At 59.5% G+C, this 95,699-nt stretch carries 91 protein-coding genes, 1 tRNA gene and 3 pseudogenes; 40 read left to right on the forward strand and 55 right to left on the reverse strand.

Translation table 11 applies throughout. The features are described from left to right. The 4 genes and pseudogenes from MKS11_RS23315 to MKS11_RS23330 form a co-directional block, all read right to left on the reverse strand. Nucleotides 1-358: pseudogene (locus tag MKS11_RS23315) on the reverse strand (carbohydrate porin); the annotation flags it as partial. A gap of 144 nt (nucleotides 359-502) precedes the next feature. Continuing rightward, nucleotides 503-805, reverse strand: coding sequence for a PTS lactose/cellobiose transporter subunit IIA (locus tag MKS11_RS23320; protein WP_004205145.1), 303 nt, complete (start codon nucleotides 803-805; stop codon nucleotides 503-505). Nucleotides 806-903: 98 nt separating this feature from the next. Continuing rightward, a complete protein-coding gene (locus MKS11_RS23325; protein ID WP_004205144.1) occupies nucleotides 904-2,226 on the reverse strand; it encodes a PTS sugar transporter subunit IIC in 1,323 nt (440 codons plus the stop codon). Between the two features lie 11 nt (nucleotides 2,227-2,237). Next, nucleotides 2,238-2,552: a PTS sugar transporter subunit IIB gene (locus MKS11_RS23330; protein WP_023291423.1), complete on the reverse strand. Its 315-nt coding sequence runs from the start codon at nucleotides 2,550-2,552 to the stop codon at nucleotides 2,238-2,240. Between MKS11_RS23330 and MKS11_RS23335 the strand changes: the two genes are divergently transcribed. The 4 genes from MKS11_RS23335 (at nucleotide 2,545) to MKS11_RS23350 (ending at nucleotide 6,646) form a co-directional block, all read left to right on the forward strand. Continuing rightward, a complete protein-coding gene (locus MKS11_RS23335) occupies nucleotides 2,545-2,862 on the forward strand; it encodes a hypothetical protein (RefSeq protein WP_284109716.1) in 318 nt (105 codons plus the stop codon). The two genes, MKS11_RS23330 and MKS11_RS23335, sit on opposite strands and share 8 nt — an antisense overlap. Further along, the gene (locus MKS11_RS23340; RefSeq protein ID WP_004205142.1) at nucleotides 2,846-3,787 is read left to right on the forward strand and encodes a LacI family DNA-binding transcriptional regulator; all 942 of its coding nucleotides are present in this window, start codon (nucleotides 2,846-2,848) and stop codon (nucleotides 3,785-3,787) included. Before MKS11_RS23335 ends, MKS11_RS23340 begins: the two co-directional genes overlap by 17 nt. Before the next feature lie 212 nt (nucleotides 3,788-3,999). Further along, nucleotides 4,000-5,370 (forward strand): aromatic acid/H+ symport family MFS transporter, encoded by a 1,371-nt coding sequence (locus MKS11_RS23345; protein ID WP_284109717.1) that lies wholly within the window; start codon nucleotides 4,000-4,002, stop codon nucleotides 5,368-5,370. Between the two features lie 13 nt (nucleotides 5,371-5,383). Next, entirely contained in the window at nucleotides 5,384-6,646 is a 1,263-nt protein-coding gene (locus MKS11_RS23350; protein WP_004205139.1) for a gallate dioxygenase, read from the forward strand. Here the strand turns inward: MKS11_RS23350 and MKS11_RS23355 are convergent. Beyond that, nucleotides 6,643-7,869, reverse strand: a complete 1,227-nt coding sequence (locus MKS11_RS23355) for a LysR family transcriptional regulator (protein WP_017900183.1) — start codon at nucleotides 7,867-7,869, stop codon at nucleotides 6,643-6,645. The two genes, MKS11_RS23350 and MKS11_RS23355, sit on opposite strands and share 4 nt — an antisense overlap. A 127-nt stretch (nucleotides 7,870-7,996) precedes the next feature. On the opposite strand from MKS11_RS23355, the gene galB reads away from it, so the two are divergent. From galB to MKS11_RS23375, 4 genes are read left to right on the forward strand one after another with little or no spacing between them, the layout of a single operon-like run. Continuing rightward, entirely contained in the window at nucleotides 7,997-8,737 is a 741-nt protein-coding gene (gene galB / locus MKS11_RS23360) for a 4-oxalmesaconate hydratase (RefSeq protein WP_004205133.1), read from the forward strand. Beyond that, nucleotides 8,734-9,447, forward strand: a complete 714-nt coding sequence (locus tag MKS11_RS23365) for a 4-carboxy-4-hydroxy-2-oxoadipate aldolase/oxaloacetate decarboxylase (protein WP_017900182.1) — start codon at nucleotides 8,734-8,736, stop codon at nucleotides 9,445-9,447. The genes galB and MKS11_RS23365 overlap by 4 nt, the downstream gene beginning before the upstream one ends. A gap of 1 nt (nucleotide 9,448) precedes the next feature. Further along, nucleotides 9,449-10,534, forward strand: coding sequence for a 4-oxalomesaconate tautomerase (locus tag MKS11_RS23370; RefSeq protein ID WP_004205131.1), 1,086 nt, complete (start codon nucleotides 9,449-9,451; stop codon nucleotides 10,532-10,534). A 2-nt stretch (nucleotides 10,535-10,536) separates the two neighbouring features. Further along, nucleotides 10,537-11,403 (forward strand): NAD(P)-dependent oxidoreductase, encoded by an 867-nt coding sequence (locus tag MKS11_RS23375; RefSeq protein WP_284109723.1) that lies wholly within the window; start codon nucleotides 10,537-10,539, stop codon nucleotides 11,401-11,403. Nucleotides 11,404-11,406: 3 nt separating this feature from the next. On the opposite strand, the gene MKS11_RS23380 is transcribed toward MKS11_RS23375, so the two are convergent. The 8 genes from MKS11_RS23380 to eefA form a co-directional block, all read right to left on the reverse strand. Next, nucleotides 11,407-11,697, reverse strand: coding sequence for a YicS family protein (locus MKS11_RS23380; protein ID WP_002923120.1), 291 nt, complete (start codon nucleotides 11,695-11,697; stop codon nucleotides 11,407-11,409). A 106-nt stretch (nucleotides 11,698-11,803) separates the two neighbouring features. Then, nucleotides 11,804-12,706, reverse strand: coding sequence for a DMT family transporter (locus MKS11_RS23385; RefSeq protein WP_004205129.1), 903 nt, complete (start codon nucleotides 12,704-12,706; stop codon nucleotides 11,804-11,806). 151 nt (nucleotides 12,707-12,857) lie between these two features. Next, nucleotides 12,858-14,288, reverse strand: coding sequence for a PTS N-acetylmuramic acid transporter subunit IIBC (gene murP, locus MKS11_RS23390; protein WP_284109718.1), 1,431 nt, complete (start codon nucleotides 14,286-14,288; stop codon nucleotides 12,858-12,860). A 24-nt stretch (nucleotides 14,289-14,312) separates the two neighbouring features. Beyond that, the gene (gene murQ, locus MKS11_RS23395; protein WP_087771070.1) at nucleotides 14,313-15,215 is read right to left on the reverse strand and encodes an N-acetylmuramic acid 6-phosphate etherase; all 903 of its coding nucleotides are present in this window, start codon (nucleotides 15,213-15,215) and stop codon (nucleotides 14,313-14,315) included. 162 nt (nucleotides 15,216-15,377) lie between these two features. Next, nucleotides 15,378-16,541: a multidrug effflux MFS transporter gene (locus MKS11_RS23400; RefSeq protein ID WP_043522790.1), complete on the reverse strand. Its 1,164-nt coding sequence runs from the start codon at nucleotides 16,539-16,541 to the stop codon at nucleotides 15,378-15,380. Nucleotides 16,542-16,586: 45 nt separating this feature from the next. Then, nucleotides 16,587-17,951 (reverse strand): multidrug efflux RND transporter outer membrane subunit EefC, encoded by a 1,365-nt coding sequence (gene eefC / locus MKS11_RS23405; protein ID WP_049093866.1) that lies wholly within the window; start codon nucleotides 17,949-17,951, stop codon nucleotides 16,587-16,589. Between the two features lie 3 nt (nucleotides 17,952-17,954). Continuing rightward, on the reverse strand, nucleotides 17,955-21,062 hold the full coding sequence (eefB, locus tag MKS11_RS23410; RefSeq protein WP_284109720.1) for a multidrug efflux RND transporter permease subunit EefB: 3,108 nt from the start codon (nucleotides 21,060-21,062) through the stop codon (nucleotides 17,955-17,957). After that, complete coding sequence (gene eefA, locus MKS11_RS23415; RefSeq protein ID WP_017900176.1) at nucleotides 21,062-22,186, reverse strand: multidrug efflux RND transporter periplasmic adaptor subunit EefA; 1,125 nt, start codon at nucleotides 22,184-22,186, stop codon at nucleotides 21,062-21,064. The genes eefB and eefA overlap by 1 nt, the downstream gene beginning before the upstream one ends. Nucleotides 22,187-22,391: 205 nt before the next feature. On the opposite strand from eefA, the gene MKS11_RS23420 reads away from it, so the two are divergent. Continuing rightward, nucleotides 22,392-22,514 (forward strand): hypothetical protein, encoded by a 123-nt coding sequence (locus MKS11_RS23420; protein ID WP_032426094.1) that lies wholly within the window; start codon nucleotides 22,392-22,394, stop codon nucleotides 22,512-22,514. Here the strand turns inward: MKS11_RS23420 and MKS11_RS23425 are convergent. After that, nucleotides 22,474-22,590, reverse strand: a complete 117-nt coding sequence (locus MKS11_RS23425) for a hypothetical protein (protein ID WP_032431163.1) — start codon at nucleotides 22,588-22,590, stop codon at nucleotides 22,474-22,476. The two genes, MKS11_RS23420 and MKS11_RS23425, sit on opposite strands and share 41 nt — an antisense overlap. On the opposite strand from MKS11_RS23425, the gene MKS11_RS23430 reads away from it, so the two are divergent. After that, nucleotides 22,565-22,981 (forward strand): GNAT family N-acetyltransferase, encoded by a 417-nt coding sequence (locus MKS11_RS23430; protein WP_017900175.1) that lies wholly within the window; start codon nucleotides 22,565-22,567, stop codon nucleotides 22,979-22,981. The two genes, MKS11_RS23425 and MKS11_RS23430, sit on opposite strands and share 26 nt — an antisense overlap. 760 nt (nucleotides 22,982-23,741) lie before the next feature. On the opposite strand, the gene MKS11_RS23435 is transcribed toward MKS11_RS23430, so the two are convergent. Then, complete coding sequence (locus tag MKS11_RS23435; protein WP_017900760.1) at nucleotides 23,742-24,389, reverse strand: TetR/AcrR family transcriptional regulator; 648 nt, start codon at nucleotides 24,387-24,389, stop codon at nucleotides 23,742-23,744. An 80-nt stretch (nucleotides 24,390-24,469) separates the two neighbouring features. Here MKS11_RS23435 and MKS11_RS23440 point away from each other — a divergent pair, with 80 nt between their 5' ends. Further along, on the forward strand, nucleotides 24,470-25,963 hold the full coding sequence (locus MKS11_RS23440) for an MDR family MFS transporter (protein ID WP_064794961.1): 1,494 nt from the start codon (nucleotides 24,470-24,472) through the stop codon (nucleotides 25,961-25,963). Here the strand turns inward: MKS11_RS23440 and MKS11_RS23445 are convergent. Further along, a complete protein-coding gene (locus tag MKS11_RS23445) occupies nucleotides 25,960-26,874 on the reverse strand; it encodes a LysR substrate-binding domain-containing protein (protein ID WP_048326075.1) in 915 nt (304 codons plus the stop codon). The genes MKS11_RS23440 and MKS11_RS23445 overlap by 4 nt on opposite strands. A 95-nt stretch (nucleotides 26,875-26,969) precedes the next feature. Between MKS11_RS23445 and MKS11_RS23450 the strand changes: the two genes are divergently transcribed. Together MKS11_RS23450 and MKS11_RS23455 are read left to right on the forward strand one after the other, a co-directional pair. Continuing rightward, a complete protein-coding gene (locus MKS11_RS23450) occupies nucleotides 26,970-27,602 on the forward strand; it encodes a pyridoxamine 5'-phosphate oxidase family protein (protein ID WP_023319359.1) in 633 nt (210 codons plus the stop codon). Beyond that, a complete protein-coding gene (locus tag MKS11_RS23455; protein WP_032456743.1) occupies nucleotides 27,599-28,069 on the forward strand; it encodes a nuclear transport factor 2 family protein in 471 nt (156 codons plus the stop codon). Before MKS11_RS23450 ends, MKS11_RS23455 begins: the two co-directional genes overlap by 4 nt. A gap of 20 nt (nucleotides 28,070-28,089) precedes the next feature. Here the strand turns inward: MKS11_RS23455 and MKS11_RS23460 are convergent, their stop codons facing one another. Further along, nucleotides 28,090-28,626, reverse strand: a complete 537-nt coding sequence (locus MKS11_RS23460) for a carboxymuconolactone decarboxylase family protein (RefSeq protein WP_004205112.1) — start codon at nucleotides 28,624-28,626, stop codon at nucleotides 28,090-28,092. A 118-nt stretch (nucleotides 28,627-28,744) separates the two neighbouring features. Here MKS11_RS23460 and MKS11_RS23465 point away from each other — a divergent pair, with 118 nt between their 5' ends. From MKS11_RS23465 to MKS11_RS23475, 3 genes are all read left to right on the forward strand, one after another. Beyond that, nucleotides 28,745-29,650 carry an AraC family transcriptional regulator gene (locus MKS11_RS23465; protein WP_017900756.1) on the forward strand — a complete coding sequence of 302 codons (906 nt, stop codon included), beginning with the start codon at nucleotides 28,745-28,747 and terminating at the stop codon, nucleotides 29,648-29,650. Nucleotides 29,651-29,776: 126 nt separating this feature from the next. Next, entirely contained in the window at nucleotides 29,777-30,586 is an 810-nt protein-coding gene (gene nlpA, locus MKS11_RS23470) for a lipoprotein NlpA (RefSeq protein ID WP_048293920.1), read from the forward strand. A 24-nt stretch (nucleotides 30,587-30,610) separates the two neighbouring features. After that, nucleotides 30,611-31,465, forward strand: a complete 855-nt coding sequence (locus MKS11_RS23475; RefSeq protein ID WP_004205109.1) for a DMT family transporter — start codon at nucleotides 30,611-30,613, stop codon at nucleotides 31,463-31,465. Here MKS11_RS23475 and MKS11_RS23480 read toward each other — a convergent pair. Next, the gene (locus tag MKS11_RS23480) at nucleotides 31,455-32,015 is read right to left on the reverse strand and encodes an NUDIX domain-containing protein (protein WP_017900754.1); all 561 of its coding nucleotides are present in this window, start codon (nucleotides 32,013-32,015) and stop codon (nucleotides 31,455-31,457) included. The two genes, MKS11_RS23475 and MKS11_RS23480, sit on opposite strands and share 11 nt — an antisense overlap. A 166-nt stretch (nucleotides 32,016-32,181) precedes the next feature. On the opposite strand from MKS11_RS23480, the gene MKS11_RS23485 reads away from it, so the two are divergent. Beyond that, on the forward strand, nucleotides 32,182-32,961 hold the full coding sequence (locus tag MKS11_RS23485; protein WP_004205106.1) for an MBL fold metallo-hydrolase: 780 nt from the start codon (nucleotides 32,182-32,184) through the stop codon (nucleotides 32,959-32,961). A gap of 21 nt (nucleotides 32,962-32,982) precedes the next feature. Continuing rightward, nucleotides 32,983-33,936, forward strand: a complete 954-nt coding sequence (locus tag MKS11_RS23490; protein ID WP_004205105.1) for a GlxA family transcriptional regulator — start codon at nucleotides 32,983-32,985, stop codon at nucleotides 33,934-33,936. On the opposite strand, the pseudogene MKS11_RS23495 reads toward MKS11_RS23490, so the two are convergent. The 5 genes and pseudogenes from MKS11_RS23495 to MKS11_RS23515 all read right to left on the reverse strand — a co-directional run bounded on the left by MKS11_RS23495 (nucleotide 33,933) and on the right by MKS11_RS23515 (nucleotide 37,275). Then, nucleotides 33,933-34,981 (reverse strand): annotated as a pseudogene (locus tag MKS11_RS23495) (NAD(P)-dependent alcohol dehydrogenase). The gene MKS11_RS23490 and the pseudogene MKS11_RS23495 sit on opposite strands and share 4 nt — an antisense overlap. Nucleotides 34,982-35,135: 154 nt before the next feature. Then, the gene (locus tag MKS11_RS23500) at nucleotides 35,136-35,426 is read right to left on the reverse strand and encodes a putative quinol monooxygenase (RefSeq protein ID WP_004205103.1); all 291 of its coding nucleotides are present in this window, start codon (nucleotides 35,424-35,426) and stop codon (nucleotides 35,136-35,138) included. Nucleotide 35,427: 1 nt separating this feature from the next. Continuing rightward, nucleotides 35,428-36,435, reverse strand: a complete 1,008-nt coding sequence (locus tag MKS11_RS23505) for a zinc-binding alcohol dehydrogenase family protein (protein WP_004205102.1) — start codon at nucleotides 36,433-36,435, stop codon at nucleotides 35,428-35,430. 112 nt (nucleotides 36,436-36,547) lie between these two features. Further along, nucleotides 36,548-37,015, reverse strand: coding sequence for a DUF3237 domain-containing protein (locus MKS11_RS23510; RefSeq protein WP_004205101.1), 468 nt, complete (start codon nucleotides 37,013-37,015; stop codon nucleotides 36,548-36,550). A gap of 165 nt (nucleotides 37,016-37,180) precedes the next feature. Continuing rightward, a tRNA-Sec gene (locus tag MKS11_RS23515) sits at nucleotides 37,181-37,275 on the reverse strand. A gap of 292 nt (nucleotides 37,276-37,567) precedes the next feature. On the opposite strand from MKS11_RS23515, the gene MKS11_RS23520 reads away from it, so the two are divergent. The 3 genes from MKS11_RS23520 to MKS11_RS23530 all read left to right on the forward strand — a co-directional run bounded on the left by MKS11_RS23520 (nucleotide 37,568) and on the right by MKS11_RS23530 (nucleotide 42,174). After that, nucleotides 37,568-38,962: a glycoside-pentoside-hexuronide family transporter gene (locus MKS11_RS23520; RefSeq protein WP_004205100.1), complete on the forward strand. Its 1,395-nt coding sequence runs from the start codon at nucleotides 37,568-37,570 to the stop codon at nucleotides 38,960-38,962. 12 nt (nucleotides 38,963-38,974) lie between these two features. Continuing rightward, nucleotides 38,975-41,293 carry an alpha-xylosidase gene (gene yicI, locus MKS11_RS23525; protein ID WP_032456738.1) on the forward strand — a complete coding sequence of 773 codons (2,319 nt, stop codon included), beginning with the start codon at nucleotides 38,975-38,977 and terminating at the stop codon, nucleotides 41,291-41,293. A 158-nt stretch (nucleotides 41,294-41,451) separates the two neighbouring features. After that, nucleotides 41,452-42,174, forward strand: coding sequence for a MurR/RpiR family transcriptional regulator (locus MKS11_RS23530; protein WP_087771072.1), 723 nt, complete (start codon nucleotides 41,452-41,454; stop codon nucleotides 42,172-42,174). Between the two features lie 188 nt (nucleotides 42,175-42,362). On the opposite strand, the gene MKS11_RS23535 is transcribed toward MKS11_RS23530, so the two are convergent. The 4 genes from MKS11_RS23535 to MKS11_RS23550 form a co-directional block, all read right to left on the reverse strand. Then, nucleotides 42,363-43,742 carry a maltose-6'-phosphate glucosidase gene (locus MKS11_RS23535; RefSeq protein ID WP_004205096.1) on the reverse strand — a complete coding sequence of 460 codons (1,380 nt, stop codon included), beginning with the start codon at nucleotides 43,740-43,742 and terminating at the stop codon, nucleotides 42,363-42,365. A gap of 12 nt (nucleotides 43,743-43,754) precedes the next feature. After that, on the reverse strand, nucleotides 43,755-45,314 hold the full coding sequence (locus MKS11_RS23540; RefSeq protein WP_101865616.1) for a PTS transporter subunit EIIC: 1,560 nt from the start codon (nucleotides 45,312-45,314) through the stop codon (nucleotides 43,755-43,757). 251 nt (nucleotides 45,315-45,565) lie between these two features. Continuing rightward, nucleotides 45,566-47,281, reverse strand: a complete 1,716-nt coding sequence (locus MKS11_RS23545) for an AsmA family protein (RefSeq protein ID WP_064187389.1) — start codon at nucleotides 47,279-47,281, stop codon at nucleotides 45,566-45,568. A 150-nt stretch (nucleotides 47,282-47,431) separates the two neighbouring features. Continuing rightward, nucleotides 47,432-48,823 carry an NCS2 family protein gene (locus tag MKS11_RS23550; RefSeq protein WP_004150226.1) on the reverse strand — a complete coding sequence of 464 codons (1,392 nt, stop codon included), beginning with the start codon at nucleotides 48,821-48,823 and terminating at the stop codon, nucleotides 47,432-47,434. Nucleotides 48,824-49,107: 284 nt separating this feature from the next. On the opposite strand from MKS11_RS23550, the gene gltS reads away from it, so the two are divergent. Beyond that, nucleotides 49,108-50,310, forward strand: a complete 1,203-nt coding sequence (gene gltS / locus MKS11_RS23555; protein ID WP_004901437.1) for a sodium/glutamate symporter — start codon at nucleotides 49,108-49,110, stop codon at nucleotides 50,308-50,310. A 114-nt stretch (nucleotides 50,311-50,424) separates the two neighbouring features. On the opposite strand, the gene glpK is transcribed toward gltS, so the two are convergent. Together glpK and MKS11_RS23565 are read right to left on the reverse strand one after the other, a co-directional pair. Then, a complete protein-coding gene (glpK, locus tag MKS11_RS23560; protein ID WP_004873089.1) occupies nucleotides 50,425-51,936 on the reverse strand; it encodes a glycerol kinase GlpK in 1,512 nt (503 codons plus the stop codon). Between the two features lie 21 nt (nucleotides 51,937-51,957). Beyond that, on the reverse strand, nucleotides 51,958-52,809 hold the full coding sequence (locus MKS11_RS23565; protein ID WP_004205091.1) for an MIP/aquaporin family protein: 852 nt from the start codon (nucleotides 52,807-52,809) through the stop codon (nucleotides 51,958-51,960). Between the two features lie 442 nt (nucleotides 52,810-53,251). On the opposite strand from MKS11_RS23565, the gene zapB reads away from it, so the two are divergent. The 4 genes from zapB to MKS11_RS23585 all read left to right on the forward strand — a co-directional run bounded on the left by zapB (nucleotide 53,252) and on the right by MKS11_RS23585 (nucleotide 57,021). Then, nucleotides 53,252-53,497, forward strand: a complete 246-nt coding sequence (zapB, locus tag MKS11_RS23570; RefSeq protein WP_004150222.1) for a septal ring assembly protein ZapB — start codon at nucleotides 53,252-53,254, stop codon at nucleotides 53,495-53,497. A gap of 152 nt (nucleotides 53,498-53,649) precedes the next feature. Next, nucleotides 53,650-54,639: a sulfate ABC transporter substrate-binding protein gene (locus MKS11_RS23575; RefSeq protein WP_004205090.1), complete on the forward strand. Its 990-nt coding sequence runs from the start codon at nucleotides 53,650-53,652 to the stop codon at nucleotides 54,637-54,639. Nucleotides 54,640-54,881: 242 nt separating this feature from the next. Next, nucleotides 54,882-55,652 carry a CDP-diacylglycerol diphosphatase gene (locus tag MKS11_RS23580; RefSeq protein ID WP_072500780.1) on the forward strand — a complete coding sequence of 257 codons (771 nt, stop codon included), beginning with the start codon at nucleotides 54,882-54,884 and terminating at the stop codon, nucleotides 55,650-55,652. Nucleotides 55,653-55,716: 64 nt separating this feature from the next. Next, nucleotides 55,717-57,021, forward strand: coding sequence for an SLC13 family permease (locus MKS11_RS23585; RefSeq protein ID WP_043522754.1), 1,305 nt, complete (start codon nucleotides 55,717-55,719; stop codon nucleotides 57,019-57,021). Nucleotides 57,022-57,113: 92 nt separating this feature from the next. Here the strand turns inward: MKS11_RS23585 and tpiA are convergent, their stop codons facing one another. Together tpiA and MKS11_RS23595 are read right to left on the reverse strand one after the other, a co-directional pair. Continuing rightward, complete coding sequence (gene tpiA / locus MKS11_RS23590; RefSeq protein WP_002922909.1) at nucleotides 57,114-57,881, reverse strand: triose-phosphate isomerase; 768 nt, start codon at nucleotides 57,879-57,881, stop codon at nucleotides 57,114-57,116. 109 nt (nucleotides 57,882-57,990) lie between these two features. Next, nucleotides 57,991-58,590 (reverse strand): YiiQ family protein, encoded by a 600-nt coding sequence (locus MKS11_RS23595; RefSeq protein WP_017900062.1) that lies wholly within the window; start codon nucleotides 58,588-58,590, stop codon nucleotides 57,991-57,993. Nucleotides 58,591-58,702: 112 nt separating this feature from the next. On the opposite strand from MKS11_RS23595, the gene MKS11_RS23600 reads away from it, so the two are divergent. Then, nucleotides 58,703-59,131, forward strand: coding sequence for a DUF805 domain-containing protein (locus MKS11_RS23600; protein ID WP_004173894.1), 429 nt, complete (start codon nucleotides 58,703-58,705; stop codon nucleotides 59,129-59,131). On the opposite strand, the gene fpr is transcribed toward MKS11_RS23600, so the two are convergent. The 7 genes from fpr to gmk form a co-directional block, all read right to left on the reverse strand. Continuing rightward, entirely contained in the window at nucleotides 59,132-59,878 is a 747-nt protein-coding gene (gene fpr, locus MKS11_RS23605) for a ferredoxin--NADP(+) reductase (RefSeq protein WP_053809860.1), read from the reverse strand. 150 nt (nucleotides 59,879-60,028) lie between these two features. Continuing rightward, on the reverse strand, nucleotides 60,029-61,039 hold the full coding sequence (gene glpX / locus MKS11_RS23610) for a class II fructose-bisphosphatase (protein ID WP_004205085.1): 1,011 nt from the start codon (nucleotides 61,037-61,039) through the stop codon (nucleotides 60,029-60,031). 48 nt (nucleotides 61,040-61,087) lie between these two features. Continuing rightward, nucleotides 61,088-63,169, reverse strand: coding sequence for an ATP-dependent DNA helicase RecG (recG, locus tag MKS11_RS23615; RefSeq protein ID WP_023319342.1), 2,082 nt, complete (start codon nucleotides 63,167-63,169; stop codon nucleotides 61,088-61,090). A gap of 5 nt (nucleotides 63,170-63,174) precedes the next feature. Beyond that, a complete protein-coding gene (gene trmH, locus MKS11_RS23620; protein ID WP_023319341.1) occupies nucleotides 63,175-63,864 on the reverse strand; it encodes a tRNA (guanosine(18)-2'-O)-methyltransferase TrmH in 690 nt (229 codons plus the stop codon). Nucleotides 63,865-64,025: 161 nt separating this feature from the next. Continuing rightward, complete coding sequence (spoT, locus tag MKS11_RS23625; protein WP_004205080.1) at nucleotides 64,026-66,146, reverse strand: bifunctional GTP diphosphokinase/guanosine-3',5'-bis pyrophosphate 3'-pyrophosphohydrolase; 2,121 nt, start codon at nucleotides 66,144-66,146, stop codon at nucleotides 64,026-64,028. A gap of 18 nt (nucleotides 66,147-66,164) precedes the next feature. Further along, nucleotides 66,165-66,440, reverse strand: coding sequence for a DNA-directed RNA polymerase subunit omega (gene rpoZ / locus MKS11_RS23630; protein WP_000135058.1), 276 nt, complete (start codon nucleotides 66,438-66,440; stop codon nucleotides 66,165-66,167). Between the two features lie 54 nt (nucleotides 66,441-66,494). Further along, nucleotides 66,495-67,118 carry a guanylate kinase gene (gene gmk / locus MKS11_RS23635; protein ID WP_002922664.1) on the reverse strand — a complete coding sequence of 208 codons (624 nt, stop codon included), beginning with the start codon at nucleotides 67,116-67,118 and terminating at the stop codon, nucleotides 66,495-66,497. A gap of 258 nt (nucleotides 67,119-67,376) precedes the next feature. On the opposite strand from gmk, the gene ligB reads away from it, so the two are divergent. After that, nucleotides 67,377-69,053 carry an NAD-dependent DNA ligase LigB gene (gene ligB, locus MKS11_RS23640; protein WP_087771073.1) on the forward strand — a complete coding sequence of 559 codons (1,677 nt, stop codon included), beginning with the start codon at nucleotides 67,377-67,379 and terminating at the stop codon, nucleotides 69,051-69,053. Between the two features lie 5 nt (nucleotides 69,054-69,058). Here the strand turns inward: ligB and MKS11_RS23645 are convergent, their stop codons facing one another. Continuing rightward, complete coding sequence (locus MKS11_RS23645; protein ID WP_002922654.1) at nucleotides 69,059-69,676, reverse strand: trimeric intracellular cation channel family protein; 618 nt, start codon at nucleotides 69,674-69,676, stop codon at nucleotides 69,059-69,061. A gap of 275 nt (nucleotides 69,677-69,951) precedes the next feature. On the opposite strand from MKS11_RS23645, the gene MKS11_RS23650 reads away from it, so the two are divergent. Then, complete coding sequence (locus MKS11_RS23650; protein ID WP_049003202.1) at nucleotides 69,952-71,211, forward strand: chloride channel protein; 1,260 nt, start codon at nucleotides 69,952-69,954, stop codon at nucleotides 71,209-71,211. 49 nt (nucleotides 71,212-71,260) lie between these two features. Here the strand turns inward: MKS11_RS23650 and MKS11_RS23655 are convergent, their stop codons facing one another. After that, a complete protein-coding gene (locus MKS11_RS23655) occupies nucleotides 71,261-72,124 on the reverse strand; it encodes a YicC/YloC family endoribonuclease (RefSeq protein WP_004205076.1) in 864 nt (287 codons plus the stop codon). A gap of 126 nt (nucleotides 72,125-72,250) precedes the next feature. Between MKS11_RS23655 and rph the strand changes: the two genes are divergently transcribed. Next, the gene (gene rph / locus MKS11_RS23660; protein ID WP_023319338.1) at nucleotides 72,251-72,967 is read left to right on the forward strand and encodes a ribonuclease PH; all 717 of its coding nucleotides are present in this window, start codon (nucleotides 72,251-72,253) and stop codon (nucleotides 72,965-72,967) included. A gap of 65 nt (nucleotides 72,968-73,032) precedes the next feature. Continuing rightward, nucleotides 73,033-73,674 carry an orotate phosphoribosyltransferase gene (gene pyrE, locus MKS11_RS23665; protein ID WP_004205073.1) on the forward strand — a complete coding sequence of 214 codons (642 nt, stop codon included), beginning with the start codon at nucleotides 73,033-73,035 and terminating at the stop codon, nucleotides 73,672-73,674. Between the two features lie 46 nt (nucleotides 73,675-73,720). On the opposite strand, the gene slmA is transcribed toward pyrE, so the two are convergent. The 3 genes from slmA to coaBC form a co-directional block, all read right to left on the reverse strand. Then, nucleotides 73,721-74,317, reverse strand: coding sequence for a nucleoid occlusion factor SlmA (gene slmA / locus MKS11_RS23670; RefSeq protein WP_004205072.1), 597 nt, complete (start codon nucleotides 74,315-74,317; stop codon nucleotides 73,721-73,723). A 124-nt stretch (nucleotides 74,318-74,441) separates the two neighbouring features. Then, nucleotides 74,442-74,900: a dUTP diphosphatase gene (gene dut / locus MKS11_RS23675; RefSeq protein ID WP_017900056.1), complete on the reverse strand. Its 459-nt coding sequence runs from the start codon at nucleotides 74,898-74,900 to the stop codon at nucleotides 74,442-74,444. Then, nucleotides 74,878-76,092, reverse strand: a complete 1,215-nt coding sequence (gene coaBC / locus MKS11_RS23680; protein WP_032431274.1) for a bifunctional phosphopantothenoylcysteine decarboxylase/phosphopantothenate--cysteine ligase CoaBC — start codon at nucleotides 76,090-76,092, stop codon at nucleotides 74,878-74,880. The genes dut and coaBC overlap by 23 nt, the downstream gene beginning before the upstream one ends. A 172-nt stretch (nucleotides 76,093-76,264) precedes the next feature. On the opposite strand from coaBC, the gene radC reads away from it, so the two are divergent. The 4 genes from radC to mutM all read left to right on the forward strand — a co-directional run bounded on the left by radC (nucleotide 76,265) and on the right by mutM (nucleotide 78,516). Further along, nucleotides 76,265-76,930, forward strand: coding sequence for a RadC family protein (radC, locus tag MKS11_RS23685; protein WP_023319336.1), 666 nt, complete (start codon nucleotides 76,265-76,267; stop codon nucleotides 76,928-76,930). 216 nt (nucleotides 76,931-77,146) lie between these two features. Further along, nucleotides 77,147-77,383 (forward strand): 50S ribosomal protein L28, encoded by a 237-nt coding sequence (rpmB, locus tag MKS11_RS23690; RefSeq protein ID WP_000091955.1) that lies wholly within the window; start codon nucleotides 77,147-77,149, stop codon nucleotides 77,381-77,383. A 20-nt stretch (nucleotides 77,384-77,403) separates the two neighbouring features. Next, nucleotides 77,404-77,571 (forward strand): 50S ribosomal protein L33, encoded by a 168-nt coding sequence (gene rpmG, locus MKS11_RS23695; protein ID WP_002922510.1) that lies wholly within the window; start codon nucleotides 77,404-77,406, stop codon nucleotides 77,569-77,571. Between the two features lie 135 nt (nucleotides 77,572-77,706). Next, entirely contained in the window at nucleotides 77,707-78,516 is an 810-nt protein-coding gene (gene mutM, locus MKS11_RS23700) for a bifunctional DNA-formamidopyrimidine glycosylase/DNA-(apurinic or apyrimidinic site) lyase (RefSeq protein ID WP_032456731.1), read from the forward strand. A 181-nt stretch (nucleotides 78,517-78,697) separates the two neighbouring features. Here the strand turns inward: mutM and coaD are convergent, their stop codons facing one another. The 7 genes from coaD to rfaQ form a co-directional block, all read right to left on the reverse strand. After that, a complete protein-coding gene (gene coaD, locus MKS11_RS23705) occupies nucleotides 78,698-79,177 on the reverse strand; it encodes a pantetheine-phosphate adenylyltransferase (RefSeq protein ID WP_004205067.1) in 480 nt (159 codons plus the stop codon). Next, a complete protein-coding gene (locus MKS11_RS23710) occupies nucleotides 79,174-79,950 on the reverse strand; it encodes a glycosyltransferase family 2 protein (protein WP_048326053.1) in 777 nt (258 codons plus the stop codon). Before MKS11_RS23710 ends, coaD begins: the two co-directional genes overlap by 4 nt. Continuing rightward, complete coding sequence (waaA, locus tag MKS11_RS23715) at nucleotides 79,950-81,224, reverse strand: lipid IV(A) 3-deoxy-D-manno-octulosonic acid transferase (protein WP_004205065.1); 1,275 nt, start codon at nucleotides 81,222-81,224, stop codon at nucleotides 79,950-79,952. Before waaA ends, MKS11_RS23710 begins: the two co-directional genes overlap by 1 nt. Before the next feature lie 91 nt (nucleotides 81,225-81,315). After that, nucleotides 81,316-82,305: a glycosyltransferase gene (locus tag MKS11_RS23720; protein ID WP_284109722.1), complete on the reverse strand. Its 990-nt coding sequence runs from the start codon at nucleotides 82,303-82,305 to the stop codon at nucleotides 81,316-81,318. Between the two features lie 29 nt (nucleotides 82,306-82,334). Next, nucleotides 82,335-83,429, reverse strand: coding sequence for a glycosyltransferase (locus tag MKS11_RS23725; RefSeq protein ID WP_087771075.1), 1,095 nt, complete (start codon nucleotides 83,427-83,429; stop codon nucleotides 82,335-82,337). Between the two features lie 2 nt (nucleotides 83,430-83,431). Then, on the reverse strand, nucleotides 83,432-84,559 hold the full coding sequence (locus MKS11_RS23730) for a glycosyltransferase family 4 protein (protein ID WP_060656571.1): 1,128 nt from the start codon (nucleotides 84,557-84,559) through the stop codon (nucleotides 83,432-83,434). After that, the gene (gene rfaQ / locus MKS11_RS23735; RefSeq protein ID WP_087771076.1) at nucleotides 84,556-85,632 is read right to left on the reverse strand and encodes a putative lipopolysaccharide heptosyltransferase III; all 1,077 of its coding nucleotides are present in this window, start codon (nucleotides 85,630-85,632) and stop codon (nucleotides 84,556-84,558) included. Before rfaQ ends, MKS11_RS23730 begins: the two co-directional genes overlap by 4 nt. A gap of 111 nt (nucleotides 85,633-85,743) precedes the next feature. On the opposite strand from rfaQ, the gene MKS11_RS23740 reads away from it, so the two are divergent. Both MKS11_RS23740 and MKS11_RS23745 read left to right on the forward strand, forming a co-directional pair. Next, entirely contained in the window at nucleotides 85,744-86,706 is a 963-nt protein-coding gene (locus MKS11_RS23740; protein ID WP_087771077.1) for a polysaccharide deacetylase family protein, read from the forward strand. Between the two features lie 18 nt (nucleotides 86,707-86,724). Next, nucleotides 86,725-87,804 (forward strand): glycosyltransferase family 9 protein, encoded by a 1,080-nt coding sequence (locus tag MKS11_RS23745; protein ID WP_057212694.1) that lies wholly within the window; start codon nucleotides 86,725-86,727, stop codon nucleotides 87,802-87,804. Nucleotides 87,805-87,848: 44 nt separating this feature from the next. On the opposite strand, the gene MKS11_RS23750 is transcribed toward MKS11_RS23745, so the two are convergent. The 5 genes from MKS11_RS23750 to rfaD are packed head-to-tail and all read right to left on the reverse strand — an operon-like array spanning nucleotide 87,849 to nucleotide 92,878. Beyond that, on the reverse strand, nucleotides 87,849-89,018 hold the full coding sequence (locus MKS11_RS23750) for an O-antigen ligase (protein ID WP_049092430.1): 1,170 nt from the start codon (nucleotides 89,016-89,018) through the stop codon (nucleotides 87,849-87,851). After that, on the reverse strand, nucleotides 88,996-89,904 hold the full coding sequence (locus tag MKS11_RS23755; RefSeq protein WP_087771078.1) for a sugar glycosyltransferase: 909 nt from the start codon (nucleotides 89,902-89,904) through the stop codon (nucleotides 88,996-88,998). Before MKS11_RS23755 ends, MKS11_RS23750 begins: the two co-directional genes overlap by 23 nt. Next, nucleotides 89,904-90,875, reverse strand: coding sequence for a lipopolysaccharide heptosyltransferase RfaC (gene rfaC / locus MKS11_RS23760; RefSeq protein WP_004205056.1), 972 nt, complete (start codon nucleotides 90,873-90,875; stop codon nucleotides 89,904-89,906). The genes MKS11_RS23755 and rfaC overlap by 1 nt, the downstream gene beginning before the upstream one ends. Before the next feature lie 3 nt (nucleotides 90,876-90,878). After that, nucleotides 90,879-91,937 (reverse strand): ADP-heptose--LPS heptosyltransferase RfaF, encoded by a 1,059-nt coding sequence (rfaF, locus tag MKS11_RS23765; RefSeq protein WP_043522716.1) that lies wholly within the window; start codon nucleotides 91,935-91,937, stop codon nucleotides 90,879-90,881. 8 nt (nucleotides 91,938-91,945) lie between these two features. Further along, entirely contained in the window at nucleotides 91,946-92,878 is a 933-nt protein-coding gene (gene rfaD / locus MKS11_RS23770) for an ADP-glyceromanno-heptose 6-epimerase (RefSeq protein ID WP_004205054.1), read from the reverse strand. 213 nt (nucleotides 92,879-93,091) lie between these two features. Here rfaD and kbl point away from each other — a divergent pair, with 213 nt between their 5' ends. The 3 genes and pseudogenes from kbl to MKS11_RS23785 form a co-directional block, all read left to right on the forward strand. Next, the gene (kbl, locus tag MKS11_RS23775) at nucleotides 93,092-94,285 is read left to right on the forward strand and encodes a glycine C-acetyltransferase (RefSeq protein ID WP_017900044.1); all 1,194 of its coding nucleotides are present in this window, start codon (nucleotides 93,092-93,094) and stop codon (nucleotides 94,283-94,285) included. 12 nt (nucleotides 94,286-94,297) lie between these two features. Beyond that, nucleotides 94,298-95,323: an L-threonine 3-dehydrogenase gene (gene tdh, locus MKS11_RS23780; RefSeq protein ID WP_004205051.1), complete on the forward strand. Its 1,026-nt coding sequence runs from the start codon at nucleotides 94,298-94,300 to the stop codon at nucleotides 95,321-95,323. A 169-nt stretch (nucleotides 95,324-95,492) separates the two neighbouring features. Next, a pseudogene (locus tag MKS11_RS23785) lies at nucleotides 95,493-95,573 on the forward strand (glycosyltransferase family 2 protein); the annotation flags it as partial. Between the last annotated feature and the right edge of the window lie 126 nt (nucleotides 95,574-95,699).

The following is a 95,699-nucleotide window of genomic DNA, read 5'->3' on the forward strand; positions in this document are numbered from 1 at the left end:
TGCTTTCGTTGCCCAGGCGGCCGATCGCCGAGGCGCCGTTATAGGAGCCGTCGACGCCGACATATTTCTGGTCGCCGGTCTGGAAGTGGGCGCCATAGCGGGCGTAGCCGCTGAACTTGAGGCCGAACGGAATGGCCATATCCGGCGAGGCGGCGGTGGTCTGCGGGTTGGTGATCACGTCGACCTTTTTGTCGGCCGCGGCGTCGATTTTCGCCTGGCGTTCGGCCAGCGCTTTATCAACGGCTTTGGCGACGATGGCGTCGATCTGTTCCTGAGTAAATTCTTGCGCCATTACGGAAATTGGGCACAGCGCGGCGACAACCGCCATGGCTAAAGGCAGTTTTTTCACAGTATTCATGGTTATCTCGCTTTAATAATTAATATATTTCAGATAATAACCATCCCATTCTGGCTAAAATATATAGCCAAAATAAGCTGATTTGTTTTTTAGGGTATAACGACGCCGGAGAATAATATTCTCGCAGGCGTTATTCCATATTAATTAACGCTGGTACAGATGGATTAATTCTTCTGAGAACTCGCGGGCCAGCAGCGAATTCATCAGATGATCCTGGGCATGTACCATAATCAGCGTCATAGGCTGACGCGCTTCACCGGCATCCTGCTCGATGAGCTGGGTCTGCATCTGATGCGCCCGACGGGCGTAACCGTCGGCTTCATTTAACAGTAAACGCGCTTCGTCGATATTTCCGGTTCGGGCCGCATGTAGCGCTTCAAAACATAATGAGCGTGACTGTCCCGCATTAACGATAATTTCCATTACCGCATCTTCTAATTCAATCATGTGTATTCCTGAGGTCTTTATTATTTAATAATGCAGTGAAAGTCCTTTTTCTGCATTATTACGCTGCCATCATATTATCTCTCCGGGGCGGAGAGGAATTAGCTAACGGTTTCTGCCACCGGAACGCTATTTTTGGTTTTCTCAACTTCGGTTTTCATTAAGGAACGTTCATAGGCGCGCAGGAACGGCAGGTAAATGACCGCCGACATCACCATGCAGATAAGGCACATCACTACCGGGCTCAGCGTCCAGTTGGCCGCCCACGAGGCGCCAATCGGTGCCGGCGTGGTCCACGGAGTGAGGGACACCACCTGGCTCAGCCAGCCAAGACGCGTCGCTCCGTAAGCCAGCACCGCGTTGACCATCGGTACGCAGACGAAGGGGATAAACATCATCGGGTTCATGATGATAGGCGCCCCGAACAGGATCGGCTCGTTGATATTAAAGAAGCTCGGCACGATACCCATCTTGCCGATGGTGCGCAGATGCGTGGCCCGACTACGCAGCAGCAGGAAGGCCAGCGGTAGGGTCGAACCGACGCCGCCAATCAGCAGATAGTGATCCCAGAAGCCCTGCAGATAGACGTGCGGCAACACCGTGCCGGCCGCCAGCGCCGCCTGGTTTGCCGAGAGGTTAGCCATCCAGAACGGGTTCATAATGCCGGTGACAATCAGCGAGCCGTGGATCCCAGCGAACCAGAAAATCTGGCACATCAGGACGGAGAGCAAAATCGCCGGCAGCGAGTCGGAGGCGGAAACCAGCGGCTCCAGCAGATGCATGATCGCCTGCGGCAGGATCATCCCGGTCTGCGCTTCGATAAACAGGTTCAGCGGATGCAAAGTACCAATCACCACCAGCACCGGGATAAGGATTTCAAACGAACGAGCGACGCCGGTCGGTACCTCTTTCGGCAGTCGAATGGTGATGTTGTTTTGCTTCAGCCACGCGTAGACGCGGGTGGAGTAGATGGCGGTGATGAGGGCGGTAAAAATGCCCTGTCCGGACAGATACTGAGTGGAAATTTTTCCATCGGCATAGGGCGCGGCGACCAGCAGGAAGGCCATAAACGCCAGCAGACCGGACATCACCGGATCCAGCTGAAACTGACGACCGAGGCTGGCGCCAATGCCGACCGAGATAAAGAAGGTCATTACGCCCATGCTGAGGTTAAACGGCAGCATCAGCTGTTCGCGGTAGTGCTGGGAGAAATCGAGCCAGCCGCGGGCAAAGCCGTTGGTGGTCTCGGGTGAAAACGGCGGAAAGATAAATACCAGCATGAAAGAGCCGATGATCATAAACGGCAATGCGGCAGTGAAGCCATCGCGGATAGCGATAACATATTTCTGCTGCCCAAGGCGTCCTGCCAGCGGAGTAATAGATTGCTCGATCACGGCAATCATGGACTGATACAGAGAACTCATTTCAACACCTCTCAGTGCGCCGCTGGGATCAGCGACAGAGCATAATTCAGGACGTTGTCTCCCCGCTGCATACCGTAGTCCATCGTATCGATGGGCTGAACGGGAATGTTCAGGGAAGCCGCTTTGTCAGACAGGGTTTTCAACATGTATTTCACCTGGGGGCCTAGCAACACCACCTGATACTGCGGAAACTGGATGTCAAATTCGGAAACGCCATAGGCGTCAATCTGCACCGGCAGATCACGTTCATTCGCCGCCTCCACCATCTTTCTGACCAGCAGACTGGTGGACATTCCGGCAGAGCAGCACAGCATAATCTTGTACATCGACGACCATCCTCAAAATGTAAAAAGTTATTGCGTGGATGATTTGATATCAGGCGGAAACCGGTTTCCATTTATAAAAAGCAGAACTGTGATAGTGGTCAAGATCTCCTGCTTATGGGGCGGATTTATTGGATTTGGCTCACATTATTCTGTCGATTTGGCGATGTTTTGCGCTGAAATGGAAAATCGGTTTCCAAACAAATGGCGAAATGGATATACTGCACTGGTCATAATTGAAGCGATTCAGGTTTACAGGATTTTGGCGGGACGCGGCGCCCGCGCAGGGGAAAATGATGTCGACAATCAATGATGTTTCACGACTTGCCGGGGTTTCTAAAGCCACGGTGTCGCGAGTGTTGAGCGGCTCACGTGGCGTGAAGGAAGCCAGTCGTCAGGCGGTGCTGCAGGCGGCGGAAGCGCTCAATTACCGGCCAAACATGATAGCCCAGTCGTTGCTTAGCCAGTCCACCGGCTGCATCGGCGTCATCTGCGCCCAGGACAATATCAACCAAACCACCAGCTATCTCTACGCCTTGGAAAAACAGCTCAGCCAGCACCAGAAGCACCTGCTGCTGCGCTTCGCCAACACCAGCAGCGGCGTGATGAACTCGCTGGAGGAGTTAACCTGCGGGCTGTGCGATAACGTGCTGATCATCGGCGCGCGTTTTCCTCTGAATATTAACCGCCCGGACGTGGTGTTGGTGGACTGCCTCGACAGCGAGGGCGAAAACAGCATTCAGTTCGATCACGCCTTCGCCGCCGAAACCGCCTGCCACTATCTGATAAGCCAGGGCAGAAGGCAGATTGCGCTGATCCATCCGCAGAGCAGCGGCTTTGCCGATCAGGTGCTGCTGGGCTACAAGCACGCGCTGGAAAAAAACTTTTTGCCGTTTAATCGCAATCTGGTGTTTCTGGATAACACCTCGCCGTCGGTGGCGGTGCAGGAGCTGGTCAATAACGCCACGACGCTGAACTTTAACGCGCTGCTGGTGAGCGATGAGCTGCAGGCGCAGCGCGTGGTGCCGCAGCTGCAGGCGTTTAACCGCGCCGTTCCGCAAAATGTGATGGTGTTTAGCCTCGCCGGATCGTTACAGCTGCCCGGAATCCCGACTATCCCGGCGATTGAATATTCCATGGACGCGATGGCGTCGCGGATCGTCAACTGGCTGACCGAGAAAACGGACAACCCGGGCGGCAGCCCGCTGCGCGGCGATTTAATTATTCCAAAGCACTGATCGTCGCTCTTGCCCTGACCCGCCGCCGTTGGCTGCGGGTTTTTTATTGGCTGTTTTTTGTCGTATCCCTCACATTATAAATAAAACTCATATCTGTCGCCGGGTTTTCGAACCGGACAGCCTGCGTGACCTGCCTTAAGTTGAGTACGAAAGTTCCACTCAAAAAAACACTAACCAGAACATTCGTACCGCCTGCTTGAGGAAGTCACCCTATGAATCACATGAACGTTGTCGATGTGAAAGCGTGGATAGATGCCCGCCCGGTCTCGCGCTTTCAATGGAACGTGCTGCTGCTCTGTTTCATCATCATTATGCTGGATGGGTATGACGCTGCGGTGATGGGCTTTGTCGCCCCGGCGCTCATCGAGGACTGGGGCATCAGCCGGGCTGAAATGGGGCCGATTCTCGGGGCGGCTATGTTCGGCGTCGCCATTGGCGCGCTGGTGGCGGGCCCGCTTTCTGACCGCTACGGCCGAAAACGCATTTTACTCTGGTCGGTGGCGCTGTTTGCGCTGTTCAGCCTGGCCGGCGCCGTGGCGCAAAGCCCGTCGCAGCTGGCGCTGCTGCGCTTTCTCACCGGTCTCGGACTTGGCGCCGTGATGCCCAATTGCGTCACGCTGGTGGCGGAATATATGCCGGAGCGGCGTAAAGGGGTGATGATCACCCTGATGTACAGCGGATTCAACGTGGGTTCCGGTCTCGGCGGCTTTATCGCTGCCGGGTTGTTATCGCATTACAGCTGGCACTCGGCGCTGATTTTTGGCGGCGTGCTGCCGCTCGTGGTGCTTCCCTTTATGATCGTGATGTTGCCGGAGTCGGCGATGAGCATGGTGGCGCGCCGACTACCGGGCGAGCAGATCGCCAGGGCGCTTAACCGGCTTGGAGGCCAGTTTACGGCTGACACCATCTTCCAGCTGAATGCGCCGCCCATCACGCGGAGCAGTAAAGTGGCGCAGCTGTTTCGGCATGGCTATGCCCGCGGCACGATAGCGCTGTGGCTGACCTATTTTATGGGGCTGTTCGTGATATATCTGCTGAACGGCTGGCTGCCAACCATTCTCCGCTCCGGCGGGCTGTCGCTGCAGCAGGCGGCGATGATGACCGGCTTGTTCCAGCTCGGCGGCCCGCTGGGCGGCATCCTTGTCGGTATGCTGATGGATCGTGCTTCGGCGAAAGCGGTGATTGCGGCAACCTATTTCCTTGGCTGCCTGTGCCTGTTGTCCCAGGGGTTGATGGATTTCGGATCGGCGGCGCTGTCGGTGCTGATTTTTATCAGCGGGATGTGCATTAACGGCGCGCAGAACGGTCTGCAGGCCTATTCGCCAGCCTATTATCAAACCGAGATCCGTGCTACCGGCGTCAGCTGGATGCATGGTATCGGCCGTACCGGGGCTATTCTCAGCTCCACGCTGGGCGGGATGCTGATGCTGGCCGTGCCGGGACACTCGTCGATCTTTTTGGTGCTTGCGCTGCCGGCCTGCCTGGCGGGGACCTGTATTTTGTTGCACCGTATGAATCACGCTAAGCCTCGACTCACAGAGGCAGAACTGGACGCTTTGTCATCCCCCCTGGAACACCGATAAGTGGAGTTATCTGATGGCTAACATTCTCGGCGGTATCGCCGTCTCTCATACCCCGACTATCGGCTTCGCGGTCGATCATCATAAACAGCAGGACCCGGCATGGTCGCCGATCTTCCAGAGCTTCGAACCGCTGCAGCGCTGGCTGGAGGAAAAAAAGCCGGATGCGCTGGTGTACATCTTTAATGACCATGTTACCGCCTTTTTCTTCGATCACTATTCGACATTTACGCTGGGAATCGATAGTCAATATGACGTTGCCGATGAAGGCGGCGGACCACGCTGTCTGCCGCCGGTCCAGGGCAATGCGGCGCTCTCAAGGCACATTGGCGCCAGCCTGATGGCCGATGAGTTTGATATGTCGTTCTTTATGGATAAAAAGCTCGACCACGGCCTTTTCTCGCCGCTTTCGGCGCTGTTGCCCTGGGATGAAGCGCAGGGGTGGCCGACGGCGGTGATCCCGTTACAGATCGGCGTGCTGCAATTTCCGGTACCGAGCGCGCGCCGTTGTTACCGACTCGGCCAGGCGCTGCGCCGGGCAATTGAAAGCTTCCCGGAAGATATCAATGTGGCGATTGTCGCGACCGGCGGGCTCTCGCATCAGGTTCATGGCGAGCGCTGCGGATTTAATAATCCCGACTGGGATGCCCAGTTTGTTGACATGCTGGTTAATGACCCGGAAAAGCTTACCGAAATGACCCTTGGCGAATATGCCGAGCTGGGGGGAATGGAAGGGTCTGAGGTGATCATGTGGCTGGTGATGCGCGGCGCGCTATCAGCCAATGTCACCGAAACCTGGCGCGACTATTACCTGCCGTCGATGACCGGTATCGCTACGCTGATCCTTGAGAACAATGCGCGCCTGCCCCCCGTCGATACCCTGACGCGCCATCGCCAGCATATGGCGCAGCAGCTGGCCGGGGTGGAGAAACTGCCGGGAACCTATCCTTTTACCCACGAGCGCAGCCTGAATGGCTTGCGGCTTAACCGTTTCCTGCATCGGCTGATTGAGCCTGCCTGGCGCGAACGTTTTCTGCAGTCGCCTCAGTCGCTTTATGCCGAAGCCGGACTGAGTGAGGAGGAACAGCAGTTGCTCAACGCACGCGACTGGCGGGGATTGATTCAGTATGGCGCCAGTTTCTTCCTGCTGGAGAAAATGGGCGCGGTGGTCGGCGTATCCAACCTGCATATTTACGCCGCGATGCGCGGGCAGACGCTGGAGGCGTTTCAGCAAACGCGCAACCAACAGGTAACCTATTCGGTGGCGGGTAAACGTTAAACAGTCCCGTCCTGAACCTGCTGATAAATAAAACGCAACAGCGCCTGCGTCGCCGGGGAGGGTAGGCTGCCGGCGCGAAACGTCAGCCCGATACGCCGGGTGGTATCGGGCAGGGGGACCGGCAACACGCTGAGCAACCCATTGTCAGTTTCAAAACGCATCTGGCTGGCGGAAACCGCCGCCAGCATGTCGGAGTCCTGCAGCAATCCTCGCACCATCGCCGCATCCCCGGTCTCCACCGTCGGCTGGGGCAGCGGCAGCCCCAGGGTGACAAACGCCTTATCCAGCAAATGGCGCGCCGGCGCGTTGGCGCGCGGCAGCACCCATTGCGCTGTCGCCAGCTGGCTGCGCGGATCCGGATGGCGCAGCAGCGGGTGGTTATTACGCAGTAAAATCAGCATATCCTCTTCGAATAACGCCTCGCTACAGAGGTCCGGGAGATCTTCATCCTGACGCAGGGCGCCGATAATAAAATCGATATTACCTGCGCGCATATCGGCGACCAGCGACTCATACGGACTTTCATTGGTCATGAGGGTAATACCCGGGTGCTGGGCCAGAAAGGCGGCGATGGCGGAGGGCAGTAGCCGGGTGCGACTCAGCGGCAGGGCGCCAATGCGCACGGTGCCCTCCAGCACCCCGCGACGGGCGGCGAGATCGCTCCAGATGTTTTCCAGCTCGTTGAGCGCTCTGCTCACCGGGGGATAGAGCAGTTCTGCGGCAGGCGTGGGACGCACCCCTTCTGGCGTTCGGCGAAACAGCGCCGAATCCGCCCCTTTCTCCAGGACCTTCAGCGCGGCGCTGACCGCCGGCTGGGTGATCCCCAACTGTTGCGCGACGGTTTGGGTATGGTTGACGTGATAGAGCTGAATAAAAATGGCTAACCGGCGGGTATTGAACAGCCAACCGGCGTCCGCCAGCGGGCCGCTGGTGCGGGTATGGTGCTTCTGCAACAGCGCCGGGATGGCCTGCAGGTCGTCAATCGCCCGCCGGGCGCGCGGCAGGATGCACTTGCCATACTCGGTGGGCACCATGCCGCTGTAATGGCGTTCGAACAGCGTGACGTTCAACGCGGCTTCAAGGTCGCGGATAGCCCGGGTTATCGCTGACTGCGTGCGGAATAAGTCATCGGCAGCACGCGAGACGCTTCCGCGCAGCGCGACCTGACAAAAAAAGCGCAGCTGCATGATATTTATGATTTTATCGTGCTTTCTCTTCAGCATTATTCGTCAGGCCTGAAATAGTGAGTGAGTCGACAACATAAATAAAAATCATAGCCTTCGCAAGTTAACGAATTACCTTCCAACGGCGGGACATGACAAGCTGAAAAAAACAACAGAGGAAGCCATCATGTCTCATCCGGTTAGCGAAAAAAGTGCCCTTGTCGTCAGCGCCCACTCGGCCGATTTCGTCTGGCGCGCGGGCGGTGCGATAGCCCTGCATGCCCTGCAGGGCTATCAGGTCCATGTGGTCTGTTTGTCCTTTGGCGAGCGCGGCGAGTCCGCCAAACTGTGGCGTAAAGGCAACATGACCGAGGAGGCGGTGAAGCAAGTCCGTCGCGAAGAGGCGCAGGCCGCCGCCGAGATCCTGGGCGCCAGCGTCGAATTCTTTGATATCGGCGACTATCCGCTGCGCGCCGATAAAGAGACGCTGTTTCGTCTGGCGGATGTGTATCGCCGTATCCAGCCCCACTTTGTTCTGACGCACTCGCTGCAGGATCCCTATAACTACGATCACCCGCTGGCCTCCCACCTGGCTCAGGAGGCTCGGATTATCGCTCAGGCAGAAGGCTATCGCCCTGGCGAGAAAATTGTCGCTGCTCCCCCGGTTTACTGTTTCGAACCGCACCAGCCGGAGCAGTGCAACTGGAAGCCTGATGTGCTGCTGGACATCACCACTGTCTGGGAGAAAAAGTATCAGGCCATTCAGTGTATGCAGGGCCAGGAGCATTTGTGGGAGTACTACACCCGCGTGGCGCTGCAGCGCGGAGTGCAGGCCAAACGCAACATCGGCATCACGGCCGCGCGTGATATCGTTCACGGTGAAGCCTTCCAGAGCATCTTCCCCCGCGTAACGGAGAACCTGGCATGAAGCTGTTAAATAAAAAAGGCCTTGTGATCCGCCATCTGCCGCGCCATGACGAGGCGGTTTTGCGCCGCTGTGAGGCGGCCGGGGTGGCGACGCTCCATGAAGCCTGGGCACGCCAGGGGCTGATGGGGCCGGCAATCCGTCCGATTCAGCAGGGCGTCAGCCGGGCGGGCAACGCGGTCACGGTACTGGTGACGCCAGGCGACAACTGGATGTTTCATGTCGCGGTCGAGCAGTGCCGCGCCGGCGATATTCTGGTGGTGGCCCCGACGTCGCCGTGCGGCGATGGCTTCTTCGGCGATCTGCTGGCGACGTCTCTCCAATCGCGCGGTGTGGTCGGTCTGGTGGGCGATATCGGCATTCGCGATTCGCAAACGTTGCGGGAGATGGGATTCGCTGTCTGGTCCCGTCAGGTTTATGCCCAGGGAACGGTGAAAGAGAGCCTCGGCTCGGTTAACGTCCCGGTGATTTGCGCAGGCCAGCTTGTGCAGCCGGGCGATGTCGTGGTGGCCGACGACGATGGCGTCGTGGTGCTGCCTCACGCCCAGGTGCGTGATGTGCTCGATAAAGCGGAAGCACGCATGAGCAATGAGCTTGCGAAGCGTGAGCGGATGCGCCATGGCGAGCTGGGGCTGGATATTTACGCGATGCGCCAGCGTCTGGCGGAAAAGGGGCTGCGGTATTACGACAGCGCAGATGAGGTGGAGGAGTAAGATGGCGCAACGCGGAATTCCCTGTCTATGGATGCGCGGCGGCACCTCGAAGGCGGCCTGTTTTCTGGCTGACGATCTGCCTGCCGATCCGGTGCAACGTGATGCGGTGCTGCTGGCGGTGATGGGCTCGCCTGATCCCCGGCAAATTGACGGGATCGGCGGCGCCGATCCGCTGACCAGTAAAGTGGCGATTATCCGCCGCTCCGCACGGCCTGACGCCGATGTGGACTATCTGTTTGCCCAGGTGAACGTGACGGGGGCCTCTGTGGACTACGGCCAAAACTGCGGCAATATTCTTGCCGCCGTTGGCCCTTTCGCCATCGAGCGTGGGCTGATTCGCCACGATGCGCCGCTCACTCGCGTGCGTATTTATATGGAGAACACGGGGCAACTGGCGGTGGCAGAGATCCCCTGCGATGCCGACGGGGTCGACTACGTCGGCGAGAGTCGTATCGATGGCGTGCCGGGCAGCGCCAGCCCGATCCTGCTCCATTTTCTTGATGTGGCAGGCTCCAGCTGCGGGGCACTGCTGCCGACCGGCCGGGTCCGTGACCGTTTTGACGGCGTCGAGGTGACCTGCATCGATAACGGAATGCCGGTGATCCTGCTGCGCGCGTGCGACCTCGGTTGCACCGGCTATGAGACACGCGAACAGCTGGATAATGACGACGCGCTTAAACGTCGCCTGGAGTCGATTCGCCTGCAGGCCGGGCCGCTGATGCAGCTTGGCGACGTCAGCCAGCGCACGGTGCCCAAGATGACCCTGATCGCCGAGCCGCGACACGGCGGCGCCATCAGCAGCCGCACCTTTATCCCGCACCGCTGCCACGCGTCGATCGGCGTATTTGGCGCGGTGAGCGTGGCCAGCGCCTGTCTGCTTCCTGGATCCGTCGCGCAGGGCATGGCGCAGGTCGCGCCAGGCGCTACGCCGCTGCTCAGCGTTGAGCATCCGACAGGCGAATTTAGCGTGACGCTTCAGCTTGACGCAGACGGCGCCCTGACAGGCTGCGGCCTGTTACGCACGGCGCGACTGCTGTTTGCTGGCGAAGTTTTTATTCCGGCCCGCGTCTGGCCGCGTGAGGAGTAATGATGACGACAATCGCGTTTATTGGTTTTGGCGAGGCGGGTGGCATTCTGGCGGCAGATCTGGCCCGTGAGCATGCGGTGACCATATGGGATTGCAAGCTCAATGGCCCGGAGCGAGAGGCAATGGTCAGGAAAGCCGGTGATTCGCGCGTTCAGGCGGGGAGTTCGCTGGCGCAGGCGCTGGAGAGCGCCGCGCTGATTTTTTCTACTGTGACCGCCGGCGAGGCGTTAAAGGTCGCGCAGCAGGCCGCCGCGCTGCTGCAGCCGGGGCAATATTTCCTCGATCTCAACTCCGTGGCGCCGGAAACGAAACGGCAGGCAGCTGAACATTTTCTGCCCGGCGCCTACATTGATGTCGCGGTGATGGCGCCGGTGCCGCCGGCCCGATTGCAGACACCGTTATTGATCGGCGGGCCGCAGGCGGAGGCGATCGCGCCGCGTCTGCAGGGGCTGGGGCTGAATGCCCGCTATGGCGCCAGTACGGTGGGCCAGGTGTCGGCGATAAAAATGTGCCGTAGCGTGATGATCAAAGGTCTTGAAGCGCTCACCACAGAATGCCTGTTCGCGGCCCGTGAATATGGCGTCGAGGAGGAGGTGCTTAGCTCCTTGCATCATAGTTTACCGTCTCTGGGCTGGACAGGCGCGTTTCCCGACTATCTGATCAGCCGGGTGGCGGAACATGGCGTTCGGCGCAGCGAAGAGATGGAAGAGGTGGTGAAAACCCTGCGTGATGTGGGGAGCGCCGGGATAATGAGCGAGGCGATCGCGAAAAGCCAGCGCCAGCTTCCGGAGCAGATGGCCGCCCGTAGCCTGAGCTACAGGCAGCTGACGCCGTTTGACTGGAAAACGCTGGTCGCCAGGCTGAAATAACCGCTATTTGGCCGGACAGACGATTTTGTCGATTGCGGCCTGGTAGCTTTTTTGGTTATTGCGCTCTTTCGCCAGCGTCGCTTCGCGGACCGCGTTCTTGTTGCCGTCGGTCGCCAGTACTTTATTGGCAAAATCGTTGTCGCTGAGGTGGCTTGCTGGCGCGCATTTTTCCTTCACCGCTTTGAGCACCTGCTGCTTTTGCTGCTCGAACTGCAGGCTTTGCAGCGGTGATTCGGCCCACGCCGACGTGGCGCTCAGGGCGGTGACCAGGCATACCATCCAACATGCTTTCATCAGGCTTCTCCTTACGTAATCGCTTCCGTCAACTATATGCGCAGGCGGGAAAACACGCAAATAGCGGTTAATTTAACTTATTGAAAAGGCGTTTGTTATCATCGCCTCAGGCGGCTCTCACCCGCCGCCGTGAGTCGATGGCGATCAGCACCACCGACGCCAGGATCAGCAGAGTGCCCAGCCAGTCCGGCAGCGTGAAGGTGATCCCCAGAAGCAGGAGCGACAGCAGGGCGCTGCTCAGCGGTTCGGCGCAGCTGAGGATCCCGGCTTTGGCGCCGCCAATCTTCTGCGCGCCGTTAAGATAAAGGCTGAATGTCAGCGAAGTACCGATCACCACCAGGTAGAAAAAAGCTAACAGCAGGCTGCCGTTCACCACAAAATCGGTGCCCTGGCCGCCGTAAAACGGCAGCAGCATCGCACCGCCGAACAGCATGCTCCAGCCGACGATCGGCAGCGTCCCGTAGCGGGCAATTAGCGTCGAGGGATAGGTGGTATAAAACGCGGCGGCAAACGCCGAGGCGATCCCCCAGAACAGCGCCGCCGGCGAAATCGACAGCGTCGTCGGGTTGCCGTGGGTTACCAGCAGAAAGGTGCCCGCCAGCGAGGTGCAGATAGCCCCCAGCACCAACGGAGTGGGGCGCGCTTTGCGGGCGAGGGCGAACCAGGCGACGATGATCGTCGGGGACAGGAACTGCAGCACCGTGGCCGTGGCGGCATTCGATTTTTCAATGGTCATCAGAAAGGTGAACTGCACGGTTAACGCGCCAAACAGCGAGAAAAACAGCAGGCTGACGGCGTCGCGGCGGTTTTGCAGCACGCGGAAAATGCGGTCGCCGTGAACAAAGCCGAGCATCAGCAGGATCAGCCCGGCGAACAGCAGACGCGTCATGGTCAGAAACGGCGACGACATCTGGCTTTCCTGCATAATAAACTGCGCGCATACCCCGGAACTGCCCCACAGCACGGCGGCAATCAGTACGTTCAGCATCCCTTTTTTGCTGGAGCCCATCTTTTCCTCTGGTGAAATGTGACAAAGGGGAATCATAGCATGCGCCCGCCCGGGCGGCGGGGCAGGAAATGGTAGTTGGCCGCGGCGGGGTAACGATTTTGCAGGCCCGGGAAGGCGAAGTCGCCGCCGGGCATGACCCGACAATCGCGTTCTAGCTTAAATCGACATTTTTACTGCCGAACAGCCAGGTGAGCACAAAGCCGCACAGGTAGGTGACCGCCAGTCCGCCTGCGTAAACCGCCATCCCGGAGTAAATCCCGCTGCCGGAGGTCATCAGCGGCAGCGCCACCAGCCCGGACGGACCGAATACGGTGTTCAGGCCGACCGGCAGCCCCAGCCAGGCGATCAGCCCGACGAAGAAGCCGCCGCAGGCGCCGCCGAGGCAGGCGGTAACAAACGGCTTCATCCGCGGCAAGGTGACGCCGTAGATTAGCGGCTCGCCAATCCCGAGGAAGCCCGGAATAATCGCCCCCTTAATCTGGGTTCGCAGCAGCGAATCGCGCTTCGCCCGCCAGAACAGCGCCAGCGCCGCCCCCACCTGCCCGGCCCCGGCCATCGCCAGGATCGGGAACAGCGAGTTAAAGCCCTGGGCATCCACCAGCGCAAAATAGACCGGGACAAACCCCTGATGGACGCCGAACATCACCGCCAGCAGGAACAGACCGGCCAGCACCGCCGAGCCAAACGGATTGCCGTTAAGATGCAGGAACAACCACGACATGCCGGTAAACAACCAGCCGCCAATCGGCATGATCACCGTAAAGGTCACCGCGCCCATGATCAGCAGCGTCACCGCCGAGGTGAGGATCATATCGAGGTTGGCCGGCATTACCCGCCGCACCTGGCGTTCAATCCACGCGCCAAGGATGGCGGCGATCAGTACGCCGATGATATTGCCGCGCGGATCGATGCCATGGCCGAAGAAGGTGGAGATCCCGGCGTAGACGCCGCTGGTCGCCTCCGGGTTGTAGCCCAGCACGAACAGCGAGGCGATAATCGCGCCGTTTACCCCGGAGCCGCCGAACGCCTTCTGAGCGTTATAGCCAATCAGGATGCTCAGGAAGGTGAACATCCCTTTGCTGAAGACCTTCATATAGCCAATCAGCGCCACCAGGCTGGCGTTCGGATGGGCGTTCTCCAGCACGAAAACCTGTTCCGCCAGGGTGGCGAAGCCCAGCAGCAGCCCGACGGCGATAAAGCCGGGGATTAGCGGCGTAAAGATGGTGGCGAATTTGGCGAGAAACTTCTGCACCGCGCTGGTCTGCTTGCCCTTCAGCGCCTGTTTTTTCTCCGCCGCGACGTCGGCCAGCGACGGCGCGGCGGGGGCCTCCTCCAGCAGGCCGTTCATCATCTCGGCGGCGGTTTGCGCTTTGCCGGGGCCGAGCACTACCTGGAACTGCTCGTCGCTGACGATCACCCCCATCACGCCGTCAATCTGGCGGATGGCGGCGGTGTCGGCCAGCCCTTCATCGCGCAGGGTCAAGCGCAGGCGCGTCATGCAGTTGCCCGCCTGCGCGACGTTTGCGGCGCCGCCCACGTGGCTGAGGATCCGCGCTATCATCTCTTTCGTTATTTTTGCCATTGCCCGTTACCTGTCTGTCGGCGCTCAGGCGTTGCTGAGCGCCTTGCGGATGTAGCCGTTGTTTTTCGCCAGCAGCGACTGCGCCTCTGCGGCGCTTAAGTCTGCGAGCACCATCACGATCGCCGTTTTACAGTGGCGGCCGCAGGCCTCCAGCGCATTCTGGGCGGTGGGGCGATCGCAGTCGGTCGCCTCCATCACGATGGAAACCTGGCGCTCAATCAGCTTGGCGTTGGTCGCTTCGACGTCGACCATCAGGTTGCTGTAGACCTTGCCGACGCGGATCATCGCCCCGGTGGAGATCATGTTCAGCACCAGCTTCTGCGCAGTGCCGGCTTTCAGGCGGGTTGAGCCGGTCACCACCTCCGGGCCGACCACCGGAGTGATGGCGACGTCCGCCAGCTGGGCCATTTCGCCATGCGGGTTACAGCTGACGATGGCGACAAAGGCATTCTGGCGATGGGCATACTCCATGGCGCCAATGACGTACGGCGTGCGTCCGCTGGCCGCCAGCCCCACCAGCACATCGCGGTGGCTGAAGTTCAGGTTCTGCAGATCCATCGCCCCCTGCGCTTTGTTGTCTTCCACGTTTTCCACGGCGCTGAGAATCGCTTTATGTCCGCCGGCGATGATCCCCACCACCTGCTCCGGGCGGGTGCCGAAGGTCGGTGGGCATTCGCTGGCATCGAGGATCCCCAGACGCCCTGAGGTGCCAGCGCCGATATAAATCAAGCGGCCACCGGCCTGCAGCGCCGTCGCGACCTTATCCACCACCTCGGCAATCTGCGGCAGATAGGGCGTAATCGCCTGGGCCACCTGCTGGTCTTCCTGGTTTATCACCGTCAGCATCTCAAGGGTGGAAAGGGTGTCAATGTTGGCGCTGTTGGCGTTGCGTCGCTCGGTCAGCAGTTTGCTCAGGTCGATACTCATAGAAACCTCGTTATTCTCAGTCGTGCGCAGTATAAGGAATTATTTATTCCTTGCATGTGAAGAGTATCACGATTAGTACGCGGAGAATAATACGAGAATGGTAGAGATGGCGGGAAATAGTGCGGTAATAAAGATGGAATATTTTATTACCGCACCTGGCGTTTAGCGCGCGCTTCGCGGCTGGCTGAGGCCCATTAGCAGCGCCAGCAGGTAGCAGATCGCCATCGCGAGGCTCATTTTCAGCATCGTTTCGCCACCGAGGCCCGCCAGCGGCGCGGCGATGCCGCCGAAGACAAACATCAGGGTGCCCATCAGCGCGGACGCGGTCCCGGACTGCGCGGCGTCAACGGCGCTCATCGCCTCCGCGCCGGCGACGGTGCTGATGCCGCTCATCAGCGACACGGTAAAGAACAGGCCGACCAGCGCCAGCACCGGCAGCTGCAGCCAGGCAAACAGCAGCATGATCGCCGCGCAGCTCACCGCCAGCGTCAGGCCGCCGCGCAGCAGGCTTTCGGCGCTGAAGCGGCGCGCCAGACGGGAAAAGATCATCGCCGCGATAATCAGCCCGATACCGTTCAGACCGAACAGCAGGCTGAACTGCATGGCGCTCATGCCGTATTCGCTCTGCATCACGAAGGAAGAGGAGCCGATGTAGGAGAACAGTCCGGCCATCATAAAGGCCTGAATCAGGCAGAAGCGTAGAAAACGACGATTCTTCAGCACCGGCTGGTCGGGCCGCTGGCGGGTCGCATTGGTTGCCGCGGCCGGGCGCGTTTCCCGCAGGATAGTCAGGCTCATCACCAGCAGCGCGCCGCCAATGGCGGCCATCGTCCAGAAGAGAATTCGCCAGTCGAAGGCGGTGATCACGTAGCCGCCCAGCACCGGTGACAGAACCGGCGCAATACCGTTCACCGTCATCAGCAGGGCGAAAAACTGGGTCAGCAGGGTGCCCTGGTATTTATCGCGGGCGATGGAGCGCGACAGCACCGAACCGCCGGCGCCAGCGAAGCCCTGTAAAAAACGCCAGACAATCAGCATGTTGATATCCCTTGTCAGGGCGCACATCGCCGAAGAGAAGATAAACAGCAGCAGGGACAGCGCCAGGGGTTTCAGGCGGCCAATGCGGTCGCTCAGCGGGCCGAAAAACAGCTGACCCAGGCCGAGGCCAATCAGCGCGGCGGTCAGCGACAGCTGGGTCTGGGTGCTGGTGGCCTGCAGTTGCTGAGTTATCTCCGGCAGCGCCGGCAGATAAAAATCAGTGCACAGCGGGCCGATGCCCGACAGCAGGCCGAGGATCAGCGCCCAGGAGAGGGAAACACGTGGCATAACGATTCCTTACAGAAGCCGGGCGCGGCCGCCCGGCGGGTGAAATTAACTGGCGCCGCCGCCCAGCGACTGCCAGAGGGTGATCCGGTTATTGAGGTCGGTCTGCTGCAGGGACAGCAGCGTCGTCTTCGCCGACCACAGCGTGCGCTGGGCCGTAAGCACCGACAGATAATCGCCGACCCCGGCCTGATAGCTCTTCATGGCGATATCCAGCGAGGTCTGCTCGGCGGCGACGTACTGCCGCTGGGCATCGAGCTCTTCGCTCAGCGTTTCCCGGCGGGCCAGCGCATCGGCAACGTCCTTAAAGGCGCTCTGAATCGATTTCTCGTAGGTGGCGATCAGCCCCTTTTTCTCCGCTTCCGCATAGCGCAACTGCGCCAGGTTGCTGCCGCCGGTGAACAGCGGCAGGCTGATGGAGGGGGCGAACGACCACACCTGCATCCCGTGGCTGAACAGTGACGACAGCGAGTCGCTGCCGACCCCGGCGCTGGCGGTCAGGGAAATCGACGGGAAGAAATTCGCCCGCGCCGCGCCGATATCGGCATTGGCGCTCTTCAGGTTGTGCTCCGCTTCCTGTATATCCGGCCGGCGCAGCAGCACCGACGACGACACCCCCGCCGGCACCAGGGCGATGCTGTTATCCCCCAGACTTTCGAGGGTGCCGGGCAGCAGGCTCTCCGGCACGGTTTCCCCCGCCAGCAGGTTAATGGCGTTTTTATCCTGCGCCACCAGCGTGCGGTAGCTGGCGACGCTGGCGCGCGCCTGCTGATAGACGCTTTCCGCCGAGCTTAAATCGCCGGCGGAGGCGGTGCCCACCGCCATCTGGCGGGCGACGATGTTGCGCGAGTTTGCTGCGCTGTCCATGGTCTGCTGCGCCAGCGCCAGATTGCTGTTATCCGTCGCCAGCGTCACCCAGGCGGTGGTCAAATCGGCAATCATCGTCAGTCGGGTATTCTGCGCGGTGAATTCGCTGGCAAGCCAGGTTTCGCGCGCCGCGCGTGACAGGCTCTGGTTTTTGCCAAACAGATCCAGCTCGAAGCTGGAGACCGCGCCGTCGGCCTGCGAAGATGAGCTCAGGCCGCTGGCCACCGTTTTGCTGCGGCTATGGCTCAGCTCGGCATCGACAGTGGGAAACAGCGACGCCCGCGTCTCGCCGTACTGGGCGCGCGCGGCCTCGATATCGGCCAGCGCCTTTTGCACATCGCGGTTGCTGTTCAGCGCGATACTGACCACTTTTTTCAGCCGCGCGTCATTGACCACTTTCTGCCAGTCGCCGACCACCGCCGTCGATTCGCCGTGCGCCCCGGGCAGGGTGGCCGGCACCGGCGCGGCCGGGCGATCATAATGCGGGTCAAGCGAGACGCAGCCCGCGGTCAGGAGCGCGATAAACATAAAACTCAAACGAAACATACTTTACTCCTGAGAAGGACGTTGGCGGGTGAAGAAGCGTTTCACCAGCACGAAGAACAGCGGCACAAAGAACACCGCCAGCAGGGTGGCCGTCAGGGTGCCGCCGATGATGCCGGTGCCGATCGCCACGCGGCTGTTGGCCCCGGCGCCGGTGGCGACGGCCAGCGGCAGCACCCCGGCAATAAACGCCAGTGAGGTCATGACAATGGGGCGCAGACGGGTCTGCGCGGCGCGGATCGCCGCCCGGGAGAGCGAATACCCCTCATCCACGGCGGATTCAGCGAACTCGACGATCAGGATGGCGTTCTTCGACGACAGGCCGATGGTGGTCAGCAGCGCCACCTGGAAGTAAACGTCGTTGCTTAAGCCGCGCAGCGTCGCCGCCAGCGCCGCGCCGAGCAGGCCGAGCGGGATGACCATGATCACCGAGAACGGCACCGACCAGCTCTCATACAGCGCCGCCAGGCACAGGAACACCACCAGAATCGAAATGGCGTACAGGCTCATCGCCTGGCCGCTGGCCAGCTTTTCCTGCAGCGAAATGCCGCTCCACGCCCAGGTGGAGCCCGCCGGCAGGCTGTCGGCCAGCTTTTCCATCTTGTCCATCGCCGCGCCGGAGCTGAAGCCGGCGGCGTTTTCGCCCTGGATCTCAAAGGCGGCGGAGCCGTTGTAGCGCACCAGGCTTTCCGGGCCGTATTGCCAGTGGGTGGTGGCGAAGGCGGAGAACGGCGTCATGCTGTTATCGCTGCCGCGAACGAACCATTTGCCAAGGTCGGAGGGCACCGCGCGCGCGTCGCTCTCGCCCTGGATATAGACCTTCTTCACCCGGCCGCGATCGATAAAGTCATTCACGTAGGTGCCGCCCCAGGCGCTGGAGAGCGTATCGGTCACGTCGCTCAGCGACAGCCCCAGCGAGACCGCTTTGTTGTTATCGATATCCACCTGCAGCTGCGGCATCTGCGGCAGGTCGTTGGCGCGCACCGACTGCAGCTCGCCGCTCTGGTTGGCCGCCGCCAGTAGCTGACTGCGCAGCTTCATCAGGCTGTCGCGGTCGGTACCGCCGCTGGCCATCAGCTCGAAAGTGAAGCCGTTACTTTGCCCAAGGCCGTCCACCGATGGCGGCGTCATGGCGAACAGGGTGGCGTCGCGGATCGCCCCAAGTTCTTTGTTGGCGCGCAGGGCGATGGCCTGGGCGGTATTGTCGTCGCCTTTGCGCTGCGACCAGTTGTTCAGCGACACGAAGGCCATCCCGGCGTTCTGACCGCTGCCGCTAAAGCTGAAGCCGTCGACGGTGAAAATGACGTTGGTATTGGCTTTCTCTTTCGTCAGGAACCAGTTGGTTACCTGGCGGCGCACCTCGGCGGTGCGCACCGCAGTGGCCCCGGCGGGCAGGGTGTACTGGACCATGATCTCGCCCTGGTCCTCCACCGGCAGGAAGCTGCCCGGCAGTTTCCACATCGCCAGCGCCATCGCCCCGCAAATCAGGACGTAAGCGCCCATCATCACCGCACCCCGGCGCAGGCCGCCGAGCACGCGGCGCTGGTAGCCCGCTTCCGTACGCCCCCACAGGCGGTTAAACGCGCCGAAGAACCCTTTGGTATGAGGCCTGGAGTGGCTGAGCAGCGCGCCGCACAGCGCCGGGGTGAGGGTCAGGGCCACCACCACCGACAGCATCATCGCCGAGATAATGGTCACCGAGAACTGGCGATAAATGACCCCGGTCGAGCCGCCGAAGAAGGCCATCGGCAGAAAGACCGCCGACAGCACCAGGGCGATCGCCACCAGCGCGCCGGAGATTTCGCCCATCGATTTTTCGGTGGCTTCCCGGGCGGGCAGCCCTTCGTCGCGCATTATGCGCTCGACGTTTTCCACCACCACGATGGCGTCATCCACCAGCAGGCCGATCGCCAGCACCATGGCGAACAGCGTCAGGGTGTTTATCGAGTAGCCGAACAGCGCCAGCACCCCAAAGGTGCCAAGCAGCACCACCGGTACCGCCACCGCCGGAATGAGCGTCGCGCGGAAGTTCTGCAGGAACAGATACATCACGCAGACCACGAGAATGATCGCTTCGAACAGGGTCTGAATCACATCCTCGACCGAGATTTTGATGAACTCGGTGCTGTCCTTCGGATAGGCGATATCGTAGCCCTGCGGCATCTGACGCTGGAATTCGGCGATCTTGCTTTTCACCAGGGTCGCGGTGTCCAGCGCGTTGGCGCCGGGGGCCATCATCACCGCGATCCCGGCGGCCGGATGGCCGTTCAGATTGGCGGTAGCGGTATAATCCTCGCTGCCCATCTCCACCCGCGCGACATCGCTCAGGCGCACCACCGAGCCGTCGGCCTGGCTTTTCACGATGATCGCTTTGAACTGATCGGGGGTTTGCAGCCGCGACTGCGCGCGTACGGTGGCGGTCAGCTGCTGGGCGCTGGACGACGGCAGGGCGCCGATTTTACCGGCGGAGATCTGCACGTTCTGCGCCTCAATCGCCGACTGGACGTCGGAAGGCATCAGCGAGTAGGAGGCGAGTTTGGTCGGATCCATCCAGACGCGCATCGCGTATTCGGCGCCGAACACCTGCAGGCTGCCGACGCCCTCCACGCGCGCCAGCGGATCCTGCAGGTTGCTGACCAGCCAGTCGGAGATATCGGAGCTGGTGGCGCGGTCGGTTTTGTCATACACCGCGAGGATCAGCAGGAAGCTGCTCTGCGATTTTTCCACCGTCACGCCGGACTGCTGGACTTCGCTCGGCAGCCGCGATTCCGCCTGCTGGACTTTGTTCTGCAACTGCACCTGGGCGGTGTCCGGGTCGGTCCCCTGCTCAAAGGTGACGGTGATGCTGACCGAGCCGTCGGAGCTGCTGGTAGAGCTGAAGTAGAGCAGATGGTCGAGGCCGGTAAGCTGCTGCTCGATGACCTGGGTGACGCTGTTCTCCAGGGTTTCGGCAGAAGCGCCGGTATAGGTGGCGGAGATTTTCACCGCCGGCGGGGCGACGTCCGGATACTGGCCCACCGGTAGGGTGCGGATCGCCAGCACGCCGGCGAGCATAATCAGAATGGCGATCACCCAGGCAAAGACCGGGCGACGCACGAAGAAACGGGAGAACATCAGGCGTTGCCTCCGTTATTGTTGACGGCAACGGCCTTCACCGTCTGGCCAGGGGCCACTTTACCGGTGCCTTCGACGATCAGCTTGTCGCCCGCTTTCAGGCCGCTCAGCACCAGCCATTTATCGCCGTAGGTGTCGCCGGTTTCCACGGCGCGCTGCGCAACTTTGTTGTCGGCATCGACCACCAGCGCCGTGGCGTTGCCTTTGGCATCGCGGGTAATCCCCTGCTGCGGGGCGAGGATCGCGTCGTTCATGATGCCTTCATCGATGCGCGCGCGAACAAACATCCCCGGCAACAGGACGTGCTGCGGGTTGGGGAAGATAGCGCGCAGGGTTACCGAGCCGGTGGATTCATCGACGGCGACTTCGGTGAGCGCCAGACGCCCTTTTTCCGGATAGGTGCTGCCATCTTCCAGGGTTAACGTCACGCTGAGGGTGTCGCTGTTGCTGGCCAGGCTTTGTTTGCGTAAGCGCAGGAGATCGACGCTGGATCGCGTCAGATCGACATACATGGTGTCGAGCCCGCGGATCGTCGCCAGCGCGGTATCCTGATCGGCGGAGACCAGCGCCCCCGGCGTGACCGACGAGATGCCGATACGCCCGGCAATCGGCGCGGTGACGGTGGTCCAGTTCAGGTTGATGCGCGCGCTCTCCAGCGCCGCTTTCTTCGATTCCACGCTGGCCTTGTCCTGGGCGCAGGTGGAGGCGGCGTCGTCGGCATCCTGGCGGGAGACGCCGTTATCCCGGACCAGCGACGCGTAGCGCTGAGCCTTCTGGCAGTCGGAGACTACCAGCGCCTGGGCCTGTTTCAGCGCCGCCGCCGCTTCGTTCCAGGTCGCGCGATAGCTGGAGGGATCGATCTGGTAAAGGGCCTGCCCGGCCTTCACCATATCGCCTTCGGTAAACAGGCGCTTCTGGATGATGCCGCCCACCTGCGGGCGTACTTCGGCGCTGAGCGAGGCGGTGGTGCGGCCGGTGAGCTGGCTGACTACCGGAACCGGCTGGCTTTGCAGAGTGACCACGCCCACTTCCGGCGTGGGTTGCTGCGGGGCAGATGTCTGCGCATTATCGCATCCGCTAAGGAGAAATAATGCTGTCGCGATGGGAGCTATGATGTATTTCATTATATTTTCTCAAGATATAAGACGTCCGCCCCGTTTATTTAAAAACGAGGGAATAGGTTGGGCGCTGAGGCATTTTCGGCTAAGCGAAAATGACAAAAAAGGAACACAGATGTTCCTGAACGTGATTGTTATTGTGTCTCCGCTGAAGCCAACCTCTTCGGCCTTCAGGAGGTGAAAAGCGCATCTCCTCTGGTTTGTGGTGAGAATTATCATTCTCATTTTTTGCCATTATACGATCCGCCGCGATAATGGAAAGGTTTTTTTGCTTACTTTTAGAACGCAAAAAATTAAGGCAAATAATCATGGAGAAAATAAGAATTTTTTGTGAAAGTGGAGAGGGAAAATAACCATTCGGCATCGCGATACTGGAGATAGTTAATGGCGTTAATCATTACAAAAAGCATTAATCCCGACGATCAACAAGAATTATTCGCCGGTCTGCGGCACTATAATCAGCAGTATCTTGATGCGGCGCAGTTTGGCGATCTGGGCGTTTACTCGCGCGATGCACAAGGGGTGATGCAGGGCGGGCTGATTGCCAAACGCAAAGGCAACTGGCTGTGTATTGAGTATCTGTGGGTCAGCGAGGCGACCCGCGGACGCGGGCTGGGAAGCGAGCTGATGCAGGAGGTGGAGCGGCAGGCGCAGGCGCTGGGCTGCAGCCATCTGCTGGTGGATACCTTTAGCTTCCAGGCGCTACCGTTTTATCAGAAATTAGGCTATCAGTTGCAGATGTCGCTGCCCGACTTCCCGCACGCGGGGATGCAGCGTCACTATTTGTCGAAAGCGCTGTAACGATCCTGATATCGCCGGGCGGTCAGGTACCGTACCTGTGATTGTGCCGGATGGCGGCATAAATGCCTTATCCGGCCTACACCGTTCTCCCATAGTTTCGCCCCACCCAGGACCGGCAAGCGCAGCGCCGCCGGGCAGGATATCAGGCACGTCACCTGTATTCTTGCCGGGTGGCGGCTGTCCCCTTACCCGTCCTGGGGTTCGTGCTGTGCCCGTCATGATGCCGAGCGGCCTGTTGTTGATATACCCACTTGCGCGACTGAAACTGCCGGTGCTGGCGGCCTCAAAATCGCTGAGACGTTCCCGGAAGGCCGGGGCAGCCCGCATGGATGCGGGCTGAGGGCCGTGTTTTGCATGGACGCTGCCTCGGCCCGACCCGAAGCCTGCAGGGATAAGTCGAAGGCACCGCGCAGCGGCGATTTTGCTGGCCGGAGCCCGGGAGTACAGGGGGCGGCGGCGACTGGCCGCCCCCTGTGCGCTCCCTGCTCCATAAGAGACATAACGCAGAAGATCAACCGGGAGCGCAATCTGCCCGGACATAACACGGGAGTGGTAGCCCTGCTAAACGTTGTGGCCCTGCCAAACATAGTGCTAAGAGGGACATTTCCGGTTGTGCCGTTATTTCGCCGGGTGGCGGCTGCGCCTGACCCGGCCTACGACTGTAGCCCTGCTAAGCGTAGCGCGAGCAGGGAAAATCCCGGATGGCGGCGCGTGGCGCCTTATCCGGGCTACAAAAGCTTTTGCCGGGCGGCGGCTGCGCTTAACCCCCGACGCCGTGGCCCATCAACGCCAGCGCGTGGCTGACGATGGTCTGGCGGTTGACCGCCTGTAAACGCGGATCGCTGTGGATGCGCGAAAACGGCACCAGCACCAGGCTAATCACCGTGGTAAACAGCAGCTCCGGCGACAGCGCCGGGTTAATCTTGCCCTCCAGCTGCCAGCGGCGCACTGCCTCCAGCATCACCTGAAAACGCTCCTCGCCGAAGCGGGCATCCATATGCTGACGCAGGATCGGCATCTCGCCGATGATCTCCTGCATCCACAGCGGCGCGAACCAGGCGTTCTTCTCCGCCATATGCGCCAGCGTTTCGACCATCATCGTCAGCGCCAGCACCGGGTCCTGCGGATGGTCGACAAAGATGCGGCTGATGTGGTTGCGCAGCGGCATAAAGCGCTCCTCAATCAGCTGCGTCACCAGCGCATCCCGCGAACTGAAATAGTAATGCAGCATCGCCGGCGTTACCCCGGCCTCTTTGGCGATGGCGTTCAACGACACGCGGGCCGCACCGTCGCGGGCAAACAGCGTCAGGGCGATGTCCATCAGCTGTTCGCGGTTGGCGGTACCCGATTTTTTTCCACGCGGTCGCCCCGGGCGGCGGGGGGCATTCTGATCCTTTTGTGCTGTCATGATATGGCGATCTCTTGACCCGACTCATTCTTTCACTAAATATTAATTATGCATTTAATTAATTTCAAGCGAGCGTTGTGATGACTACTCAAGTCGCAAACCCACCGGTGCAGTCGATACGCCTGCTGTTCAGCGCATTGCTGCTGGTGATGCTGCTCTCCGCGCTGGATCAGACCATTGTCTCCACCGCGCTGCCGACGATTGTCGGCGAACTGGGGGGGCTGGACAAGCTTTCCTGGGTGGTCACCGCCTATATCCTCAGCTCCACCATCGCGGTGCCGCTGTACGGTAAATTCGGCGATCTGTTCGGTCGCAAAATCGTGCTGCAGGTGGCGATTGGGCTGTTTCTCGTCGGCTCCGCCCTCTGCGGGCTGGCGCAAAACATGACCCAGCTGGTGCTGATGCGCGGCCTGCAGGGGCTCGGCGGCGGCGGCCTGATGGTGATCAGCATGGCGGCGGTGGCCGACGTCATCCCGCCCGCCAACCGCGGCCGCTATCAGGGTCTGTTCGGCGGCGTTTTTGGCCTGGCGACGGTGATCGGCCCGCTGATCGGCGGCTTTCTGGTGCAACACGCCTCCTGGCGCTGGATCTTCTACATCAATCTGCCGCTGGGCCTCTTCGCGCTGCTGGTGATCGGCGCGGTATTCCACAGCAGCAATAAACGCAGCCAGCATCAGATTGACTGGCTGGGAGCGATTTACCTCAGCATGGCGCTGTTGTGCATCATCCTGTTTACCTCGGAAGGGGGCAGCGTCCATGCCTGGAATGACCCGCAGCTGTGGTGCATTCTGGCCTTCGGCATCGTGGGTGTCATCGGCTTTATCTACGAAGAGCGGATGGCCGCCGAGCCGATTATTCCGCTGTCGCTGTTCCGCAACCGCAGCTTCCTGCTGTGCAGCCTGATCGGCTTCGTCATCGGCATGTCGCTGTTCGGGTCGGTCACCTTCCTGCCGCTCTATCTGCAGGTGGTGAAGGAGGCGACCCCCACCGAGGCCGGGCTGCAGCTGCTCCCCCTGATGGGCGGCCTGCTGCTGACCTCGGTTATCAGTGGGCGCATTATCAGCCGGACCGGTAAATATCGCCTGTTTCCGATCCTCGGCACCCTGCTTGGCGTGACCGGCATGGTGCTGCTGACCCGGATCACCATTTACTCGCCGCTGTGGCAGCTGTACCTGTTTACCGGCGTGCTGGGGGCGGGTCTGGGGCTGGTGATGCAGGTGCTGGTCCTGGCGGTGCAGAACGCGATGCCGGCGAAGCTGTACGGCGTGGCCACTTCCGGCGTGACCCTGTTCCGCTCGATCGGCGGCTCCATCGGCGTGGCGCTGTTTGGCGCGGTGTTCACACACGTACTGCAGAGCAACCTGCAAAAGCTGTTGCCGGAAGGCGCGGTACTGCCGCCGGGAATGAATCCGGTGGCGGTGCAGCACCTGCCCGCGGATATCCGCCTCGACTATCTCGACGCCTTCGGCGCGGCGATCCACGCGGCGTTCCTGATGGCGGCCGGCATTATGGCGGTGGCGTTTGTCCTCTCCTGGCTGTTAAAGGAGGCGCCGCTGAAGACCGCGACGCACTAAGCGGCCCCGGCGATGCGCAGCAGCGCCTGACGCAGCGCCGGCGCGGCAAAATCGATAAATTTTCGCAGCTTAAGCGGCGCCAGGTCCCGCGCGGTATACAGCAAATGGACCGGCGCCGGTTCCGGCTCGACGCGTTCCAGCAGCAGACGGAGCTCACCCTGTCGCAGGCCGTCCAGCGCCTGATAGTGCAGTAAGCGAGCTACGCCCACCCCCAGCCGCGCGGCATCAGCAGCGCTCTCCGGCGTGGTGACCGATAGCGCCGGCGGCAGATTAATTAGCTGGTCCTCGCGCTCAGCGGCGCGAAAGCGCCAGCCGCGATAGGGCATCGGCGATTCAATACGGATGATCGGCAGCGCCGCCAGATCGCGCGGCCGCTGCGGCTCGCCGTATTTCGCCAGCAGCGCCGGATGGGCACAGGCCACAATGCGCATCCTGCCGAGGCGGGTGGCCACCATGCTGCTGTCCGCCAGGTCGCCAATCCGCACCGCCAGATCGATATGGTCGCCCACCAGGTCGGCGTTACGATCGCTGAGCAGCAAACGGACGCGAATTTGCGGGTAACGGGCGATAAATTCAGCGATCACCGGGAGAACGTGCTGGCGTCCAAACATCGTCGGCGCAGAGATCACCAGCTCGCCTTTCGGCTCCTGATACTCGCCCGTCGCCTGGCGTTCGGCGTTTTCCACCTCCTCGAGGATCCGCCGCGCGGCGGCGACATAATCGACCCCGGCGTCGGTGAGCGTCAGTTTGCGGGTGGTCCGCGCCAGCAGGCGCACTCCCAGCGTGTTCTCCAGCTCGCCGATATGGCGGCTGACGGTGGTCAACGGCATATTCAGCGCCCGCGCCGCCGCCGACATACTCCCCAGCTCGGTCACTTTCACCAGCAGCGCCATCGCGCTTAATCGATCCATTATTCTCCCGGTTTCTGGAAAGATGATTGCCACTAAACCAGTATTATCATTTTTCGCAGTACAGTCCATGATGGCGCCAGACAACAGGAGGCGCTATGGCAGCAACCTTTCTCGATATCGCCATCACCCCGGACGTGATGGATGTGCAGCATGAAATGGGCAGCGACCAGCTGTGGCAAACGCCGCATAGCCGCCGCCAGGCCGACCGCTTCGGCGACAGCGAAGCGGGGATGATCGCCACCCGCGACAGCTTCTATCTGGCGACGGTGTCGCAGAGCGGCTGGCCCTATGTCCAGCACCGCGGCGGCCCGCCGGGGTTTCTGCATCTGCTGGATGACACCACCCTGGCGATGGCGGATTTCGGCGGTAACCGTCAGTACATCACCACCGGCAACCTGCGCGGCAGCGACCGGGCCTGCCTGTTTTTGATGGATTATCCACGCCGTGCCAGGCTGAAAATCTACGCCACCGTCGAGGTCGTGGCGGCAGAGGACCACCCGCAGCTGCTGGCGCAGGTAGCGCCGGCCAACTATCGCGCCCGCATCGAGCGCCTGTTTCTCTTTCATCTGCAGGCGTTTGACTGGAACTGCCCGCAGCACATTACGCCGCGCTACAGCGCGCAGCAGGTGGCGGAGTACAGCCAGAACCTGCAGCAACGTATTCATGACCTGGAGCAGGAGAATCAGCGCCTGCAGCAGCAATTAGCCCGCAGAGGAGAGTCAGCATGACCGAACAACGTCCCCCGTTACCGCCGTTTACCCGCGACAGCGCTATCCAGAAGGTCCGCGCCGCGGAAGATGGCTGGAACAGCCGCGATGCCGAAAAGGTCGCTCTGGCCTACACCGTGGACAGCGAATGGCGCAACCGCAGCGAGTTTGTTCACGGCAGGAGGGAAATTGTCGAATTCCTGCAGCGGAAATGGCGCAAAGAGCAGCAATATCGGCTGATTAAGGAGCTGTGGGCATGGCAGGAAAATCGTATCGCCGTGCGCTTCGCCTACGAGTGGTGCGACGACAGCGGCAACTGGTTTCGCTCGTACGGCAATGAAAACTGGGAGTTTGATCAGCATGGACTGATGCAGACGCGCTACGCCTGCATCAACGATCTGCCGATCGCTGAAAGCGAGCGCCTGTTCCACTGGCCCCAGGGGCGTCGCCCGGACGATCATCCGGGGCTCAGCGATCTGGGGCTGTAAAACTGGCGCTGCGCGACGGATTAATCGGCTTTCGGGAAGTCGACCACCGTGTCGTTAACCCGGTTCACCATGTTGGTGAACAGGATCGCGCTGATGGCGCTGATAATCTCAATCACCTGCTGGTCACTAAAACCGGCGTTGCGTAGCGCGGCGACGTCGGCTTCCGGCAGCGTACCGGTGGTGGTGACCAGAGTCTGCGCAAATTTCACCAGCGCATCAAGCTGTGTCTCTTCCGCATACGCCCCGCGGCGCAGGGCGTGGATCTGCTCGCTGCTGAAGCCGGCTTTTTTCGCCATCAGGGTGTGCGCGGCCAGGCAGTAGTCACAGCCGGTGGCTTCGCTGACTGACAGATTAATCGCCTCCAGCTGTTGGGCGCTGAGGCTGCCTTTATGGAGCATCGCATTGTGCGCCAGCGCCTGCTGCAACGCCGCCGGCGAGTGGCCGCCGATGGTCAGGTAGGCGTTTGGCACTTTGCCCATCGCTTTTTTGATCCCGGCGAAAATATCGGCGGCTTTGCCAGTGGCGTCTTGTTCACGAATATCAGCTAAACGGCTCATGGTTAACTCCTGTTGTTATCGAGGGTGTGTGTTGGCATTGGGGTCATCTTAGGCCGTTGCCGCATGCTAGACTGGCGGTCTTCGTCTCACCTTTTTGTCTTATCGTCTCAGGAGAAGCATGGACAGTCTCAGTCATCTGCTGGCGCTGCTGGCGCCGCGCTGCGAAGTGAACCTGCACTGTCGCTTCGGCGGCCGCTGGCAGGCCGGGCACCAGCAAATGCGCAGCGGCGTGGTGCCGTGGCACGTGGTGCTGCGCGGTGAGGGGCGGCTTAACGTCGGCGGCCAGACTCATCACCTGCGCGCGGGAGATGTGGTCCTCCTGCCGCACGGTTCGCCGCATCTGATGGAGAGCCTGGTGGAGTGGGGCCAGGTGCTGCCGGTAGCGCACCGGTTTAACGGCACGGTGACGGAAATGCGCGCCGGCCCGGCGGAGGGGGCGCTGGAGATGCTGTGCGGCGAATTTTATTTTGGTCCGCACGTTAGCTGGCTGTTCACTGAGGCATCGACGCTGATCCATCTCCATACCGATACGCGCGAAGACTGCCCGGAGCTGCAGCCGTTGCTTAACATACTGGTCCGCGAAAGCCTGGCGCAGCGTCCCGGCGGCAGCGCTATCGTGCGCAGCCTCGGCGATACGCTGCTGGTGCTGCTGCTGCGCATGCTGCTTGGCGAGCAGCAGCCGCCCGGCGGGCTGCTGCGTCTGATGAGCGATGAACGCCTGATGCCGGCGGTGCTGGCGGTGATGGCGACCCCGGAGCAGCCGTGGACGCTGGAAACCATGGCCGCCCGCGCCTTTCTGTCGCGGGCCACCTTTGCCCGTCATTTTGCCCGCGTTTATCACCTGACGCCGCAGGCGTGGCTGTCGCAGCTGCGAATGGCGCTGGCCGCCCGGCTGCTGCGCCTCGAGCGTCAGACCAACCTCGAGGTGATTGCCGAACGCTGCGGCTTTCAGTCGCTGGCGTCCTTCTCGAAGCGTTTCAAAATGCGCTATGGCGTGACGCCGGGCGAGTGGCGACGGGGCTAGTGCTTCGCTCTGGGGAAGATGATTTTATTTCCGGTTGCGTGGTTTGCTGTTTATTACCCCACCCGAAAGTCGCTATAGTTTTGCACGAAAAAAACAATGACAGTCAGGACGGACAGGGTGAAGAGGATGAGATTACGTTTACGTGCCGCCGCCGCGGTAATGCTGGCGGGTCTGGCGCTGGTCGGCTGCGACCAAAAGAGTAATGAAGCGAAGCACATTAAGGTCGGCGTGATTAATGGCGCTGAACAGGATGTGGCGGAAGTGGCGAAGAAGGTGGCCAAAGAGAAGTATGGTCTGGAGGTAGAGCTGGTGGGGTTCAGCGGCTCGCTGTTGCCTAACGAATCGACCAACGCCGGGGATCTGGACGCCAACGTCTTCCAGCATCGGCCTTTCCTTGAGCAGGACAACAAAGCGCATAACTACCATCTGGTGGCGGTCGGCAATACCTTCGTCTTCCCGATGGCCGGCTATTCGCGCAAGATCAAGTCAGTCGCCGAACTGAACGACGGCGCGACGATCGCCATCCCCAACGACCCGACCAATCTCGGGCGGGCGCTGCTGCTGTTGCAAAAAGAGAAGCTGATTACCCTCAAAGCCGGCACCGGCCTGCTGCCGACGGCGGTGGATATCACCGACAACCCGCATCACCTGAGAATTATGGAGCTGGAAGGGGCGCAGCTGCCGCGCGTACTCGACGATCCTAAAGTCGACGTGGCCATCATCAGCACCACCTACCTGCAGCAAACCGGGCTGTCGCCGGTTCGCGATGGCATCTTTATCGAAGATAAAAACTCGCCCTACGTGAACATCATCGTGACCCGTGAAGACAATAAAGACGCGGAAAACGTGAAGGAGTTTATGCAGTCGTACCAGTCGCCGGAGGTGGCGAAGGCGGCTGAGACTATCTTCAACGGCGGCGCGGTGCCGGGCTGGTAAGCCAACACACAGGGAGAGGCGCGTATGGTACGCCAACGGCAGGCTGACCTGCTGCTGATTGCTGCGACGGTGATTGCCGCCTGCGGCTGGATTTTTTCCCGCGAGGCGATCGCCGGCATGCCGGTATTCGCGTTCCTTGGGCTGCGCTTCTTCTTCGCCGCGCTGCTGCTGCTGCCGTTCTGCCGCGGGTTTCGCCCGCAAAAGCAGCACTGGCCAAAGCTCATCATCAGCGGGCTGTGGTTTGCGCTCAACCTCTGCCTGTGGATCTACTCGGTCTCCACGACGGCGTCGCTCGGCGAAGGGGCGTTTATTATGAGCCTGTCGATGATGTTCGTCCCGCTGACCGCGTGGGTGATGATGAAGGTGCGTCCGCCGCGGGCCTGGTGGGAGTGCCTGCCGATCGCGGTGGTGGGCCTGGGCCTGCTCAGCCTGCACATGCCGATAGCCTTCCACCCCAGCCAGGGCTGGTTTTTGCTGACGGCGCTGGTGCAGTCGATCTGGTTCTGTTACACCAGCCGCTGCGCGCGTGAAGTACCGCTGATCCCCCTGACCACCGTGCAGCTGGCGATCACTGGTATCGTCGGGTTGACCATCTCCGCTGCCGTTGAACGCTGGGACCAGCCGATGACCCTGCCGACCTTCGGCTGGCTGGTGGCCAGCATTGTCATCGCCACCAGCCTGCGCTTCGGTCTGCAGATGAAGGGGCAAAAGTACGCGGCGGTGGCCAGCGCGGCGATCATTATGGTGCTCGAACCGCTGCTGACGGTCATTGCCGCCGCGCTGTGGTACGGCGAACAGCTGCCGCTGCAGAAAATTATCGGCGGCGTGCTGATCCTCGTGGCCCAGCTGTGGTTCCGCTGGCGAATGCTTAAGCCGTAGCCTGCCCGGTGCGCGGCTGCGCCATCAATTGCAGCAGCGGCACCAGCGACAGCCCGTCCGGCATTTCGCCGCGGGCGATCAGCTGGTTTATCTCCTCAAAGGTAAACCAGCCGGTTTCCATTACCTCATCCTGAGCCGCATCCATCCCCACCCAGCGTAAACCGGTAGCCAGCCAGGTGATAAACAGCTGATCGCTGCTGCCGTAGGAGGGGTTGAAGCGAATGATCTCCTCGACGCGTTGAGCCTGCCAGCCGGTCTCTTCCCGCAGCTCGCGCAGCGCGGCCGCCGCCGGATCTTCCCCTTCGTCAACGCCGCCTGACGGAATGGCCCACACTACCTTGTCGATCAGGTAGCGGTAGTGGCGAATCAGCAGCACTTTGCCCTCCTGGATAGCCACAACCCCCACCGCCGGGCGGGGATAGTGAATGGCGTAAAAGTCGCGGCGCTCGCCGGGGGCGATATCAATACCCACCTTGCGCATGCTGAACCACGGCGTCTCGGCGATGACCTGCGGGTCGTGCATATCGGCGGCGGTCAGTTTTTTCTTCATCCTGCCACTCCTGTCAAAAATGGAGCCTTCAGAACAACATAGCCGGAGACGGATAGCAATCGCCGCAGGTTGGCCCGATTTCATCGATCCTTGCCCAAATGCCCCTATTGCGCCAGGCTGGTACTCAGTACGATGTTCGTCAAATCACCCCCTGAGGAACGCCGACATGAACATCACCCATATCCGTAACGCGACCCAGATTATTGACTACGCCGGGAAAAAGTTTCTGATCGATCCGATGCTGGCGGACAAAGGCGCCTGGCCGGGATTTCCGGGCACCGCGCGCAGCGAGCTGCGCAACCCGCTGGTGGCCTTGCCTTTTTCCCGCGATAACATTATCGACGTTGACGCAGTGATCGTCACCCATACCCATGACGATCACTGGGACGAGGCGGCGATCGCCGCGATCCCGAAAACCCTGCCGGTGTTCGTCCAGCACGAGGCCGACGGTGCGCTGCTGCGCAGCCAGGGATTCCAGGATATCCGCCTGCTGACGGCAGACAGCGAATTTGCCGGCGTGCGCCTGCTGAAAACCACCTCCGGCCAGCACGGCAGCGATCGCACCTACGCGGTGCCGGCGATGGCCGAACGCCTGGGCGAGGCCTGCGGCGTGCTGTTTCGCCATCCGCAGGAGAAGACGCTGTGGCTGGTGGGGGATACCATCTGGCGTGATGAAATTGCGGCCGACCTGCTGAAGCTGCGCCCGGACGTGGTGGTGTTGAACGCCGGCTACGCCCACGTCATCGGCTTTGGCCCGATTATCATGGGCAAGGAAGATCTCCTGAACGTGCACTTCACCCTGCCGGAAGCGAAAATCATGGCTATCCACCTGGAGGCGGTCAACCACTGCCTGGTGAGTCGGGAAGAGATGCGCCAGTATGCGCTGGATAATCAGATTGCCGAGGTAGTGTGTATCCCGCAGGATGGGGAAACCGTGGTTTATTAACGTGCGTAAGGGGAAGGAACGATGAAGCTCACCGACGTGGCGATTGTTGCCGTAGAGGGCTTTAGCCCGTTTCATTACGCCGTTCCCTGCATGCTGTTTGGCGATTCGGTCTCTGAAAACAAACGCTTTAATCTGCACATTTGCGCCGAGCGACCGGGGCTGCTGCGCGCCCGCGACGGCTTCGCGCTGTACGCCAGCGGCGATTACGCCGTGCTGGAACAGGCGGATATCGTGGTGGTGCCTTACTGGGGCGAGGTCGACCGGCGCCCGCCGCAGGCGCTGCTTGATAGCCTGGTGCGGGCCCGGAATAACGGCGCGGAAATCGTCGGTCTGTGCCTGGGCGCGTTCGTCCTTGGCTACGCCGGGCTGCTGGACGGGAAACGCGCGGCGACCCACTGGGAGTTTGAGCAGGATTTTCAGCGCCGGTTTCCGCAGGTGCGGCTGGATATCAACGCCCTGTACGTCGATGACCAGCGGATCATTACTTCAGCGGGCACCGCGGCGGCGCTCGACTGTTGCCTCTACATCATCCGCCAGCGTTACGGCAGCCTCGCGGCCAACCAGATCGCCCGGCGGCTGATTGTTTCGCCGCACCGCGAGGGCGGCCAGGCGCAGTTCATCGCTCAGCCGGTGCCGAAAAATACCCGCGATGCGCGAATCAACTGCCTGCTGGATTATCTGCAGCAGCATATTGCCGAGCCGCATAATCTCGATTCGCTGGCCCGGGTGGTGGCGATGAGCCGCCGCAGCCTGACCCGCCACTTCGCCCGGGCGACCGGGATGAGCATCACCGACTGGCTGACCGCCGAACGCCTGCGCCGCAGCCAGAGCCTGCTTGAGGCGGGGGATCTGCCGGTCGAGCAGGTGGCGGAGGCGGTGGGTTATCTCTCTGCCGTCACCTGGCGTCAGCAGTTTAAGGCGCGCTTTGGCGTCAGTCCGACCGAATGGCGGCGTACCTTCCGCCGCGGCGCTTAGCCGCCGAGGGTCGCGCTGTCGATCACGAAGCGGTATTTCACGTCACCCTTGACCATTCTTTCCCAGGCTTCGTTGATCTCATCGCCGCGGATCAGTTCGATATCGGCGACGATGCCGTGTTCAGCGCAGAAGTCGAGCATCTCCTGGGTTTCCGCGATCCCGCCAATCATCGACCCGGCAATCGACCGGCGACGGATGATCAGATTGAACACTTCCGGCGACGGATGCGGTGTGGCCGGCGCGCCTACCAGCGTCATCGTGCCATCGCGCTTCAGCAGCGTGGTGAAGGCATCGAGACTATGCGGCGCCGCCACGGTGTTGAGGATGAAATCGAAGCTTTTGACGTGGGCCGCCATTTCCTCTTCGTTACGCGACACCACCACTTCATCAGCGCCTAGCGCTCTGGCCGCATTACGCTTGGATTCGGAGGTGGTAAAGGCCACCACGTGGGCCCCCATGGCGTGGGCCAACTTGATTCCCATATGTCCAAGGCCGCCAATGCCAACCACGCCGACTTTTTACCCGGCCCGGCGTGCCAGTGGCGCAGCGGCGAGTAGGTTGTGATCCCGGCGCACAGCAGCGGCGCGACGGCGGCCAGCTGCGCTTCGGGATGGGTTATCCGCAGCACGTAGTGTTCTTTGACCACGATCTGCTGTGAATAGCCGCCCAGGGTGTGGCCCGGCGCGTCCTGGGTCGGGCCGTTGTAGGTCAGCACCATATGGTCGCAGTAGTTCTCCAGCCCTTCAGCGCACTCCTCGCACTGTTGACAGCTATCGACCATGCAGCCGACGCCCACCAGATCGCCGACGGCGTAGCGCGAGACGGCCTCGCCGACCGCGGTGACCCGGCCCACAATTTCATGCCCCGGCACGCAGGGGTAGAGCGTTCCGGCCCATTCCGATCGCGCCTGGTGGAGATCGGAGTGGCAGACGCCGCAGTAGGCGATGGCGATCTGCACATCCTGCGGCCCCGGTTCGCGGCGGGTGATGGCCATTGATTCCAGCGGTTGGCTGGCGGAGTAGGTACCTATAGCGTTGATCAGCATAGCGAAACCTCTTGATTATATCGGTGTTAAAACGGGCGGACGGAGGTGAGCGTTTTTTGCGCGGTAAGGATAAGCGTAGCCTGGAGCGCCCGGGATGCGAGACGGGTAGCTCAAAGCGTTAAAACCGCTCCTCACCGGGTGAGGAGCAGACTTTTCAGGGGGCGACTGGCGTCAGATAGTCCAGGCGCAGTGGCTCGGCGAGCAGGGAATCCATCTCGCCAATAAAGGCCTGAAAGTAGGGTTGGTCGATATGCTCATCCAGCGCCTGCTGGTCACGCCAGGACTCCCGCATGTAGAAGGTATCCGGCGCGTCGCGCAGCTGGAACAGCGCGTAGTCAAGATTGCCCGGCTCTTGTCTCGTCGGCAGGAGCAGACCCTGCAGGACCTTGCGCAGCGCGTCCGTTTGGCCTGGTTTCGCCTTGAGCACGGCGAGAAGGGTTATCATCTTAAAATCCCTCCAGCACAATCTTGCCCACTGCGCGTCCGGTTTCCAGCTGGCGATGCGCTTTCTGCAGATTGTCGGCGGTGATAGCGCCGTAGTGTTCGCCGAGTGTGGTTTTGATCGTGTGGTTGTCGATCAGGGCCGCCACGCGGGTTAGCAACTGATGCTGGGCGATCATGTCATCCGTCTCAAACATTGAGCGGGTGAACATAAATTCCCAGTGCAGGGACAGGCTTTTGGCTTTCAGCGGCACCACGTCCAGGGTCTCCGGGTCATCAATCAGCGCTAGCTTGCCCTGCGGGGCGAGGGCGTCGATCAGCGCGTTGAAGTGCTGGTCGGTGTTGGTCAGGCTGGCGACATGGGTCACCGCGTTGATGCCGATGCGCGCCAGCTCGTCGGAGAGCGGCTTGCTGTGATCGATAACATGGTGCGCGCCCGCCTCGCGGACCCAGCGTTGGCTCTCCGGACGCGAGGCGGTGCCGATCACCGTCATGGCGGTCAGTTTGCTGGCCAGCTGGGTCAGGATCGACCCCACGCCGCCCGCCGCGCCGACGATCAGCAGCGTGTCGCCCGCGTTGCCGCCTTCCGTGACGCCAAGACGGTGAAACAGCAGCTCCCAGGCGGTGATAGCCGTCAGCGGCAGCGCGGCGGCGGAGGCGTTATCGAGGGTGCGCGGTTTGTGGGCCACCAGGCGCTCATCTACCAGCTGATATTCACTGTTGCTGCCGGCCCGGCCCAGGGCGCCGGCGTACCAGACCTCATCGCCTGGTGCGAACAGCGTCACTTCCTCACCGACGGACTGCACCACGCCAACGGCGTCCCAGCCCAGCACCCGCGGCGTGTCGCCCTGGAAGCCGGCGCGCACTTTGGTGTCCACCGGATTGACCGAGACCGCCTTCACGGCAACCAGCAGATCACGCCCGTGGGCGGAAGGGACCGGCAGGTCGATCTCGGTTAAAAAAGGGATATTGTCGCCGTCAGCGGCGGCTTGAGTAATGGCGATAGCTTTCATAACTGCTCCGGTCTGTGAATCGGGTGAATAAAGCGATGACGCGATAGTAGACCGGCGCCGGGAGGGGAAAAACGGGTTAACGGCAATAACAGTTATATGCAGAAAGTGAAAATCAGCCCACCTGATAGAAATCGAGCATCACCCCATCCTGAGTACGTCCGCCCGCGCAGATAAACAGCGAGGTGGTTAGCCAGCTGAGCGCGGGGGTATCCACCTCGAAGGTGGGGACGGTGCGAAAATAGATTTCTTCCGGCGGAATAGTGCTAAAAAAGCGCATATCGTCGGCGAACAGCTGGTCATGATAGCGGGCCGGCACCCGGCGAATACCGTTGTTTTCCACGTACACCGTTCCTTCCTCCACCTGCAGGGCATAGCGGGCGGATAGCCTGCACGTGCCGTCGGGCTCGATAATCTGGCTGTCGACGCCGCCGGGCAGCACGTGGCCGCGAAGTTGACCCGAAACGCTGCCGCCGAGAATCGGGATCAGCTGACGCTTGCCGGTTTGCGGACTGCGGGAAACGATTATCGGTTTATCAACCTGGATGGTAATGGAAAAACAGTGTCTCAGTTCGGGGGTCATCATGGCTCTCCTGTTTCGGTTGGCAACGGCACGCGGCCTTTGCGCCAGTGTAACGGGTTCGCAGGAGACAAAATAACGCAGAGTTTGGATGAAAATGATTGACTGGGATGATGGGTTTTGCGGCTCAGTTTGGTATGGCGTGGCGGTGGAGGAGGAGAGGCAAACTGGCGGAAGATCACAGGAGTTGAACCTGCCCGGGACCGCTGGCGGCCCCAACTGGATTTGAAGTCCAGCCACCTCACCGGAGATGACGATCTTCCGCGCCTCGATTGCTACATGGAGGCGGGGCGCATTATAGCTACTTTCAGCCGTTTACCACATACCTGAACGCACTTTTTTACTGTTAAAACTGGACTTTGCAGAACAGTCTGAAACAAATCCGTTCAAAATCCATGGGTTACACTTTTTCATACGCTTTCAGGCTACCGCGATCACAGAAAACAAGAAACGTAATCTGATAACGAGATATCGCAATTCATCTTCCTGCGGCAAAGGTTTACAAGAAATGTAACCGGTACCAATCCGTGGCGCCGCTAAGGGAATTGTGCCCATATGAAAGATCATATTTTGTCCGTCAAAGAGAAAATTGGCTACGGCATGGGTGACGCCGCCAGCCACATCATTTTTGATAACGTTATGTTGTATATGATGTTTTTCTACACCGATATCTTCGGCATCCCCGCTGGTTTTGTCGGCACCATGTTCCTGCTGGCGCGCGCGCTGGATGCGATCTCCGACCCGTGCATGGGCCTGCTGGCCGACCGTACCCGCAGCCGCTGGGGTAAATTTCGCCCGTGGATCCTCTTCGGTGCCATTCCGTTCGGCCTCGTCTGCGTACTGGCCTACAGCTCGCCGGACTTAAGCCACCACGGCAAGCTGATTTACGCTGCGGTAACCTACACGCTACTGACCCTGCTCTACACCGTGGTGAATATCCCTTACTGCGCGCTCGGCGGCGTGATCACCGACAACCCGACACAGCGCATCTCACTCCAGTCCTGGCGCTTTGTGCTGGCGACGGCAGGCGGCATGCTTTCCACCGTGCTGATGATGCCGCTGGTCAACGTTATCGGCGGCGAAGACAAAGCGCTTGGCTTCCAGGGGGGCATCGCGGTGCTGTCGGCAATCGCCTTCCTGATGCTGGCCTTCTGCTTTTTTACCACCAAAGAGCGTGTCGAAGCGCCGCCGAGCAGCACCTCGATGCGCGAAGATTTGCGCGATATCTGGCGCAATGACCAGTGGCGAGTGGTTGGCGTGCTCACCATTCTCAATATCCTCGCGGTCTGCGTTCGCGGCGGCGCGATGATGTACTACACCACCTGGATCATGGGCTCGGCGGCGCTGTTCACCGTCTTCCTCACCACCTACTGCGTCGGCAACCTGATTGGCTCGGCGCTGGCGAAACCGCTGACCGACTGGAAATGCAAAGTCAGCGTCTTCTGGTGGACCAACGCCATCCTGGCGGTGCTCAGCGTGGCGATGTTTTTCGTACCGATGAATGCCGAAATCACCATGTTCGTCTTTATCTTCGCCATTGGCGTACTGCACCAGCTGGTGACGCCAATCCAGTGGGTGATGATGTCCGACACCGTCGACTACGGCGAATGGTGCAACGGCAAACGCCTGACCGGCATCAGCTTTGCCGGCACCCTGTTTGTGCTCAAGCTGGGCCTGGCGCTGGGCGGCGCGCTCATCGGCTGGATGCTGGCCGGCGGCGGTTACGACGCCGCAGCCAAAACCCAGAACGGCGCCACTCTCACCATTATTATCGCCTTGTTCACCCTCGTTCCAGCGGTGTGCTACCTGCTGAGCGCGGCGATCGCCAAACGCTACTACACGCTGAAAACGCCGTTCCTGAAAAAAATGATGGCCGAGCTGGCCGAGGGCGCGCGTCGTAATGAACAAGATTTCGCAACAGCCCCGATCGACAAAGAATGGCAAAACTAAGAGGACGTTTTAATGAAAATCAGTGATGGAAACTGGCTCATTCAACCAGGGCTCACCCTGATCCAACCCGTACAGGTTTATGAGGTGGAGCAGCAGGGGAATGAAATGGTGGTCTATGCCGCGCCGCGCGATGTCCGCGAACGCGCCTGGCAGCTGGATACGCCGTTATTCACCCTGCGCTTTTTCTCCCCGCTGGAAGGGGTGATCGGGGTGCGTATGGAGCACTTCCAGGGCGCGCTGGATAACGGTCCGCACTACCCGCTGAACGTGCAGAACGACGTCAATGTCACCATAGAGGATACGGCCGAATTCGCCGAGCTGAAAAGCGGTAGCCTTAGCGTGCGCGTTACTAAAGGCGAATTCTGGGCGCTGGATTTTCTGCGCGACGGCGTGCGTATCACCGGTAGTCAGCTGAAAAACAACGGCTACGTGCAGGATAGTCAGACCCAGCGCAATTATCTGTTTGAGCGCCTCGACCTCGGTGTCGGCGAAACCGTCTACGGTCTCGGCGAGCGCTTTACCGCCCTGGTGCGCAACGGCCAGACGGTAGAAACCTGGAACGAAGACGGCGGCACCAGCACCGAGCAATCCTATAAAAACATTCCGTTCTACCTGACCAACCGCGGCTACGGCGTGCTGGTCAATCACCCGCAGCGCGTCTCCTTCGAGGTGGGCTCGGAGAAGGTCTCGAAAGTCCAGTTTAGCGTGGAAGGCGAATACCTTGAGTACTTCGTGATCGACGGCCCGACGCCGAAAGCGGTGCTCAACCGCTATACGCAGCTCACCGGTCGCCCGGCGCTGCCGCCGGCATGGTCGTTTGGTCTGTGGCTGACCACCTCGTTCACCACCAACTATGACGAAGCGACGGTGAACCGCTTTATCGACGGCATGGCCGAGCGCCAGCTGCCGCTGCACGTCTTCCATTTCGACTGTTTCTGGATGAAGGCCTTCCAGTGGTGCGATTTCGAATGGGATCCGCTGACTTTCCCGGACCCGGAAGGGATGATCAAGCGCCTGAAGGCGAAAGGGCTGAAGATCTGCGTGTGGATCAATCCGTATATCGGCCAGCGCTCGCCGGTGTTCAAGGAGCTGAGAGAGAAGGGCTATCTGCTGAAGCGCCCGGACGGTTCGCTGTGGCAGTGGGATAAGTGGCAGCCTGGGCTGGCGATATATGACTTCACCAACCCGGAAGCCTGTCAGTGGTACGCCGACAAACTCAAAGGCCTGGTGGCGATGGGCGTCGACTGCTTCAAGACCGACTTCGGCGAACGCATCCCGACCGATGTGCAGTGGTTTGATGGTTCTGACCCGCAGAAAATGCACAACCATTACGCCTTCATCTATAACGAACTGGTGTGGAACGTGCTGAAAGAGACCGTCGGCGAGAAAGAAGCGGTGCTGTTCGCTCGCTCCGCCTCGGTGGGCGCACAGCAGTTCCCGGTGCACTGGGGCGGCGACTGCTACGCCAATTACGAATCGATGGCGGAAAGCCTGCGCGGCGGGTTGTCGATCGGCATGTCTGGCTTCGGTTTCTGGAGCCACGATATCGGCGGTTTCGAGAATACCGCCCCGGCCCACGTCTACAAGCGCTGGTGCGCCTTCGGCCTGCTTTCCAGCCACAGCCGCCTGCACGGCAGTAAATCCTATCGTGTGCCATGGGCCTACGACGAAGAGTCCTGCGACGTGGTGCGCCACTTCACGCAGCTGAAATGCCGCATGATGCCCTATCTCTATCGTCAGGCGGCATTGGCCAATGAGTACGGCACCCCGATGCTGCGCGCGATGATGCTCGAGTTCCCGGACGATCCGACCTGCGACTATCTCGACCGCCAGTACATGCTGGGTGATTCAGTGCTGGTCGCGCCGGTGTTCTCCGAAGCGGGCGATGTGCAGTTTTATCTGCCGGAAGGGCGCTGGACGCATCTGTGGCATAACGATGAATTGCCGGGTAGCCGCTGGCATAAGCAGAATCATAATGCGCTGAGCCTGCCGGTCTACATTCGCGACAATACTCTGCTGGCGCTGGGCAACAATGACCAGAAACCCGATTATGCCTGGCATGAAGGCACCGCCTTCCAGCTGTTCCACCTCGAAGAGGGGCGCGAGGCGCGCTGTCAGGTTCCGGCGGCGGACGGTTCCACGATCTTCACCCTGAAGGCGAAGCGCCAGGGCAACACCATCGCCGTGAGCGGCGAAGGCGAAGCCCGCGGCTGGACGCTGTGCCTGCGCAATATCCAGCAGATAGCCGGCGTCCAGGGCGGCACGCAGACCGGCAGCGAATGGGGTGTGGTGGTGAGCGCCCAGGGTAATACGCTGACGATTACGTTGTAAAAGACTGCGTTAACGGCAGAGACCCTCTTCGCCTGGCGGAGAGGGTTTTTTATTCCATTTTTGTACAAAAAGTAATATTCATTTCAGTCTGGTGACTCAGGCCGCAGACGCCGTTGCTGAACGGTGATAGCGTATTCTGCCGCTGAGAGGAGCCCGCCATGGACGTAGAAAATATCTTTCGTGACGTGAAGCTAAGCAAAACGGAAATGACCGTGCTGCGCTTTATCCAGAACGACCCGGAGCAGTGTATCCGCCAGGGGGTCCGCGCCGTGGCGGAGCAGTGCTACAGTAATCCCTCCTCGCTGGTACGGCTGGCGAAAAAGCTTAAGTTCAGCGGCTGGCTGGAGCTGGTCTATTTCATCAAGTTCAATATCACCATGCCGAAGCTCGATGTCACCAACGATATCGACTATATGAGCATTCAGCCGGCGGAGGCGCTGACGCCACTGCTGGCAAGCCTCGCGCAGCAGCGCGTCCTGATCCACGGCAGCGGCTTTTCGCAGCTGATCGCCCAGTATATTTATAACAAGTTTCTCGTCACTGGGGTGAATGCCAGCCTGGCGCTGTGGCCGGATTACGAAATTCTTGAACAGAAAAACGCCGCTCGCTTCGACTCCATCTGGATCATTTCGAAATCCGGGCGCAGCAGCTCAGCGCTTAACTGGGTGAAGGCCCTGGAGGGGAAGGAGATTAATCTGGTCTGCTTTACCGGTGATTATCAGAGCCCGCTGGCCCAGGCTGCAGATACGGCGTTTATTATTTACGACCCGCAGAAGTTTGACGATGATATTTACTGGAGCAACCCGTTTTTCGGCTACTGCATCTTAGGCTTTGAGCGGCTACTGAAGATGTGGTTTACCCGCGTACGGAGCAATAGCTAGACCCGCTAAGCGCGGTGCGAGCGGGGGGAGTTCCCGGATGGCGGCTGGCGCCTTATCCGGGCTACCGGGTGATGCGGCTATTTGTCGGGTGGCGGCTTACGCCTGACCCGACCTACATAAAATAATAACCGCTCCGTTCGTAGCCCCGCTAAGCGTAGCGCAAGCGGGGGAATCCCATCGGCAGCAGGTTACCGCCAGGCGGCGAACTGCTCATCGTCGAGGTAGGCCTCGACCAGGGTTTTCGCCAGCGACCAGGAACCGATCAGCGGGTGCGCCATCAGCGCCCGCACCGCCAGCGACTTATCCTGCTGCAGGATCGCCGCAACCGCCAGCCGCTCATACTCTTTCACGCAGGAAATCATATTTTTCTGCGCCGTCGGCACCTTCACCGGCGTTACCGGCTTGAGACCCTCCCGGCTCAGGTCGCAGCTGATCTCAATCACGTCGTCAGGGCGCAAAAAGTCGAGCGTGCCATTATTCTGGATCGACACCACGATCCGCTTGGTGGTGGTGCTGTTCACCGCTTCCAGAATATCCAGCGCCACCCCGGCATAGCCGCCGGTGTCCGGCTCTTCGATAAACTGCCGCAGCGTCAGCGGCTCGCGGGTATGAAATTTCTCCTGCCGGGATTCGTTCTGCATATAGCTGTTTTCCCGGCGAAGGTAGTGTTGCATCCAGATATTGAAGGCGGCTTCCGGCTGCGTTCTGGCATCCACGGTGCGCAGCGCCTGGCGCATCTCCTGATTGATACGGGCGATCTGCTCCCCGCGCGTTTCGCCTGCCCCCTGAATCGCCTTCAGCGCCTCGTCGCGATAGTAATAATAATAGAGATATTCGTTGAGTAACTGGTTATCGCACAGCCGCACCAGTTCGGGTGAGAAATACTGCATCGCGGTCTTCTGGTACAGCGCCGGGCTGGCGATCAGCCGCTCGGTCACCGCTTCCCCGCGCACGGTGAAGTGGGTAAACCAGGAGAAATGGTTCAGCCCATAGCATTCCACGCTCAGGTCGCGCTCCTCACAGCCGAGGATCGCCGGCAGCTCACGAATCAGCTCGGAGGGGGCATCGCAGATCCCGTAGACCCGACGCTTAAAGCCGGACTTAACGATCGCTTCCGTCACCAGGCCTGAGGGGTTGGTAAAGTTAAACAGAATGGCGTCTTCGGCGGCATGCGCTTCGATCAGCCGGCAATAGTCGAGGATCGCCGGGATCGAACGCATGGCCATCGCGAAGCCGCCGGCGCCGGTGGTCTCCTGGCCGAGGGTGTTATGTTGCAGCGCAATGCGCTCGTCGCGAATACGGCTTTCATCACCACCGACCCGCAGGGTGGTAATAATATAATTGGCGTTTTGTAGCGCCGCGACCGGGTCGGTGGTGGTCGTGAAATGAATATCCGGGCGAATGGTCGTAAATACATAGCGGGCAATTTCGCCGAATATCGCCAGATTATCTGCAGAGTTATCTAGAAAAACCACCTCCGTTAAACCAATGCGGTGAGCATTATATGCCAGAGATTTCGCTAAAAATGCAGAGCGAACGCCGCCCCCGCCTAATACGGTTAATTTCATACAAACTCCTCATTAATTTTCTGCTAACCAGTTATCAACCCGGGAACGTACCTGTCCCACTTTTACGCCATAAATAACCTGAACCTCATTGCGATTGCGCACTACGCCGTTGGCGCCGGTATTTTTTAATTGCGCGTCATCAACCCGCGCCATATCGCGCACGGCCACGCGCAGGCGGGTAAAACAATTATCGACGGAGAGAATATTCTCCTTGCCCCCGAGACCGCGGATAATGTCATCGGTGACCGACTGCGGCTGCGCGACTTTCTGGCGATACTCCGCTTTGCTGTAGAGCTTCACGTTCTCGTCATCTTCCCGGCCCGGCGTTTTCAGATTCAGCTTCACCACCAGAGTGCGGAAAATCACGTAGTAGACGGCGAACTGGCCGATACCGATAAGGACATATCCCGGCCAGCGCGTTAAGGAGACCGGTAGCGGCAGGTTATAGATCAGAAATTCGATCAGGCCCGAGGCTCCCCAGGGGCGTACGGTGAAAAGGTCGCAAATGGCCTGCGAGGCGGCGGTTAACGTCGCATGGATCACCCACAGCAGTGGCGAGACAAACAAGAAGGTGAACTCAATCGGCTCGGTGATGCCGGTCAGCATCGAGGTGATAATCGCCGGCAGCAGAATCGCCTTGGCCATCACTTTTTTCTCCGGCTTCGCGGTGTGGTAGAACGCCCGCGAGGCGCCGGCCAGGCCGAAGATGGTGGTCATCCCTTGCTGTGAGAAGCGTAGGGCCTCATTCATCACCGGGGTCAGATCCGGATGGCGCATGTAGGCGAGAAAAATGGCCTGGGTACCGGAGACCACCTGACCGTCCACGTTCAGGGTGCCGCCAATCTGGGTGAGCTGGAAGGGTGACCAGACAAAATGGTGCAGGCCGGTCGGGATAAGAAATTTTTCAAAGAAACCATAGACGAAGACCCCGGCGACCCCAGCATTTTTCATAAAGCCGGTGAGGGCGGAGATGCCGTGGGTCATAAACGGCCAAATCCAGGTAAAGGCGATGGCGTAGAAGATAACCACCGGCGTCATCGCCACCAGCGTCAGCTTGGCGCCGCCGTACATCGACAGCGCGCCGGGCAGCTCAATGGTAGAGACTTTATTGTGCACCCACGCGATAGTGCAGCCGAGAATAATGCCAAGGAAAACGCCCATATCCACCACTACAAAGCCCAGCAGTTGGGTTTGCCCGGTGCCATAATATTCACCGTTAATTTTTTCGGCGAGTCCGTGGGTGTGTTCCAGCCAGGAGTGGTTGGCGCCAAGAAACATAATGAAGCACATCACCGCAACCAGCGCGACTTCGGTTTTTTTATCTTTTGCCAGGCCATAGCTAATACCGACGCAAAATAATAAGCCGAGGTTGCCAAATAGAGGCCAAAAGGTGTCGCCGAGCATCTGCCCAAGCTGGTGCAGGAAACTGGTTTCAGCAATTAATGTCGGATTAGTTAATACTGAACTGAGGGCCAGAATTAAGCCAATGACCGGCAAGAACAATACGGCGCCGATCATGGCCCGGGAGAATTTTTGCATATTCTCCAGAATACGCTGACGTATTTCAGGCATGATTGATCCTTTTATATTTTTGTAGGTACAGGGAGCGGTTTGTTTTTATCGACTTCCAGTATTTTGGTTATAGCAACTCTGATATTTGAAAGGAACCAGTAGCGGTAAATAGGCACAGATAGCCGCTTATTGCACACAGGTTTCAGAATGCTTGCAGACCCCCTCCCTGAAAGTGAGAGAGCGTTGCCAGAGCGGAGTGTTTGCAGAGAAGCGTTCCCTCTCCCCGTGGGGGAGAGGGGGATGGGGCATCGCTAGGGCGTGACGGGAGCGGGCGCTGGCGCGGCGGGGGCGGTATTGACCTCGCCGTTGCGCATGGTTTGCGCCACCTGCTGTTTCTCCATATTTACGGCGCTAAGCTGTGCGTTGACCGTCGGCTTGAGCGGGGCATCGGCCTGCACGCTGCCGCTGGCGGTCAGCTGGAGGTTGCCATCCCCGCTAATGGGGAGCGAAGGCCAGCCCCAGGCCTGCAGAATATTCAGCGGCACGCCGCGGCCGTTCAGGCTCAAATTGACCTGGCGCTGCGGCAGCTGGGATACCGCGGCGGTGGCCTGCAGAATGCCGCGCTCGGTGAAGGCGCTGAGCTCAGTGATATTGACCGTCGACGCCGTGGCGCTCAGCTTGAGTGAAGGGCGACGCACGTCAATTCGGTTAAAGGTCGCCGCCGCGGCGTTTAGCGTCGCGCTACCGTTCCACACCCCCCAGCTGCCGTTTTTCACCAGCTGAAGCTCGCCGCCATAGCCATCGAGAGCGGTAATCTGCCATGGGAAGGCTGGGTCCACATCGATGATCAGGTTGCGGCTGGCGCTGAATTTTTTAAGCGTCAGGCTTTGCAGCCAGGCCGGCAGCGGCGCCATCCACAGTGGCTTCCAGTTCGCCGGCAGCGTGTACTCCAGCCCGGCGAAGGCGGTGTCGTCAAGCACCAGCGCGTTACCGGCGCGCAGCCAGTTGCCGGAGGTTCGCACCATGCCGCCCTCCCAGCGCGAGGAGAACTGGCGCAGGGCAATACCCTGGGGTGAAAATTCGGCATTCAGGATCGGGTCGAAAAAGTGCAGCGAGCCGTAGATAAATTCGCTGGCATTCATCGACAGCGCGCCGTCCTGGCTCTGCCAGCCGCCGTGACTGAGCGTCAGGTTGCGCAGGCTCAGGTCGAGGTCGGTTACCGCCCAGTCCGGCCCCTGCAGGCGCGCGTCGGTGATATCCAGGCGGCCAATCTGCAGAGAGGGGACCGTGGTTAACGGCGCGAAAAAGTCGGCCAGCGAGGCGGCGCTCTGCAGTCGGATCTCATTGAGCTGAAGGTTATCCACCAGCCAGCTGCCGTCGGCGCTGCGTTTCGCATTGCCGGTTAAGGTGCCGCGGGCGACATCGGCGCCGAGGGTGGAGAGGGTGACCTCGCCCTGATCAATCTTGCCCTGAATCAGAACATTGCTGGCTTCGACGCCATTGAGCGTCATCGAGCCCGCGCTCATCTGGATCTGCGCCGTTTTCCCCAGCACATTGCCTGCCTCCGGCGCCCACGGGCTGACGCCGCCAGTGACGCGCTGCGCGCTGAGCGCCCAGCCGGTTTCCGGACTATTGAAGGCCATATTGCGCAACATTAGCCGGTCTGCAGCGAACGGCAGGTCGGCAGAGTGGGGTGACAGATTCAGGGTGCCGTCGTTAAGGACAATCTCATCCGCATGCAGCGGGTCGCTAAACTGGCGGGTGCTGAAGCCAATATCGACCGTTTTCGCCACCAGGGTTGCCGGCTTGCCTTCCCGGCCAAAGGTGACGTTTTGCAACTGCACATGAAGAGGGGAGGAGAAATCGTGGTCCATCGCATCGAAGGAGACCTGCCAGCCGGTGCCATTGCTGAGCCAGGCGCTGGCCTGGCGGGCGCCCCAGTGGGTTTGCAGCAGGAACCACGCGCCAACGATGACGAGCAGCAGAGCGACTAGCAGCCAGAGAATCAGCTTTCCAAGAAATTTCATGGTCTTCCATTCTGTGAGATGCACATAACCGTGTTATGCCCGATTTATGCGCACTTCTCAAGGCAGGCGTGGTTTATTTCCGTGACGGGGCAGACGGTGGAGGGCAGCGCCAGGGTGCCCCGGCCGATGGCACGACCGGGACGCGTTAAATCAGGCTTTTTCTGGCGGGAAAATTAAATTCAGAACAATCGCCGTGATACCGCCGGCGGCGATACCGGAGGAGAGCAGATTCTTCAGCCAGTCCGGCGCGAACTGCAGGATCAACGGCTGCTGCGACACGCCGAGGCCCACCGCCAGCGACAGGGCGATAATCAGGATCGCCCGGCGATTCAGCGGCTCGCGGGAGACGATGCGCACGCCGGACGCGGCGATGGTGCCGAACATCACCAGCGTGGCGCCGCCGAGCACTGGCTCAGGGATATGCTGTACGAAGCCGCTCACCGCCGGGAACAGCCCGAGGACGATCAGCATCAGCGCCACCACAAAGCCGACGTAGCGGCTGGCGACGCCGGTCAGCTGGATCACGCCGTTGTTCTGGCCGAAGCAGGAGTTCGGGAAGGTGTTGAAGACCGCGGACACAAAGGAGTTGAGGCCGTTAGCCAGCACGCCGCCTTTCAGGCGCTTCATATACAGCGGACCCGAGACCGGCTGTTCGGAGACGTCGGAGGTGGCGGTGATATCGCCGATGGTTTCCAGGGAGGTGATCATAAACACCAGCATCAGCGGCAGCAGCAGGCTCCAGTCAATGCCGAGGCCATAGTAGAGCGGCGTCGGGACGGTGATGAGGCTGCTGTTGGTCGGGGCGGTGTTGGCCGGCAGCATATCGAGGAACCACGCCGCCAGATAGCCCGCCGCCATGGCAATCACCAGCGAAGCGATGCGCAAATAGGGATTACGCTGGCGGTTGAGAATGATGATCAGCGCCAGCACGATGCCCGCCAGCAGCAGGTTCTTCGGCGCGCCGAAGGTATGGTCGGCCATCGCCGCGTAGCCGCCGCCGATGGAGGTCAACCCAACCTGAATCAGCGACAGGCCGATGATCATCACCACCACGCCGGAGACCAGCGGGGTAATGATGCGGCGCGCGAGGTGCAGGACGCGGGAGAGGACCATTTCCGTGCAGCTGGCCAGCATCAGGGTGCCGAACAGGGCGGCCATCATCGTCGGGACGTCGGCGCCGCCGGTTTTCAGCGCGGTGCCGCCCATGATCAGCGGGGCGACAAAGTTGAAGCTGGTGCCCTGGATGGAGAGCAGTCCGGAACCGACCGGGCCCCAGGCTTTGATCTGAATAATGGAGGCCACGCCGGAGGCGAACAGCGACATGCTGATGATATGTTGGGTATCTTGCGCCGGGAGACCGAGAGCCTGGCAGATTAACAGCGCCGGGGTGATCACCGCGACAAACATCGCCAGCAGGTGCTGGAAGGCGGCGAACAGGGTTTGCGGTAGGGGCGGGCGATCTTCGAGGCGGTAAATTAATTCGCTGGCTGGTTTATGCGCAACCGGTTGCGCATTTTCTGACTCTGCGGTGTTAACGGACATCACAAGCAATCCCAAGGTGGCAAAGCGGGAATTTTATCGGACTGTAGACCAAAAGCAAACGTTTGCCAGCGTTTGCCCATAAAAATTTATGCTGTGAATATGCGCAACGAGATTATTAACATTTTGTATGCTAAATCGCATCATTCAGGATACAAAATATCTTTTTCTGTCATTTTTTCCGCCGTTCTGCGTAAAATCCCCCTCTGCCTCCTCATGAAGAGAAGCTAAAGACACCAGGAATATCGTCGCGTGTGAATGGATCATGCGCCCATAAGGAGCTTTTTATGTTTCATCTCGATACCTTATCGACGCTCGTTGCCGCAACGCTTGTGCTATTACTCGGCAGAAAACTCGTCCAAACCGTACCCCTCCTCAAGAAATACACCATTCCTGAACCTGTTGCCGGCGGTCTGCTGGTGGCGCTGGCGCTGCTGGTGCTGAAAAAAAGTATGGATATCGATATTGATTTCGATATGAGCCTCAAAGATCCGCTGATGCTGGCGTTCTTCGCCACCATCGGTCTGAACGCCAACCTGGCCAGCCTGCGGGCGGGCGGCAAGGTGCTGGGTACCTTTCTGATTGTGGTGGTTGGTCTGTTGCTGCTGCAGAACGCCCTCGGTATCGGCATGGCGAAGCTGTTGGGCCTGGATCCGCTGATGGGTCTGCTGGCCGGTTCTATTACCCTTTCCGGCGGCCACGGCACCGGGGCGGCATGGAGCAAGCTGTTCGTTGAGCGCTATGGTTTTGCCAACGCCACCGAGGTGGCGATGGCCTGCGCGACTTTCGGCCTGGTGCTCGGCGGCCTGATCGGCGGCCCGGTGGCGCGTTACCTGGTGAAACACTCTTCCTCGCCGGACGGGACGCCGGACGATCAGGTGGCGCCGACCGCCTTCGAAAAGCCGGACGTGGGGCGGGTGATCACCTCGCTGGTGCTGATCGAGAGTATCGCCCTGATCGCCATCTGTCTGACGGTGGGCAAGGTGGTTGCGCAACTGCTGGCGGGCAGTGTCTTTGAATTGCCGACCTTTGTCTGCGTGCTGTTTATCGGCGTGATCCTCAGCAACAGCCTGGCGCTGGCGGGGCTGTATCGGGTGTTCGATCGCGCGGTGTCGGTGCTGGGCAACGTCAGCCTGTCGCTGTTCCTCGCCATGGCGCTGATGAGCCTCAAGCTCTGGGAACTGGCTTCTCTGGCGCTGCCGATGATTATTATCCTGGCGGTGCAGGCGGTAGCGATGGCGCTGTATGCAGTGTTCGTCACCTATCGGATGATGGGTAAAAACTACGATGCCGCGGTGCTGGCAGCCGGGCATTGCGGGTTTGGTCTGGGGGCAACGCCGACGGCGATCGCCAATATGCAGGCAATTACCGACCGTTTCGGCCCGTCACATATGGCCTTCCTGGTGGTGCCGATGGTGGGGGCGTTCTTTATCGATATCGTCAACGCGCTGGTGATTAAGCTGTACCTGTTGCTGCCGATATTTGGTTGATAAAAAACCCGGAGGCGGTGCTGCGCACCTGTCCGGGCTACAAGATCGTGCTGTTTGGGGTTTTGTAGCCCGGCTAAGGCGTTTACGCCGCAAGCCGGGAATACCTCCACAATCTTACGCTTCGTCGTGCTCTTCCCACGCTAACGCGCGTTTCACCGCTTTCTTCCAGCCGCTGTAACGATAGTTACGCTCGGTGGTTTCAATCCCCGGGCGGAATTCACGCTCAATCACCGCTTTTTCCTGCAGCTCATCGAGGTTCTGCCAGAAGCCGACCGCCAGACCGGCCAGATAGGCGGCGCCCAGGGCTGTCACTTCGCGCACTTCCGGACGCTCCACGCGGGTGCCGAGGATATCGGACTGGAACTGCATGAGGAAGTTGTTGGCCACCGCGCCGCCATCCACGCGCAGCGCATGCAGACGGATACCGGAGTCAGCCTGCATCGCTTCCAGCACGTCGCGGGTCTGATAGGCGATGGACTCCAGCGTCGCACGGATAATGTGGTTCGAGTTCACGCCACGGGTGAGGCCGAAAATCGCGCCGCGGGCATAGGGGTCCCAGTACGGCGCGCCAAGACCGGTGAACGCAGGCACGACGTACACGCCGTTGGTGTCCTTCACTTTGGTGGCGAAGTACTCGGAATCGAACGCATCGCTGATGAGCTTCATCTCGTCGCGCAGCCACTGAATGGAGGCGCCAGCCATAAACACCGCCCCTTCCAGTGCGTAGTTCACCTCGCCGCGCGGACCGCAGGCGATGGTGGTCAGCAGACCGTGAGTGGAGGTCACCGCTTTTTCGCCGGTGTTCATCAGCATAAAGCAGCCGGTGCCGTAGGTGTTTTTCGCCATCCCTTCCTTAACGCACAGCTGGCCGAACAGGGCCGCCTGCTGGTCACCGGCGATCCCGGCGATAGGAATGCGGGTCCCGCCTTTACCACCGATGTTGGTCTGGCCGTACACTTCGGACGACTTGCGTACTTCCGGCAGCATGGCGCGCGGAATATCCAGCGCGTCGAGCATCTTGTCGTCCCAGTCCAGGTCGTGGATGTTGAACAGCATGGTACGCGAGGCGTTGGTGTAGTCGGTGACGTGCACGCGACCCTGGGTCATCTTCCAGATAAGCCAGGTGTCCACGGTGCCGAACAGCAGCTCACCGCGCTTCGCACGCTCACGGGAACCTTCGACATGGTCGAGGATCCATTTCACCTTGGTGCCGGAGAAGTAGGGGTCCACCACCAGGCCAGTGGCCTTGCGGATATACTCCTCCATCCCGTCACGCTTGAGCTGCTCGCAGATCTCGGCGGTGCGGCGGCACTGCCAGACGATGGCGTTATAGATCGGTTTGCCGGTCTCGCGCTCCCACACCACCACGGTCTCACGCTGGTTGGTGATACCGATGGCCGCGATCTGATCGGAGTTGATATCCGCTTTGGCCAGCGCTTCGACCAGCGTCGAGCTTTGGGACGCCCAGATTTCCATCGGGTCGTGTTCAACCCAGCCTGGCTTAGGATAAATTTGTTCGAATTCTCGCTGGGAGACGCTGACGATATTGGCATCATGATCCATCACAACGGCCCGGGAGCTGGTAGTGCCCTGGTCAAGCGCAACGATATATTTTTTGTCGGTCATAGTCGGTGTCCCGTAGTCAGATTACAGCGAAGCTTTATGTTGAGTGGAGGAAGAGGAGGGGCTCTCTTGCTCTTCGTCCACGCAGGTGTCGCAAGGCAGGTGGCGGCCAATCAGCTTACGATAGCTGAACGCGCCCAGCGCCGCGCCGACCACCGGTGCGCACAGCGGCACCAGGAAATAAGGAATATCTTTACCGCCGGTGAAGGCGACGTCGCCCCAGCCGGCCAGCCAGGCGAAGGCTTTCGGGCCGATATCACGCGCCGGGTTCATGGCGAAGCCGGTCAGCGGTCCCATGGAGGCGCCAATCACCGCGATCAGCAGGCCGATCAGCAGCGGCGCCAGCGGGCCGCGCGGCACACCGTTGCCATCGTCGGTCAGCGCCAGGATGACGCCCATCAGGATAGCGGTAATCACCATCTCTACCGCGAAGGCCTGCACAAAATTGATATGCGGGTTCGGGTAAGTGGAGAAGATGCCAGCCAGATCAAGGCTTTCCACGCTGCCGCGTACCATATGGTGGGTGGTTTCATAATCGAGGAAAAGATTGTAATAAAGCCCGTAAACTAATGCCGCAGCGCAAAAGGCGCCAGCGAATTGCGAAATAATAAAAGGAACCACTTTGCGGCCATCGAAGCAGGCGAACAGCCAGAGCGCGATAGTCACCGCAGGGTTAAGGTGCGCACCGGATACCCCTGCGGTCAGGTAGATCGCCATGGCGACGCCCAGACCCCAGATGATGCTGATTTCCCACTGTCCGAAGCTGGCTCCCGCGACCTTGAGCGCAGCCACGCACCCAACGCCGAAAAAGATCAACAACCCGGTACCGAGGAACTCTGCGATGCACTGGCCTTTTAAGGTTGATGTTTGGCTCATAATCGAATCCTGAAGCGTGGTGATGATTATTGTATGTAGGGTGGTCACAGACGACCATATTGCCATGTAGGCATAGTGTTAATTTATCGTTAACGAGCAAAAACGAGAAATATCGAACTTCAAATGTGTGTAGCACGTCAAGAAAATGAGCGTTTTCGCGCCATTCGTGCGCATTAAGCGCGCTGCCGGAGCGTTTCACCTCGCATTTTGTTAACCATAATATTAACAATGGCTCATGAAGTACGAGCGAACTGCGCTGAAAGTACCAGGTAAAGACTGAAAAGTGTTGCAAACCGCAATCTGCGCGGCTTGCCGCTGGACAGGGGCGGCGGGGATTCATACAATCGACGATAACACCGCTATGTGCGCTAATTTTCGTTAAGGCGGGACCGCGTATACGAAACACCAGTTTCTATCAACGCCTTGCAAGTTCAGGAGAGGTATGACGATGTCATTAGAAGTGTTTGAGAAATTAGAATCTAAGGTTCAGCAGGCGATTGATACCATCACTCTGTTGCAGATGGAAATCGAAGAGCTGAAAGAAAAGAACAACACCCTGGTGCAGGAAGTTCAGAGCGCGCAGCATGGTCGTGAAGAGCTGGAGCGCGAAAACAGCCAGCTGAAAGAGCAGCAGCAGGGCTGGCAGGAGCGTCTGCAGGCGCTGCTGGGCCGCATGGAAGAAGTCTAATCGCTTCACGCCCTCTCCCGCCAGGGAGGGGGTGATCCTTATCCCTTCCTTTATACTCACAAGTTATAGCCAATCTTTTTTTATTCTTTAATCATTGAATCGCTTTCTGGCACGCTTAGCCCATCACAACACGACATAAAGAGAGCGGTGCGATGAATAAGTGGGGCGTAGGGTTAACTCTGTTGCTGGCATCCGCCAGCGTTCTGGCAAAAGATTTTCAGCTATTAAACGTATCTTATGATCCAACGCGCGAGCTGTACGAACAGTACAACAAAGCGTTCAGCGCGCACTGGAAGCAGGAGACCGGCGACAACGTGGTGATCCGCCAGTCGCATGGCGGCTCCGGCAAGCAGGCGACCTCGGTGATTAACGGTATTGAAGCGGATGTGGTTACGCTGGCGCTGGCCTACGACGTCGACGCGATCGCCGAGCGCGGCCGTATCGATAAAAACTGGCTGAAGCGCCTGCCGGATAACTCCGCGCCCTATACTTCCACCATCGTGTTCCTCGTCCGTAAGGGCAACCCGAAACAGATCCATGACTGGAACGACCTGATCAAACCGGGCGTGTCGGTCATCACCCCGAACCCGAAAAGCTCCGGCGGCGCTCGCTGGAACTACCTGGCGGCCTGGGGCTATGCCCTGCATCAGAACCATGGCGACCAGGCGAAAGCCCAGGATTTCGTCAAGGCGCTGTATAAAAACGTGGAAGTGCTGGACTCCGGCGCGCGCGGTTCGACCAATACCTTCGTAGAACGCGGGATCGGCGATGTGCTGATCGCCTGGGAAAACGAAGCGCTGCTGGCGACCAACGAACTGGGCAAAGACAAGTTTGAAATCGTGACCCCGAGTGAGTCGATTCTGGCTGAGCCGACCGTTTCGGTGGTCGATAAAGTCGTGGATAAGAAAGGCACCCGCCAGGTGGCGGAAGCGTACCTGAAGTATCTCTACTCGCCGGAAGGCCAGGAGATTGCGGCGAAGAACTTCTACCGTCCGCGCGATCCGAACGTGGCGAAGAAATATGCTAATGAATTCCCGAAACTGAAACTGTTCACTATCGATCAGGAGTTCGGCGGCTGGACGAAAGCGCAGAAAGAGCACTTCTCCAACGGCGGCACCTTCGACCAGATTAGCCAGCGTTAATTCTCTTGTCCCTGCTTGCGCTACGCTTAGCAGGGCTACAGTTCTGCGCTGTGCGTAACCCGGGTAAGGCGCCAGACGCCACCCGGGAATCCCTGCTTGCACTAGGCTTAGCAGGGCTACACTTCTGCGCTGTGCGTAGCCCGGGTAAGGCGCCAGCCGCGACCCGGAAAACGCTCCGCCCGTCATCTGTTTTCATTTAGTCATCAAATTACGTTACTCTTCCGCTTCAGGCTTAACAGGGAATGAAAATGAGAAGAGTAAGATACTTTTTGCTGGCGCTGCTGGTGGCGATCCTCGCGGCGCTGGCGGGCGGCTACTACTGGCTGCACTCTGGCAACCCGGACGCGTTGCGCAAGATTGTTCTGCAGCAGTGCGTTCCCCATCAGCAACAGCAGCAAAACCCGTCGCCGTGTGCCGAAGTGAACCTCAAGGGCGGCTATGTGCTGTTTAAAGATCGTAACGGCCCGCTGCAGTATTTGCTGATGCCGACCTACCGCATTAACGGCACCGAAAGCCCGCTGCTGTTGGATCCACTGACGCCGAACTTCTTCTGGCAGGCCTGGCAGGGGCGTGAGATCATGAGCCAGCGCCACGGCGCGCCGGTTCCCGATAACGCGGTATCGCTGGCGATCAACTCGCGCAGCGGACGCACGCAAAACCATTTCCATATTCATATCTCCTGCCTGCGCCCCGATGTGCGCGCGCAGTTAGACAAGGATGCGGCGGCGATCAGCAGCCGCTGGCTGCCGTTGCCGGGTGGGCTTCAGGGCCATGAATATCTGGCGCGCCGGGTGACGGAGGCGGAGCTCGCCCAGCGCAGCCCGTTCCTGATGCTGGCGGAAGAGGTGCCGGAGGCGCGTCAGCATATGGGACGCTATGCGCTGGCGATGGCGCAGCAGAGCGACGGCTCTCTGGTGCTGCTGGCGACGGAGCGTAACCTGCTGTCCCTGAACCGGGCCTCGGCGGAAGAGATCCAGGATCATCGCTGCGCCATCCTTAACGCAAACCACTAGTTCTGGCGTTTACCTGTCTTACCTGTCGTCGTATTCTTGCTGAAAAAAACGACAGGAGACAGGCATGTCGCTCTGGCTTACCCACCCGCTGTTCCTCCCTTCACTGATTGTCGGCGTTACCATTGTGCTCTGGGCGACGTCGCTGCTGCCGGAATTTATCACCGCGCTGCTGTTTTTCGCTGCGGCGATGATGGCGAAAATCGCCCCGCCGGAGGTGATCTTCGGCGGCTTTGCCTCCTCGGCCTTCTGGCTGGTGTTCAGCGGCTTTGTGCTCGGCATCGCGATCCGTAAAACCGGGCTGGCGGACCGGGCGGCGCAGGCGCTGTCGGCGCGGCTAACCGACTCCTGGCCGCGGATGGTCGCCAGCGTGGTACTCCTGAGCTATGCCCTGGCGTTCGTGATGCCTTCCAACATGGGGCGCATCGCGCTGCTGATGCCGATCGTGGCGGCGATGGCCCGCCGGGCGGGCATTGCCGACGGCAGCCGCGGCTGGTTCGGCCTGGCGCTGGCGGTGGGGTTCGGCACCTTTCAGCTTTCGGCGACGATTTTGCCCGCCAACGTGCCGAATCTGGTGATGAGCGGCGCGGCGGAGGGCTCGTACGGTATCCATCTGAATTATGTTCCCTATTTACTGCTGCATACGCCGGTGCTTGGCTGGCTGAAAGGGGCGGCGCTGGTGGCGCTGATCTGCTGGCTGTTTCCCGGTAAGCCGCATCCGCCGCGCGACCTGGCGCCGCTGCCGGCGATGAGCCGCGACGAGAAGCGTCTGGCGTGGCTGCTGGCGGTGGTCCTCACGCTGTGGGTGACCGAGAGCTGGCATGGCATCGGCCCGGCGTGGACCGGCCTGGCGGCGGCGGTGGTCACGCTGTTGCCGCGGGTGGGCTTTATCAGCGGCGAAGAGTTTGCCAGCGGGGTGAATATGCGCACCTGTATTTATGTTGCCGGGATTTTGGGGCTGGCGATCACCGTCACCCAAACCGGGATTGGCGGCGTGGTGGGCAATGCGCTGCTGCAGGTGATGCCCCTGGATAAAGACAATCCTTTCACCAGCTTCCTGGCGCTGACCGGAATTACCAGCGCGCTGAACTTTATTATGACCGCCAACGGCGTGCCGGCGCTGTATACCACCTTTGCCCAGAGCTTTGCCGACGCCACCGGCTTCCCGCTGCTGAGCGTGATTATGATTCAGGTGCTGGGTTATTCCACGCCGCTGCTGCCGTATCAGGCGTCGCCAATCGTGGTCGCGATGGGGTTAGGCAAAGTCCCGGCGAGGGCGGGGATGTTGCTTTGTCTGGCGCTGGCGGCGGTGAGCTATTTGATTTTACTGCCGCTGGACTACGCGTGGTATCAGCTGTTGGGGAAACTGTAACGGCAAAAGAAAGCCCGGCTTGCGCTGTGCTAAGCCGGGCTCCCACGTTTTGTCAGTCAACCCGGTTGCGTGTCGCCACCGGGAAAAGCGAATTACGCTTTTTTCGCTGCTTCTGCTGCTTTAACGATCACCGCGAAAGCGTCAGCTTTCAGGGAGGCGCCGCCAACCAGCGCACCGTCGATGTCCGGCTGGGTGAACAGCTCTGCTGCGTTGCCAGCGTTAACGGAACCACCGTACTGGATGATCACTTGCTCAGCGATTTTCGCGTCAGCTTTAGCAATGTGGTCACGGATGAATTTGTGCACCGCCTGAGCCTGAGCCGGGGTCGCGGATTTGCCGGTACCGATAGCCCATACAGGTTCGTAAGCGATAACCACGCCTTCGAAAGCGGCAGCGCCCTGCGTTTTCAGTACCGCGTCGATCTGACGTGCGCAAACTTCTTCCGTTTTGCCCGCTTCGTTTTCGGCTTCGGTTTCACCGATGCACAGTACCGGAGTCAGACCCTGCTCTTTCAGCACGGCGAATTTCTTCGCAATCAGCTCGTCGGATTCTTTGTGGTAGGTACGACGCTCGGAGTGGCCGATGATGATGTACTGTGCGCCGATATCTTTCAGCATTTCGGCGGAGGTTTCACCGGTGAAAGCGCCGGACAGGTTTACGTCAACGTTCTGCGCGCCCAGGTGGATGTGGCTGCCTTCTGCCGCACGCTTAGCCAGGTCCAGATACATTTCCGGCGGGGCGATGGCAACTGCGCAGCCGCTTACGCCAGCCAGCTCGGTACGCAGGTTCGCAACCAGTTCGTTTACCATGTGGCGGCTGCCGTTCAGTTTCCAGTTACCCATCACTAAAGGATGTCGCATTTTAATTCTCCACGCTACTTAAGCGAATTAAGGAATATAGCCGCCCCAGAGGGCAGCATGGTCTGTGAAACAGTATAGAGACTCGTCACTGGAAAGGCTTTGCTTTTTGTCATTTATTGTTACCTTCCAGCGTTTCAGATAGCGCCAGCTTAATCGGTTCAACAGCGAAGGTCAGACCCTTTTCACCATGATCTGCCACCACATAGCGCACGGCGCCCTCGGTGTCGGAGAAGTAGCGTTTGCCTTTGCCGGCAGTCAGCAGTTTCTGCAGTTTTTGCTGGCTCTGCGCCGGGCTAAGGGTGGGCACGAAGGCGCGGATCATGGCGCTCATATACTCCAGCGCTTTGGCCTTCGCCGCCTTTTGCTCCGGCCCCTGGATCGGCAGCCAGGTGATCTGCATGGATTTGATCTTCAGCGTGCCGCGCTCCAGCGCGGTGGAGGCGTAGAGATTTTCGTTAATCTTGCTGGCGGCGCGGGTCAGGTTAGCCCGATCGCGGCTGGTTGATATGGAACGGAATTCATTCAGAGGCAGCTTCGGGTTATCGGCGTTAAATTTTTCCCGGAACTGGCTGATCGACAGGTCAAAGCTCGGCGCGCCGGCGAGCAGGTAGGGGGCAGCGGTCGTCGATTCGCTTTCTGCGGACAACGCGTGCGGGCCGACGGCAAGGCCCATCAGCCCACTGAAACACAAGATTGTCCACTTTTTCATGCCCGTCGTTCCTTTTTTTGCCTGCTGACGATTAAATCGGGAAGCGCGGCGCTTGTCAAAAAGTCACGACGCCAGGGTAAACTACGTAGACGATGATGATAAGGAAAAACGCATGACCCTACAGCAGTGGTTATTCTCAATTAAAGGGCGCATTGGCCGCCGCGATTTCTGGATCTGGATTGCCATTTGGCTGGTGACCATGAGCGCGCTGTTCACCCTGGCAGGCAGCAATCTGCTTAATCTGCAGACGGCGGCGTTTATTATTGTCTGCCTGCTGTGGCCGACGGCGGCGGTGGTGGTGAAGCGGCTGCACGATCGCGGCAAATCCGGACTGTGGGCGCTGCTGATGATTCTGGCGTGGATGCTGCTGGCGGGGAACTGGGCGATGCTGCCGCAGGTCTGGCAGTGGGGCGTCGGGCGCTTTGTGCCGACGCTGATTATCGTCATGATGCTGATCGACCTGGGGGCGTTTGTCGGCACCCAGGGCGAGAATAAGTTCGGCAAGGAGACCCAGGACGTGCGCTGGAAAGCGGACGCCTGATTACCAGTAGTGCTCCGCCGTCATGTGGCCCGGCCGGCGACGCAGATGTTTGGTCATCTGCCGGGTCTCTTTTAACAGCTGTTGGGTATCGCGCACCATCTGCGGGTTGCCGCACAGCATCACATGGCTGGTATCGCGGGTCATCGGCAGGCCGACTGCCTCCTCCAGCGCCCCGGTTTCAATCAGGAACGGCACCCGGCCGGTCAGCGAGCCTGACACGGTTTCGCGGCTGACCACCGTCTGGATGCGTAATTTGCCGGCGTAGCGCTGCTCGAGTTCGCGCATCAGCGGCAGATAGCTCAGGTCCGCGGCGTAGCGCACGGCGTGGACCAGCACCAGATGATTAAATCGCTCAAGATCTTTGCCTTCCTGGAGAATCGACAGATAAGGCCCGAGGGCGGTGCCGGTCGCCAGCATCCACAGAGTATCGCAGTCCGGTACTTCCTCGAGGACGAAGAAGCCAGCCGCTTCGCTCACCACCTGGACCTCATCGCCCGGTTTCAGCGCCGCCAGACGCGGGCTCAGCTTGCCTTCCGGGACGGTGACCAGATAGAACTCGAGATCGGGATTGCCGGGGGCGTTGACGTAGGAGTAGGCGCGCTGCACGCGTTCGCCGTCGATTTCCAGCCCGAGCTTGGTAAATTGCCCGGCGGTAAACGGATGGACAGGCGCCCGCACGTATAAACTGAACAAGGCGTCCGTCCAGTACTCCACTTTTGTCACTTTGCCGCTAACCCAGTCCGCCATCGTCTTCTCCTGTTGCCAAGCGATGCCTTATCTTCGGCCCAGACGGGCAAGATTTCCACCCCGCAGGCGCAAGAAAGCTCTATTGATCAAATATAAACGAAGAACAGGACAACCGCCCGCGGACGGTTGCCTGGAGGAGAGAAAGCGGTATTACAGGATGTGCTGCTGGACGTCCGGATCTTTACGGTCGAGGTAATGAATCGACTGGATCCGACGGATGGTGCGCGACTTGCCGCGGATCAGCAGCGTCTCGGTGGTGGCCATATTGCCCTTACGGGTAATGCCGTCCAGCAGATCGCCTTTGGTGATGCCGGTAGCGGAGAAGACGACGTTATCGCTGCGCGCCATTTCATCAAGGCGCAGCACTTTACCCGCTTCGATGCCCATGGTTTTGCAGCGCGCCAGCTCGTTTTCACCGATGCGGCGATTCTCTTCGCTGTCGCCCTTCACGTGGTGACGAGCCAGCAGGCGGCCCTGCATATCGCCGTCGAGCGCGCGGATCACCGCGGCGGAAACCACCCCTTCCGGCGCGCCGCCGATGCCGTACAGCACGTCCACTTCGCTATCCGGCATGCAGGTGAGAATGGAGGCCGCGACGTCGCCATCGGGAATGGCGAACACGCGCACGCCCAGCTGCTGCAGCTGAGCAATCGCCGCATCGTGGCGCGGTTTCGCCAGCACGGTGACGGTCAGCTCGCCCAGCGGCTTGTTCAGCGCGCGGGCGATATTGCGCAGGTTCTCTTCCAGCGGCAGATTGAGATCGATAGCGCCTTTAGCGCCTGGGCCGACAATCAGCTTTTCCATATACATATCCGGCGCGTTGAGGAAGCAGCCTTTATCGCCGACCGCCATCACTGCCAGGGCATTAGCCTGGCCCATCGCCGTCATCCGAGTACCTTCGATGGGATCGACGGCGATATCCACCGCATCGCCCTGGCCGGTGCCCACTTTTTCGCCGATATAGAGCATCGGCGCTTCATCGATTTCGCCCTCGCCGATAACGATGGTGCCGTCGATATTGACGAGGTTAAGCATAATGCGCATGGCGTTAACCGCTGCGCCGTCGGCGGAGTTTTTATCGCCGCGGCCAAGCCATTTATAGCCCGCCAGCGCGGCGGCTTCGGTGACACGCGAAAATTCGATGGCCAGTTCTCGTTTCATAATCCACTCATTGTGTAGAAAGATTGCCCGCAGCGCGGCAAAAGCGCGCTACGCGTTGGAATAGCGTTCGGTTTCCGGCATCCAGCGCTCGATCAGCGCCTGGGCCTGCAGCGGATAGCGTTCATGAATGTGGCGCGCAATGCGCTGAACGTCGGGGATCATCGCCTGATCGCGCAGCAAATCCGCCACTTTAAACTCAGCGTTGCCGGTCTGGCGGGTGCCGAGCAGCTCACCGGGACCGCGAATTTCAAGGTCTTTCTGGGCGATGACGAAACCGTCGTTACTGTCACGCAGCACCTGCAGGCGTTTCTGCGCCGTTTTAGAGAGCGGCGATTTATAGAGTAGCACGCAGTGGGAAGCGACCGCGCCGCGCCCGACGCGCCCTCTGAGCTGGTGCAGCTGCGCCAGACCCAGACGTTCCGGGTTTTCGATAATCATCAGGCTCGAGTTCGGTACGTCGACACCGACTTCAATGACCGTCGTGGCCACCAGCAGATGCATTTCGCCCTGCTTGAAAGCCTGCATCACCGCCTGCTTCTCCGCCGGTTTCATCCGCCCGTGCACCAGACCGATATTCAGCTCCGGCAGCGCCAGCTTGAGCTCCTCCCAGGTCGCTTCCGCCGCCTGGGCCTCCAGCAGATCGGACTCCTCAATCAGCGTACAGACCCAATACGCCTGGCGGCCTTCGTGGGTGCAAGCGTTGCGCACGCGGTCAATAATATCGCTGCGCCGGGTGTCCGGGATAGCGACGGTAGTCACCGGGGTTCGGCCCGGCGGCAGCTCGTCGATAACCGAGGTATCGAGGTCGGCGTAGGCGGTCATCGCCAGGGTGCGCGGGATCGGCGTGGCGGTCATGATCAGCTGATGCGGGTGGAAACCTTGCTGCTGACCTTTCTCCCACAGCGCCAGCCGCTGGTGTACGCCGAAGCGGTGCTGTTCGTCGATGATCACCAGCGCCAGGCCGTTAAACTGCACCTGTTCCTGGAAGATGGCGTGGGTGCCGACAATCATCTGCACCTCGCCGCTGGCGATAGCGTCCTGCTGCGCCTGGCGTGCTTTGCCTTTCTGTTTGCCCGCCAGCCAGCCGACCTCAATGCCCAGCGGTGCAAACCAGCTGCGGAAGTTGTTGGCGTGCTGCTCGGCGAGCAGTTCGGTGGGCGCCATCAGCGCCACCTGTTTGCCGTGGGCGATAGCGCGCAGAGCGGCCAGGGCGGCGACCAGCGTTTTACCGGAGCCGACGTCGCCCTGCACCAGGCGCATCATCGGCACGTCCAGCGCCATATCGCGCTCGATCTCGGCGGTGACCCGCGCCTGCGCGCCGGTGGGCTTAAAGGGCAGGGAGGCCAGCAGCTGATTTTTCAGGGTATCGTTGGCGCCGAGCGGCAGGGCGTGATAGCGCTGGGCGCCTGCCCGTAGCGCCAGCATACTAAGGTTGTGCGCCAGCAGCTCTTCCAGAATCAGGCGCTGCTGCGCCGGGTGCTTGCCGCTTTCCAGCTCGCTAAGTTGCAAGGAGGGAGGCGGACGGTGCAGCGTACGCAGCGCCTCCGGCAGGCTCATCATCCCCTGCGCCAGCTCCGGCGGCAGGAGTTCGCTAATTGCGCAGGTCTCGAGCAGCTCGAGCGCCTGATCGGTGAGCTTGCGCAGGGTCGCCTGCTTAATGCCTTCGGTAGTCGGGTAGACCGGCGTCAGGGTCTCCTGCAGCTCCGGGGTGCTCATATCGCCCTGGACGCGGTATTCCGGGTGGATCATCTCGGCGCCGTACTTCCCGCGTTTGGCTTCACCGTAGGCCAGCACTCGTCGACCGGTCGCGAGGCTGTTTTTCATTGCCGCGTTGAAGTTGAAAAAGCGCATGGTGAGGATGCCGGTGCCATCGCTGATCTGGCAGGTCATCATTCGGCGGCCGCCGAAGGTGATATTGCTGTTGAGCACTTCGCCTTCCACGGTGGCATAAACCCCGGGCAGCAGATCGGCTATCGGGTAAAGATGGGTGCGATCTTCGTAGCGCAAAGGCAGGTGCAGCAGCAGATCCTGTACCGTATGCAGGCCGATCTTCGCCAGCTTGCTGCTCTGCGCAGCCCCAACGCCGGTGAGTGAACTGAGCGGAACGGCATCTAACAGGCGGCCTGACATAGGGTTTACCTCGCAGCCTGCATGGTGGCCCACCACGCGGCATCGGCTTCCACTTCGCCCTGCTCGTTAACGTGGGGGTAAGGTAGCCCTTTCTGTCTCGCGACGCGGGCCAGCACCGGATAGCCGCCTTCAAACAGCAGGCGCTGCTGCTCTTCCGGCGGCAGCATGCTGTTGGCGCGTTGGTACATCCCGGCGTTCTGTCGCTGCCGCTGGGCTTCATACAGGATCAGCGCCGAGGCGACGGAGACGTTCAGCGACTGCACCATGCCGATCATCGGGATAATAATGTCCTGATCGGCCAGGGCCAGCGCTTCCTGAGTGATGCCGGTTTTCTCCTGACCCATCAGGATGCAGGTTGGGCGCGTATAGTCGATTTCACGGAAATCGATGGCTTTGCCGGAAAGATGGGTGGCGAGGATTTGCATACCCTGGCCTTTGAGGTGGCCGACGGCATCTGCGATGGTACGGTGGGTTTTCACCTGCACCCAGCTGTTGCTGCCCGCGGCGGCGGAGGCCATGGTGCGCATCCGGCTGCTCGGCCAGACTGCGTGCACCTCGTGTACGCCAACGGCGTCTGCGGTCCGGATGACCGCAGAGACGTTATGGGGCTTATGGACCTGCTCCATGCAGACCGTCAGGTCAGGCTGACGCCTGGCGAGCATCTCGCAGATACGCGCATAACGCTGTGAATTCATTACACTTCATCCTTCGAATTACCTCTTTAGTCGCTGCGGATCACGCGGCCCATCCCTGGGCCTCGCCCCTGACGGGACCTGCAAGCAGCGTTCAAATCTGCTCCCGGCAGATTTGTCATTCGCTTGCTGCCTTGATGCAATTCGAATGTTTTGTCTAAAAGCTAATTTCGGTTACGGGTGACTTTAATCACGTCCGGCATGACGCGGATTTTGCGCATGATATTCGCCAGATGCACGCGGTCGCGGGCGGTCAGGCGGATAAAGGCGCTGTATACGCGGCCATCTTTCTCTTCCGTATTCAGACTCTGGATATTGGAAGAGGCGGTGTTGATCGCCGCCGTCAGGTTAGCCAATGCGCCCTGGTGGTTAAACATATCCACCTTGATTTCCGTAATGAACTCCTGAGCGGTCTCTTTATCCCACTCAACCGCCATAAATTTCTCCGGCTCTTTCTGGTAGCCGCGGATGTTACGACAGGATTCATGATGGATAACCAGCCCTTTGCCGGGACTGACGTGGGCGATAATCGGGTCACCGGGGATCGGACGACAGCATTTGGCGAAAGTGATCAGCACGCCATCGGCGCCTTTGATTGGCAGATGGCCGTGGTTCGAGGCATTGGCCGGCACCGGTGCCGCAGCGGCTTCGCCCTGCTGCAGGTTTTTCGCCACCACCACGCTCATGGCGTTGCCCAGACCGATCTCCGCCAGCAGATCGTCAAGCGAGGCCAGCTTCATCCGGTCGAGCTCGCGCTGGATATTCTCCGGCGGGATCTCGGCGAGTTTGCGGCTACCGCCCAGCGCGTGGTTGAGCAGACGACGGCCAAGGCTGACCGAGTCATCGCGCTTGAGGTTTTTCAGCAGCTGACGGATCTTGGCGCGCGCCTTCGAGCTGACGACAAAGTTCAGCCAGGCGGCATTCGGACGTGCGCCCGGCGCGGTAATAATTTCGACAGTCTGACCGCTGGAGAGCGGCTGCGACAGTGGATAGGGCTGGCGGTCGACGCGCGCGCCGACGCAGGCATGGCCGATATCGGTATGCACCGCATAGGCGAAGTCCACCGGCGTGGCGCCAGCGGGCAGTTCGACAATGCGCCCTTCCGGGGTGAAAACGTAAATCTCATCGGGGAACAGATCGGATTTAACGCTCTCAATAAATTCAAACGAGCTGCCGGCGCTCTGCTGCAACTCCAGCAGGCTTTGCATCCAGCGCTGGGCGCGGATTTGCGCGGTGGTGCTGCTTTCGCCGCCGTGCTCTTTATAAGCCCAGTGCGCTGCGACCCCCATCTCCGCCATCTGGTCCATGTCTTCGGTACGAATTTGTACCTCGACCGGGACGCCGTGGGGGCCGATCATCGAGGTGTGCAAAGACTGATAGCCGTTCGCTTTCGGAATGGCGATGTAATCTTTGAAACGACCTGGACGCGGTTTATAGAGGCTGTGCATCTGGCCAAGCACGCGGTAGCAGACATCGGCATCATGGACGATAACGCGGAAGGCGTAGATATCCATGATCGAGTGAAAACGCTGCTCTTTGAGCACCATTTTGCAGTAGATCGAGTACAGATGCTTTTCGCGACCGCTGACGCGGCAGGGGATTCCCGCTTCCTGCAAACGCCCTTCGATTTCCGAGAGGATCTTTTGGATCATCTCTTTACGGTTGCCGCGCGCCGCTTTGACCACCTCTTTAATGACGCGGTAGCGGTTCGGGTACAGCGCCTCAAAGCCCAGCTCTTCGAGCTCAGTTTTGATGTGATGGATACCTAAACGGTGCGCCAGCGGGCTGTAGATTTCCAGCGTTTCGCGGGCGATGCGGCGGCGTTTATCCGGGCGTAGCGAGCCCAGGGTACGCATGTTGTGGGTGCGGTCGGCAAGCTTGATGAGGATGACGCGGATGTCCTGCACCATCGCCATGATCATTTTACGAAAGTTTTCGGCCTGCGCCTCTTTCTTATCGCGGAACTTGAGCTTATCAAGTTTCGATACCCCCTCTACCAGTTCGGCGACGCTTTTACCAAAAAGCTGTTCCATGTCCTGGTAGGTGGCGGGAGTATCTTCAATCACATCATGCAGCAGCGCGGCCATCAGCGTTTCGTAGTCGAGCTTCATCTCGGCCAGAATACAGGCTACCGCGACCGGGTGCGTGATATAAGGTTCACCGCTTGAACGTGTCTGACCCTCGTGAGCGTCACGTGCAACGAGATACGCCTGCCGCAGACGTTTGATCTGGTCTTCCGGCAGGTAGTTTTGAATCAGCTGATTCAGGCTTTCAAACAGATACAAGGGCGACCCGCTGTGTGATTAACGACGACCTTCAGCAATCGCGGTAACGGCTTGTAATTCAGCGGCTTCCTGCTCTTGCTGTTCCTGGCGCTCACGTACGTCGAGGATCTGGTTGTTGATCAGACCTTCTTCGATTTCGCGCAGTGCGATTACGGTGGTTTTATCGTTTTCTTCCGGTACCAGCGGATCCTTTCCGCCTACCTGCATCTGACGAGCGCGACGCGCGGCGACCAGTACCAGGTCAAAACGGTTACCAATTTTCTCTACAGCGTCCTGAACAGTTACGCGTGCCATACTTAAAATGCTCCACAGGTGAAGAAATGACTGGGCATGATACTGAATGTGGGTTCAGTCTGCCAATAGTTTGGTGATTAAAGCGCCATGTCGCTGCTTTTGGCGGCTCATGCGCAGACGTTCAGCGCGGATGATATTTTTCAGGTCGCTCAGGGCGGTGTCAAAATCATCGTTCACAATCAGGTAATCATATTCGGCGTAATGGCTCATTTCCGCAACGGCCTGGGCCATTCGTTTCGCGATCACCTCTTCGCTGTCCTGGCCGCGGCCGCGCAGGCGACGGTCCAGTTCATCTTTTGACGGCGGCAGAATAAAAATGCTGCGTGCGCCCGGCATGCTTTTACGGATCTGCTGCGCGCCCTGCCAGTCGATATCGAGGAAGACATCAACACCGGTCGCCAGCACCTGCTCGATCGCTTTACGCGACGTGCCGTAATAGTTGCCAAAGACCTCTGCATGTTCCAGAAACGCGTTTTCGCCAATCATCGAGCGGAATTCGTCGTGATTCACGAAGAAATAGTGTTCGCCGTGCACTTCACCCGGACGCGGCGCCCGCGTGGTATGGGAAACCGATACCTGGGTGTCATACAACGGTTGGGTTTTTAATAAAGCCTGAATCAGGCTGGATTTACCCGCGCCGCTAGGGGCGGAAACAATATAAAGCGTGCCTTGAGCCATGAGTGTCTTTTGTATGTGGTTATCGAAAGAGGTCCTACATACGAGCCTATTATACACGTCGCCGCGGCGTGACGCAGTCCTTGTCACACTTTTTGCCGCTGTTTCTTTCATTTTGCCTGCCGTTTTCCTGAATTCGCCAGCTGTTGCTGCAACGAGGTGCAAATCCTGGAAGGCGCTTCGCAGGGTGAAAAAGCCCCCGTCGCGGTTTCCGGTATTCTGCCGCAGACTCTCCGTCAGGTGCTGAAGGAGGGAACTGCAATGCGTAAAGGAGGGGGGTGGCTGGCGATAGGGATGTTCTCTGCCAGCGCGCTGGCGACGTGCCCGGACTGGCCGCCGGCTAAAGGCAGACAGGAGATTGCACGTCTTCATCAACAGATTGACGCCTGGAACGAGGCTTACTGGCGACAGGGCGCCAGCGAGGTGAGTGATGACGTTTACGACCAGCTCACCCAGCGCCTGACGCAGTGGCGGCAATGCTTTCCGGGCGCGACGCCTGAGGAGGACGGTCTGTCTCCACCGACCGGCGATACGCGTCATCCGGTCGCCCATACCGGCGTACGCAAGCTGGCGGATGAAGCCAGCCTGGCCCGCTGGATGAAAAATAAAACCGACCTGTGGATACAGCCTAAGGTGGACGGCGTGGCGGTAACCCTGGTCTATCGCCAGGGGCATCTGGTTCAGGCTATCAGCCGCGGGGATGGCCTGCGCGGTGAGTTGTGGACCGCCCGAGCGCGGCAGATCCCGGCGCTGGCGAAGCTGACGACCGGCGAACTGGCCAACAGCGTGCTGCAGGGGGAGCTGTTTCTGCGTCGGGAGGGGCATGTTCAGCAGCAGGCTGGCGGAATGAACGCGCGGGCGAAAGTCGCTGGGTTGATGATGCGGGCTGACGCGGCGGCGCCCCTCAGCCAGCTGGACGTTTTTATCTGGGCCTGGCCAGACGGTCCGTCGGATATGCGCCGTCGTCAGAAGCTGCTGGCGCAGGCGGGGTTTATCTACAGCGGACAATACACCCATCCGGTGACGCGTGTTGAGCAGGTGGCGGAGTGGCGCCAGCGGTGGTATCGCTCGCCGCTGCCCTTCGTCAGCGATGGCGTGATTGTGCGTGAAGAGCGCGAACCGGCGGGGCGCGTCTGGTCACCGGGAAAGGGCGAATGGCTGGCAGCCTGGAAATATCCTCCGGCATCGCGGGTGATGGAGGTGCGGGCGATCCATTTCAGTACCGGCCGCAGCGGTAGAGTCAACGTAGTGGCTGAGCTTGAGCCCCAGCGACTGGATGACAAACGCGTGCAGCGGGTTAACGTTGGCTCTGTGGCCCGCTGGCAGGCGCTGGATATTGGGGTTGGCGATCAGCTGCAGATCAGTCTGGCAGGTCAGGGTATTCCACGGATCGACGCGGTCGTCTGGCGGATGGCCGAGCGCCTTAAACCGACGCCGCCGGCGGCCAAATTCAATGCGCTAACCTGTTATTTCGCCACCCCTGAGTGCAGCGAACAGTTTCTTTCCCGGCTGGTCTGGTTGTCATCAAAGTCGGTGCTGGATATCGATGGCGTAGGGGAAAACGTATGGCGCGTCATTCAGCGGCAGCACCCGATGGAGCATCTTTTTTCCTGGCTGGCGCTCACGTCGGAGCAGCTGCAGGCGATGTCTGGGATCTCGGCCGCCCGTGGGCAGCACCTCTGGCATCAGTTTGATCTTATTCGTAAACGGCCTTTTATACGCTGGGTGCTGGCGATGGGGATCCCGGTGCCCCAGGAGGCGCTGGCGCAGCCTGGAAATGAAAACTGGCGCCTCCTCACGGCAAAGAGTGAAGCGCAATGGCGCACGCTGCCGGGCGTGGGGGCGATCAGAGCCCGACAGCTGGTGGCTTTCCTGCATCACCCTGACGTGGCGGCGCTGGCGCAATGGCTTAGCGGGCAACGCATCCCCGGGTTTTGAGGCGGTTAGTGGGCGTCGTGGGTGTAGTGGAAGACCGGTAGCCCGAGCTTCCAGCGCAGCGCCAGCATGCGGGCGGTAAAGCCGAACAGCAGCGTGGCCAGGACCACCACATCGTGGCTGCTAACGTAATGTTGCAGCGCTATATAGAGTACCGCTGCGGCAAACGAGATCCCGGCGTACAGCTCTTTCTGGAAGACCAGCGGAATGCGTTTGCAGAACATATCGCGCAGTACACCGCCAAAAACGCCGGTGATGACCGCAGCAATAGAGGCGATAACCGGCCCTTCTCCCATATCCAGGGCGATTTGCGCACCGATGATGGAAAATACGATCAGCCCCAGCGCATCCAGCACCAGGAAAAGCCGGCGCAGGTGCGGCATTACCGGGGCGGCAATTGTGGTAAGGACGGCGGCGACGGCGACAATAATGACGTATTCCGGATGCTTCACCCAGCCGAGAGGATAGTGTCCCAGCAAGATATCGCGAACGGAACCCCCGCCCAGCGCGGTCGCGGTGGCGATAATAATGACGCCGAACGTATCCATCCGCCGACGCCCGGCAGCCAGCGCTCCGGTCATGGCTTCCGCGGTGATACCGATTAAATACAGAACATGAAGCAGCATAGATCCCCCCAGACAGTGGCCGGCAGGTTAACGATTTGTGCGCAGGATCACGATTGAGATTTTCTAAAGTGAAATCGTTAGGCCAGGAAAAACTAATGCCAATATAGATTAAATTGGCTTTAATTGGCGGTTGACTTCTATTTTTTGAATTTTTAAAGATTAGAAAAAGTAATGACTTGTTCCCGATCGATTTTCTATATTGAAAACGCTACGAATACCTAATGTTTAAGTCCCGACCTTTATCCTTTTATTTTCTTTCTCGAGGAGATGAGAAAATGCGTGTCGCCGCCGGGAGCAAACATTCTCTGACTCGCCTGTTGGCCGTGGTATTAACCGGGATTCTGGCCGGTCTGTCCGGCATGGTTTTGGCACTGATTTTACACGCCATTCAGCACCTGGCTTTTGGCTACAGTTCCGGGCAGATCGTCGGTTCGGTGTCATTTTTACAGGGCGTCACGGCGTCGCCCTGGCCACGTCGCATCGCGGCAATCGTGGCCGGCGGCATCGTCGCCGGATTTGGCTGGTGGCTGCTTGGTCGCTATGGGCAGAAGCGGGTTTCCATTGCCGCGGCGGCGGCTAACCCTTCCGTCCCTATGCCCGCGGGCACCACGACGATCCACGCCCTGTTGCAGATCGTCACCGTAGCGCTGGGTTCCCCGCTTGGCCGCGAAGTGGCGCCGCGGGAAATGGGCGCGCTGGGAGGGGGGATGGTGGCGCGTAAGCTGAGCCTGCTGGAGGATGACACCCGCACGCTGATTGCCTGTGGGGCGGGCGCGGGCCTGGCGGCGGTGTATAACGTCCCGCTGGCAGGGGCGTTGTTCACCCTCGAGGTCATGCTGCTGTCGTTTAGCTGGGAAAAAACGCTGGCGGCGATAATGACCTCGGCGATTGCCGCCTGGACGGCCACCCTCGGGTTAGGGGATGAATCGCAATACCATTTTGTTTCCAGCGCGCTTCCGCACACCTTTCTCTGGTGGGCGATTCTGGTGGGCCCGATTCTGGGCGCCGGCGCCTGGCTCTTTCGCAAAGCGACCAACGCAGCGCGTTCACGCGTGCGAAGTAACTGGCAGATGCCAGTGTTCTGTCTGCTGGCGTTTTCACTTCTTGCCGTCCTGAGCCTCTGGTTCCCTGCGCTACCGGGCAATGGCAAGGGGCCGATGCAGCTGGCGCTCAGCGACGGGCTGCCTCTCTCCATGGTCGCGATCCTGTTAGGGCTGAAGATGGTGGTGATCCTGGCGGTGCTGCGCGGCGGCGCGGAGGGCGGGTTGCTAACCCCGGGGCTGGCGGTGGGCGGGCTGGCCAGCCTGCTGCTCTGCGCGCTCTGGCAATCAGGGTTCCCCGGCGGAGATGAAAGTAGTTTCGCCCTGGTGGGAGCAGCCGCTTTTCTCGCCGCCTCCATGCAGATGCCGCTGACGGCGGTGGTGCTGGTGATGGAATTCACCCACATGGATCACAGCTATCTGGCCCCGACGCTGCTGTGCGCGGCAGGGGCGTTTTTGACCTGCCGGGTACTGGATAAGAAATATTGCTTTTGAAATGGATGAAAAAAGGCCGGTAAACCGGCCTTCAGAAAGGTATCTGAGATTACTCGATATTCTGGATCTGCTCGCGCATTTGCTCGATCAGCACTTTCAGCTCAATCGCGGAGTTGGTGACCTCGGCATTGATCGATTTTGACGCCAGGGTGTTCGACTCACGGTTGAACTCCTGCATCATAAAGTCGAGACGGCGACCCACGGCCTCTTTCTTTTTCAGAATGTTGTAGGTCTCTTTCACGTGGGCTTCGAGGCGGTCCAGCTCTTCGGCAACGTCGATACGCTGCGCCATCAGCACCAGCTCTTGCTCGAGACGGTTATTCTCCAGCTGCACTTCCGCATCCTCCAGCTTGGCGACCAGACGCTCGCGCTGCCACTGGAGAATTTCCGGCATATGAGCGCGAACTTTCGCCACTTCGCCGCTCACGCCTTCAAGACGCTGCTCGATAAGCGTTTTCAGCGCCTGGCCTTCCGTTTCGCGAGCGACGATGAAGTCATCCAGCGCGCCGTCAAGGGCTGCCAGAATGTCGGCGGCGATGGCGTCAAGATCCTGCTCTTTGGCGGCCATCACGCCCGGCCAGCGCAGGATATCAACCGGATTGATTTCCCCTTCATCGCTCTGCATTTTCACCCAGTTGGCAGCGTTAACCAGCTGTTTAGCCAGCTTTTCGTTGAGAATGAGTTCGCCCTGAGCGCTGGGGTCTTGTTCAAAACGCAGGGTGCATTCGACTTTACCGCGAGTCAGGCGGGCGCGAATGCGCTCGCGTACCACGGGCTCCAGGCTACGGAACTGCTCCGGCAGGCGGAAGTACGTTTCCAGATAGCGCTGGTTTACCGAGCGCAGCTCCCATGCGGCGCTACCCCAGTCACCCTTGATTTCACGGCGGGCATAGGCGGTCATACTGCGGATCATAGTCGTTCCTGTTTTTAAAGGAGAGTGGGGAGGATTATAGCTTTCGAGGCCTTATCAGGATAGGAATAAGCGCCTTTAATCCGTATAATGCGCAGCCACATTCGTTTCAAGCCGGAGATTTCTATCATGCGTCCAGCAGGTCGTAGCGCCAACCAGGTGCGCCCCGTCACCCTGACCCGTAATTACACAAAACACGCTGAAGGCTCTGTGCTGGTTGAATTCGGTGATACCAAAGTGCTGTGCACCGCCTCCATTGACGAAGGCGTTCCGCGTTTCCTGAAAGGACAGGGACAGGGGTGGATCACCGCTGAATATGGCATGCTGCCGCGTTCAACGCACACGCGTAACGCGCGTGAAGCGGCAAAAGGCAAGCAGGGCGGCCGGACGATGGAAATTCAGCGCCTGATCGCCCGTGCGCTGCGCGCGGCGGTTGATCTGAAAGCGCTGGGCGAATTTACTATCACCCTCGACTGCGATGTGCTGCAGGCCGACGGCGGCACCCGCACCGCGTCTATTACCGGTGCCTGCGTGGCGCTGGCCGACGCGCTGAATAAGCTGGTGGCGGCCGGCAAGCTGAAAACTAACCCGATGAAAGGGATGGTGGCGGCGGTCTCTGTTGGGATCGTTAATGGCGAAGCCATCTGCGATCTGGAGTACATCGAAGACTCTGCCGCGGAAACCGACATGAACGTGGTGATGACCGAAGATGGTCGCATCATTGAGGTGCAGGGTACGGCAGAAGGCGAGCCGTTCACCCATGAAGAGCTCCTCACTCTCCTGGCGTTAGCCCGAGGGGGGATCGAATCCATTATTACGACGCAGAAGGCGGCGTTAGCAGATTAGTTTTTAAGGCGACTGAGAAGTCGCCTTTTTTTTGACCGTAAAAAAGTAAGATGAGGAGCGAATCCATGAAGCCGTATCAGCGCCAGTTTATTGAGTTTGCGCTAAGCAAGCAGGTTCTTAAGTTTGGCGAGTTTACGCTGAAATCCGGGCGTAAGAGCCCCTATTTCTTTAACGCCGGCCTGTTTAACACCGGGCGCGATCTGGCTCTGCTGGGCCGTTTTTATGCCGAGGCGCTGGTGGATTCCGGGATTGAGTTCGACCTGCTGTTTGGCCCGGCCTACAAAGGGATCCCGATCGCCACCACCACCGCGGTGGCGTTAGCCGAACACCATGACCGCGACCTGCCTTACTGCTTTAACCGTAAAGAGGCAAAGACTCACGGCGAAGGCGGCAATCTGGTCGGTAGTCCACTGCAGGGGCGGGTCATGCTGGTGGATGACGTGATCACCGCCGGTACGGCGATTCGCGAATCCATGGAGATCATCCAGGCCAACGGCGCGCAGCTGGCGGGCGTGCTGATCTCCCTGGATCGTCAGGAGCGCGGCCGCGGTGAAATCTCCGCCATTCAGGAAGTGGAGCGGGATTACGGCTGCCAGGTTATCTCGATCGTAACCCTGAAAGAGCTGATCGCTTACCTGGAAGAGAAACCGGAGATGGCGGAACACCTGGCGGCCGTTCGCGCTTATCGCGAAGCCTACGGCGTGTAACGAAAAAGCCCGGTAAGCAGAGCGCTACCGGGCAATGCAAAGAAAACTACTGTAGCTGTGCGGCGACCAGAGGCCAGCGGGCGTCGAAATCATCCGTCGGACGGTATTTGAACTCGCTGCGCACAAAGCGCGACAGCATGCCCTCGCAGAAGGCGAGCAGCTGGCTGGCCAGCAGCGTTTCGTCGAGCGTGTAGCCTTCGCCTTCGCGCATTTTTTTCTCGCGCATCACCTGACGCAGCTGCACTTCGATGCGTTCAAAAAGCTGGTTGATACGGCCCTGCAGCCGGTCCTGTTCGAACATCAGCGCGTGTCCGGTGAGGATGCGCGTCAGCCCAGGATTACGCTCGCCAAACCCAAGAATTAACAGAACAATCAGGCGCAGGCGCGCGGACGTGTCCTTCTCATCTTTCAGAATCAAATTGATGCGCGTAATCAGACTGTCTTCAATGAACTCGATCAGGCTGTCAAACATGCGGGTTTTGCTGGGAAAATGGCGATACAGCGCGGCCTCAGAGACGCCGACGGAAGCCGCCAGTTTCGCGGTGGTAATACGTTGACTACCATCGCTGGATTCCAGCATTAGCGCCAGAGATTGAAGTATTTCTTCGCGACGATTCCGTTTCGCAGTTTGCTTTTCTGCCATGTTTTAAAATACCCCTGAAAATAAGCACTTGTCAGGCAGACATCCACAACGCGACCGCAAACCAGAGTTTGCGGTGGTGTTATTGCATTATGCGCGTTGGGATGCAGACTCCGTGTTGCTGGGCCTATTTGCGCCCTGAGTGACCGAAGCCGCCTTCGCCGCGGTCGGTGGCATCGAAAGATTCCACCAGGTTAAATTCCGCCTGCACGACCGGCACAAAGACCATCTGCGCGATACGTTCGCCCGGCTCGATAACAAAGCTCTGCTGACCGCGGTTCCAGACGGACACCATCAGCTGCCCCTGGTAATCGGAGTCGATAAGGCCCACCAGGTTGCCCAGCACCACGCCATGCTTATGACCCAGGCCCGAGCGCGGCAGGATCACCGCCGCCAGAGAGGGATCGGCGATATGAATCGCAAGGCCGGTCGGCAACAGCGTGGTTGCGCCCGGCGCAAGCTCTACGGCGTCGTCGAGACAGGCTCGCAGGTCAAGTCCGGCGGAGCCGGAGGTGGCATAGGTCGGCAGCGGAAATTGCTGGCCGACACGCGGGTCCAGAATCTTAACGTCGATTTTTTTCATCATAACGGGTCACGATCTCGTCGAGTAATAATTGGCCCAGGAGTTCCTTGCGCTCAAGTGGTAAGCGCTTTTCCCCATCCTGCCAGAAAAGGTGTAATGCGTTGCTATCGCTGTTAAAGCCCTGATTAGGCTGGGAAACATCGTTGGCGCAAATCAGGTCGAGGTTTTTGCGGGCACGTTTTTGCCGCGCATATTCTTCCACATTATTCGTTTCGGCGGCAAACCCAACGACGTAGGGGCGATGCGATTTTAGCGCTGCAACCCCGGCCACGATATCCGGGTTTTTAACCATTTTTATTGTTAATTCATCACCTTGTTTTTTTATTTTATCTTCGGCGATGGCGGCGGCGCGGTAATCCGCCACCGCGGCGCAGCCAATAAAAATGTGCTGCTGCTGAGCGCCGGCCTGGACGGCCGCTTCCATTTCCAGCGCGGTAGTGACATCAATACGCTGCACAAAGGGCGGTGTCGGAAGTGATACCGGTCCGCTGACCAGGGTCACGTTCGCGCCGCGCTGTGCGGCGGCGGCGGCAATCGCGAAGCCCATCTTACCGGAGCTGTGGTTAGAGATGTAACGCACCGGATCCAACGGTTCACGGGTCGGGCCCGCGGTAATCATGAGGTTGAGATGTTGCAAATCTTTGACAGGGGAGGCGAAATGCTGTGCGGCCATCTCCACGATGGTTAACGGATCGAGCATTCGCCCCGGGCCGATGTCGCCGCAGGCCTGGCTACCGCTGTCCGGTCCCCACAGCAGCAGGCCGCGGGAAGCGAGCGTCTGCAGATTATGCTGGGTGGCCTGCGCGCGATACATCTGCTGGTTCATGGCGGGCAAGACGGCAACCGGAGAAGGGGTGGCAAGACAGATCGTCGACACCAAATCGTTAGCCATGCCGGCCGCCACGCGGGCAATCAAATCGGCGGTCGCCGGGGCGAGGATCACCAGGTCGGCCCATTTTCCGAGCTCAATATGGCCCATGGCCGCTTCCGCCGCCGGATCGAGCAGGCTGTCGGAAACCGGATAGCCGGATACCGCCTGCAGGCTGAGTGGGGTGATGAACGCTTTTGCCGCCTCCGTCATTGCGACACGCACTTCCGCGCCGCGTTCACGCAGTCGCCGCACCAGTTCCGGGGTTTTATACGCCGCGATACCGCCGCTGACGCCCAGGACGATTTTTTTACCCGCCAGAGTCATCATGATGTATTCCTGTTGCCATAGACCAGAATCCGCGCATCTTATCACAATCCTGACGTGGTCGTGCCTCTGACGGGCATTCACTTTGCGAGCGGCTACGCAGGGTGAAAAGCGGCGCCTCGGCAGCGCCGTCAGGTTGTGCCAGGATAGGCTGATTCACGCAGGAGGGCGCATGGACGGAACGGAAAATCTGATGCCACGGGAGAAGATGCTGCAATACGGCATCGAGGCGCTGACGGATGTTGAGCTACTGGCGCTTTTTCTGCGCATTGGCACACGCCGTCAGGATGTGCTGAGCTACGCCCAGGCGTTACTGCAGCGTTTTGGTTCGCTCTACGCTCTGCTTTCCGCTGATAAAGCGCAACTGGTTGCCGTTGACGGACTGGGGCTGGCGAAATATGCGCAACTGAAGGGGATTGCTGAGCTGGCGCGGCGCTATTTTAGCTCGCAGCTGGTTGAGGAGGCCGCGCTGATCACCCCCTCGATGACGCGGGAATTTTTGCAAAGCCAGCTGACGGAAGAGGAGCGCGAGATCTTTATGGTGATCTTTTTAGATAATCAGAACCGCGTGTTGAAACATAGCCGCCTTTTTTCTGGTACTCTTAGCCACGTTGAGGTGCATCCGCGAGAAATTGTACGCGAAGCCATCAAAGTGAACGCCGCCGCCGTGATCCTTGCGCATAATCATCCCTCCGGTAGTCCGGAGCCGAGTCAGGCTGACAGGCTGATTACCGAAAGGGTGGTAAAGTGTTGTCGATTCATGGAGATACGTGTGCTTGACCATCTGGTTATCGGCCGCGGTGCGTATGTATCTTTTGCCGAACGTGGCTGGATTTAGCCCCGAACTGGCGATCCTTCGGGATCTTTGTCTGTTCGGGACTTGAGCACATCGCCGAGTCAGCGTATACTACGCCACCTTTGAGAATCTCGGGTTTGGCATTTGGGCCTGGCAGTCGAGAGTTCACATTGAACTGCGATGACCAGGCTGTAAAGCCTGACGAGGCGCCAATACCCCATACGAAGCTCGAGCTAATTTGATTTTTGGAGAATAGACATGTCCCGAGTCTGCCAAGTTACTGGCAAGCGTCCGGTGACCGGTAACAACCGTTCCCACGCACTGAACGCGACTAAACGCCGTTTCCTGCCGAACCTGCACTCTCACCGTTTCTGGGTTGAGAGCGAGAAGCGTTTTGTCACCCTGCGCGTATCTGCTAAAGGTATGCGTGTAATCGATAAGAAAGGCATCGATACAGTTCTGGCTGAACTGCGTGCCCGTGGCGAAAAGTACTAAGTACTTAGAGGAAATAAATCATGGCTAAAGGTATTCGTGAGAAAATCAAGCTGGTTTCTTCCGCTGGTACTGGTCACTTCTACACCACCACGAAGAACAAACGTACCAAACCGGAAAAAATGGAACTGAAAAAGTACGATCCGGTTGTACGTCAGCACGTTATCTACAAAGAAGCTAAAATCAAATAATTTTAGCCTCCTTGTATAAAAACCCCGCTCCGGCGGGGTTTTTTGTTTTTAAAACTCCCCCATATTGCTTTCACACACTCCCTTTTCAGCCACCTGTCCGTGAAGCACAATACGCCGGGTTAATGGAGGAAAATCATGCCTGAATTACCAGAGGTGGAAACCAGCCGTCGCGGCATTGAGCCGCACCTGGTTGGCGCCACCATTCTGCACGCCGTCGTGCGCAACGGACGGTTGCGCTGGCCGGTTTCCGAAGAGATTTATCGCCTGAGCGACGTTCCGGTGCTCAGCGTGCGACGTCGCGCCAAATATTTGCTTCTGGAACTCCCGGACGGCTGGATCATCGTCCATCTTGGGATGTCGGGGAGCCTGCGCATCCTGAGCGAAGAGCTGCCTGCGGAAAAACACGATCACGTTGATCTGGTTATGAGTAACGGTAAAGTCCTGCGCTATACCGATCCGCGCCGCTTTGGCGCCTGGCTATGGACCAAAGAGCTGGAAGGCCACCCGGTGCTGGCGCATCTGGGGCCGGAACCGCTAAGCGATGCCTTCAACGCCGACTATCTCCAGCAGAAATGCGCGAAGAAGAAAACCGCGATCAAACCCTGGCTGATGGATAACAAGCTGGTGGTGGGCGTCGGCAATATCTACGCCAGTGAATCGCTGTTCTCCGCCGGGATCCACCCTGACAGGCTGGCGTCCTCGCTGTCGCGGGACGAGTGCGAGCAGTTGGTGAAGGTGATTAAGCTGGTCCTGCTGCGCTCGATAGAGCAGGGCGGCACCACGCTGAAGGACTTCCTGCAAAGCGATGGCAAGCCCGGTTATTTTGCCCAGGAGCTACAGGTCTATGGCCGCAAGGGCGAACCCTGCCGGATCTGCGGCACGCCGGTCGTCGGGACCAAGCATGCCCAGCGGGCGACCTTTTATTGCCGCCAGTGTCAGAAATAGTTACCGGAACAGGAATGATTGTCGGCAGGTCAGCGAAACTGCGGGTGCGCATCTGGCGGACCCGGGGCGTTTGTAGGCCAGGTAAGCGCAGCGCCACCTGGCATCAAGACAGAGACAGAGCCGGTGTGGATGGCCCAGCAGCGCAGCGCCAGCCCGCGTGGCTCACGCCCCAGCAGATGCGTTACTTCAGCTTATTCAACAGCGCCTGGTGGACGTTGGCTGGCAGGAAATGAGAGACATCGCCCTGGTGGCGCGCGACTTCCTTCACCAGCGAAGAGGAGATAAACGACCACTCTTTGCACGGCATCAGGAACACGCTCTCAAGGGTGGGCATCAGATGGCGATTCATATGGGCCAGCTGCATCTCATACTCGAAATCCGCCACCGCCCGCAGGCCGCGGATCAGGATGTTGGCCTGCTGCGCGCGCGCGAAGCTGGCCATCAGGTCGCTGAAGCCGACCACCTGAACGTTCACCAGGTGGGCCGTCGCCTGCTCCGCCAGCGCAATGCGTTCATCAAGGCTGAACATCGGCTTTTTGCTCGGGCTGGCGGCAATAGCCAGCACCACTTTATCGAACATGCTCGCCGCGCGGGTGACAATATCGATATGGCCATTGGTGATGGGATCGAAGGTACCCGGATAGATCGCTTTTGTGCTCATGATGACTCTTTCTCCGAGTAGCCGTGGCTCAGCGCCCACAGCTCGGTATATTTTGTAAACGTATACTGCGCGTTGACCATCGCCAGTAACCAGCCCTGCTTACCGTCCAGCACCCCACCGCGCAGCAGCAGCGTTTTCAGGAACGCCCCCAGCGTATGGCTGAATATCCCCGCCATCGAGGTCTTCTTGCCCTTCTGATGGCGTTCCAGCGCCCACGCGGCGGCATACGCCAGCTGTTTTTGCTGGAAGCCAGCGAAGTCGCGGCACGTCAGATGCAGGAGATCGCCGGTCAACGGAATGACCTCGGCGCCCAGGCTATCCAGCGATTCATGGACCAGATTATCGTTATAGCGGTAACGGGCGCGTTCGTACAGGCGCAGGACGCGATCGGGGTACCAACCGCTGTGGCGCATAAAGCGTCCGAGAAAATAGTTACGGCGGGCGATGCTGTAGATGGCGCCGCGCTGCGGGGCTTCCAGTACCTTAAGAATAGCCTGCCTGAGTTCTGGCGTGACGCGCTCATCGGTATCGATCATCAACACCCAGTCGCCGGTGGCGTAGTCCTGCGCGCGCTGGCGCTGAATGCCATAGCCTCGCCAGTCGGTATGGATATAGACCTGCGCCCCGAGGCGGCGAGCCAGCTCGACGGTGCTGTCAGTACTGCCGGAGTCGAGGACGATAATTTCATCCGCCCAGCTAACGGAGTCCAGACAATCCGGCAGCAGGTCCGCTGCGTTTTTGGCGATCATCACCACGGAAAGCCGGTTAGACATTAATGACTCCGCTGCGGCAGGTAAGGTTGCAGTAACTGTAGCAGACGCGACAGCGCGCCCTGGTTCTGGTGCAGCACTTCCACCGCGTGACGGCCATACCACAGGCGGTAGTCTTCATCGGTCAGGAGCGTGGAAACCTCTTTGACCAGCGAGTTCGCGTCGGTGACGGTGATCAGGCCATCGTCCTGCTGCAGCTTGGCGCAGATATCTTTGAAATTGAAGGTATGCGGCCCCATCAGCACCGGAATGGCGTGCGCCGCCGGCTCGAGCGGGTTATGGCCGCCGCGCTCCACCAGGCTGCCGCCGACGAAAGCGAGGTCGGCAATGCCGTAGAGCAGCATCAGTTCGCCCATGGTATCGCCAATGACCACCTGGGTACTGGAGGAGGGGATCTCGCCGGTACTGCGTAGAGTGAAGCTCATTCCGGCTTTTTGCACCATGTCGCGGGCGTCAGGGAAGCGCTCCGGATGGCGGGGAACAAGGATCAGCAGCAGGTTCGGAAAGGTCTCCAGCAGCTTTTTATGCGCCTGGAGGATAATTTGCTCTTCGCCATCGTGGGTGCTGGTGGCAATCCAGACTTTGCGGTGCGGCGCCCATTGCCGACGCAGCGTCACCGCGCGCGCCGCCAGCTCTGGCGTAACGGAGATATCGAATTTCAGGCTGCCGGTGACCGCCAGCTGATTGCGCTTCAGTCCCAGCGCGAGGAAGCGGTTGCCATCTTCTTCATTCTGCGCGGCGATAAGCGTAATACGGCTCAACAGGCGGCGCATAAAGCCGCCCAGTTTGGCATAGCCTTTGGCGGAACGTTCGGACAGGCGGGCGTTGGCAATCACCAGCGGGATCTTACGCTTATGCAGCGCGGCCACCATGTTCGGCCACAGCTCGGTCTCCATGACGATCACCAGCTTCGGCTGAACGGTGTCCAGGAAGCGGTTCATGGCGCCGGGCAGATCGTAGGGCAGATAGACGTGATGGACATCTTTGCCGAAGGCCGACATGGCGCGCTCGGAGCCGGTCGGCGTCATGGTGGTGACGGTAATCGGCAGAGAAGGGTAGCGGTGGCGCAGGGCGCGAACCAGCGGAATGGCGGCTAAGGTCTCGCCGACGGAAACGGAGTGCAGCAGAATGCCATCCGGCTCTACCTTGTTCTGACAGAAGCCATAGCGTTCCGCCCAGCGTTTACGGTAGGCAGGAGCCTTACGACTGCGCAGCAGCAGCCGCAGCCACACCAGCGGCTGAATAAGGTAAAGTAGGGTGGTATAAAGCAATTCCAAACTATTTATCCGTTCTCTGTTTTGGCGGGCAAATTCTAAGCATTTAGCCCGCGTAAAGCTATCTCTTTGGCGGAAACAGCGGGTTTTTGGTCTATCCCGCGTGGCGATAACGCTTAATACGCAGATAACGGCGTCCCAGGCGCCAGCGTAAACGGAAAGTACAGGCGTTTTTCCAGATTAACCGCCAGATACCGCGGTCGAAGAATTCTTTAATAATAACATGCTTTTTCGACTCATCTTTCATGCTGTCGAAGGTGTGGATGATCCCCAGGCCTTCTTTGGCGATCTGCCAGCGACAGGCGGCGATATGGCGCACTTTATCCGGGTAACGCTGGTTGATCGCCTCCAGCATCTCCAGAATTTTCATGTAATGGCGCGCCGAACGCATCAGCGTGTCGTCGTTGTCCGGCTTATGCGATACCGACTCAGAATGGATGTAGTAATCATAGAATTGCTGACTGGTGTACTGCACGCGCTCCGCGGCCAGCAGCGCCTCGGTGGTCCACGGGATATCCTGATGGCGCAGGCCGGGCTCGAAATGGAAGTGATGCTGGCGGATAAAATCGTGGCGATAGATATTGAGCCAGGTGACGTGCAGAAATTTCCGCGAGTCCAGGGCCTGCTTGAGCCAGACATGGCCCGGCAACACGCCGGTCGAGGGCAAGCGATCCAGCGGGAAGATCGGGTGGCTCTCGCGGTGCTTTTCGTACACGTAGGTGCCGTTGCAGGTGGCGACATCGAGATGTGCTTTCTCGGCCATTTCCAGCAGCGTGCGATACATGCCCGGATAGAGTTTATCGTCGATGTCCGGAAACGCGAGGTACTTGCCGCTGGCGGCGGTGAGGCCGGTATTACGCGCGACCGAGACGCCCTGGTTTTCCTGCTCCAGCACCTGGACGTTCTGCAGCCGATCCCGCCATTCGGAGATCACCGCCAGGCTGTTGTCCGTCGACCCATCGTTCACCAGGATCAGTTCATAGCTGTCCAGCTGCTGCTGTTCAATGCACTCAAAGAATTGCGCAAGAAATTTCTCACCGTTGTAGACGGCAGCCACGATGCTCAGTAAAGGCGTTTGACTCATAAATCTTCGATCCTGGTTAACTAACGGCGTCAGGTGCGCTGCAGCTGACGGTACTGCTGACAAATGGACACGACGCTGAATTTTTCCAGCGCGGCATCGTCGATGGCCGGCGGGTTATGGTAAATGCTTTGCATCGTCTGAGCCAGCGCCGGACTGGTGAGATCCGCCAGACCGCGGGCAAGTTCGCCGGTGAGGATCTCGGTGACGCCGCCGGGGCAGCGGGTGCTGGCGACCGGGGTATGTAACAGCAGCGCCTCCACTACCACATTGCCGAATCCTTCGCTATCCGAGCTCAAAACCAGCATCCGCGCGCCTTTGATCCACGGTAAGGGATTTTTCTGAAAACCCTTGAACCACACCCGGTCTTCAATCTCAAGCGTTTTGGCCAGCTGGCGCAGGCGTTGCTCTTGCTCCGGTTTCCCCTGTCCTAACAGCACCAGCGGCGCGTCAATGCCGCTTTGCGCGTAGGCTTCGAGCAGGCGGTCGTGACGTTTACCGGGATGGAAGCGGCCGACGTGAATCAGGTAGTCGCCGTCCGGGCGCTCGCTGTCGGCTTCCGCTCCTGCGCGCAGGGCGGCGATATCGAAGGGGTTATAGATGGTTTTCAGCTGCGCCGGGCGCAGGGCGAAGGCTTCCACCAGATCGCGCCCCACGGCGTCGGAAACCGCCACCACATTGCGCCCCTGGTAAATCCGCTTAATTTTCTGCTGCTTCATCCAGCGGTCAAAGCCGGTACGGTGACCGAGATAAGAGGCCGAGAAGACGCCGTGCAGGCAGAACCAGACGTTGCGCTCGCGCAGCGCCCGGCTGCGGGCGACGATGCGGTCAGTTTTGTGCAGGTTGGAGAGCACAAGGTCAAATTGTCCCTGCTGCTCGGCCCGGATGACCGCGGCGTCCAGCTGGCGGGCGCGGCGGGACAGCTCGGTTAGCTTGCGCCAGGGTTTGCGGCAGCGATCGGCCACCACCTGGTAGTCGAGCCCCTCGGGCAAGGGGTACTCGCAGACGTCGCGTAGCGAAATGAGTGATACCCGATCGCCGTCGCGCAGGAACTGTGCCGCCAGGGTCAGGACCACTTTTTCCGCGCCGCCGCCGGGCAATCCATCAATCACAAATAAGATGCGCATCGTTATTTCACCAGATCCTGATAAAGGGAAAGCAGCTGGGTGGAGAGTCGCCCGCTGGTGCAGGCCATGATGCGCTCGCGGGCGCGGTCGCCTTCCACGGAGCCCAGCGCGCGGGCGGGCAGGGCCATCACCGCCTGCTGCAGCGCCGGGATATCCAGGGCGTCGCAGACGTAACCGTTGTGGCCGTTGACGATAAACTCCGCCCCGCCGCAGCCGGTGGTGGTGATCACCGGCAGACCGCAGGCCATTGCCTCGAGGATGACGTTGGGGAACGGATCGTAGAGGGTGGGCAGCAGCAGGCCATCGGCCATCTGATAGAACGGCAGCGTTTCCGACTGCATGCCGAAGAAGCGCACCCGCGCTTCGCAGTTCAGGCTCTTCGCCAGCGCCTGGTAACGTGGCTGATCCTTATCTTTGCCAACCACCAGCAGATAGCGATCGGTCGGGGCGATGGCGCGGATCGCCGCCGCCAGCCCTTTACGCTCAAAGCCGGAGCCGACGTAAATCAGGCAGGTTGCCTGCAGCGGCAACTGCCATTTGGCGCGTAAGGCGGCAAATGTGTCTTCGCCCGGCGGCAGGAAGCGCTGGTTATCAATGGCGTTATAGATAACGTGGATCTTGTCCGCCGGCAGGCCAAAGTCTTCGATGATCTCGCGCTTGATCATCTCGGCGTTGCAGATCACCCCGCGCAGATGCGGGTCTTCGTACATCTCGCGCTCCGCCTGCATGACGTAGCGGTGGTAACGGTCGGCAAACAACAGGCGGCTTTTCCAGGCCGGTAAAATGCGCGAGCGCTGTTGCAGCCAGCGGCGATGAACGCCGTCGCCGGCGCGGTAGAGATCGCAGCCGGGAATACGCTCATGGCTCTGCACCAGGTCGAAGGACTCGCGCTGCCAGAGCGCCCGCGCGGCGTTGGCAAACCCACGCTCGCGGCTGATGCGCCCCCATTTGCGCGGATTACAGATATGGATCTGCCAGTCGGGCTTCACCGGTCCCTGCCATTCGCGGGTGATGACGTTTAACTGCAGATGACTGCTGTCGAGGGCTTCCAGCGCGCGGGAGACAAACCGTTCTGCGCCGCCGTCCGGGCGGTACTTCTGCCGCACCAGAGCCAGCCTGAATTTACTCATGCCAGTACCTTTTTCGCCGCCGCGATCACGGCGTCGGTAGGAATTAAATCGAGATAACGTTCGTCGGTGTTGGTGTTGATGGCGTCCGGGTCGGGCAGCGGTCCGAAGTCGCCGGCCCAGATCACCTCGCCTTTCGCCTGCCACGGACGCCAGAAGGTCAGCTTCGAGGGGCCGAACAGGGCGACCAGCGGGGTGCCGAGAGCCGCTGCCATATGCATCGGCACCGAGTCGACGCCGATAAACAGCCGGGCGTGATCGATCACCGCCGCCAGCTGGCGCAGCGTTAACTGACCGGCTAAAGAGTGCAGCCGCGCCTGCGGGCAGCCGGCGATGATGGACTCCACCATCTGCTTCTCTCTATCGTCGGGGCCGGAGGTGAGCACCACCGCGTACCCTTCGGCGGACAGCGCGTTGATCAGGGCGCTCATCCGATCTTCGCGCCAGCATTTAAAGAACCAACGCGACGTTGGCTGGATGACGATGTAGTTATCCCGAAAGTCCTCCGGCAGCAGGGCGCGGCTGGTGGCCCAGTCTGCTTCGCTGTAGCCCATCCGCGCCGGCGCGTCGTTCAACTGGATACCGAGCGGAGCGAGGATAGAGAGATTCTGCTGTACCGTATGCAGCTGATTATGCTGTTGGGTGGCGGCCAGCGCGGTGTGGCAATAGCGCCAGAACGGGTGGCGACGCTTCGGAAAATCAAAGCCGATCCGCGTCGCGGCGCCGGTCAGTTTGCTGATAATCGCGCTCGGCCACTGGTCGGCAAGGTTAAGCACCATATCGTATCGCTGCTGGCGCAGCGTCTGAATGAGCTGCCATTGCATCTTCAACTGATGCTTTTTCCCCTGCTTTTTCCAGCGGCGGTCGAGACCATAAATTTGGTGAATATCGGGGTTGGCGGCGAGCATATCCCGGGTCTCTTCATACAGCAGGACATCCACGATGGCGGCGGGGTACTGCTGTTTCAGCGCGTGAATAAGCGGGGTGATCAGCAGCATGTCGCCATGATGGCGCAGCTTAATGACCAGGATCCGCGCCGGGTTCAAGGGGCTGCGGGAGAGGGTTTCAGGCGTCATACTCTGTTCTTCATCCAGGTTAAGGGTTCCGATTCTAGGGGATCAGACAGATTGAGAGAAGCGTTGTATTGCTCTACCATGACCCGATACGTATGGCCTGAGGACGTTTTCGTGCACAATCCCGCATTTCTCATCACGATTGATACAGAGGGCGATAACCTCTGGCAAAAACATGACAGCATCACCACCGAGAATGCGCGTTATCTCCCGCGTTTTCAGCAACTTTGCGAAAAGTATGGCTTTAAACCGGTCTATTTGACCAACTATGAAATGGCCATCGACCCCTTTTATATCGAATTCGCCAGAGACGTGATTGCCCGCGGCACCGCGGAAGTCGGTATGCATTTGCATGCCTGGAACAGCCCGCCGACCGAGCCGCTGACCGCCGACGACTGGCGGCATAAGCCTTATCTCATTGAATACAGCGATGCCATGATGCGTGAAAAGGTCGACTATATGACGCATCTGCTGGAGGACACCTTCCAGACCAAAATGGTTAGCCATCGCGCCGGGCGCTGGGCCTTTGACGAGCGCTACGCGCGTCTGCTGATGGAGCACGGTTATCAGGTGGATTGCTCGGTGACCCCGCGGGTGAACTGGAAGACCGCCAAGGGGGCGCCGCAGGGCGATGGCGGGACCGATTATCGCCGCTTCCCGCAGCATGCCTATTTCCTCGATGAAAATGACATCAGCCGCGAAGGCCACTCGCCGCTGCTGGAAGTGCCGATGAGCATTCAGTACAAGCACTCCGCGTGGATGAACAGCGTGAAGCAGGGCTACGACCGCCTGCGCGGCAAAGTGCGTTCCCCCTCCGTACACTGGCTGCGACCGATGGGCGGCAATGTGGAGACGATGAAAAAAGTCGTCGAACAAACGTTGACGCAGGGCAATGACTACGTGGAATATATGCTCCACTCTTCAGAGTATATGCCCGGCGGCAGCCCTACGTTCCAGAATGAACGGGATATTGAGCGTTTATACGCTGACCTTGAAGCCTTTTTTAGCTGGCTGGCGCCGCAGGTGAAGGGCATGACGTTGGCAGAATATTACCAGCGGAAAATCACACAGCGCTAACACAGCTCAAGGTACCGTATGCGTATCCTTAAACAATTGACGCGGAAAAAGAACGCTTTTTTCCGCGGCATTAAATTTAATTTAATTAACTATCGATACAGAAATAAGCCGGCGCGCAAACCCTTCGACCCGGTCCCCGTGCGCCGCGTGCTGCTATTGCGTCTGGACGATAAAGTCGGCGATATGGTGGTGACCACCGGCTGCGCCAGAATACTGGCCGAACGGGGATATCAGGTTTCGGTGTTAACCGGACCAATATGCTGCGAAATATTAGCCGGCTCAGAATTCATCGAGCAAGTATATTTATATCGACCACGCATGTCCTTAAATACGTTACGGGCGGCGGGTTTTGATGCGGTTATCGATTTTGATGACGTGACCAGCTATGAACGTTTTAAATTACTCGCCGATTTACGGGCGACCAGCGTGATTGGGTTTAATAAAGAGCCCTATAAACTTTACGATCATTCGATCGCTTTTTTTGACAGCAACAGCCATATTTCCCAGCGCTATAAACAGGTGGTGAAGCTTTTTGGCGTCGTTGACGACCACCCGTATCACTACCATCTCCCCGGCTGCCGCCATGAGCGGGAGAAGGTGGCGCGCTTGCTTTCCCAGGCCGGAGAGGTCGCACTGCGCATCGCCATTAACCCTTTTACCGCCTCCGAAGATAAAGACTTCTGTCGTCATCAGGTGGCGACCCTGGTCGAGCGGCTACATGCTCTGCCTTACCGGGTCTGTATCGTGATGGTGGGGCGCAGTGAGAAGATTCAGCAGCTGGGGCTGGATATGGCGCTGTACATCGCCGACAGTACCATCAACTCCGCCGTGGAGGTGATCCGCAGCTGTGATTTAGTCATTACGCCGGACACCTCGATCGTGCATATCGCCCGCGCCTTCGATAAACCGATGGTGGCGGTCTATAACAAACGTAAACTCAAGGATACCGGCCTGCCCGGCTATCATATCTGGGCGCCGGGCTATGACAAAGCGAGGCAGATCGTCTGTGAAGAAGCGAATGTCGCCGATGTGGCGATTGAGTCGGTGTGGCCGGTGATTAAAGAGCAGGCCGACCGGCTGGTCGCCGCCCGCAGTTAATATAAAAGTGACTATAAAAAAGGGCCGTCAGCGGCCCTTTTTTGTTAACGCTTTTCCGCCAGCCCTTTGCTGAGCGCAATGCCCAGCGGCAGCCAGAACAGCACCCAGGTCTCCCGGGGGTTGCTGATGATAAACATCCCCTGCGAGGCCATAAACACCAGAGCGTAAAACAGGATCGCCAGACTGTAGCGGCTGTCGGAGCGGCGCTTGCGCCACGCCTGCCAGAGTCCGCAGGCAATGACCGCCAGCAGCAGCAGTAAACCCACGATGCCGCCTTTCAGCAGGGCGCCCATATACACGCTGTGGGTGGTGGTGATGTGTTCGCCGCTGTAGTTGATGAAATCCAGTTCATAGCTGAAACCGCGTCCCAGCCAGGGCTGGCTGGCCATCTCCGACAGCGTATGGTGCCAGATACTCAGACGCAGCCCGCTTTGGGTGCCCAACTCTTCGAAACGGGCGAGCAGCATGTCGCCCACCGGCGTCATGACCAAAAGCAGAGCCACCAGCACGGCCAGCGCCGCGGCGATCAGCAGGTTGCGGCGGGTGAAGACGTGCAGGTGCAGCGTACAGCCGACCGCCAGCACCAGGGCGATGATCGGCCCGCGGCTTTGGGTCAGCAGCATCATCACCAGCATGATGGCCACCGGCAGATAGAGCCAGTGGCTGGCTTTTTCTTTCAGTAGCATGCCGCAGATTAAGATGCCGATGCCGCAGTATCCGGCAAGGTCGATAACGTTTGTTGGCCCGGGGTTCTCGGGGGAGACCGCTCGTTCGGTGAGGACCAGCGTGTGGTCGAACATCAGCGTCCACAGCGAGAGCACGGTGATCCCGCCAACCACCGCCAGCATGGCCAGGCGGCGGGTTCGTTCGTCGCTGAGCAGCATCGCCATCAGCAACAGATAGCCCGTCAGATACACACCGTGGGTGATCGGCGAATCAATATGCTGGGGCGTATGGCCCCACAGGTTACTGAGGGCGTAATAGATAAAGAAGGCCGCGAGCAGCGTCCAGGTCTGCCACTGCTCGCGTAACACGCCGGCCAGCGCCTGGCGGTTTTCCTGGCGTACCAGCGACAGCAACAGCAGCAGGATCGATAAATGCAGCAGATTATTGGTCCGGGTGGACATACAAAAAATCGCGCTGAAAAATAAAAACAAAGGAAAGACAATCGAGTAACCCTGTCGGGCGAAGTTACTCACTTTTAAAGTACTCATTAAACGCAACCTTTTCGAAAATAGTATCCGGTACAGCGCTTTCTGGGGAAAAATTAATCACCCGGATCTGGCGTTGCTGCAGTACCTGCGCGGCATGCGCAAAGGAGGGCATGACGAGGGTATCCACTTTTGTTGCCAGGTAAGAAGGCAATTTTTCTTGTTGTGTTTCGTAGAATCGCGGCTGGTTAAAATTGGTCATATCCAGGCCGCTCACCAGGATAGTATTGAAGCCCAGCCAGGCGAGAACTTGCAGCGCCCAGTAGACCACCGTACCGGCATCAAAGACGCCCTGGCGAATATCGGTGCTAAAACAGATATCCGGGCGCTGGGGATGAAAGCACATCGCCGGATTCTGCTGGTAAGTGCGCTTTATCGCTTCGCTGGCGACTTTCGGCTGGTAAATCTTATAGCAACCGTCCTCAATCAACGCCAAACGGCAGCGCAGCGCGTCCGCATAGCGATCGACGATTTTGGCGATCCCATGCATGGTGGTGAACAGCAGAATGTCCGGTTGGCTGACGATAGCGCGGATAATGTCCGGCTTCTTATCGAAAAACTCCATGTCGACGATGGTATAGAGCGAAAAGTGCAGGCGGTCGGCAAGATGCCAGGCGCCATTGACGCCCATCACTGGGATCGTTTTCGACAACAGGGAAAAATCGATATTGCGGGTCGAAGGGCCGGTGGCGGTCAGCAGGACTTCACCCTGCATGCTGTTTTTCAGCGCGCTCAGGCTGACCAGCGGCACCGTTTTCCCTTTATAGCGCAACGCGCTTATTTCGCCGCTCGGCGCGCGGGTGATGCGGGTAAAAGGCCACAGATTTTCATTGTGACGATAAGCGCGAGAGCGGGTGTAGCGATAGATCTGCTTAAACAGAGATCCCATCAGAGCAGCCCCTGATTGTGCAGAAGAAGATGAACCCGGCTGGCGGTAATATCGCCGGTGCTGGCGCTGTTTTCCGGCCGCACGATGTGCTGGTTTTTACCGTATCCGCCAATCAGCCCTGGATCGGTCGGGCCGTAAAGCGTGAAGTTCGGTTTATCCAGCGCGGCGGTCAGATGACTGAGGCCGGTATCGACCGAGACGACGGCCCGGGCGCTGGCCAGAACCTGCGCTACCTGCTCAAGGCTCATGCGCGGCAGCACTTCAACATACTCCCGGCCTTCCGCCAGCCGCTTCGCCCGCGCCTCTTCGTGCGGGGCGCCCCACGGCAGCTTAATGCGGACGCCACTGTCGGCCAGCAGATCGAGCAGCTCCTGCCAGCGGTTTTCCGGCCAGTGCTTATCGTCGCGGGTGGTGGCATGCAGGAACACCAGATAGGGGGCGGCAGCGCTAGCCTCGTGCTGCAGGAAATGGCGCGCAATGGCGTAATCCCCCTGGGTTTGGGGTTTCGCGTATCCGAGACTTTTGGCGAACAGCTCGCGGGTACGCTCCACGGCGTGCTGCTGTTTCGCAATGTGGTGGCGGCGGTTGTAAAACAGGCTGGCCAGCGGCTCGCGGGCCGTTTGCCAGTCCATACCATGCTTGACGCCGTGCGCCAGGCGGGTGACTAGCGCAGCGCTTTTCACCAGCCCCTGGGCGTCGATGATGGCGTCATACTTTACCGCCTGGACGGCCTCGCGAAAGGCTTTACGCTCCGCTTTGATCGGCGCGGAGAACCAGGCTTTACGCCAGCGGCGGATCGCCACCGGGATCACCCGCTCGACGCTTTCATGCCAGGAGGGGATCTGCGCGAAGCCTTCTTCCACTACCCAGTCGAAGCGGATGCCGGGGATAGCCTGCGCGGCGTCGGTCAGCGCGGGCAGCGTGTGCAGCACGTCGCCCATCGATGAGGTTTTTACAATCAATACCCGCATCCGCTACGCTTCCTCGTGCCCGGTTTTATCCGTCAACAATTCATTCAGCTCTTGCAGGACGCGCTCTGGCGTAATGTCGATCAGGCTCTGATGATAGCCTTCGGCGGCATCGCCTTTGCGCACTTTGTGGTAGCCGCTAATCAGGCGGATCACGCGCGCTTTATGCGACAGCGGCGGGGTAAAGTCCGGACTGCTCGGGCCATACAGCGCCACCAGCGGGCGGTCCAGCGCCGCGGCGACGTGCATCAGCCCCGAATCGTTAGTCACCACCGCTTTACAGGCGGCAATCAGGATCACCGCCTGCTCCAGCTGGGTTTCACCCGCCAGATTCCGGCACCAGGCCTGCTGCTCGCTGCTGAGGGCGGCGATGATCTCTTTGCCGGCCTCGTTATCTTTTGCCGAGCCAAATAGCGCAATCTGATAACCATCGTCGATGAGCTTTTTCGCCAGCGCAGCATAGTGATAGTGCGGCCAGCGTTTTGCCGGGCCGAACTCCGCGCCGGGGCAGAAGCCGATGATCGGCCGATCGTTGGACAGGTTAAAGGCGCTGCAGGCCTGCGACTTTTCCCCTTCGTTGACCTGCAGCTGCGGCCACAGCAGCGGCTGCGGCAGATCTTTGGCGCAGCGCATCACGCCGTTGTCGTAGGCCAGCGCCACGTAGCGTTCCACCATCAGCGGCCAGGCGTCTTTGTCCAGCACCCGGGCGTCGTTGAGCAGGCCGTAGCGCAACTCGCCGCGCCAGCCGGTGCGCAGCGGGATGTTGGCAAAGAAGGGGACTAATGCCGATTTAAACGAGTTCGGCAGCACGTAAGCGCGATCGTAGCGACGCTCGCGCAGGCTGTGCCCGAGCTTGCGGCGTTCGCCGATAGCCAGCGCGCCGTGGCCCAGCGGCATCGGGATCGCTTCGTTCACTTCCGGCATGCGCGATAACAACGGACGGCACCAGGCAGGCGCCATCACGTCGATAATCGCCTGGGGATAGCGCGCCCTGAGCGTACGATAAAGACTTTGCGACATCATCATGTCGCCCACCCAAGACGGGCCTACCACCAGAATTTTCATGTTATCTCTTACGCGCCCCGATTCAGCCAGGCCATATACTCCGTTACGCCTTCGGCAACGGTTTTGAACGGTTTGTCATAGCCCGCTTTACGCAGGTTAGTCAGATCCGCCTGGGTGAACGCCTGGTAGCGGCCTTTCAGTTTGTCCGGGAACGGGATGTACTCGATGCTGCCTTTTTTGTGGTACGCCAGGGTCGCATCGGCGACGGCCTGGAAGGATTCCGCGCGGCCGGTGCCGAGGTTGAAGATGCCGGAAACGCCGTTTTCCCAGAACCACAGGTTGACGTCAGCCACGTCGCCGACGTAGACGAAGTCGCGCTTGAAGCCGTCGCTGCCTTCGAACAGTTTCGGACTTTCGCCATTATTCAGCTGGGTGTTGAGGTGGAAAGCGACGCTCGCCATGCTGCCTTTGTGGCCTTCGCGCGGCCCGTAGACGTTGAAGTAGCGGAAGCCGACGATCTGCGAATTGGCTTCAGGCAGGATCTGACGGACGTATTCATCGAACAGGAATTTGGAGTAGCCGTAGACGTTCAGCGGCTGCTCGTACTCGCGGGACTCGATGAAATCGCTGGTGCGTCCACCGTAGGTGGCTGCCGAAGAGGCGTACAGGAACGGAATTTCGCGCTCCAGGCAGTAGTGCAGCAGCTCTTTGGAGTACTGATAGTTGTTGTCCATCATGTACTTGCCGTCCCACTCCGTGGTGGAAGAGCACGCGCCTTCGTGGAAGATAGCGTCAATGTCGCCGAACTCTTCGCCTGCCATAATCTGGATCAGAAAGTCTTCTTTATCCATGTAGTCAGCGATGTTCAGGTCAACCAGGTTCACAAACTTGGTGCCGTCTTTCAGATTGTCGACAACCAGAATGTCGGTAATGCCCTTGTCGTTCAGCGCTTTAACGATGTTGCTGCCGATAAAGCCTGCGCCGCCGGTTACGATGATCATAACTGTACCTTTGAAGTTGAGAGCCCGGAGACAATCCGGACATGAATGCTCATATCATATCACCACATGAGCAAGCCTACAGCCATTCGCAGAATAAGGTGCTGGGCTGACGTGATTTATGCTGCAAATAATTCATTCAGGCATGCATCATCTCGTATCAGCGTATAGCTTTGGGTAATATGTGCCAAATTTTGCCGAATCTGGAGAGTTGCAATGCGTGGTGATTTCTACAAACAGTTAACTAGCAATCTGGAGACCGCTCGGGCCGAAGGCTTGTTTAAAGAAGAGCGCATCATCACCTCGGCGCAGCAGGCGGACATTACCGTCGGCGACAGCCACGTGATTAACTTCTGCGCCAATAACTATCTGGGTCTGGCCAACCACCCGGCGCTGATCGACGCGGCGAAATCCGGTATGGACAGCCACGGCTTCGGGATGGCTTCGGTACGCTTCATCTGCGGCACCCAGGATACGCACAAGCAGCTGGAGAAGAAGCTGGCGGATTTCCTCGGTATGGAAGACGCGATCCTCTACTCCTCCTGCTTCGACGCCAACGGCGGCCTGTTTGAAACGCTGCTCGGCCCGGAAGACGCCATTATCTCCGACGCCCTGAACCATGCCTCTATCATCGACGGCGTACGCCTGTGTAAAGCGAAACGCTTCCGCTATGCCAACAACGACATGCAGGAGCTGGAAGCGCGCCTGAAAGAAGCCCGCGACGCCGGGGCGCGTCACGTGTTAATCGCCACCGACGGCGTCTTCTCGATGGACGGCGTGATCGCCAACCTGAAAGGCGTATGCGATCTGGCGGATAAATACGATGCGCTGGTGATGGTCGATGACTCCCACGCCGTCGGCTTCGTCGGCGAAAATGGCCGCGGCTCCCATGAATACTGCGACGTGATGGGTCGTGTCGACATTATCACCGGCACGCTGGGTAAAGCGCTGGGCGGCGCCTCCGGCGGCTACACTGCCGCACGCAAAGAGGTGGTCGAGTGGCTGCGCCAGCGTTCCCGTCCGTATCTGTTCTCCAACTCTCTGGCGCCGGCCATCGTGGCCGCCTCCATCAAAGTGCTGGAGATGGTCGAAGAGGGTGCAGACCTGCGCGATCGCCTGTGGGCCAACGCGCGTCTGTTCCGTGAAAAAATGACCGCGGCAGGCTTCACTCTGGCGGGCGCCGACCACGCCATCATTCCGGTGATGCTGGGCGAAGCGGTGGTGGCGCAGAACTTTGCCCGCGAGCTGCAGAAAGAAGGGATCTATGTCACCGGCTTCTTCTATCCGGTGGTACCGAAAGGCCAGGCGCGTATTCGCACCCAGATGTCGGCGGCGCATACCCCTGAACAAATTGAGCGTGCGGTGGAAGCCTTTACCCGCATCGGTAAACAACTGGGCGTCATCGCCTAATAAGGGTGTGAGATGAAAGCGTTATCCAAACTGAAAGCGGAAGAAGGCATCTGGATGACCGACGTACCGGAACCGGAAGTCGGCCATAACGATCTGCTGATTAAAATCCGCAAGACCGCCATTTGCGGGACCGACGTGCACATCTACAACTGGGATGAGTGGTCGCAGAAGACTATTCCGGTACCGATGGTGGTCGGGCACGAATATGTCGGCGAAGTGGTGGGGATTGGCCAGGAAGTGCGCGGCTTTAAGATTGGCGACCGCGTCTCCGGCGAAGGGCATATCACCTGCGGCCACTGCCGTAACTGCCGCGCGGGCCGTACCCACCTGTGCCGCAACACCATTGGCGTGGGCGTCAACCGCCCGGGCTGCTTTGCCGAGTATCTGGTGATCCCGGCCTTTAACGCCTTTAAAATCCCCGACAATATCTCTGATGACCTGGCGTCTATCTTCGACCCGTTCGGCAACGCTGTGCACACCGCGCTCTCCTTCGATCTGGTGGGGGAAGACGTGCTGGTCTCCGGCGCCGGCCCGATCGGCGTGATGGCGGCGGCGGTGGCGAAACACGTCGGCGCGCGTAATGTGGTGATCACTGACGTTAACGAGTACCGTCTCGAGCTGGCGCGCAAAATGGGCGTCACTCGCGCGGTGAACGTGGCGAAAGAGAACCTCAATGACGTGATGGCCGAGCTGGGGATGACTGAAGGTTTCGACGTGGGCCTGGAGATGTCCGGCGCGCCGCCGGCGTTCCGCAGCATGCTGGATACCATGAACCACGGCGGTCGTATCGCGATGCTGGGTATTCCACCGTCAGATATGTCCATCGACTGGACCAAGGTCATCTTTAAGGGGCTGTTTATCAAAGGGATCTACGGCCGCGAGATGTTCGAAACCTGGTATAAGATGGCGGCGCTGATCCAGTCTGGTCTGGATCTTTCACCGATCATCACCCACCGCTTCGGCATTGACGACTTCCAGAAGGGTTTCGACGCCATGCGCTCCGGCCAGTCTGGTAAAGTGGTTCTGAGCTGGGAATAACGCCTCCGGTCTGTTGTAAAAACCAGCAAAAAAGGCGCCTGCGGGCGCCTTAATTTAGATTTGGATAACATTTTTAGCCTGCTTAATATCAAGCGCACAATTTCTACATCGATTTTACGGTTATTCGCTTATACAGTGTGTTTAGTCGCGGTTTAACTTTGTAACTATCATGCTTAAACTCTCCGTATGCTTACTGACCTGTAACTCTGCACGTCTGCTCATGGAGGTGCTGCCCCCGCTGCTGAGGGTGTGACCTGCTCCCCGTTGATTAGTACACCCCGATGTTAGTAATGTCTTCATAAGCCACATGAGGACATCCCCATGAAGAAGCGTTTTTCCGACGAACAGATCATCAGTATTCTCCGCGAAGCCGAAG

This window comes from Klebsiella sp. K5-45, from assembly GCF_030128605.1.
Lineage (GTDB): Bacteria > Pseudomonadota > Gammaproteobacteria > Enterobacterales > Enterobacteriaceae > Klebsiella > Klebsiella quasipneumoniae.

Excerpts from the sequence above, each read along its gene's own strand:
- rfaF (WP_043522716.1), bottom strand. The coding sequence starts at position 91,937 with ATGAAAATTCTGGTGGTAGGCCCGTCTTGGGTGGGCGACATGATGATG.
- MKS11_RS23465 (WP_017900756.1), top strand. The coding sequence starts at position 28,745 with ATGGACAGTCTCAGTCATCTGCTGGCGCTGCTGGCGCCGCGCTGCGAA.
- coaD (WP_004205067.1), bottom strand. The coding sequence starts at position 79,177 with ATGAGCACAAAAGCGATCTATCCGGGTACCTTCGATCCCATCACCAAT.
- mutM (WP_032456731.1), top strand. The coding sequence starts at position 77,707 with ATGCCTGAATTACCAGAGGTGGAAACCAGCCGTCGCGGCATTGAGCCG.
- coaBC (WP_032431274.1), bottom strand. The coding sequence starts at position 76,092 with ATGACTCTGGCGGGTAAAAAAATCGTCCTGGGCGTCAGCGGCGGTATC.
- murP (WP_284109718.1), bottom strand. The coding sequence starts at position 14,288 with ATGGCAAAAATAACGAAAGAGATGATAGCGCGGATCCTCAGCCACGTG.
- rpmG (WP_002922510.1), top strand. The coding sequence starts at position 77,404 with ATGGCTAAAGGTATTCGTGAGAAAATCAAGCTGGTTTCTTCCGCTGGT.
- MKS11_RS23330 (WP_023291423.1), bottom strand. The coding sequence starts at position 2,552 with ATGTACAAGATTATGCTGTGCTGCTCTGCCGGAATGTCCACCAGTCTG.
- eefA (WP_017900176.1), bottom strand. The coding sequence starts at position 22,186 with ATGAAATACATCATAGCTCCCATCGCGACAGCATTATTTCTCCTTAGC.
- MKS11_RS23365 (WP_017900182.1), top strand. The coding sequence starts at position 8,734 with ATGAAGCTGTTAAATAAAAAAGGCCTTGTGATCCGCCATCTGCCGCGC.
- MKS11_RS23650 (WP_049003202.1), top strand. The coding sequence starts at position 69,952 with ATGCGTGTCGCCGCCGGGAGCAAACATTCTCTGACTCGCCTGTTGGCC.
- nlpA (WP_048293920.1), top strand. The coding sequence starts at position 29,777 with ATGAGATTACGTTTACGTGCCGCCGCCGCGGTAATGCTGGCGGGTCTG.
- MKS11_RS23340 (WP_004205142.1), top strand. The coding sequence starts at position 2,846 with ATGTCGACAATCAATGATGTTTCACGACTTGCCGGGGTTTCTAAAGCC.
- MKS11_RS23350 (WP_004205139.1), top strand. The coding sequence starts at position 5,384 with ATGGCTAACATTCTCGGCGGTATCGCCGTCTCTCATACCCCGACTATC.
- MKS11_RS23745 (WP_057212694.1), top strand. The coding sequence starts at position 86,725 with ATGCGTATCCTTAAACAATTGACGCGGAAAAAGAACGCTTTTTTCCGC.
- rpmB (WP_000091955.1), top strand. The coding sequence starts at position 77,147 with ATGTCCCGAGTCTGCCAAGTTACTGGCAAGCGTCCGGTGACCGGTAAC.
- MKS11_RS23750 (WP_049092430.1), bottom strand. The coding sequence starts at position 89,018 with ATGAGTACTTTAAAAGTGAGTAACTTCGCCCGACAGGGTTACTCGATT.
- dut (WP_017900056.1), bottom strand. The coding sequence starts at position 74,900 with ATGATGAAAAAAATCGACGTTAAGATTCTGGACCCGCGTGTCGGCCAG.
- MKS11_RS23580 (WP_072500780.1), top strand. The coding sequence starts at position 54,882 with ATGAAAATGAGAAGAGTAAGATACTTTTTGCTGGCGCTGCTGGTGGCG.
- MKS11_RS23655 (WP_004205076.1), bottom strand. The coding sequence starts at position 72,124 with ATGATCCGCAGTATGACCGCCTATGCCCGCCGTGAAATCAAGGGTGAC.
- MKS11_RS23435 (WP_017900760.1), bottom strand. The coding sequence starts at position 24,389 with ATGACAGCACAAAAGGATCAGAATGCCCCCCGCCGCCCGGGGCGACCG.
- rfaQ (WP_087771076.1), bottom strand. The coding sequence starts at position 85,632 with ATGACGCCTGAAACCCTCTCCCGCAGCCCCTTGAACCCGGCGCGGATC.
- kbl (WP_017900044.1), top strand. The coding sequence starts at position 93,092 with ATGCGTGGTGATTTCTACAAACAGTTAACTAGCAATCTGGAGACCGCT.
- MKS11_RS23370 (WP_004205131.1), top strand. The coding sequence starts at position 9,449 with ATGGCGCAACGCGGAATTCCCTGTCTATGGATGCGCGGCGGCACCTCG.
- MKS11_RS23320 (WP_004205145.1), bottom strand. The coding sequence starts at position 805 with ATGATTGAATTAGAAGATGCGGTAATGGAAATTATCGTTAATGCGGGA.
- fpr (WP_053809860.1), bottom strand. The coding sequence starts at position 59,878 with ATGGCGGACTGGGTTAGCGGCAAAGTGACAAAAGTGGAGTACTGGACG.
- eefB (WP_284109720.1), bottom strand. The coding sequence starts at position 21,062 with ATGTTCTCCCGTTTCTTCGTGCGTCGCCCGGTCTTTGCCTGGGTGATC.
- glpX (WP_004205085.1), bottom strand. The coding sequence starts at position 61,039 with ATGAAACGAGAACTGGCCATCGAATTTTCGCGTGTCACCGAAGCCGCC.
- MKS11_RS23505 (WP_004205102.1), bottom strand. The coding sequence starts at position 36,435 with ATGAAAGCTATCGCCATTACTCAAGCCGCCGCTGACGGCGACAATATC.
- MKS11_RS23600 (WP_004173894.1), top strand. The coding sequence starts at position 58,703 with ATGACCCTACAGCAGTGGTTATTCTCAATTAAAGGGCGCATTGGCCGC.
- MKS11_RS23710 (WP_048326053.1), bottom strand. The coding sequence starts at position 79,950 with ATGTCTAACCGGCTTTCCGTGGTGATGATCGCCAAAAACGCAGCGGAC.
- MKS11_RS23535 (WP_004205096.1), bottom strand. The coding sequence starts at position 43,742 with ATGAAATTAACCGTATTAGGCGGGGGCGGCGTTCGCTCTGCATTTTTA.
- MKS11_RS23530 (WP_087771072.1), top strand. The coding sequence starts at position 41,452 with ATGGACGTAGAAAATATCTTTCGTGACGTGAAGCTAAGCAAAACGGAA.
- MKS11_RS23475 (WP_004205109.1), top strand. The coding sequence starts at position 30,611 with ATGGTACGCCAACGGCAGGCTGACCTGCTGCTGATTGCTGCGACGGTG.
- rpoZ (WP_000135058.1), bottom strand. The coding sequence starts at position 66,440 with ATGGCACGCGTAACTGTTCAGGACGCTGTAGAGAAAATTGGTAACCGT.
- trmH (WP_023319341.1), bottom strand. The coding sequence starts at position 63,864 with ATGAATTCACAGCGTTATGCGCGTATCTGCGAGATGCTCGCCAGGCGT.
- murQ (WP_087771070.1), bottom strand. The coding sequence starts at position 15,215 with ATGAGTATCGACCTGAGCAAACTGCTGACCGAGCGACGCAACGCCAAC.
- gmk (WP_002922664.1), bottom strand. The coding sequence starts at position 67,118 with ATGGCTCAAGGCACGCTTTATATTGTTTCCGCCCCTAGCGGCGCGGGT.
- radC (WP_023319336.1), top strand. The coding sequence starts at position 76,265 with ATGGACGGAACGGAAAATCTGATGCCACGGGAGAAGATGCTGCAATAC.
- MKS11_RS23730 (WP_060656571.1), bottom strand. The coding sequence starts at position 84,559 with ATGAGTAAATTCAGGCTGGCTCTGGTGCGGCAGAAGTACCGCCCGGAC.
- MKS11_RS23595 (WP_017900062.1), bottom strand. The coding sequence starts at position 58,590 with ATGAAAAAGTGGACAATCTTGTGTTTCAGTGGGCTGATGGGCCTTGCC.
- eefC (WP_049093866.1), bottom strand. The coding sequence starts at position 17,951 with ATGTTTCGTTTGAGTTTTATGTTTATCGCGCTCCTGACCGCGGGCTGC.
- MKS11_RS23500 (WP_004205103.1), bottom strand. The coding sequence starts at position 35,426 with ATGATAACCCTTCTCGCCGTGCTCAAGGCGAAACCAGGCCAAACGGAC.
- MKS11_RS23380 (WP_002923120.1), bottom strand. The coding sequence starts at position 11,697 with ATGAAAGCATGTTGGATGGTATGCCTGGTCACCGCCCTGAGCGCCACG.
- MKS11_RS23755 (WP_087771078.1), bottom strand. The coding sequence starts at position 89,904 with ATGGGATCTCTGTTTAAGCAGATCTATCGCTACACCCGCTCTCGCGCT.
- recG (WP_023319342.1), bottom strand. The coding sequence starts at position 63,169 with ATGTCAGGCCGCCTGTTAGATGCCGTTCCGCTCAGTTCACTCACCGGC.
- MKS11_RS23450 (WP_023319359.1), top strand. The coding sequence starts at position 26,970 with ATGGCAGCAACCTTTCTCGATATCGCCATCACCCCGGACGTGATGGAT.
- MKS11_RS23510 (WP_004205101.1), bottom strand. The coding sequence starts at position 37,015 with ATGACCCCCGAACTGAGACACTGTTTTTCCATTACCATCCAGGTTGAT.
- tdh (WP_004205051.1), top strand. The coding sequence starts at position 94,298 with ATGAAAGCGTTATCCAAACTGAAAGCGGAAGAAGGCATCTGGATGACC.
- MKS11_RS23565 (WP_004205091.1), bottom strand. The coding sequence starts at position 52,809 with ATGAGCCAAACATCAACCTTAAAAGGCCAGTGCATCGCAGAGTTCCTC.
- MKS11_RS23455 (WP_032456743.1), top strand. The coding sequence starts at position 27,599 with ATGACCGAACAACGTCCCCCGTTACCGCCGTTTACCCGCGACAGCGCT.
- pyrE (WP_004205073.1), top strand. The coding sequence starts at position 73,033 with ATGAAGCCGTATCAGCGCCAGTTTATTGAGTTTGCGCTAAGCAAGCAG.
- MKS11_RS23440 (WP_064794961.1), top strand. The coding sequence starts at position 24,470 with ATGACTACTCAAGTCGCAAACCCACCGGTGCAGTCGATACGCCTGCTG.
- MKS11_RS23550 (WP_004150226.1), bottom strand. The coding sequence starts at position 48,823 with ATGTCCGTTAACACCGCAGAGTCAGAAAATGCGCAACCGGTTGCGCAT.
- tpiA (WP_002922909.1), bottom strand. The coding sequence starts at position 57,881 with ATGCGACATCCTTTAGTGATGGGTAACTGGAAACTGAACGGCAGCCGC.
- MKS11_RS23520 (WP_004205100.1), top strand. The coding sequence starts at position 37,568 with ATGAAAGATCATATTTTGTCCGTCAAAGAGAAAATTGGCTACGGCATG.
- MKS11_RS23385 (WP_004205129.1), bottom strand. The coding sequence starts at position 12,706 with ATGGGCTCCAGCAAAAAAGGGATGCTGAACGTACTGATTGCCGCCGTG.
- glpK (WP_004873089.1), bottom strand. The coding sequence starts at position 51,936 with ATGACCGACAAAAAATATATCGTTGCGCTTGACCAGGGCACTACCAGC.
- MKS11_RS23445 (WP_048326075.1), bottom strand. The coding sequence starts at position 26,874 with ATGGATCGATTAAGCGCGATGGCGCTGCTGGTGAAAGTGACCGAGCTG.
- MKS11_RS23400 (WP_043522790.1), bottom strand. The coding sequence starts at position 16,541 with ATGCCACGTGTTTCCCTCTCCTGGGCGCTGATCCTCGGCCTGCTGTCG.
- MKS11_RS23375 (WP_284109723.1), top strand. The coding sequence starts at position 10,537 with ATGACGACAATCGCGTTTATTGGTTTTGGCGAGGCGGGTGGCATTCTG.
- rfaC (WP_004205056.1), bottom strand. The coding sequence starts at position 90,875 with ATGCGGGTATTGATTGTAAAAACCTCATCGATGGGCGACGTGCTGCAC.
- MKS11_RS23725 (WP_087771075.1), bottom strand. The coding sequence starts at position 83,429 with ATGCGCATCTTATTTGTGATTGATGGATTGCCCGGCGGCGGCGCGGAA.
- MKS11_RS23645 (WP_002922654.1), bottom strand. The coding sequence starts at position 69,676 with ATGCTGCTTCATGTTCTGTATTTAATCGGTATCACCGCGGAAGCCATG.
- MKS11_RS23575 (WP_004205090.1), top strand. The coding sequence starts at position 53,650 with ATGAATAAGTGGGGCGTAGGGTTAACTCTGTTGCTGGCATCCGCCAGC.
- ligB (WP_087771073.1), top strand. The coding sequence starts at position 67,377 with ATGCGTAAAGGAGGGGGGTGGCTGGCGATAGGGATGTTCTCTGCCAGC.
- rph (WP_023319338.1), top strand. The coding sequence starts at position 72,251 with ATGCGTCCAGCAGGTCGTAGCGCCAACCAGGTGCGCCCCGTCACCCTG.
- MKS11_RS23540 (WP_101865616.1), bottom strand. The coding sequence starts at position 45,314 with ATGCCTGAAATACGTCAGCGTATTCTGGAGAATATGCAAAAATTCTCC.
- MKS11_RS23490 (WP_004205105.1), top strand. The coding sequence starts at position 32,983 with ATGAAGCTCACCGACGTGGCGATTGTTGCCGTAGAGGGCTTTAGCCCG.
- rfaD (WP_004205054.1), bottom strand. The coding sequence starts at position 92,878 with ATGATCATCGTAACCGGCGGCGCAGGCTTTATCGGCAGCAACATCGTT.
- MKS11_RS23460 (WP_004205112.1), bottom strand. The coding sequence starts at position 28,626 with ATGAGCCGTTTAGCTGATATTCGTGAACAAGACGCCACTGGCAAAGCC.
- MKS11_RS23345 (WP_284109717.1), top strand. The coding sequence starts at position 4,000 with ATGAATCACATGAACGTTGTCGATGTGAAAGCGTGGATAGATGCCCGC.
- MKS11_RS23325 (WP_004205144.1), bottom strand. The coding sequence starts at position 2,226 with ATGAGTTCTCTGTATCAGTCCATGATTGCCGTGATCGAGCAATCTATT.
- yicI (WP_032456738.1), top strand. The coding sequence starts at position 38,975 with ATGAAAATCAGTGATGGAAACTGGCTCATTCAACCAGGGCTCACCCTG.
- MKS11_RS23545 (WP_064187389.1), bottom strand. The coding sequence starts at position 47,281 with ATGAAATTTCTTGGAAAGCTGATTCTCTGGCTGCTAGTCGCTCTGCTG.
- MKS11_RS23480 (WP_017900754.1), bottom strand. The coding sequence starts at position 32,015 with ATGAAGAAAAAACTGACCGCCGCCGATATGCACGACCCGCAGGTCATC.
- gltS (WP_004901437.1), top strand. The coding sequence starts at position 49,108 with ATGTTTCATCTCGATACCTTATCGACGCTCGTTGCCGCAACGCTTGTG.
- MKS11_RS23585 (WP_043522754.1), top strand. The coding sequence starts at position 55,717 with ATGTCGCTCTGGCTTACCCACCCGCTGTTCCTCCCTTCACTGATTGTC.
- MKS11_RS23720 (WP_284109722.1), bottom strand. The coding sequence starts at position 82,305 with ATGAGTCAAACGCCTTTACTGAGCATCGTGGCTGCCGTCTACAACGGT.
- zapB (WP_004150222.1), top strand. The coding sequence starts at position 53,252 with ATGACGATGTCATTAGAAGTGTTTGAGAAATTAGAATCTAAGGTTCAG.
- MKS11_RS23430 (WP_017900175.1), top strand. The coding sequence starts at position 22,565 with ATGGCGTTAATCATTACAAAAAGCATTAATCCCGACGATCAACAAGAA.
- slmA (WP_004205072.1), bottom strand. The coding sequence starts at position 74,317 with ATGGCAGAAAAGCAAACTGCGAAACGGAATCGTCGCGAAGAAATACTT.
- galB (WP_004205133.1), top strand. The coding sequence starts at position 7,997 with ATGTCTCATCCGGTTAGCGAAAAAAGTGCCCTTGTCGTCAGCGCCCAC.
- MKS11_RS23355 (WP_017900183.1), bottom strand. The coding sequence starts at position 7,869 with ATGCTGAAGAGAAAGCACGATAAAATCATAAATATCATGCAGCTGCGC.
- MKS11_RS23425 (WP_032431163.1), bottom strand. The coding sequence starts at position 22,590 with ATGCTTTTTGTAATGATTAACGCCATTAACTATCTCCAGTATCGCGAT.
- MKS11_RS23485 (WP_004205106.1), top strand. The coding sequence starts at position 32,182 with ATGAACATCACCCATATCCGTAACGCGACCCAGATTATTGACTACGCC.